The 115,343-nt window shown below is 45.9% G+C and carries 80 protein-coding genes and 1 pseudogene (2 of these 81 cut by a window edge); 43 read left to right on the top strand and 38 right to left on the bottom strand.

The genetic code is table 11. The annotated features are described in order from the left end of the window. Positions 1-2,307: the 5' portion of a hybrid sensor histidine kinase/response regulator transcription factor gene (locus M2134_RS07785; protein WP_280750159.1), read on the bottom strand. The gene continues 1,815 nt to the left of window position 1, outside the view; the window shows 2,307 of its 4,122 coding nt (coding positions 1-2,307); it begins with the start codon at positions 2,305-2,307; its stop codon lies off the left edge, out of view. 371 nt (positions 2,308-2,678) lie between these two features. Here M2134_RS07785 and M2134_RS07780 point away from each other — a divergent pair, with 371 nt between their 5' ends. The 6 genes from M2134_RS07780 to M2134_RS07755 all read left to right on the top strand — a co-directional run bounded on the left by M2134_RS07780 (position 2,679) and on the right by M2134_RS07755 (position 10,571). After that, positions 2,679-5,102: a DNA translocase FtsK gene (locus M2134_RS07780; protein WP_280750158.1), complete on the top strand. Its 2,424-nt coding sequence runs from the start codon at positions 2,679-2,681 to the stop codon at positions 5,100-5,102. A gap of 69 nt (positions 5,103-5,171) precedes the next feature. Continuing rightward, positions 5,172-5,822 carry a LolA-like putative outer membrane lipoprotein chaperone gene (locus M2134_RS07775; RefSeq protein ID WP_280750157.1) on the top strand — a complete coding sequence of 217 codons (651 nt, stop codon included), beginning with the start codon at positions 5,172-5,174 and terminating at the stop codon, positions 5,820-5,822. Positions 5,823-5,885: 63 nt separating this feature from the next. After that, positions 5,886-6,839: a thioredoxin-disulfide reductase gene (gene trxB / locus M2134_RS07770; protein ID WP_280750156.1), complete on the top strand. Its 954-nt coding sequence runs from the start codon at positions 5,886-5,888 to the stop codon at positions 6,837-6,839. Beyond that, entirely contained in the window at positions 6,839-8,317 is a 1,479-nt protein-coding gene (locus M2134_RS07765; protein WP_280750155.1) for a family 10 glycosylhydrolase, read from the top strand. Before trxB ends, M2134_RS07765 begins: the two co-directional genes overlap by 1 nt. Before the next feature lie 89 nt (positions 8,318-8,406). Next, a complete protein-coding gene (locus M2134_RS07760) occupies positions 8,407-9,837 on the top strand; it encodes an RNase adapter RapZ (protein WP_280750154.1) in 1,431 nt (476 codons plus the stop codon). Further along, positions 9,834-10,571 carry a nucleotidyltransferase family protein gene (locus M2134_RS07755; protein WP_280750153.1) on the top strand — a complete coding sequence of 246 codons (738 nt, stop codon included), beginning with the start codon at positions 9,834-9,836 and terminating at the stop codon, positions 10,569-10,571. The genes M2134_RS07760 and M2134_RS07755 overlap by 4 nt, the downstream gene beginning before the upstream one ends. 105 nt (positions 10,572-10,676) lie before the next feature. Here M2134_RS07755 and M2134_RS07750 read toward each other — a convergent pair whose 3' ends face one another. Then, complete coding sequence (locus M2134_RS07750; RefSeq protein ID WP_280750152.1) at positions 10,677-12,164, bottom strand: IMP dehydrogenase; 1,488 nt, start codon at positions 12,162-12,164, stop codon at positions 10,677-10,679. Between the two features lie 120 nt (positions 12,165-12,284). After that, positions 12,285-13,169 carry a helix-turn-helix domain-containing protein gene (locus M2134_RS07745; RefSeq protein WP_280750151.1) on the bottom strand — a complete coding sequence of 295 codons (885 nt, stop codon included), beginning with the start codon at positions 13,167-13,169 and terminating at the stop codon, positions 12,285-12,287. Between the two features lie 167 nt (positions 13,170-13,336). Between M2134_RS07745 and M2134_RS07740 the strand changes: the two genes are divergently transcribed. Genes M2134_RS07740 through M2134_RS07725 form a run of 4 tightly spaced genes read left to right on the top strand, consistent with a single transcriptional unit; the run spans position 13,337 to position 19,426 of the window. Next, positions 13,337-14,401 carry an efflux RND transporter periplasmic adaptor subunit gene (locus tag M2134_RS07740; protein ID WP_280750150.1) on the top strand — a complete coding sequence of 355 codons (1,065 nt, stop codon included), beginning with the start codon at positions 13,337-13,339 and terminating at the stop codon, positions 14,399-14,401. Further along, the gene (locus tag M2134_RS07735) at positions 14,398-17,517 is read left to right on the top strand and encodes an efflux RND transporter permease subunit (protein ID WP_280750149.1); all 3,120 of its coding nucleotides are present in this window, start codon (positions 14,398-14,400) and stop codon (positions 17,515-17,517) included. The genes M2134_RS07740 and M2134_RS07735 overlap by 4 nt, the downstream gene beginning before the upstream one ends. A 20-nt stretch (positions 17,518-17,537) precedes the next feature. Beyond that, positions 17,538-18,917 (top strand): TolC family protein, encoded by a 1,380-nt coding sequence (locus M2134_RS07730; RefSeq protein ID WP_280750148.1) that lies wholly within the window; start codon positions 17,538-17,540, stop codon positions 18,915-18,917. Between the two features lie 26 nt (positions 18,918-18,943). Beyond that, positions 18,944-19,426 carry a pyridoxamine 5'-phosphate oxidase family protein gene (locus tag M2134_RS07725; RefSeq protein ID WP_280750167.1) on the top strand — a complete coding sequence of 161 codons (483 nt, stop codon included), beginning with the start codon at positions 18,944-18,946 and terminating at the stop codon, positions 19,424-19,426. A 2-nt stretch (positions 19,427-19,428) separates the two neighbouring features. On the opposite strand, the gene M2134_RS07720 is transcribed toward M2134_RS07725, so the two are convergent. The 5 genes from M2134_RS07720 to M2134_RS07700 all read right to left on the bottom strand — a co-directional run bounded on the left by M2134_RS07720 (position 19,429) and on the right by M2134_RS07700 (position 26,018). Then, positions 19,429-22,296, bottom strand: coding sequence for a hypothetical protein (locus M2134_RS07720; RefSeq protein WP_280750147.1), 2,868 nt, complete (start codon positions 22,294-22,296; stop codon positions 19,429-19,431). Positions 22,297-22,421: 125 nt separating this feature from the next. Further along, positions 22,422-23,264, bottom strand: coding sequence for a PepSY-like domain-containing protein (locus M2134_RS07715; RefSeq protein WP_280750146.1), 843 nt, complete (start codon positions 23,262-23,264; stop codon positions 22,422-22,424). Positions 23,265-23,329: 65 nt separating this feature from the next. Further along, positions 23,330-23,779 carry a PepSY-like domain-containing protein gene (locus M2134_RS07710; RefSeq protein ID WP_280750145.1) on the bottom strand — a complete coding sequence of 150 codons (450 nt, stop codon included), beginning with the start codon at positions 23,777-23,779 and terminating at the stop codon, positions 23,330-23,332. A 283-nt stretch (positions 23,780-24,062) separates the two neighbouring features. Continuing rightward, positions 24,063-25,331, bottom strand: coding sequence for a HAMP domain-containing sensor histidine kinase (locus M2134_RS07705; RefSeq protein WP_280750144.1), 1,269 nt, complete (start codon positions 25,329-25,331; stop codon positions 24,063-24,065). A gap of 6 nt (positions 25,332-25,337) precedes the next feature. Continuing rightward, positions 25,338-26,018, bottom strand: a complete 681-nt coding sequence (locus M2134_RS07700) for a response regulator transcription factor (RefSeq protein WP_280750143.1) — start codon at positions 26,016-26,018, stop codon at positions 25,338-25,340. Positions 26,019-26,678: 660 nt separating this feature from the next. On the opposite strand from M2134_RS07700, the gene M2134_RS07695 reads away from it, so the two are divergent. The 7 genes from M2134_RS07695 (at position 26,679) to M2134_RS07665 (ending at position 42,639) form a co-directional block, all read left to right on the top strand. Next, positions 26,679-28,769 carry an ATP-binding protein gene (locus M2134_RS07695; RefSeq protein ID WP_280750142.1) on the top strand — a complete coding sequence of 697 codons (2,091 nt, stop codon included), beginning with the start codon at positions 26,679-26,681 and terminating at the stop codon, positions 28,767-28,769. A gap of 94 nt (positions 28,770-28,863) precedes the next feature. After that, positions 28,864-30,777: a sialate O-acetylesterase gene (locus tag M2134_RS07690; RefSeq protein WP_280750141.1), complete on the top strand. Its 1,914-nt coding sequence runs from the start codon at positions 28,864-28,866 to the stop codon at positions 30,775-30,777. 203 nt (positions 30,778-30,980) lie between these two features. Then, positions 30,981-33,344 (top strand): ABC transporter permease, encoded by a 2,364-nt coding sequence (locus M2134_RS07685; RefSeq protein ID WP_280750140.1) that lies wholly within the window; start codon positions 30,981-30,983, stop codon positions 33,342-33,344. Positions 33,345-33,443: 99 nt separating this feature from the next. Continuing rightward, positions 33,444-34,949, top strand: a complete 1,506-nt coding sequence (locus M2134_RS07680) for a hypothetical protein (protein ID WP_280750139.1) — start codon at positions 33,444-33,446, stop codon at positions 34,947-34,949. A 231-nt stretch (positions 34,950-35,180) separates the two neighbouring features. After that, complete coding sequence (locus tag M2134_RS07675) at positions 35,181-38,405, top strand: TonB-dependent receptor (protein ID WP_280750138.1); 3,225 nt, start codon at positions 35,181-35,183, stop codon at positions 38,403-38,405. Positions 38,406-38,424: 19 nt separating this feature from the next. Then, positions 38,425-40,359, top strand: a complete 1,935-nt coding sequence (locus tag M2134_RS07670) for a RagB/SusD family nutrient uptake outer membrane protein (protein ID WP_280750137.1) — start codon at positions 38,425-38,427, stop codon at positions 40,357-40,359. A gap of 78 nt (positions 40,360-40,437) precedes the next feature. Next, on the top strand, positions 40,438-42,639 hold the full coding sequence (locus M2134_RS07665; protein ID WP_348525037.1) for a polysaccharide lyase 8 family protein: 2,202 nt from the start codon (positions 40,438-40,440) through the stop codon (positions 42,637-42,639). On the opposite strand, the gene M2134_RS07660 is transcribed toward M2134_RS07665, so the two are convergent. The 3 genes and pseudogenes from M2134_RS07660 to M2134_RS07650 form a co-directional block, all read right to left on the bottom strand. Continuing rightward, entirely contained in the window at positions 42,636-44,288 is a 1,653-nt protein-coding gene (locus M2134_RS07660; protein WP_280750166.1) for a glycoside hydrolase family 28 protein, read from the bottom strand. The two genes, M2134_RS07665 and M2134_RS07660, sit on opposite strands and share 4 nt — an antisense overlap. A 53-nt stretch (positions 44,289-44,341) precedes the next feature. Beyond that, a pseudogene (locus tag M2134_RS07655) lies at positions 44,342-45,421 on the bottom strand (glycoside hydrolase family 88 protein); the annotation flags it as partial. Between the two features lie 128 nt (positions 45,422-45,549). After that, positions 45,550-47,664: a hypothetical protein gene (locus tag M2134_RS07650; protein WP_280750165.1), complete on the bottom strand. Its 2,115-nt coding sequence runs from the start codon at positions 47,662-47,664 to the stop codon at positions 45,550-45,552. A 179-nt stretch (positions 47,665-47,843) separates the two neighbouring features. Here M2134_RS07650 and M2134_RS07645 point away from each other — a divergent pair, with 179 nt between their 5' ends. From M2134_RS07645 to rpmA, 10 genes are all read left to right on the top strand, one after another. Beyond that, positions 47,844-48,302 (top strand): VTT domain-containing protein, encoded by a 459-nt coding sequence (locus M2134_RS07645; RefSeq protein ID WP_280750135.1) that lies wholly within the window; start codon positions 47,844-47,846, stop codon positions 48,300-48,302. Positions 48,303-48,365: 63 nt separating this feature from the next. Then, positions 48,366-49,106, top strand: coding sequence for a TlpA disulfide reductase family protein (locus tag M2134_RS07640; protein WP_280750134.1), 741 nt, complete (start codon positions 48,366-48,368; stop codon positions 49,104-49,106). A gap of 103 nt (positions 49,107-49,209) precedes the next feature. Beyond that, a complete protein-coding gene (locus M2134_RS07635; protein WP_280750133.1) occupies positions 49,210-49,698 on the top strand; it encodes a helix-turn-helix domain-containing protein in 489 nt (162 codons plus the stop codon). A 105-nt stretch (positions 49,699-49,803) separates the two neighbouring features. Next, a complete protein-coding gene (lepA, locus tag M2134_RS07630; protein ID WP_280750132.1) occupies positions 49,804-51,591 on the top strand; it encodes a translation elongation factor 4 in 1,788 nt (595 codons plus the stop codon). A gap of 94 nt (positions 51,592-51,685) precedes the next feature. Beyond that, entirely contained in the window at positions 51,686-52,249 is a 564-nt protein-coding gene (locus M2134_RS07625) for a DUF3575 domain-containing protein (RefSeq protein WP_280750131.1), read from the top strand. An 8-nt stretch (positions 52,250-52,257) separates the two neighbouring features. Further along, complete coding sequence (locus M2134_RS07620) at positions 52,258-53,130, top strand: DUF3868 domain-containing protein (protein ID WP_280750130.1); 873 nt, start codon at positions 52,258-52,260, stop codon at positions 53,128-53,130. Positions 53,131-53,278: 148 nt separating this feature from the next. Further along, positions 53,279-54,433: a DUF362 domain-containing protein gene (locus M2134_RS07615; protein WP_280750129.1), complete on the top strand. Its 1,155-nt coding sequence runs from the start codon at positions 53,279-53,281 to the stop codon at positions 54,431-54,433. Between the two features lie 78 nt (positions 54,434-54,511). Next, on the top strand, positions 54,512-55,279 hold the full coding sequence (locus M2134_RS07610) for a DUF6599 family protein (protein WP_280750128.1): 768 nt from the start codon (positions 54,512-54,514) through the stop codon (positions 55,277-55,279). Positions 55,280-55,421: 142 nt separating this feature from the next. Further along, the gene (gene rplU / locus M2134_RS07605) at positions 55,422-55,739 is read left to right on the top strand and encodes a 50S ribosomal protein L21 (protein WP_280750127.1); all 318 of its coding nucleotides are present in this window, start codon (positions 55,422-55,424) and stop codon (positions 55,737-55,739) included. A gap of 21 nt (positions 55,740-55,760) precedes the next feature. Further along, the gene (gene rpmA, locus M2134_RS07600) at positions 55,761-56,027 is read left to right on the top strand and encodes a 50S ribosomal protein L27 (protein WP_280750126.1); all 267 of its coding nucleotides are present in this window, start codon (positions 55,761-55,763) and stop codon (positions 56,025-56,027) included. Positions 56,028-56,133: 106 nt separating this feature from the next. On the opposite strand, the gene M2134_RS07595 is transcribed toward rpmA, so the two are convergent. Together M2134_RS07595 and M2134_RS07590 are read right to left on the bottom strand one after the other, a co-directional pair. Next, positions 56,134-56,628, bottom strand: coding sequence for a cold shock domain-containing protein (locus M2134_RS07595; protein ID WP_280750125.1), 495 nt, complete (start codon positions 56,626-56,628; stop codon positions 56,134-56,136). Positions 56,629-56,659: 31 nt separating this feature from the next. Continuing rightward, positions 56,660-57,784 carry a DEAD/DEAH box helicase gene (locus M2134_RS07590; RefSeq protein ID WP_280750124.1) on the bottom strand — a complete coding sequence of 375 codons (1,125 nt, stop codon included), beginning with the start codon at positions 57,782-57,784 and terminating at the stop codon, positions 56,660-56,662. 306 nt (positions 57,785-58,090) lie between these two features. On the opposite strand from M2134_RS07590, the gene M2134_RS07585 reads away from it, so the two are divergent. Genes M2134_RS07585 through M2134_RS07575 form a run of 3 tightly spaced genes read left to right on the top strand, consistent with a single transcriptional unit; the run spans position 58,091 to position 61,169 of the window. Beyond that, positions 58,091-58,288, top strand: a complete 198-nt coding sequence (locus M2134_RS07585) for a PspC domain-containing protein (protein WP_280750123.1) — start codon at positions 58,091-58,093, stop codon at positions 58,286-58,288. Positions 58,289-58,290: 2 nt separating this feature from the next. Continuing rightward, positions 58,291-60,312 (top strand): excinuclease ABC subunit UvrB, encoded by a 2,022-nt coding sequence (uvrB, locus tag M2134_RS07580; RefSeq protein ID WP_280758148.1) that lies wholly within the window; start codon positions 58,291-58,293, stop codon positions 60,310-60,312. After that, complete coding sequence (locus M2134_RS07575) at positions 60,309-61,169, top strand: N-acetylmuramoyl-L-alanine amidase-like domain-containing protein (protein ID WP_280758147.1); 861 nt, start codon at positions 60,309-60,311, stop codon at positions 61,167-61,169. The genes uvrB and M2134_RS07575 overlap by 4 nt, the downstream gene beginning before the upstream one ends. Here the strand turns inward: M2134_RS07575 and M2134_RS07570 are convergent. Further along, the gene (locus M2134_RS07570; RefSeq protein WP_280758146.1) at positions 61,150-63,342 is read right to left on the bottom strand and encodes a DUF5686 family protein; all 2,193 of its coding nucleotides are present in this window, start codon (positions 63,340-63,342) and stop codon (positions 61,150-61,152) included. The genes M2134_RS07575 and M2134_RS07570 overlap by 20 nt on opposite strands. A 165-nt stretch (positions 63,343-63,507) precedes the next feature. On the opposite strand from M2134_RS07570, the gene M2134_RS07565 reads away from it, so the two are divergent. Further along, entirely contained in the window at positions 63,508-64,206 is a 699-nt protein-coding gene (locus M2134_RS07565) for a Crp/Fnr family transcriptional regulator (protein WP_280750119.1), read from the top strand. A gap of 58 nt (positions 64,207-64,264) precedes the next feature. Here M2134_RS07565 and M2134_RS07560 read toward each other — a convergent pair whose 3' ends face one another. From M2134_RS07560 to dnaG, 3 genes are read right to left on the bottom strand one after another with little or no spacing between them, the layout of a single operon-like run. Beyond that, complete coding sequence (locus M2134_RS07560; protein WP_280750118.1) at positions 64,265-65,581, bottom strand: ABC transporter permease; 1,317 nt, start codon at positions 65,579-65,581, stop codon at positions 64,265-64,267. Next, positions 65,578-66,495: an ATP-binding cassette domain-containing protein gene (locus M2134_RS07555; RefSeq protein WP_280750117.1), complete on the bottom strand. Its 918-nt coding sequence runs from the start codon at positions 66,493-66,495 to the stop codon at positions 65,578-65,580. Before M2134_RS07555 ends, M2134_RS07560 begins: the two co-directional genes overlap by 4 nt. Positions 66,496-66,502: 7 nt before the next feature. Continuing rightward, positions 66,503-68,566 carry a DNA primase gene (dnaG, locus tag M2134_RS07550; RefSeq protein ID WP_280750116.1) on the bottom strand — a complete coding sequence of 688 codons (2,064 nt, stop codon included), beginning with the start codon at positions 68,564-68,566 and terminating at the stop codon, positions 66,503-66,505. Between the two features lie 248 nt (positions 68,567-68,814). Here dnaG and M2134_RS07545 point away from each other — a divergent pair, with 248 nt between their 5' ends. From M2134_RS07545 to serS, 6 genes are all read left to right on the top strand, one after another. Beyond that, positions 68,815-69,669: a GNAT family N-acetyltransferase gene (locus M2134_RS07545; RefSeq protein WP_280750115.1), complete on the top strand. Its 855-nt coding sequence runs from the start codon at positions 68,815-68,817 to the stop codon at positions 69,667-69,669. Positions 69,670-69,689: 20 nt separating this feature from the next. Next, positions 69,690-70,058 carry a VOC family protein gene (locus M2134_RS07540; protein ID WP_280750114.1) on the top strand — a complete coding sequence of 123 codons (369 nt, stop codon included), beginning with the start codon at positions 69,690-69,692 and terminating at the stop codon, positions 70,056-70,058. A 14-nt stretch (positions 70,059-70,072) separates the two neighbouring features. After that, a complete protein-coding gene (locus M2134_RS07535) occupies positions 70,073-70,939 on the top strand; it encodes an aminoglycoside phosphotransferase family protein (RefSeq protein WP_280750113.1) in 867 nt (288 codons plus the stop codon). A 249-nt stretch (positions 70,940-71,188) separates the two neighbouring features. Then, a complete protein-coding gene (rsgA, locus tag M2134_RS07530) occupies positions 71,189-72,241 on the top strand; it encodes a ribosome small subunit-dependent GTPase A (protein WP_280750112.1) in 1,053 nt (350 codons plus the stop codon). An 89-nt stretch (positions 72,242-72,330) separates the two neighbouring features. After that, positions 72,331-72,867 (top strand): NlpC/P60 family protein, encoded by a 537-nt coding sequence (locus M2134_RS07525; RefSeq protein ID WP_280750111.1) that lies wholly within the window; start codon positions 72,331-72,333, stop codon positions 72,865-72,867. A gap of 52 nt (positions 72,868-72,919) precedes the next feature. After that, a complete protein-coding gene (serS, locus tag M2134_RS07520; protein WP_280750110.1) occupies positions 72,920-74,191 on the top strand; it encodes a serine--tRNA ligase in 1,272 nt (423 codons plus the stop codon). A gap of 120 nt (positions 74,192-74,311) precedes the next feature. On the opposite strand, the gene M2134_RS07515 is transcribed toward serS, so the two are convergent. From M2134_RS07515 to M2134_RS07505, 3 genes are all read right to left on the bottom strand, one after another. After that, positions 74,312-75,289 (bottom strand): dihydroorotate dehydrogenase-like protein, encoded by a 978-nt coding sequence (locus tag M2134_RS07515; protein ID WP_280750109.1) that lies wholly within the window; start codon positions 75,287-75,289, stop codon positions 74,312-74,314. 62 nt (positions 75,290-75,351) lie between these two features. Next, positions 75,352-76,020 carry a YggS family pyridoxal phosphate-dependent enzyme gene (locus M2134_RS07510; RefSeq protein ID WP_280750108.1) on the bottom strand — a complete coding sequence of 223 codons (669 nt, stop codon included), beginning with the start codon at positions 76,018-76,020 and terminating at the stop codon, positions 75,352-75,354. A gap of 46 nt (positions 76,021-76,066) precedes the next feature. Next, the gene (locus M2134_RS07505) at positions 76,067-76,552 is read right to left on the bottom strand and encodes a DUF4494 domain-containing protein (RefSeq protein WP_280750107.1); all 486 of its coding nucleotides are present in this window, start codon (positions 76,550-76,552) and stop codon (positions 76,067-76,069) included. Between the two features lie 217 nt (positions 76,553-76,769). Between M2134_RS07505 and M2134_RS07500 the strand changes: the two genes are divergently transcribed. Next, positions 76,770-77,738 (top strand): hypothetical protein, encoded by a 969-nt coding sequence (locus tag M2134_RS07500; protein ID WP_280750106.1) that lies wholly within the window; start codon positions 76,770-76,772, stop codon positions 77,736-77,738. Here the strand turns inward: M2134_RS07500 and M2134_RS07495 are convergent. The 8 genes from M2134_RS07495 to M2134_RS07460 all read right to left on the bottom strand — a co-directional run bounded on the left by M2134_RS07495 (position 77,733) and on the right by M2134_RS07460 (position 97,168). Continuing rightward, complete coding sequence (locus M2134_RS07495; protein WP_280750105.1) at positions 77,733-79,040, bottom strand: Na+/H+ antiporter NhaC family protein; 1,308 nt, start codon at positions 79,038-79,040, stop codon at positions 77,733-77,735. The two genes, M2134_RS07500 and M2134_RS07495, sit on opposite strands and share 6 nt — an antisense overlap. 8 nt (positions 79,041-79,048) lie before the next feature. After that, the gene (locus M2134_RS07490) at positions 79,049-81,637 is read right to left on the bottom strand and encodes a DUF5686 and carboxypeptidase-like regulatory domain-containing protein (RefSeq protein ID WP_280750104.1); all 2,589 of its coding nucleotides are present in this window, start codon (positions 81,635-81,637) and stop codon (positions 79,049-79,051) included. 224 nt (positions 81,638-81,861) lie between these two features. Continuing rightward, positions 81,862-83,763: an AMP-binding protein gene (locus M2134_RS07485; RefSeq protein ID WP_280750103.1), complete on the bottom strand. Its 1,902-nt coding sequence runs from the start codon at positions 83,761-83,763 to the stop codon at positions 81,862-81,864. Between the two features lie 80 nt (positions 83,764-83,843). Then, positions 83,844-87,206, bottom strand: coding sequence for a transcription-repair coupling factor (gene mfd / locus M2134_RS07480; RefSeq protein WP_280750102.1), 3,363 nt, complete (start codon positions 87,204-87,206; stop codon positions 83,844-83,846). 935 nt (positions 87,207-88,141) lie between these two features. After that, positions 88,142-90,163, bottom strand: a complete 2,022-nt coding sequence (locus tag M2134_RS07475) for a RagB/SusD family nutrient uptake outer membrane protein (RefSeq protein WP_280752098.1) — start codon at positions 90,161-90,163, stop codon at positions 88,142-88,144. Between the two features lie 22 nt (positions 90,164-90,185). Next, a complete protein-coding gene (locus M2134_RS07470) occupies positions 90,186-93,365 on the bottom strand; it encodes a TonB-dependent receptor (RefSeq protein ID WP_280752097.1) in 3,180 nt (1,059 codons plus the stop codon). 197 nt (positions 93,366-93,562) lie between these two features. After that, complete coding sequence (locus M2134_RS07465) at positions 93,563-94,078, bottom strand: sigma-70 family RNA polymerase sigma factor (protein WP_280752096.1); 516 nt, start codon at positions 94,076-94,078, stop codon at positions 93,563-93,565. A 288-nt stretch (positions 94,079-94,366) separates the two neighbouring features. Then, on the bottom strand, positions 94,367-97,168 hold the full coding sequence (locus tag M2134_RS07460; RefSeq protein ID WP_280752095.1) for a two-component regulator propeller domain-containing protein: 2,802 nt from the start codon (positions 97,166-97,168) through the stop codon (positions 94,367-94,369). A gap of 119 nt (positions 97,169-97,287) precedes the next feature. Here M2134_RS07460 and rluF point away from each other — a divergent pair, with 119 nt between their 5' ends. Next, positions 97,288-98,187, top strand: coding sequence for a 23S rRNA pseudouridine(2604) synthase RluF (gene rluF / locus M2134_RS07455; protein ID WP_280752094.1), 900 nt, complete (start codon positions 97,288-97,290; stop codon positions 98,185-98,187). Between the two features lie 3 nt (positions 98,188-98,190). Here rluF and cobC read toward each other — a convergent pair whose 3' ends face one another. From cobC to M2134_RS07405, 10 genes are all read right to left on the bottom strand, one after another. Continuing rightward, positions 98,191-98,712, bottom strand: a complete 522-nt coding sequence (gene cobC / locus M2134_RS07450) for an alpha-ribazole phosphatase (RefSeq protein ID WP_280752093.1) — start codon at positions 98,710-98,712, stop codon at positions 98,191-98,193. 2 nt (positions 98,713-98,714) lie between these two features. Beyond that, positions 98,715-99,467, bottom strand: a complete 753-nt coding sequence (cobS, locus tag M2134_RS07445; RefSeq protein ID WP_280752092.1) for an adenosylcobinamide-GDP ribazoletransferase — start codon at positions 99,465-99,467, stop codon at positions 98,715-98,717. Between the two features lies 1 nt (position 99,468). After that, a complete protein-coding gene (gene cobT / locus M2134_RS07440) occupies positions 99,469-100,506 on the bottom strand; it encodes a nicotinate-nucleotide--dimethylbenzimidazole phosphoribosyltransferase (RefSeq protein WP_280752091.1) in 1,038 nt (345 codons plus the stop codon). A gap of 20 nt (positions 100,507-100,526) precedes the next feature. Then, complete coding sequence (gene cobU, locus M2134_RS07435) at positions 100,527-101,036, bottom strand: bifunctional adenosylcobinamide kinase/adenosylcobinamide-phosphate guanylyltransferase (protein WP_280752090.1); 510 nt, start codon at positions 101,034-101,036, stop codon at positions 100,527-100,529. A 3-nt stretch (positions 101,037-101,039) separates the two neighbouring features. Further along, the gene (gene cbiB / locus M2134_RS07430) at positions 101,040-101,984 is read right to left on the bottom strand and encodes an adenosylcobinamide-phosphate synthase CbiB (protein ID WP_280752089.1); all 945 of its coding nucleotides are present in this window, start codon (positions 101,982-101,984) and stop codon (positions 101,040-101,042) included. Further along, a complete protein-coding gene (locus M2134_RS07425) occupies positions 101,975-102,979 on the bottom strand; it encodes a threonine-phosphate decarboxylase (RefSeq protein ID WP_280752088.1) in 1,005 nt (334 codons plus the stop codon). Before M2134_RS07425 ends, cbiB begins: the two co-directional genes overlap by 10 nt. Further along, the gene (locus tag M2134_RS07420) at positions 102,976-104,469 is read right to left on the bottom strand and encodes a cobyric acid synthase (RefSeq protein ID WP_280752087.1); all 1,494 of its coding nucleotides are present in this window, start codon (positions 104,467-104,469) and stop codon (positions 102,976-102,978) included. The genes M2134_RS07425 and M2134_RS07420 overlap by 4 nt, the downstream gene beginning before the upstream one ends. Before the next feature lie 76 nt (positions 104,470-104,545). Continuing rightward, the gene (locus M2134_RS07415) at positions 104,546-105,289 is read right to left on the bottom strand and encodes a LytTR family DNA-binding domain-containing protein (RefSeq protein ID WP_280752086.1); all 744 of its coding nucleotides are present in this window, start codon (positions 105,287-105,289) and stop codon (positions 104,546-104,548) included. Between the two features lies 1 nt (position 105,290). Beyond that, positions 105,291-106,094, bottom strand: a complete 804-nt coding sequence (locus M2134_RS07410; protein WP_280752085.1) for a histidine kinase — start codon at positions 106,092-106,094, stop codon at positions 105,291-105,293. Between the two features lie 578 nt (positions 106,095-106,672). Further along, positions 106,673-107,155, bottom strand: a complete 483-nt coding sequence (locus M2134_RS07405) for a hypothetical protein (RefSeq protein ID WP_280752084.1) — start codon at positions 107,153-107,155, stop codon at positions 106,673-106,675. Between the two features lie 736 nt (positions 107,156-107,891). Here M2134_RS07405 and M2134_RS07400 point away from each other — a divergent pair. From M2134_RS07400 to M2134_RS07385, 4 genes are all read left to right on the top strand, one after another. Then, positions 107,892-109,826, top strand: a complete 1,935-nt coding sequence (locus M2134_RS07400; RefSeq protein ID WP_280752083.1) for a hypothetical protein — start codon at positions 107,892-107,894, stop codon at positions 109,824-109,826. Between the two features lie 5 nt (positions 109,827-109,831). Beyond that, a complete protein-coding gene (locus M2134_RS07395) occupies positions 109,832-111,781 on the top strand; it encodes a glycoside hydrolase family 97 protein (RefSeq protein ID WP_280752082.1) in 1,950 nt (649 codons plus the stop codon). Positions 111,782-112,168: 387 nt separating this feature from the next. After that, positions 112,169-112,921, top strand: a complete 753-nt coding sequence (locus tag M2134_RS07390; protein ID WP_280758145.1) for a hypothetical protein — start codon at positions 112,169-112,171, stop codon at positions 112,919-112,921. A gap of 59 nt (positions 112,922-112,980) precedes the next feature. Further along, a protein-coding gene (locus tag M2134_RS07385; RefSeq protein ID WP_280752079.1) for a heparinase II/III family protein crosses the window boundary here: on the top strand, positions 112,981-115,343 show its 5' portion. 412 nt of this gene lie beyond the right edge of the window; 2,363 of the gene's 2,775 nt are visible here — the first part of the coding sequence; the start codon lies at positions 112,981-112,983; its stop codon lies beyond the right edge, outside the window.

Raw genomic sequence — 115,343 nt, 5'->3', positions numbered from 1 at the left:
ATAGGCAAACCGCCTATCGGCATCGGTGTATTGCCAGTCGGTGTCAAAGCCCTCGAGCTTGTAGGCGTATGTGATATTGTTGGGTGCGGCATATCCTAATGCCGCAAATTCGATTTCAAAATTGTTTTTTGTATGATTCAGCCTGATTCTATCCGTAAATCCGGGAGCATAGGCGGAAACCGCTTTTTGCTCTTTCTGGTTGAGTTGATTCCATGATTTGTTAAATACCTTAATATCGGTAATGACGATAGGAGGGAAGGAGGTGTCTTCTGTCATGAGGTCCGGAAAAAAGTGATTATACCCAAAGTGCCCTCCAAAAAACATCTCCCCGTTGATATCCGTAAAAGCCGCATTCCGATTGAATATATTATCTTGCAGGCCATCGGAGGTTGTATAGATACTAAACTGGGCAGAGTCGATATTTTGATGCATTTGCAGTTTGATCAGCCCTACGTTTGAGCCCATCCACAGATTCCCTTTCGTGTCTTCCTGAATACTCAGAATGCCATCTCCCGGGAGATTTAAATTTTGGTGCATGGAGACGAAGGCGTCAGTCTCTTTATCATACAGACTAAGTCCTCCTCCTTCGGTGCCGGCCCAGAGTCGTTTTTGCTTGTCCAGAAACAGACAAGCGGCAAAGCGATTGTTTAATTTTTTGTTTTCCGGGGAGTACTCCTGTATTTGCAGGCTCTCTTTCTCGCGTGGATCACCTACGATACGTACGATCCCTCCATTGGCTGTGGCTGCCCAAATGATCCCTTCCTCCTGTTCGATAACATCGACAAAAGAGAATGAGCTGAAAGGGGTAGAGCCAATCGTAAGCTCATTCAGGCTGATTCCTTCCTCTTCCGGCGTGAAAACCATTAAGCCATTTCTGAAACCCAGCCAGGTCAACTGCCGAGAGTCCTCTTGTATGGCAAAAACACATTGATTCCACATCCAGGGTGCTGTCGTTCTATCATATTGCTTCACGCGTTTTCCGACCGGCGCTTTTTCGTCATAGAGATAAAATCCCCAGTCGTAGGTCCCAAACCAGATCTTGCCTGTCGTAGGCGATTGTTTGATCGTATTGATTGTCGGTAGTCTTCCCAAATGCTTAAAATCCGGAGAGTCCATGTTGTATGTGTATTCCCCGCTTCTTCTGTTATGGATGATAAACCCTCGGTTGTCAAGTGCTATCCAGACAAGTCCTTTTTGGTCTACCATGATATCACTGACCGCCGAAGTATTTATATATTCAGGCTTAATATCCTTCAGGTTATTTGTTTTGAATTCGCTTTGACGTGTCCATGCCGTGTTGACTCCTCCTCCCATTGTGCCAACCCACATGATGCCCTCCTTGTCACGTAAAAGAGAACTGATGGTTTTGAATGAAATAGAATGCTTGGAGTTATCCGGCAAGATGGTTTGAAAAAGCCCTTCGTCTTCATCGGCCAGGATGCTTAAACCGTTTCGCGTTCCTGCCCATATCTTGCCGGTATTCAAATCCTCTGAGATCTCATAGATATAGTTGTCGGCAATGCTGTGTGGCGCGTTCGGAATGTGCGTATATCGTTTTACCTGAAGGTTGTCCATGTTATATGGATTTTCGATAACATAGAGTCCGGTATCCCAGGTGCCTACCCATATACGTTTGCGTTGGTCTTCATACAGGGAATAACAGGTGTTGTTCGGTGTCAGAGCAGGATATGTATAAGTTTTATCTTCCGTAAGATCGTAACGGTGAATGCCACTGGACCAGGTGCCTATCCAAATAAAATCCTGACTGTCCTGAATCAGGGCTTTGACCCCACCGTAAGAATTTATGCGCATACACTCTTCTGTGTTGGGATTATATCTGTATACGCCGTTCTCTGTTCCTATGATCAAATCGCCATTTTTGGCAACAAGCATTTTATTAATCCATCTGCCAACAAGCATTTCATGAGTCACCTGTTGTATGATGCCGCTCTTTTTGTGTAATACATTCAGCCCGCTGTAAGTGCCTATCCATAAGCGGGAATCGTTGTCCTCAACCACGCAATAGATGACATTGTTGGTAAGTAGTTCAGGCGTGTATAGGTTTGACTTATAAGTACGGATGGCATACCCGTCATACTGGCATAAGCCATCTCGGGTGGCAAACCACATATACCCCTCTTTATCCTGATATATCTGGTATATCTCGGAGGAGGGCAGCCCGTCTTCAATCGTAATATGATTGAATTTATAGGATTCGGCATGAGCCTTACCGGAGTGGACAACCAGTTGAGTCAGGAAAAAGAAGACATACAGATATATACGGAATGAACAACAGAACCCCTTCATGATATTCGCTTGTGTTTTACTGTGCTGTAATGATTTAGATAACGAAACAAAAGTACAAATTTTAACGGTATGTAAAAGGGCGGTTGTTTTTTATAATAGAGAAATAGAATTCAAAAAGGGGGACGATTTGCTCAGAGGGGGAGGCTTTTTCCTTTTTAAGACCTTAAAGACCTTAAAGTCCTTGAGGTCCTTGAGGTCTTTGAAGTCTTTGAAGTCTTTAAAGTCATTAAGGACTTTAGAGAAAACTCAATAGGAAAATCATTCAAACTCTCAGATCTTCCCGGCAGCGTATTTCAATAATTCTGTTTACCTTTGTGGGTTATATGGGTGGCGTAAGACGCACCATGGTTCCAACATTAAGCATTGGGTAGATGGCAAAGAAAAAGAATACAAAACAGGAGAAGCGAAAAGAGAAGAAAGAGGGTGGTTTTTTTAAGTCATTGAAAGCCTTTCTTGCAAATGAGCGTACGCAATATATTACCGGACTGATCATTTGTCTGTTTACCATATATATAGGGTTGGCATTGATCTCCTTTTTCTTTACCGGAGGGGCTGATCAGAGCAAAATAGAAAATGTGCCTCTTTCCGATTTGGTTGCCTATAAAGGTTCGGTGGAGAATTGGACGGGCGTGCGGGGAGCCTACCTGGCAGATCTATTGATGAACCAGTGGTTTGGTATCTCCTCTTTTCTGATTCTGATTTTCTTTGGCACCTTAGGGGCTCGTTTGATGAAATTGACCAAAGCGAATCTGTTGAAACGTTTTCTGTTTTGCGGCTCTATGATGATTTGGGGTTCTGTCTTTTTAGCTTTCTTATTTGTCAAAGGCTATGAAGATACCTTTGTCTATCTGGGTGGGTTGCATGGTTATTATATCTCTGAATGGCTGATTAGCAATATTGGTATTCCGGGAACGGTTCTTTTATTGCTTGGGACAGGGTTGATTATTGCCATCTTTTCCAGCAAACGCACCGTGCCTTTCTTGCAACGACTGCTCTCTTTTGGTTGGATGAAGCGAAAAAAGAAAAAAGAAAAACCGGAAGAACCGGAGTTTCAGTTTGGTGAAAATGAACCGGAGGAGGTTATGGACAATCCGGAAAGCGATATCTATCGGTTTGCAGAGGATGATGATCATGAGGTGACTTTTGAAGTCAATGTACCGAAAGACGAAGAGTATATCCCGGAAATACAAGAAGAGCAAGAACCAGAAGAGGATAATGAAGAAGATATGCCTTTCACGGTAGATGTGCCGGAGGGTGATACGGAAGAGATGGATCCCGCCGATATGGAACCTTATGATCCGAAATTAGATCTGTCGAGCTACCGTAATCCTTCTGTTGATTTGTTGAAGAAATATGATATGAAGGATTATCAGGTGGATATGGAAGAGCAGACCGCCAACCAGCGTCGTATCAAACAAACGCTGGAGAACTTTGGTATCAATATTTCCTCAATCAAAGCAACCGTAGGACCAACGATCACCCTCTATGAGGTGATTCCGGAAGCAGGGGTGCGTATCTCCAAGATCCGTAATCTGGAGGATGATATTGCTTTGAGTCTTTCGGCTTTGGGTATCCGTATCATTGCGCCCATGCCCGGCAAGGGAACCATCGGGATCGAAGTGCCAAACAAAGATCCGCAGATCGTATCCATGCAATCGGTTATTGCTTCCCGGAAATTCCAAGAATGTAAATATGAACTTCCGATCGCTTTGGGTAAGACCATTACCAATGAGATCTTTATGGTTGATCTCTGTAAGATGCCTCACCTCCTGGTGGCCGGGGCTACCGGACAGGGGAAATCGGTCGGGCTGAATGCCATCATTACCTCGCTGCTTTATAAGAAGCATCCTTCGGAACTGAAGTTTGTTATGGTCGATCCGAAGATGGTTGAGTTTAGCATTTATGCAGAGATCGAGCGTCATTACCTGGCAAAGCTGCCGGATATGGACAAAGCGATTATTACCGACTTTACGAAGGTGATCCATACGTTGAACTCGCTTTGTAAACTGATGGACGACCGCTATGATCTGTTGATGAAGGCGCATACGCGTAATATTAAAGAATACAATGAGAAGTTTATCAATCGCCGGTTGAATCCCAATAAAGGACATATGTTTATGCCTTATATCGTGGTGGTGATCGATGAGTTTGGTGACCTGATCATGACGGCCGGCAAAGAGATCGAGATGCCGATTGCCCGTATTGCCCAGAAGGCGCGCGCGGTAGGTATTCATATGGTGATCGCGACCCAGCGTCCGACTACCAATATCATCACCGGAACCATCAAAGCCAACTTCCCGGCACGTATGGCATTCCGTGTGACCTCGATGATCGACTCGCGCACGATCCTGGATGGACCGGGTGCCAATCAATTGATCGGTCGTGGTGATATGCTCTTCTCGCAAGGGAATGATATGGTTCGTGTGCAATGTGCCTTTGTGGATACGCCGGAGGTGGAAAGTATCTCTACCTATATTGGAGAGCAAGTGGGCTTCCCAACAGCGCATCTGCTCCCCGAATATGTGCCTGAAGGTGAATCGTCAGCTCCCGGCAATATCGATTTGTCGGATCGGGATCCGCTGTTTGATGAGGCGGCTCGCCTGATTGTTCTCCAGCAACAGGGATCTACCTCGTTGATTCAACGTAAATTTGCTATCGGGTATAACCGCGCCGGACGTTTGATGGATCAACTGGAAGCGGCCGGTATCGTTGGGGCTTTTGAGGGCAGTAAGGCGCGGCAGGTGTTGATTCAGGATGAGTATTCGTTGGAGCAGTTGCTTAATGGACTTAAGTAATGAAGAATGAAGAATGAAGAATGAAGAATTGGAGCGAAGCGGAAATCGCTTAGCCGAAGGCGTAAAGCAATGAAGAATAGATTGATACGATATATAATAGCAGTTGTCCTACTGGGTGTTGTTGCTATGCCGATAGCGGCACAGCGTGGGGGAGAGGTATTGGATAAAGCGGCGGCGGCTTTTGATGGGGCGAATGGTATTTCGGCTCGCTTTGCGATGAGTATGCGTGCCGAAGGAGCCGGTGTTGTGGAGAGCTTTGAGGGGCAGTTGCATATGAAGGGCGATAAGTTCACGCTGTTTATGCCCGATGTGCGTATCTGGTTCGACGGGAAAACCCAATGGGCCTATATGGTAGCGAATGAAGAGGTGAACGTGACAGAGCCTACGGGTGAAGAATTGCAAGATATCAATCCGACGCTCCTGCTGAGCTCTTATAAAAAGGAATACAAAGCGGAGTTGAAGGGCGAAAGCAGCACGGCAAGTGGACGAATGGCCTACAATGTTGAATTGACTCCTAAGAAAAAAGGGGATATCACACGCGTGACCCTGCAAATTGAGAAAAAAAGCTATTTGCCCGCGCGTATTGAAATTGAGATGAAGAATGCTTCCCGAACCCTTATTCAGATCGATGAAATAAAGAAGGGAATAAACCAGCCGGATGCCTTTTTTGTTTTTAATACAAAGGAGTATCCGGATGCGGAAGTCATTGATCTTCGCTAACGATCCGCCATCGCTTGAGACTAAAAAACACAAAATAATAACAATTAACAGAGAGTATTGAATATGGAACATCCATCGATAGAAAAGGTACGTTGCCTGATTATTGGTTCCGGCCCGGCCGGATATACCGCAGCGATCTATGCTGCCCGTGCGAACTTAAGCCCCGTGCTTTATGAAGGAATTCAACCGGGAGGTCAGCTGACCACCACCACGGATATAGAAAACTTCCCGGGTTATCCGGAGGGCATATCCGGTTTTGATATGATGCAGGATCTGAAGAAGCAGGCCGAGCGTTTTGGGGCCGATGTGCGTATTGGTATTGCCACCGAAAGTGATTTCTCCCAGACTCCGCTGCGGGTGACGATCGAAGGCGAAAAGATCATCGAAGCCGATACGGTTATTATTGCCACCGGGGCAAGCGCTAAATACCTGGGGCTGGCGGACGAAGCAAAATACGCGGGTATGGGTGTGTCGGCCTGTGCGACTTGCGATGGCTTCTTCTACCGAAAAAAGAGAGTAGCCGTTGTAGGTGGAGGCGATACGGCTTGTGAAGAGGCGCTCTACCTGGCGTCGCTGGCTGAAAAGGTTTATTTGATTGTGCGCAAACCTTTCCTGCGTGCCTCGAAAGTGATGCAGCAACGTGTGGCAGACAATCCGAAGATAGAGGTGTTGTATGAACATAATACAATCGGACTTTTCGGTGAACATGGCGTGGAAGGCGCCCATCTGGTGAAGCGAAAAGGTGAAGCCGACGAGACGGCAGTGGATATCGCTATCGACGGCTTCTTCCTGGCGATCGGGCATACGCCCAACTCGAAGGTGTTTGCCGACTGGCTGGAGACCGATGAGACCGGCTATATCAAGACCATAGCGGGAACGCCTCGTACGAATGTGCCGGGAGTCTTTGCCGCGGGTGATGTGGCGGATCCGGTATACCGCCAGGCTATTACGGCTGCCGCGTCAGGTTGCAAGTCGGCGATCGAGGCGGAACGCTATCTGATGGAAAAAGGCCTTTGATGAGAAGAATCAGTTTCCTCGTTGTTTATTTTCTGGCTGTTGTTTCTCTTTGGGCGGTGGATCCTCCCCGCACAGAGATCAGGGCGGTGTGGCTGACCACGATCTACGGGTTGGACTGGCCATCCCGTCCGGCTACGACAGCAGCCGGTATAAAAGTGCAACAAGAGGAGTTGATTCGTTTGTTGGATCGCCTGGAAGAGGCGAACTTCAACACGATCTTCGTACAGGCTCGTTTGCGGGGGGATGTGATCTACCCTTCGTTGATCGAACCCTCCTCGAAAGTGTTTTCCGGTAAATATGGGCAGTCGCCCGGCTATGATCCATTGCGATTCGCGATCGAAGAATGCCATAAACGGGGCATGGAATGTCATGCATGGCTGGTTACCTTCCCGGTAGGGAATGAAAAAACCGTTAGGGAGCAGGGCGCGCGTTCGGTTGTGAAGCGTTATCCTAAAATGGTCAAACGCCATCGCGGGGAATGGTATCTGGATCCGGGTGTTCCGGAAACGACTGATTATCTTCTCTCTCTGGTACGCGAACTGGTCTCTTCGTACGATATCGATGGGGTTCATTTTGATTATATCCGTTATCCCGATCAGGCGAAGACTTTTCCTGATAAGGCGACACATACGGTGTATGGAAAAGGAAAATCGCTGGCGGAATGGCGACGGGATAATATAAACCGCCTGGTCGCTCGCCTGTACGACGAAGTGAAACAGTTGAAACCCTGGGTACAGGTCAGCAGTTCTCCTTTGGGAAAATACAGCTCGATCGAACGGATGCCGAATGCGGGGTGGACAGCCTACGAGACCGTATTTCAGGATCCCAAGCAATGGATGGAGGCGGGCAAGCATGATATGATTGTGCCGATGATGTATTATCAATATGACCATTTCTATCCGTTTGTGGACAATTGGGCGGAAATAGTGGGCGAGCGTTTGTTTGTTCCCGGGTTAGGCGCTTACCGGACAGATAAAGAGGAGGCCGACTGGACAGTTTCGGATATTACTGATCAGATCGACTACAGTCGTTTTAACGGAGCGGGAGGTTCTGCCTTTTTTCGGTGCGCACATATCCTGGACGACCGGAAAGGACTCTATTCCGAGATCCGAGACAATTACTATCCCCATCCGGCGCTTTTGCCGCCATTGACCTGGCTCGATGATCGCGTGCCTGCTTCGCCTGAAGAGGTCTTTGTCGAGCGGAAAGACAATCAATTGCATATATATTGGGAAAAACCGGAAAATGAATCGGAGGCGTTGACCTATACCCTTTACTGCTCTTTGACTGATAGCCTGGAGGCTAATAAGGCACAACATATTTTGTCTACCGGAATACATGGAACGGAGGTTTTTTTGCCCATTGATCCGGCCATCGAAAGGGGCTATCTCTTCCGTGTAAGCGCTTCCACACGTTACCATATAGAAGGGCAGCCGTCAAAGGAAACATATTACTTTCAGACTGAATATGTTAAGTGAATTTCGCTTAGCTGTTGAAAAGTAATTACTGCAAGGGAGGCGGGAAATTATGTAAATAATTGTACCTTCGCCATGAAAACACATAGTTTATGATTAAAAACGAACTTTCCAAACTCTATAATCAATATACCGGGCATCCGGCTACGGATCTGATCGAATTGCCCTCCTCCGGTTCCAATAGACGCTACTTTCGGATCACGGGTTCCATACCGGTGATTGGGGTTAGCGGTACGACACCGGAAGAAAACAATGCTTTTCTTTCGATGGCCATTCATTTTCGGGAAAAAGGATTGCCGGTGCCGGAAGTGTATATCGCTTCGGATGACAAACGTTTCTATTTGCAGGAAGACCTGGGCGATACCCTACTTTTTGATGCGATAGAAAAGGGACGGAAAAGCTGTGTGTTTACGGAGAAAGAACGGAGTCTGCTTTTCCAGACGATCGCCTTATTGCCTAAATTGCAATATGTCGGTGCCGAAGGATTAGACTTTTCGCAATGTTATCCGCAGCCGGAATTCAACGAACGTTCGATATTGTGGGATCTTAACTATTTCAAATATTGCTTCCTGAAAGCTACCGGTATGGAGTTTCAGGAGAATCGTTTGGAGGATGATTTCCAGAAGATGTGCGATGTGCTTTTGCAAGATAAGACGCCTACGTTTATGTATCGCGATTTTCAGTCGCGCAATGTCATGGTGAAGGATGATAAACCGTGGTTTATTGACTTTCAGGGAGGGCGTAAAGGACCGGTCTATTATGATGTCGCCTCTTTCCTTTGGCAGGCAAAAGCCAGCTACCCCGAAGGATTGCGGCAGGAATTGCTGGAGGCGTATATGGAAGCGCTTGCTGACTATACGGTGGTTGATAAGGCGTTGTTCCGTCATCGCTTGCGCCATTTTGTGCTTTTTCGTACGCTTCAGGTGTTAGGGGCTTATGGCTTTCGTGGTTATTTCGAGAAGAAACCGCATTTTATGCAAAGCGTACCCTATGCTATTAAGAACCTGAAGGAGTTGCTCCGCGAAGAGTATCCGGAATATCCTTATCTCTATCAGGTATTGAGAGAACTGACAGGACTGAAACAGTTTACAGACGATATACGTCGCCGCACGCTGGAAGTGAAGGTGATGAGTTTTGCTTATAAGAAAGGTATCCCAAACGATACGACCGGTAATGGTGGCGGATTTGTATTTGATTGCCGCGGTGTGAATAACCCCGGTAAGTATGAACGATACAATCAGTTTACGGGATTAGACGAGCCGGTGATTGAGTTCTTGGAAAAAGATGGGGAGATCACCACCTTTCTGGAGCATGTCTACACCATTGTAGATTCTTCCGCGCAGCGTTATTTGGATCGTGGATTTACGGATCTGATGGTATGTTTTGGCTGTACCGGCGGACAACATCGTTCGGTTTATTCGGCACAACACCTGGCTGAGCATCTGCATAAGCGGTTTGGTGTGAAGGTGACCTTGATACACAGGGAACAAAATGTGGAACAAATTTTTGACTCGACAATATGAAAGCGATGATCTTTGCGGCTGGTATGGGCACACGCCTGAAGCCGATGACAGACAAGACCCCTAAGGCTTTGATAGAAGTGGATGGAAAACCCATGTTGGAACATATCATCCTGAAACTGAAAGGTGCCGGGTTTGAAGAACTGGTGATTAATATCCATCACGAAGGGCAACAAATTATTGACTTCTTAGAAGCGAAAAATAACTTTGGTGTTCATATCGATATATCCGATGAGCGCGATTATCTGTTGGATACCGGAGGAGGCATTAAACATGCCGCCCGTTTCCTACAAGGGAACGAACCTTTTCTGGTGCACAATGTAGACATCTTTTCCAATGTCGATTTGATGAAGCTCTATATGGATCATGCCAAAACCAATCCGTTGGCAACCCTGTTGGTGAGCAACCGCAATACATCGCGCTACCTTCTCTTTGATAACGCGCATAAATTGTGCGGATGGCGTAATCGGGAGACCGGTGAGGTGAAGTCCTATTATCCTGATTTTGATCCGTCGATGTATACCGAATATGCCTTTGGTGGCATTCATGTCTTGTCGCAGGATATATTTGAATGGATGGATGAATGGACCGGGAAGTTTCCTATTATAAATTTTTACCTGTCGATCTGTGCTCGTACAACGATCCGGGCTTATCCGATGGAGGACCTGAAACTGTTGGATATCGGTAGTCCTGAGTCTTTAGCTAAAGCGCAGGATTGGCTGCTAACAAATAAATAAACAAATAAACAAATAAACAAACCCCTCCAAAGGGGGTATAAAGGAAAACGTCCTTAAAGACTTTTAGGTCTTTAAGGACGTTTTCTTTTATATGAATAATCGTTTCTATTCTTTGAGAATCACATCATGCGCACCACCTTCCACAATACTGGTGGATGATACCAATGTGATCTTTGAAAAGTGTTGCAGATCGGGTATAGTGGTCGCTCCGCAGCTACACATGGTCGCCTTCATTTTACCCAGGGTAAGATTCAGGTTGTCTTTCATCTTGCCGGCATACGGCACGTAGCTGTCGACTCCTTCTTCAAATTTCAATGCTTCATTGCCGCCCATATCGTAGCGTTGCCAGTTTTTCGCGCGGTTTGATCCTTCGCCCCAGTATTCTTTCACGAAGCTATTGCCAATTTTTAGTTTTTTGGTAGGCGATTCGTCGAAGCGGGCGAAATAGCGTCCCATCATCAGGAAGTCGGCACCCATTGCCAAGGCCAATACCATATGGTAGTCATGCACCAGACCTCCGTCGCTACAAATCGGGATATAAACCCCTTTTTTGCGGTGGTAGTTGTCGCGTGCTTGTGCCACGTCGATCAAAGCTGTTGCCTGTCCGCGTCCGATACCTTTCTGCTCGCGGGTGATACAGATCGATCCACCGCCAATACCCACCTTGATAAAGTCAGCTCCGGCATCAGCCAGGTAGATAAATCCCTCTTCGTCGACTACATTACCGGCACCAACCAGTACCTTGCCGTCGTAGGTCTCTTTGATCCATCGCAGAGTTTCATACTGCCATTCGGAATAACCGTCGGAAGAATCGATGCAAAGCACATCAACTCCGGCTTCTACCAACGCGGGTACACGTTCTTTATAATCTCTGGTGTTGATACCGGCTCCAACAAGCAGTTTTTTGTCTGCGGCGGAAAGCTCGTATGGATTCTCCTTATGGCTGTCGTAGTCTTTGCGGAATACAAAGTATTGCAGACGTTGTTCATCGTCGATGATCGGCAGTGTGTTCAGTTTGTTATCCCAAATGATTTGGTTAGCCTCTTTCAAGCCAATACCCACTTTGCCTACTATCAGTTCGGAAAATGGGGTCATGAAATCTTTTACCGGAGTGTCGGGCGCATCTTTTTCGATGCGGTAGTCGCGGCTGGCCACGATACCCAATAATTTCCCGTTGGGTTTGCCATCGTCCGTGATGCCGATGGTGTTATGTCCTGTCTTTTTGACCAGATTGATCACATCGGCTAACGTATGAGTAGGCGTCAGATTGGAATCGCTGATCACAAATCCTGCCTTAAACTTCTTAACCTTTTTGACCATCTCAACCTGGCTTTCGATCGATTGCGATCCGAAAATAAATGACAATCCACCATTACGTGCCAACTCTATGGCCAGTTCCGGCCCAGAAACAGATTGCATGATTGCAGAGACAACCGGAATGTTCAGGTTGATAGCCGACGGTCCTTCTCCCGTGTAGCGCACCAAAGGCGTTTTCAGGGAAACATTGTCAGGAATGCATTTTTTTGTTGTTAAACCGGGAATAAGGAGGTATTCTCCAAAAGTTCTTGATACATCTTTTAAGTAGATAGCCATATTGTGTCCTTTCTTTAGGTGGAGATAAAATAATCGACAAAGGTAGTTATTTTCTATTTATTATAAAACAAGTATCTGCCGGAAAACAGGACAAACCTGTTTTTGCCCCCAAATAAGGCATTAGTCGCCGTGGGTATCCCTGTAGACTTTGGGAGTCACACCTACATGCTTTTTGAAATATTTGCTAAAGAAAGAGGAATTGGGGAAATTTAATTCCTCCGATATCTGCAGAATGGTATTATCGGTGGTGACCAACAGGAGCCGGGCATGGTTGATGATGTGGTGATCGATACAGCCTTTGGAGGTAATGCCACTGACCTCTTTACAAATGGACGATAAATAACGTGAAGTAATACAAAGCTTATCAGCATAGAAATCGACCTCCCGTTGGCAGTGATGATATTTGGCTACTAACTGAATAAACTCGAAATAGAGTTTGTTTTTGCGCGAATAGGGTTGTACTTTCAACGGCTCCCCTCTTTTGTAGATGCCGATCACTTCGTAAAGAATAGCGGAGGCCAAATGCCGGGATATTTCATCACGGCAGGGATGCTCTTTGCGTGCATCGTGTTCTCTCAGGAAATCACACATCTTAAGCAAACCCTCCTGTTCTTCCTGTTTCAACGAGATACAGGGATTGTTTTTAATATATAGGTAAAGCGAAGTGCTTGACGGGATATTGACACTCATCAGAAATTCCTGTGTGCAGGCAATGGTGTATCCTTTGAAATCGGCGCTTTTCCCTCTTATGTGTAAGATCTCATTCGGAAAGACTACAACCATATCACCCTTCTTAATTAGGTAACTCTGGGTTCCGATAATAGCTTCGCTCTCTCCGGATAGGCAAATGCAAAGACCCGCCGCATCGACTACGCGGGGAGCCAGTTCGACTCCGAGCAGGTCATATTCGTTTCCACTCAGTAAAAAGTTCTCGAAAAAGATTTTATTATCTTCTGCAAGACAAAGGTGTTCAATGGCTTTTGGCCTTTTTTGCTTGTACGACATGGTTCAGATGCAATCTTTGTTGTTCCAAAAATAAACAATATTTCTTTTGAAACGCTTGTAAATCAAGATGTAGTTCCGAAATAGACCATTTTTGAAGAGTTAATGGAGTTTTTTTGCCATCTAATCAACTCTACCTTTGCCTATGAATATTATAAACAGAAGGCGAAATGAAAAAGATTGTATTAGGATTAGTCTGTAGCCTCTTGTTGTTTACAGGATGTAAGCAAGAGAAGGTGCAGAAGGAAGAAATTAAGACAGTCAAAGTGAACAAGGCTGTACGTTATGGAGAAGAGAAAACGACCTCTTTCCCCGGTAAAGTGAAGGCGGCATCCGAGGTGAACCTGGCCTTCCGTATCAGCGGACCGATTGCCCGTATCCATGTGAGCGAAGGTGAGTTTGTACGCAAAGGACAGTTATTGGCTGCCATGGATGCGCGCGATTATGAGATTCAGCTTGCTGCAACGGAAGCTGAATACACACAGGTAAAGGCCGAGGCGGAACGCATTATCAAGCTGCATGAGAAACAGAGCGTAGCCGATAATGATTACGACAAGGCAGTCTACGGCTTGCAACAGATCACGGCCAAGTATGAAGCGCATAAGAACGCGTTGGCCGATACACGGCTGACGGCTCCTTTTGATGGTTATATTCAGAAACGTTATTTCGATAAGGAGGAGACGGTAAGTGCCGGAATGCCTATATTCTCGCTGATCAGCACCGAGGCACCCGAAGTAGAGATCAATATCCCGGCGACGGACTATATTCAACGTGACAAGTTTCATTCGTTTAGTTGCTACTTCGATATTTATCCCGACCTGACTTTCCCGCTTGAACTAATCTCAATCAACCGCAAAGCCAACCTGAACCAGTTATACACCGTACGGCTCCGTCTTGTGACGGCAGGCAGCCGGGAGGTGCCTTCGCCGGGTATGTCTACGATGGTGAAGATTGCCTTCCAGCCTGAGGAGTCTGAGCTGGTTTCGATTCCTTTGTCAGCTCTGTTCGAGAACGATGGGCAGCCTTGTGTATGGGTGTACGACGGCGCGCGCCGGCAGGTCAATCGCCGACCCGTTCGTTTGTCGAATATTCCCGCAGACGGCACAGTCATTCTTTTCGAAGGGCTGACAGTAGGAGAAGAGGTGGTCGCTGCCGGAGTCCATTCCCTGAAAGAGGGCGATGCAGTGAAAGTGATACCGGCTGTTTCATCCACTAACGTAGGAGGCCTGTTATGAAAGACTTAGGCAAATGGGCACTGGACAATAAGAAGCTGATCTACTTCCTGGTTGCCGTACTGGTGATCGGGGGTATGTTCTCTTATTATAATATGAGTAAGCTCGAAGACCCGGAGATAAAGGTGAAACAGGCTACGATCGTTACGCTTTATCCCGGGGCATCGGCCCATCAGGTCGAACTGGAGGTGACCGATGTGTTGGAGAAAAGTATTCGTTCGATGAAGGATATCGATGTAGTAAGTAGCCGTTCGATGAACGATATGTCGATGATCTCCGTCGAATTGTCTACACTGGTACAAAACGAGCAGGTGGAGCAATGCTGGGACCAGTTGCGCCGGAAAGTAACCGATGTGCAGGGAAGTCTGCCCGAAGGAGCGACGACTTCGATTGTGATGGACGACTTCGGCGATGTTTTCGGTATGTTCTATGCCATGACTTTCGATGGTTATTCGGATGAAGAGGCAGGCAAATATGCCGAACTGATCAAAAAAGAGATTCAGAAGATTGAAGGCATCTCGAAGGTCAATATATACGGTAAGCGTGAAGAAGCGATCCATATCGAACTCTATGAAGACCGCTTAGCCAACCTGGGTGTACATCCGGCGGAAGTTCTCTCCACATTGAACGGGCAGAACCAGACCGTTTACTCCGGTTATTACGAAAGCGGTGACGCCCGAATTCGCGTGTCGGTCAATGATAAATACAAAACGGTAGAGGATATTGGCGACCTGTTATTGCAGGGGCATGAGAACGACCAGTTGCGTTTGCGGGATATCGCCCGGATTACCCGGAGCTATGAAAGCCCTGTGCGCAACGAACTGCGTTATGATAGGCAGCAGGCTTTGGGCATCTCCATCTCGGCATTGAGCGGAACCGATATCACGAAGATAGGCAAAGAGGTCGAACAGACCATCGAAACGCTCAAAGGCAATCGTCTTCCAACCGGAGTGGATATGCACAAAGTGTTTTTCCAGCCGGAAAGGGTGAGTGCAGCGCTCGATTCGTTCATGGTCAATCTCGTTGAATCGGTACTGATTGTTGTCATTTTGTTGATATTCAGTATGGGTTTCCGGTCGGGTCTTATCCTGGGACTAAACCTGGCAATCATTGTTTTCGGCTCCATGCTGGTGTTGAATGTGTTCGATGGAACCTTGCAACGGGTGTCGCTTGCCTCTTTCGTATTGGCGATGGGGATGCTGGTCGATAACGCCATTGTGATACTCGACGGCATACAGGTCGATCTGCAGCGGGGTGTTCCCCGGCGTGAGGCACTGACGGCGATCGGACGGAAGACAGCAATGCCGCTACTTGGCGCTACACTGATAGCGATCCTGGCATTCTTTCCAATCTTTCTCTCACCCGACACGGCAGGTATCTATGTGCGCGATCTCTTCATCGTACTGGCTGTTTCGCTGTTGATGAGCTGGGTGCTTGCGTTGACGCTGGTGCCGGTTCATGCCGACAAATCGTTGAAGGTAAAGGTCAATAAGGAGAACGAAGATCCTTATAATAATAAATATTACAACCTATTGCGCAGGGTGTTGACCTGGGTATTGTCCCATCGCATGGTAACCTTGGGAGTCGGTATTGCCTTAATCTTGGTAAGCCTCTTCTGTTTTCGCTTCCTGCCGCAGGGCTTTTTCCCTGATATGGATTACGACCAGTTGTATATCGAATACAAATTACCCGAAGGAGTCAACAGCACACGGGTGAAAAAAGACATTAAAACGATTGAGGATTATCTATTATCGCGTGAAGAGGTAACCCATGTGACCACCTCGATTGGCGCTACCCCCAGTCGCTACAACCTAGTGCGCAGCATGGCCGATCCCTCCCTGTCGTATGGCGAACTGATTGTCGACTACACCTCGCCCAAAGCGTTGGTGGCTACGATGGGGGAGATACAGGACTACCTCAATGAGAACTATCCTGACGCCTATGTGCGCTTGAAACGATACAACCTGATGTATAAAGATTATCCAATCGAAGTACAGTTCAGTGGTCCTGACCCGGCAGTCTTGCGCGAACTGACGGCACAGGCGATGGATATCATGAATGCAAGTCCCCAACTGTATATGGTCACCACCGACTGGGAACCGAAAGTGCCAACGCTGATGGTCGACTATAATCAGCCGATCGCCCGGAATATCGGATTAAGCCGCCAGGATGTAGGGCTCTCGCTGATGACCGCGACCGATGGCATCCCGACCGGAACCTTCTATGAAGGAATCGAGAGCAAAACGATCTATGTGAAATGTATCGATAAAAACGGGAATCCGATCGAATCGCTCGAAAATACGCCGGTGTTTAGTATGATGCCTTCCCTTTCGGGCATCGATAAACAAACCGTGCAGGGCTTGATTATGGGTACGGTAACAGAAGAAGACCTGCTTACTTCCGCCCTGCAGACCGTGCCATTGAGCCAGGCTTCTAACGGGCTGAAGGTCGTATGGGAAGAGCCGGTGGTGATTCGTCGCGACGGTGAACGGGCGATGCGTGCCCAATGTAATCCGTTGCCGGGTTATGCCGTGGAGAATTCACGCCAGACCATTGCCGAACAGATCGAAAACATCCCGCTTCCCGAAGGCTATAGCTTGAAATGGGAGGGCGAACGGAGCGCAAGCGAGCAGTCGATGAAATACCTTTTTATGAATTATCCGCTGGCCATTGTCTTGATGATCGCTATTTTGATTATGCTTTTCAAAGACTACAAGAAGCCGACGATCATCATTCTTTGCCTGCCGTTGTTGTTTATCGGTGTGGTATTCAGCGTGCTTCTCTCCGGGAAAACCTTTGGGTTTGTAGCGATCGTGGCCACCTTGGGACTGGTAGGGATGCTGATTAAGAATGGTATTGTATTGATGGACGAGATTACCCTTCAGATTGGAAGCGGCAAGGAACCGGTCAAGGCCCTATTGGATAGCTCGGCAAGCCGTTTCCGTCCTGTCATGCTGGCCTCGCTGACCACTATCTTAGGCATGATTCCTCTGTTGGGCGACTCGCTGTTCGGTCCGGCAGCCGTGGTGATTATGGGCGGATTATTGGTGGGAACACTGATTACCCTATTGTTTATCCCGGTCTTGTATGCCCTCTTTTTCAAAATAAAGACGAAATAACTCCATAGAAATTTATAGAAATGAATGCAATAAAATATATAACGTTGATCGTTGTCGGCCTGTTCTGTTCCCATTCCCTGTATGGTCAGAATATGACCCTGGAAGAATGCCGCCGCATGGCATTGGAAAACAACAAGCAGATTGCAATCGCTGAACGCACGAAGGAGAAAGCACATCTGACCGTTCAGGCGACGAAGACCAATTTCTTGCCGAAACTATCCGCTGAGGGGTTGGGCTATTATAATAATACGAACCGGGATCTGAACCTTAAGATGGGACAGATGACCCTGTTTGATCCCAATGACCTGAGCGGCATGGTGCCTACGGAATTGATGCCTCTCCTCAACCAGTTCTCCGTTCTGAATATCCCTGATATGAATTTCAACCTAAAGACATCTAACACATACGTGGCAGGCGTGAATCTGGAGCAACCAATCTATATGGGAGGAAAGATTACGTCGGCCTATAAGATGTCGAAGGTGGGTGATGAGATAGCCGGTTTGAACCGCGAGCTGACAGAGGACGAGATTATTCTGGCCACCGACAAAGCCTATTGGACCTGTGTGCAGGCACGTGAGTTGGAGAAGTCGGCCACGCAATTCAAAACAACAGTAGAAGAGTTTCACCGGGTGGTACAGAATGCCTGTGAGGCCGGCATGAAGTCGAAAAACGATCTAATGAAGGTGCAGGTACAACTCAACCAGGCGGAACTGCAACTGCGCCGGGCGGAAAACGGCGTACGCCTCTCGCGCATGAATCTCTGTCACCTCCTTGGGCTTCCACTTCAAAGCGAAATAATGCCGGCGGAGAGCTTCTCGGAACAGGCTTTTGAACTCAGTGGCATGGCCGATATCACTGCCCGTCCCGATTGGGCAATCCTCGACAAACAGATTGAATTAAAGAAGTACGAGAAACAATATGTCCGGAGCGATTTTCTCCCTCAGGTCGGTGTGCGTGGCTCTTACAATTACATCCATGGCATTCGATTGAACAACGATCCTCTTTTCGACGGCGGTTCCTTCTCGGCGATGGTCTCCGTGCGTATCCCTCTGTTCAACTGGGGAGAGGGTGTGAAGAAGGTAAAGGCTGCCGAACGGGAACGGCAGATTATGCAGTTGCAACGCGATGACCTGGGTGAAAAAATGTCTTTGGAAGTGGAACAAGCCCTGAACCTCTACAACGAAGCCTTACTTGAGATCAGACTTACCCGCCAGGCACTCGAGCAGACCGAAGAAAACCTACGCATGAGCCAAGACCATTATCATGCTGGATTGGAAACGATCTCCGACTACCTGGAAGCGCAGACGCTCCGCCAACATGCCGATGGTGAATACATCATCGCCCGCACAAAGCTGGAAATCCATAAAACGGAGTATCTGAAAGCAACCGGGAGGTTGTGAATAAAAATAGTATATTTGCACACATGATACAATACGATAACAGCTCTGTACGCCGGCAGGATCGGTTGCTTCCTGAAGAAAGGGCGCTTCAGCTTCTGCGTGAAGGGGAATATGGCTATTTGTCGATGACACTTGAAAACGGTAAGGCCTATGGCATACCGCTCAATTATGTATGGACGGGAGAGGTCGTTTATTTCCACTGTGCGCCGGAAGGCATAAAGCTAAAAGCTATGGAGAAGAATCCGGCTGTCTCTTTTTGTGTGGTCGGGCATACGCATGTGCTTTCTGCTAAATTCACAACAGCCTATGAAAGTATTGTTGTCGACGGGCGGATGGAGCTTGTGGCGGATGACGAAGAGCGCATGAAAGCCCTCGAAGCAATTATCGACAAATACTCCCCCGAACATAAAGTCGTTGGTCTGAAATACGCGAAAGGATCGTTCCACAGGACATACCTGTTGCGCTTAACGCCTGAGCGCATGACCGGAAAATGCAAACAAAAGCTGTAAGATCAGAAGCTGACGGAGAATAAACCCTCGACCTGGAAACTGCCATAATCAATAGGTTGCGTGAAACGCATTCCCACAGACAGGGGATAGCTCATGCGGATGACGTTCAGGTCGAAGATCATGTCTGCCCCAACGCTGCTTTGTTGATTCCATCCACTATTTTTCTTTGCCTGATTTTTGGTCAGATCATAGAACATATTGCTGCGGATGCGCTGCAGGTAAAGCAGTCCTGCCAGGTTCCAGTCTGGTGAAGCAATCGTGAAGGAATAGTCGGCTTTGAAGGCCATTTGTTGGCGGGTCTGGTAGATATAGCCATATCCACGGGGCTTGTCGATGATGCGCGTAGGCATATACATCCAATTCTTATCTATACTCTGGTATTGATAACCCAGGCGAAGCATGAGTCCATGGTTCTGCCCGATTCCCGGCCAGTAGGTGGTTAGTCGGGCGGCATACAGGCTACCGAAGTTCTCGTCGTTGAAAGGCATAGTGAGGTGTTGCAGGCGCAGTTGATATCCCCACTTCGGCAATAGGTCACGCTGTGCCATGCGGCGGTAGTTATAGAAACGAAGTTCGGAAAGAATGTATTGAAAGTCTTTGAATTTTTTGCTGTCGTGTTGTTGATAGCGGTTGTTGGAATAATAATAGGTGATTGAAGGCTGTATGCCTCGTATGTAATGATTTTTCGTCAGGTTGAAGGGGATATAGATGCGTGCCTCTCCTTCCAGGCGATTGCGACCGGTTCGAAGGGTTTCCGTTGTCTCTTTCTTTTCTTCGTTCAGCTTCCATGACATATCGAAAGCCTTACTGCCATAGTCCAGTTTTAGGTCGATCACCGGATACCAGCCCGAATAGGTAAACGAGAGTTTGCCGTGGTGGTATCCCTTATTGTAATACCAACCAAGCTGGGTAATGGCTGTGTTCAACGCGTTTTGGGAGAATACTGATACGCCGGGCTTTACAATCGTGGTCAGGTCGTCGCCACTGAAGCCCATCAGGTCACTCACATCATAATAGATCGGCGCCCAACTATGGACATGAAACAGGTTCGCCCCCTTGCGGTAAGGCTTGGGCTCAAAAGGAATAGGCGCTAATGTGGCGGTATCGATATTGAAAGCCTCCTGCCCAGCTAATGTCTCTGCCAACGCGAAGCGATAGGGATGGTCGAAATCGGCTTGCTCGGCACGTAATGAATCAAGCGGAAGCATTGCGATTCGGTATCCTTTTGCCTGGTAATCGGCGAAGAGCAGGTTTTTCTTGTCGGCTGAGAGTGTTGGCTGGAAAGCCCCGAAGCGGGCGGCGCTTACCCGGCTGATCTGCCGGGTGTCTGTGTTTAGGGCATAAATATTATTGGTTCCATTCAATCCCGACTCAAAGTATAATAAGCCATTATGCCAATAGGGCGAAGTGATATTGACCGAAGTAGGAGGGAGGAGCTCTCGGCTTTCTCCGGTAAGAAGATTCAGTTGCTGGATAGATAAGCCCTGGTTATCTACGGTAAGAGCGATTACCTGATCCTTTTCGCCAAAGGTTAATTCTTTAGCAAAGGCATTTTCCGGTAACGTATAATGAGCAATCTCTTCGCCATTTTCAGCGTTTAACAGTATGATTTTGTTTGTTCCGTCGGGCATAGGAGAGGATACTGCGATTCGTTTGCCTTCTGGGTCAACGGCAGGCGAGAGATAACGCTTTCCGGGTGTCAGGATATTTGTTTGCCCGGTTTGTAGATCATATTGCTTGATAACCGCATAATTCTCATGCGTCCAGCGGGGACCACCCACGATCTCCGACCAATAAACCTTACTCCCTTGCAGTTGAATGCGTCCATTGAGGATACCTATATAAGTAAGTCGTTTCTCTTTCCCATGCGTAAGAGCTACCAGGGCGTTGATATCATGCAGACTTGATTTGATGGCAATAACCGTAGAATCGTTAAGCGATTGCGGATAGCGGTAGGAAGTATAACGCGAAACCGCCGGAGAGGCGTATGAAGGTGTCTGATAGTCTTTGTCCTGCTCTTTCCATTCCTCTTCCAGGAAAGAAAAAGTCTGGTTGAAAAGATCGTTTACGCCGCCGCCCGTATGATATTTTATGGCATTAATAAATGGAGGAAGATGAAAGAAGCGATTGACATAACGGCTGGTGATCTTATCCCATATATCCGCCCCATAGGCCTGTTTGGCATACGAGGTCATATTATAGCCCAGTGCATAATAATCGCCTGTATAGTCTTTATACGACCCCAGGTACCATTTATCAAACGAGAAAGGCTTGTCGGACATGATTTGTGCACGGTATGTCATATGGAACTCCGGCAATCGGCCACGCCCACTGTTCGACATCGCCGTTTCGACCCCTACCGCATCTCCTTCAAAAAACCATTTGGTGGCAAACAAAGAGGTGACACCAGCCGCCTGTTCGCCGATCAGGAAATACAAGGGGCGGAAGATACCGGTCATGAGTTTGCTGGTTTGAACCACATGGCGCGATTCGTGAAGCACCAGATGCTTCGTCCAGGCTTGCGATTCTATCTTATAAGAGGGAGTCGTAACCAGCTCCATGCGGCGCGGGGTCCAGGAGACCATACCGTTCGATTGCATATTGCCCGGATGCAATACTACCGGGAAGATAGATTTGCGTGGCATACTAATCGTTTTCTGAACCTGCGGAAACAGGTGTTCTAACTGGAGGGCATATTGGTAGGCCATCGAATCCATCCCTTGCGGATAGATCAGTTTATAATTGGACAGGTTTACATAATTCCATTTGTAGCGTGCCGGATCGTTCCCATAGTTTACAAATTGCGCTTTACTTTTCAGGAAGGGACACAAGCAACAAAACAGGATAATAAGATATTTGGGTGTAGACATAATTTTCAGCTAATATGCAAAACTATGCATTATTCTGCACAAAAAGGTTATCTCTCGGATGGAAACAATAAAAAACTCCGTACGGCAGGTTGCCATACGGAGTCACCACACACGATACGAACCGCTTAAATCCCCGGGTCGTCTGTTACGCTTTTTCCGTCTTCACTGATCAGGCAATAGTAATCCCTGTCGCTCTTTTCCAGTTCGAACAGGTAGAAAATGCCATCCGTTTTTTGGATAATATCAATATCGTCGATCTTATATCCGTTGTATTTAGAGGTGCCTAAGGCATCAATAACCACCTGTGGCACATCTGCCCGGCGTATCTCCCATTTAGTGAAAACCCATTCTTCGGCATTGTCGAAATAGATCTCCTTGTAGGTCTTGCCATCTCTGATTTCAATCTCCAGGTAAGCCCCTTCGCGATCAATATCCAATATGCCGGAAGCATTGGGATACAGTTCGCGTATCTTATCCATGATCTTTTGTGAGACGGCAATTGGCTGATGCCCGGTGTCGCCCTCTTCCTGCGTCACCTTTATCAGAGTGCCCTCTTCACTGAAATAGAGATCATACTCCTGGTTGCTTTTTTCAACCTCCAACACATAGACTACTTCCGTGTCGACCCGCTCCAGTTTATCCACATCATCCACACGCCAGTCGCCATATTCCGTCGCTTTGAATCCACTCTGAACGGCTGCCGGCAGATCGCTGTATCGCAGGTCGGTCTCTGTCAACAGCCACTTGGCTGATTGATCATACCAGGCTTCCAACTCTTTCCCTTCATAACGAAACTCTACTGTTTTGTATCCGTGTTTGTTTTCCCACTCCACGCGTGAGGCGCCCGGATATTGCTGGCGGAATGCCTGCACGAAAACATCTTCCGGAATGTAATTGTCGTCGTTGCAGCCAACTGTTGTGACTAATCCCATGGCAAACAAGGCCATCATACATACTTTTGCTTTCATACCTTTTAATTTTTAGTAATTGTTGTCTTTGTTTTTTCCTATATTCATTTTCCTTTGATGAATGCTTAATCGGCATCCACCTCTATTATTTCTTCTTTTTTATTGAAGGAGAGTTCTATGCCATTGTTCAGTTTGATTTCCCATTTTTTGAATTCTTTTTCAATGGCTAAAACAATCTGTTTGGGGAAGTTCTCCTTAATGTAGGCTGTTATTTTCTTCGGGATGATAACGGCGGGAACCGCTTCCTTCTTTCTCTCTACCTCTGTCCATTCACCGTTGCGGGCAAAATTCACCTCTGTCCCATCGACCAGGATTACCTCATAGCCCGATATCCAGAAAAGATATTTATCTATTTCAACATAGGATATATGGGTGTTTCGGAAGTGAGTATTGAGAAATTCACGGCTGGTGGCCGGCAGATTCTCCGCTGTCGCAGCATTTCTGTCATTGTCGGCCCATAGGCTTGTCGACACCGCCAACAACAAAATCACGCATAAAGGATAGACTCTTTTCATCTTTGTATCTTTTTTGATACAACAAAGAAAAGGGGGGATTTGGGAAAGAAGTTGGAAAGAAGTTAAGAAGTTAAGAAGTTAAGAAGTCAAAGAAGTTAAAGAAGTTAAAGAAGTTAAGAAGTCAAAGAAGTTAAGAAGTCAAAGAAGTTAAGAAGTCAAAGAAGTTAAAGAAGCAAGAAGCCAAAGACGTAGAAGTATTTTGTCTAACTTCTTGACTTCTTAACTTCTTACTTCTTTAACTTCTTAACTTCTTGCTTCTTTGACTTCTTGCTTCTATGACTTCTTACTTCTTCATTTCCAACAGGAACTGATGCTTCCCATTATAATGGTAAGAGACGTTGATGTGGTAAAGGTCGGCAATGGATTTGACAAGTGCCAGTCCCAGGCCGGTAGAGTCGGGGCGGTTGGTTTGTTTGCCAAATCGTTGGAATAGGCGTTCTTTGTTCAATTCCGGACTTTCGCTGGTATTGCTGATAATGATCCGGTCAGCCAGGAGCTCAATATAGATCTCTCCGTCGGGTATGTTATGGACAAACGCATTCTTGATCAGGTTGGAGATCATTGTATTCGCCAGGTCTCTGTTCATGTGGAAGGTTGGTGCGGCTTCTTTCAGGATGAATACGTTGATGCGGCGCTCTTCATGGATCTCTTTGAAGTCGGCTACCATATTTTCTATCACCTCCGCAACGGCAATCTCTTCTGTTTCCGGGAACTGGCCGTTTTCGATACGCGACAATAAAAGCAACGCTTTATTCATCTTCACTATCCCTTGCAGTGTGCGGTGAATGCTGGCCATTTCCATCAACTGTTCCTCCGTGCAATGAGGATCTTCACTTAAGAGCTCCAAGCGATTTATGCTAACCGCTAAGGGCGTTTGCAATTCATGAGAGGCCAATTCGACAAACTGTTTCTGTTGGTTGTAGATATCGCTTCCCCGTTGTGCTGCTTTGACAAAGGCCTCGTTAAGCGTCTTAAATTCATCGATATCCGTCGCGTTGGCCAATGGCTGCGGTTTGGCCGGGTGATATCCGCGCAACCAGCCAAGGATGGCGTAGAGCGGACGGAAGCTTTTCTTGAATACGAAGTGCATAACCAGCAGTATCGCCCCAAGCAGAATGATGTATAATGCAATAATACTCCATACGATAGCCTCTTTCAAGTCTTCCTTTTCAAGGGTGGATATTTCTATTTGCAACTCATAAAACTTCCCGTTGGCCGCCAGGAAATGAGTGCGGAGCACCCGGATCGGTTCATGCTCCCGTTCCACTTCGATGTATTTTGTGGAGTCGAAGAATAGATCCCGCGACAGATCAGCCTGCTCGGCCGGTATCTCCCGGATATAATAGCTGTTCATAATGCCGATATTATCTCTCAACAGGCTTTCGTCTTCCAAGACGTGTTTGATGATGATCTCCTTGTAATTCAACAGGGTATCATTGGTTTCGTCGTTCACCTCATGCATGATAAAGAAGTAAAAACCGAAAGCCCATACTGTCATAATGATTAATAGAGGCACTAACAGATTCCGTAACGTGTATTGGCTCAGCTTCATATCCTGTTATTCTTCGTATGTCATTTTATACCCGAATCCATAAACCGCTTTGATTTCCGGCTTTGCTCCCGAGGTTTTCAGTTTCTTTCGCAGGTTCTTCACCTGGCTGTAGATGAAGTCAAAGCTATCTACCTGATCGATGTAATCACCCCAAACCGATTCGGCTAAAGCATCTTTGCTCAATAATCGTTCGGGATTGGTTACAAAATAATAGAGCAGGTCGAACTCCTTCCGGTTCAACAATAGCTCTTCGCCATCGATAAAAACGGCATGCCGGTCGGGATAGATAATGATATTGGCGTAGGAGAGATTCATCTCGCCATCCTGCTGCTTGCGGCGGATAATGGATTTTATCCGCGCATTCAGTTCCGCCAGATGGAAAGGCTTGGTCAGGTAATCATCCGCTCCGAGATCTAATCCCCTCACCTTATCGTCGATCGAGTCCTTGGCAGAGACAATGATCACACTGTCTTTCTTTTTCATCTTTTTCAACTCCTCTAACAGCGAAAGGCCGCTGCCGTCGGGCAGCATAATGTCCAGGACGATGCAGTCATAGCTGTAATCATTCATCTTCCATAACGCCTCCCGGTAATTGGCTGCCCATTCCACCACATAACGCTCCTTTTCCAATGAGCGTATCATCACATCCCGCAGGGAGTCTTCATCTTCTATAACCAATATTTTCATGTCTCGCCATTCTCTTAATTGACAAAAATAATGAATAATTCTGTCAAAATTCTGGAATCCTAACTATTCCGCGCATTTGACTTATTTTGTTTTTATATACCTCCGACAGGAATTTGCAATCTCTCTTATATTTTCGCTGAAAAATGACCTTAAAACGGGCCATATGTTAATACTTCGTAAAATGATAGGTTTAACACGCATGCGTTTTGCTATCAAAAAGTAACCAATTCCCCGAAATAAGACACTTTTTGTCAGGGATAGACCGATAAATCGGGATGTATATAGGGTGATTAGCTTACGTTTTAATAGTGCCTAGGGGGTGCCTCCGTACTGCCTCCGTAGTGCCTCCGTACTAACTATATAAAAAGTACGTAGACAGTACGTAGGCAGTACGTAGACAGTACGTAGGCAGTACGTAGGCAGTACGTAGGCACTCCCTAGGAAGTCCTTAGGCAGAATACCCCCGGTTTGTAGCTAAAAATAGCCTATTATATGTCATTTGTTGACTCATAAACAAGTGTTAAAAAAGGTTTATATGCATTTGTGGAGGGGATACATCGGGGGGGAGTATAAAAATTTCACAAAAATATAATCTGACCGAACATATTATGATTATATTTGTTTATTGATTGTATGCCTAAAAACACGCTTTAAATTGATATGATGGAGTATCGTAAAAAATATAACCCGATTAGTAACAAGTACTTTAAAGAAAAAGAAGAAAAAACCGCTTGGGAGTGGCATTCCCATGTTTTCGATTTATTGTTCTACTCCAAAGAGGATTCTGCTATAACGGATGCTTTGAGTGAATTGCTCACCTGTTTTGGTGTCGACCGTGCCTACCTGGGTCTTATCCATACGGATGGTACGCAAATCTCTTTCAAATATGAGGCTACGGCTGAAGGTGTCAGAGGAATCATTGAATTTCTTGACCAACGATTCTTAACCCATCTTCACTTAACGGAGAAGGAGTTGCCCTGGTTGTTTTCTCAATTAAGAGCCAAAGAGGATATCGTCATGCACAATATTGAGCGAATTCCTATTGATGCGATAAACTGTCGGAACATGATCAAGGATAACAATGTTTGTTCTCTTTTGTTTGTGCCTACCGATAGCCGCGGCGTGATCAATGGCTTTCTGGGCATAGAAAGTGTCAACGAACATAGAGAATGGACTCCTGAGGAGGTAGAGCAACTCCATATCTTTGCCAAGTGCTTTTCTTATATTGCTGATCAGGAGATACTCAAAGAAGAGGCCAATATCTTGGCGATGCAGACGACACGCAATGACCTGTTGCTGCAAATGGTGGTGGAGAACATACCGGTAGGTATAGAGATTTACGATGAGAAAGGGTATCTGATAGAGATTAATCCTGCCGGCCTTGATATCCTGGTGACTACACGTGAAGATGTACTGGGGGTAAACCTGTTTGAGAATCCGACGATTTCCGATGAGGTCAAAGCCCTTATACGAAATGGGGAATATGCCTATTTTGAGAATAAATATGATTTTGGGCAGATAAGTGATTCGCACTATTTCCAGTCAAGCGCACAACAGAAATACAAAAGCCTGGTTGGGAAAAATGTGCCGTTAAAAGATGCCAATGGAGATGTTTTCGGATACCTGCAATTGGTCTATGATAATACGGAAGAATACATTGAGCACTATGAAAAGATGCGACTGGCTGTCGATACAGGAAAGTCGTTTATCTGGGAATACGATGTGAAAGCAGATAAGGTCACTATAGACTATTCATTGAGTGATGAGTCCCTTATTTGGGGGGAGAAATCCGAAGAACGCCCGAAGATCGGGCAATCCTATAAGAACCATCTGCAACGGATTCATCCCGAAGATACCAAACGGGTCTTTGATGAAGGAGTTCTCCCCTTATTGCAGGGGCAGATAAGCGAGTTTTCGGCTACCTATCGTCAATGGGTGCATAATCAATATTTCTGGCTTACGACTAATTTCCATGTCTATAAATATGATTCGGAAGGCCTTCCACTCCATGTGATGTGTTATTCGACAAATGTGACAGAACAACGCGAGATGGAGCTCGAATTGTTACGAACCAGGGAAGTGGGTAAGCTCAAATCGGCTTTTATCGAAAATATGAGTCATGAGATACGTACGCCTCTCAATGCCATAGTCGGCTTGTCGTGCTTTTTGGCAGATGCCTCCGACTCCGAGCAAAACCGGGAGCTGACAGACTGCATCCGGTCGAATAGCGATCAGCTACTGCGTATTGTCGATAAGATGCTCTATTATACGCAGTTAGAGGCAGGAACCGCAGAGTTTGATTTTAAAACCATAGAGGTCAAGCCGTTTTGCAAAAGAATCATGGAGAAGTATTTGCCCAAGATGCCCGCCGGTGTCAAGTTGGTATTTAAAGAACTACCTCATTCCGTCTCTTTATATACGGATCCAATGATGCTGAAACAGGTTATTTCTCAACTGGTGGAGAACTCTATTAACTTCACCCGCGAAGGCAGTATTACGCTCGCTTACGAAACGGTCGGGAATGATACCTTACGCTTTACCGTAGCCGATACGGGCATTGGTATAGCGGATGCCGATATGGAGACGCTTTTCTATCCTTTCTATAAGGCGGAAGCTTTTCATAAAGGGATAGGGCTGGGGCTTTCGATCTGTAAATGGATTATTGATGCTTTTGGTGGAGAGATCCGTGTCGAATCAGCCTTAGGAGAAGGTAGTATTTTTCAGTTTGATTTGCCGCTTCGGAAAAAGTGATTTTTTTTAATGGGTTTATTCTGTATTTTTGCAAACATAAGGTTCGCATACCTATTTGTATGCCTGATTTTCGTAATTAATACAAAATAGAAACATGAGAAATCACGTAAGAAAACCATTGATGAATTATTCCGCATGGGCATTATGCTTTTTTATTGCCATATGCGCGTCACAGACTCTTTCCGCTGCCATACGTCTTCCGAAGCTGATTAGTGATCGGATGGTGTTACAACGCGACACAGAACTGACCATCTGGGGTTGGGCCGATCCCGGCGAAAAGGTGACTGTTCGTTTCCGAGGCAATTATTATGATGCCGTAACCGATAGGCAGGGCAACTGGTCGGCAACGCTTCCTCCTCAGAAAGCGGGAGGTCCTTTTATTCTTGAGGTAAACGAAATCATTATCCGCGATGTATTGGTAGGGGATGTGTGGCTCTGCTCCGGACAGTCCAATCAGGAGACGCCGGTGGCTCGTCTGGTGGAGAAATATCCGGAAATCAATGTATCTAACAATCACATGATACGCCATTATAAGGTGCCGACACAAAACACCATCGAAGAACTGAAAGAGGATATCCCTGATGGTGCAAAATGGTATTCGGCAACCGCCTCCGATGTGATGAACTGGTCGGCACTGGCCTATTTCTATGCCCAGGAAGCCTATGCAAAATACCAGGTACCTATTGGTATGTTGAATTCAAGTGTTGGTGGCACGCCTATCGAAGGGTGGATCAGCCAGGAGCATCTGAAAGAATTTCCTCAATACCTGTTCGACAAAGAGGCTGTCGATAAGGCACGCAATGCACAGATGGATAAAGGCGCCGGCCAATGGCAGGCGGAAGACCTTGATGATTCCGATTGGGCAACGATGACTATGCCGGGACTCTGGCGCGACAAAGGACTGAATGCCCGCGGGGTGGTATGGTTTAGAAAAGATATCGAGGTGCCAGCCTCTATGGATGGGAAACATGCAAAGCTCTATATGGGTACGCTTGTCAATGCCGATTCGACCTTTGTGAATGGCCATTTTGTGGGGAATGTTACCTATCAATACCCTCCGCGCAAGTATGATATTCCGGCCGGTATCCTGCATGAGGGCACGAATACGATTGTTGTAAAGCTGACCGATAATGCAGGGGGCGGCGGTTTTGTGGAAGATAAAAACTATAAGGTTGTAGGTGATGGTGTGGAAATTGATCTCACGGGCGATTGGAAATACAGGGTAGGGCTCGATTTGGGCAATGCTCCCCAGTTCGGGGGAGGCATGGGTGGACGACCAGGTGCCGGTCCTGATCTGAGGAATGTCGGTTCGGGTTATTACAATGGCATGATCCATCCTATCCGTCACTACCAGGTGAAAGGGGCTATCTGGTACCAGGGTGAGTCGAACGCCGGACGACATAAAGAATATGCCGGACAGTTGGCAGCACTGATTAACAACTGGAGAGAATTGTGGGATATGCCACAGATGCCTTTCTTATTGGTGCAGTTGCCTAACTTCCAGCCCAAACAGCCTGAGCCATCGGAAAGTAGCTGGGCAGGCATTCGTGAAGCGCAGTATAAAACAGCCTTGCAGGTGCCTTATACAGCCATGGCGGTTACCTACGATGTGGGTGAGTGGAACGATATTCATCCGTTGAACAAAAAGGATGTGGCTCACCGCCTGTTCTTAGGTGCCCGTAAATTGGTTTATGGAGAAAAATTGGTGGCTTCGGGACCGATGTATAAGGAGATGAAGATAGAGGGCGATAAGATTATCCTCACCTTCACGGAAACAGGGAGCGGCCTCACAAGTAAGGGCGCCTTAAAGCATTTTGCCATCGCAGGGGAAGACCGGAAATTTGTTTGGGCAGACGCTGTGATCCGGGGGAACAAAGTCATTGTCAGTCATAAAGGAATTAAAAATCCGGTAGCCGTTCGTTACGCCTGGAGTGATAACCCCGAAGATGCTAACTTGAAAAACAAAGAAGGATTGCTTGCTTCTCCTTTCCGTACGGACGACTGGTAGATTCATTCGGAGAATAGTTGTTTCAGGATAACCCCATTAGGGTGAAATCGATAGATTCAATGTCAAATAATTATACAGTCTTGTATAATTATTTGACATTTTTATTTTGCGGTAGAGTATGTAAGTGTTTGTTTTGTAGTATATTATATCTGTTGGCATGCGGTTTGTTGTATATCTGTAAAAACAGATAATCAGATATCCGGATGAAACAGTTTTTCTATACGTTGCGGTATTTAGTATACCGGAAAGGAAGCAATAGTATTAAGGTCATATCGCTGACCTTGGGCTTGGCGGTTGCTTTGGTGTTGTTCTCCAAGGTGGCTTTTGAGTTGAGTTATGATAGATTCTATCCGGATGCCGATCGGATTTACAGGATACAACGTTTGATTTATAGCGGGGAGACCACCGCTTATGATGGTCCGGTGGTTTTTGGTCCGGTGGCGACGGCGATGAAGAATGACCTGGCAGAGGTGGAGGAGATGGTGACCACATCACGTATTCCTACGACCGAAGAGATTTACATCCATGAAGAGAATCGTTTCCGGATTAAGCGGATGAGTGTTCAATCCTCTTTCTTTGACGTTTTCGGTATAAAGCTTTTGCAGGGGCATGCCGATGATCTGAATGTAAACTCGCATATTTTCTTGTCGGAGTCATTGGCCAGGCGGGTTTTCGGCGAGGAGGATCCGATGGGCAAGCCTTTCCTGCGAAAAGGGAGTGAAAAACCTCTTCTGGTAGCGGGAGTCTATACTGATCTGCCGGCGAATAGCCATCTGACGATGGATGCCGTTACAGGCTTTGGGTACGATCCGGCTGAGATGCCTTGGCTGGGACGCGATTCCTTTTTAGGGTATGTGAAGTTGCGTCCCGGTGTTTCTGCCGAAGAGGTAGAGGCGAAAATACCCGCTATGCTTACGAAATATTATGATGTGGAGGCGGAGAAGGCGAAAGGAAATGATATTCATTATGTATTGAAACCGGTAACTCAGCTGCACTCCCACGATGATACGGTTCGGAGACTATTGACTGTATTGAGTGTCCTGGCTTTTTCATTATTGTTTATTTCCGCGATGAATTACCTGTTGGTTTCTTTGTCTTCCCTGATGGTACGTGCCAAATCGGTTGGGATCTATAAATGCAGTGGGGCAACCAATCGGAATGTCTTCTCTATGTTCTTTTTCGAAACACTGGGCTTGATCCTGATATCGGTGGGGCTGGCTGTTTTTCTTATTTTCCTGTTCAAAGTGCCGATAGAGAATATGATCCAGACCTCTTTGAAGAATGTGTTTATGTATAATATATGGGTACCCCTTTCGGTGATTGGCGTGTTATTGTTGTGTACTGGAATTGTGCCAGCGGTTGTCTTCTCGCGGATACCGGTGTCGCAGGTGTTTAGATCCTATTCCTTACATAAGAATCGTTGGAAGAGCTCTTTGTTGTTTACCCAGTTCGCGGGCATCGCTTTTGTCTGCACTTTGTTGTTTGTCATTGTGCGGCAATACGACCTGTTGATGAATAAGGATATGGGCTACTCGATGGAACATGTCTATTTCACAGAGGATATGAGCGGGCAGAGTGGAGAACAATATAAGGTGATCAAATCCGAACTGGAGAACATGGCGCAGGTGAAATCGGTCTCTGTAGCAACCAATCTGCCGCTCGATTTTATGAATGGCGATATAATTGTTATCCCCGAGAGCAATGAGCAGTTTAGCACCCGCTTTATGGCGGCCGACAAGGATTACTTGCATACCTTCGGCATACAAATGGCGCAAGGGCGGGCATTCACGGAAGAGAATACGCAATCGTCGACGATTCTGGTGAATGAGAAATTTGCCTCTATTATGGGGTGGGGGGAATCTCCCATTGGAAGGCGATTGAAAACGTTTATGAGTAACGAGCCGATGGAGGTGATTGGTGTGGTGAAAGATTTTCAGTTGATGGCATTGTTTAAGCAGGAGTCGGAGATGCTGAAAGATATTCCGCCGTTGGTGATCTTCCCGATGAATCCAACAGAGGATGTCTGGTGGGCACGGAAACGGATTGTTGTCAAACTGCATGAGGCTTCTGCCCCTGTTGTTGCGCAACTGAACAAAAGACTTACATCCATAGCACAGGATGAAGATGCCTATTTTATGAGTTATGTAGATAAGATGGAGTTGAGTTATATTGAAGCCCGTATGTTCCGGAAGGCGGTGATGATTGCGGCTCTTATTATGCTGTTGATCACATTCATCGGCTTATATGGTTATACCGATGATGAGGTGAATCGACGCAGCAAGGAGATTGCTATCCGGAAGATCGTAGGTGCTTCCGCTCGCGATGTCTTATATACGATAAATAAAGGAGTTCTGATTATATCTGTACCCGCGTTGGTTATCGGACTATTTATCTCTCATATCGTGGGAAGCTCCTGGTTGCAGCAGTTTGCGGTGAAAATAGCGTTGGATGCCCCTCTTTTTATCTTTTCAAGTATGCTGGTGTTGGGTGGAATTATCCTTTGCATCACCGTACGCACCTGGCGGGTAGCCAATGAGAATCCGGTAAACCATTTGCGTACCGAGTGATAGTCGATTGGAGGGATATTCATCTGTATATTATTGGGTGGATCAGAGAGAATCTTTACATTTGTGCGGAATACCGAAAACACACATGTTTATATACAGATGAAACGATCTATTTGTCTCTTTCTATTGGGGATGTTATTCTCCTCTCTTTCTCTGTTTTCCCAAACGGGAATGCGTTACCACCTCTCTTTCGATCCGGAAGAACAGTATATTCACGTCAGTCTTTCCCTTTCCGGTCTTTCGGAAGAAGCCACCATTTTGCGTATGCCGGTTTGGGCACCCGGTTATTACATTATCCTCGACTATCCCAAAAATGTAGTCGATTTTGAGGCATTCGATCCTGATGGCCATCCGCTTATTTGGGAAAAGAGTGGCAAAAACGGGTGGGTGGTGCATCATGGCAATTGCCACGATGTGACCGTCTCTTATCGTGTCTATGCCAATGCTCACAGTGTGGCGGAATGTATGGTGACCGAAGAAAAGGCCTTTATTCCGGGCAATGGTGTTTATATGCATATCGAAGAAAAAAAGAATATGCCTGTCACGGTACATTTTACGCTGCCCGACACGTGGAAACATATCTCTACCGGACTGAAAAGGATGGAAGAGACGAATACATTCTATGCTGCAGACTTTGATCTGCTCTATGACTCTCCTGTTTATATCGGAAACCAGACACTTATCCACTTTACACACGAAGGGCACGAATATGAACTGGCCATGGAAACACCGGAAGGATTCGAAGAACAGGACTTTGTGGGCGACCTGAAAAAAATGATCTCCTCCTGCACGGCGCTGATTGGTGATGTGCCTTATGATAATTATTGCTTTATCCTGATGGGACGTGGGGGAGGCGGCTTGGAGCACTTTAATTCGCAAGCCTGCTTTACCTATGGCACATATCATTTTACGACGCGAGAGATGTATAATAGCTTTCTCTCTTTTATCACACATGAGTATTTCCATCTTTATAACGTGAAAACCATACGCCCCATTGAATTAGGCCCATTCGATTATGACAAAGAGGTTTTTACACCACTACTATGGATCTCCGAAGGGTTTACGGTCTATTATGAACTACCTATTCTTTTGCGGGCAGGTATTATTAACAAAGACTATTTTCTGAAAGAGATGAGTGCCGTTATCCGAAAGGTGGAGGGGAAGAATGGTAAAAATCATATGAGCCTCCGGCAAAGCAGCTATGATATATGGCTTAATTTCTTTAATAACAATGCCAATGGGGCGGATACCCGTATTTCCTATTACGACAAAGGACCGATCATTGGCCTATTGATGGATATAGAAATTCGACAGATGACCGATAACCGCCGGAGCTTGGATGATGTTATGCGAGCACTTTACTGGCAATACTACAAAGAGAAGGATCGCGGTTTTACGGAAGAGGAATTCTGGCAGGTATGTGCTGAAGTTGCCGGCCAGCCTTTGATGGAGATGCGTCGTTATGTCGACACCACATCCGCGATAGATTATGCGAAGTATGCGGCTTATGCCGGTCTGCGAATAGATGACGATTGGAACCTCTCTGTCGTAGAAGGATGTAGCGGGCTCGCTCTGCGCATACGTGAATCTATACTGGGGAAATAATAGTATACCATCCTTTCACACCCCTTGTCCTCGGATTATTGGTCGATCCGAAGAACAAGGGGTGATTTTATTGTTAAGACCACAGCCGTATTTACGTTTTTTTTCTATTTGAGACAAATGGACGCTAATTTGGGATGATTTTCCCCCTGAAAACCCTGCTTTTGTGTGTTTTTTGCATAAACTAAAGCGAACAAATCGTAAAAATTGTTTAACGCACAAAACTAAAAAAACATGAGAAAACAGTTCTCAAAAAAGCTGCCTGCGACCAATCGGGCAGAGAGAAAAATCAACAGCGTTTTCAAAATGCTTCTATGGGGGCTCCTTTTAAGCCTCGGAACAATGGCGAAAGCACAGACTACCGTAACCGGGACTGTAACGGACCAATTGAACGAACCAGTTATTGGCGCCAATGTATCTATTAAAGGAACGACAACGGGTACAGTGACCGACCTCGACGGTCAGTATAGTGTCCAGGTTCCTAATGAGCAATCCGTACTTGTTTTTTCTTACCTGGGCTATGCTACACAAGAATTAACCGTAGGCACGCGTACTACTATTCATGTAAAGATGGAAGAAAGCTCCCAAATGTTAGGAGAAGTGGTTGTTTCAGTGGGATACCAGACCCAAAAGAAAGTCAATCTAACAGGTGCTGTCACCAGTGTCTCTTCTGAAGCATTTGAAAATAAGCCGGTATCGAATGTAGGGCAAGCCCTGCAAGGTTTGGTGCCCAACCTCAATGTCAGTATCGAAAATGGTGCACCGAATAAGGAGCCAACGTTTAACTTAAGAGGGGTAACGTCCATGAACTCAAGCGGTACAAGCGTTAGTGGATCACCGCTGATTCTGATTGACGGTATTGAAGCCGGAGCTACCAATTTGAATATGCTTAATCCGAATGATATAGAGTCGTTCAATATCATCAAAGATGCCTCGGCTGCGGCTATTTATGGTACACGTGCAAACAATGGGGTCATCATTGTTACCACCAAAACCGGTAAGTTCAATCAAAAGGCACAGATCAGCTACAGCTATGATATTCGTTGGAAGGCTCCTTCTGCAGAACCCGATATTCTGAGTTCTGACGTGCAATTCTTGGCCGGAATTTACAATAGCAACCTGCGCAACTGGGGGAAAAGAGGGAATTACAAAGAATTGACAACTACGCAACAACGTGAATTAGATGGTTTATTGAAGTATCAGGCAAATCCAACACCTGAAAACGCCTGGATGTACACCACCGAAGGTGCTACCAGTGGGGGAATCACCTGGTTGGGTAATATGAATCCGTACAAAGTAGCCGTCAGAGATTGGGCACCGGTTCAGCAACACTCATTAAGCGTATCGGGAGGAAGTAATAACGTTACCTATTATGTGTCTCTGGGATATACCGACGAGGAAGGTATGTATAAGATAAACACGGACGAATACAAAAGAATCTCCTTCTTAGCGAATGTGACGGCGAAATTGACAGATAGACTCTCTTTGACAACAAAAGTGTCTCAAACACGTACGGATTATAAAACACCGTTTGTAGTAGGTGGCAAAGGCAGCGTTTGGACAGCTATGCGTAATGAGCCGGGCAGAAATATCAGAATGCCTCTGATGTCGGGACCGGATGACCCGCAACCCAACACCTGGACAGACAATATCTTAGGCTGGTTGGCCTATGGAGCTAAACAACGGACGATCGGAGAATCTGCTTATTATACCATTTCTCCTTCATACAAGGTGCTTCCCGGGTTAACTTTGAAAGGAGACCTCTCTTATCGTCCCCGTACGGAAGATTTCGACCAGTTAACGCCCAAGCGGGAATATGTTGCTGGTTCCTGGACATTAAGCTCCACGCACGCGACCAACAATATGCTCACAAAAACACGTCAAAAAACAGAGCTGTTTACGATCAACCTGTATGCCGATTTCAATAAAACGTTTGCTAAAAAGCATACCGTATCAGGAGTTATCGGATTCAACCAGGAATCGTATATGAGCAAGAAAACCGGTGTGAACGCGACATATCTGATTACGCCGGATCTGGAATCTGTACAAGTCTCTTCCGAAAGCAAGCAGGCCGTGACTGATTCCGGTACGGAAACGGCTTCCAGAGGTGTGTTTGGTAGAGTTAATTATAACTTTTCTGATCGCTACCTGTTCGAAGTGAATGGTCGGTACGATGGCTCATCCAAGTTTACAAAAGGAGAAAGATATAAGTTTTTCCCATCCTTCTCTGCCGCTTGGAGAATTTCCGAAGAGTCTTTTATGGAAAACACCCGCTCCTGGCTGAACAACCTGAAACTGAGAGGTGGCTATGGGGTATTAGGTAGTCAGCCCAGTTCGAACTATCCTTTTGCCTCTACATTGAAATATGGTGCATTGAATTATTATATGAATGGGGGAAAAATCGTACAGGTATATGCACCGAACGATCTGGTGGCTTCTGCATTAAAATGGGAAACGACTGCGAACCTGAATATTGGTTTGGATGCTATGATGTTAGGCAACCGTTTGGAAGTGGTAGCAGAAGTATTTGAAAGAAGAACAAAAGACATCTTAATGGGTGGAGCCGAATACCCGGCTATTTTAGCTGTTGCTCCTCCTTTGGTAAACTCGGGCGAACTGAAAACCTACGGTTGGGAATTTTTCCTGACCTGGCGCGATAAATTAGCAAACGGACTCCGCTATGATGTAACCTTATCAATAGCCGACTCGCAGACAAAGGTGATTTCATTCCCGGCCAACGACGAGAACCAAACAATAGGAACCATTTATGGTGGGGCTAAATTTGGAAACATTTGGGGGTATGAAACCGATCGATTATTCCAGGAAGATGATTTTGACGCAAACGGCAAACTGAAAATAGAACATGACCAGTCGGCCTTAGGAGCCAACTGGTATCCGGGTGATGTGAAATACAAAGACCTGGATGGCGATAAGAAAATCACGAAAGGCTTGACTGCCAAAGAACCCGGTGATAGAAAAATTATTGGTAATAGTACGCCTCGCTACAATTACTCCCTAACAGGAAATGTCTCTTACAAAGGTTTTGATCTTTATCTCTTCTTCCAGGGAGTAGCCAAACGTGACTATTGGTTGGGAGCCGGAAACTTTTTCCGCCCGGGAACCGGTAATGCGGGAAGTGAGTATATGCTTAACAACTCATGGACACCGGAAAACACACAGGCGAAATATCCTACCTATGGTGCCAACGGACAAAACTGGGAACAGCAAACCGGTTACCTGATCGATGCCTCCTATTTCCGTCTGAAACAGGTTACTTTAGGTTATACCTTGCCAAAGGCATTCACGATGAAAGCAAAGGTGGAGAAGTTGCGGTTATACGCTTCGGGATATAATCTTTTCACCCTAACAGATGTGCCCAAGGTATATGATCCGGTGCAAATGTCTGAAAACTATCCTAATTGGAAGTCTATTTCTGTGGGTGCTCAAATTACTTTCTAATCAATAAAATCATTAAAAGATGAAATCAACATATATTTTAATCATGTCATGCATCTTAAGCCTATCTTTTATGCTTGCCTGCAATGACAGCTTTATGGACAGAGAGCCTGTGACAGACTTGACAGGAACGGTGTTCTTTAAATCAGAGAATGATGTTCAACTGGGACTAAACACATTCTACCCTTTCTTTGTCAGAGGCTACGATAATGGCTTTGGCGGATTTAATACATCGCCTTCGTTTGGTGGTGCCCAATTCTCTTATCCGCGTAATATTCCTCCTTTCCACCTGATGCTGGGTGATTTATATACAGATAACATGGTGAATAGTGGCTCCAGTATTGATGGCCGATATAATGGTTCGTATATTACACCCAATAAAGATGATGGTAACGGCAATACGGGCTGGAACTTCAAAATCATCTACCGTCTTAACTGGTTCCTTGATAACTTCCGCAAAGCGGAAATCTCGGAAGAGTTGAAAAACCGATATGAAGGAGAAGCCCGTTTCTTCAAAGCATGGGAATATTATCAGAAGGTTCTTTATTTTGGTGATGTACAGTGGTTGTCGCATGCGCTGACCATCGAATCACCGGAATTGTATATGGACAGAACGCCCCGGGCGGAGGTGATGGATTCTGTCTTGGCTTGTTTGAACTATGCGGTTCAATATCTGCCGGCACCTTCAGCAGCCGCTCCTACCGGAAGAATAAACCGGGATCATGCCAATGCCTTAAAAGCGCGTATCTGTTTGTTCGAAGGCACTTTTAGAAAATATCATACAGAACTACAACTTCAGTCTACTGCTAATAAATTCTTAGAAGAGGCTGTAAAAGCAGCTTCCGAGTTGATCAATAGCGGACGTTACACCCTGTATACCGATGGTACAGATCAGGCATACTGGAATATGTTTATCAAGACAGGAACAAGCGTATCGCATAAGGAAGCAATCCTGGCGCGTGGATATGATGGCACGCAGGTGGGACACTACGGACAGCGCTATTGGTTTCAGAACAACCGTAACGTCGCCGCTACCAAAGGCTTGGTAGATGAATACCTTTGCGAAGACGGAAGACCTATCTATATCGGTGGAACAGGCGGTAGCTATGAGAAGAATCCTCTCTTTAAGGGCTATGATAACTGGAGTGAAATGGATAACCGTGACCCGCGCCTGCGACAAACCATCATGAAGCCGGGTGAGTATTTCTCTATTTACAGCGATGGAAACAATCAAATGGATCAATCTGTCAATGGAGTTGTTTATCCCACCTGCTCATATACAGGTAATGTCTCTACAGGATACCGGATTATCAAGCATTGGATGCCTGATAACAAACAGCATGAGTCAACAGGTACGCAAATTGGTGTTGAATTCCGTTATGCCGAAGTATTGCTCAACTATGCTGAAGCGAAATATGAATTAAACGGAACGCTCGATCAAAGTGATCTTGACCTAACCATCAATGCCCTTAGAGAGAGAGCAGGGTTTGATTTCGACAAATACCCAACGGCAAAGTTGACGTTGAATAATATCCCGGAAGACCCACGCTTAGATGCTATCTATGCGGCGAAGTTAGATTATACGGTTTCTCCTCTTTTGCGCGAGATTCGCAGAGAAAGAAGAGTGGAATTTGCTGTAGAAGACCTGAGATACCAGGATCTGATGAGATGGAAAGGAGGTAAATTAATGACTGTGCCATTGAGAGGCATCAATTTTAAGTCGGTTGAAAAATTATACGATGGCAGCAATAACAAATATCCGGTGGTTGCTCCCAAGCTTGTTATCGGCAAAGACCTATATGTGGATGAGGAAGGATTTATCATTTGCCATCCTTTGGATAACAACTTTGCGGAAAAAGGTGTCCGTCCCTGGAGCGATCATCAGTATTACTTCCCAATCCCTAAAGGCGAGTTTGTCTTAAATCCGAATCTTACCCCCAACCCAGGTTGGAAGTAATTTCTGTCTTTATGTCTCTAAAGCGATAGTAATCTGTCGCTTTAGAGATAATTTTATACATTAGAGACGCTATTTATCATGCTAAAGACATCATATCATTTACACAATTTTCGAAGATTCTATTTCCCCGGATCTATGATCTTTCTTTTCTTGTTGTCTTGTTTTAGTGATAGTCTTTTCGCATCGAACAGCACCCATGAGGATCTATTCCAAAACATAAATGAAAAAATAAGACAGGAAATCAAAACCGCTACTGTACAATCCCTACCAGAATTAGACTCGCTAACGACCGACATCCTGACAATCTACCGGGAGGAGGGGACTTTCAATCATATAGATTATACCAGAAGAGACAGAACCGTCTGGCCACCGCTCCAACATCTGGACAATATTTTGCAGATGAGTTTAGCTTACACAACTGAAGGTAGTCTCTATTTTGAGAACCAAACTTTACAGAAGAAAATTGAAAAGGCCTTAGCCTATTGGCATGCAGAGAACCCGCGAAGTGACAACTGGTGGCAAAACGAAATAGGTGCTCCCCAAAGAATGGGTAAGATCTTGTTGGTATTAGAAAAGGGGAAGAAGCGATTGCCGGCCGACCTGTTAGACAAATTGCTTAACAGAATGGCTTTTGAGAATGGTGATCCGAAGAGACAAGCCGGAGCGAACAAGGTAGATGTCGCGCTCCATTTTATGTACAGAGCCTGCCTAACCAAAGACACCACATTGTTGAAAGAGGCCTTGACTGAGATCTATTCTTCATTATCTTATACCATGCGTGAGGGTATCCAATATGATAATTCCTATATGCAACATGGCCCGCAGTTGTATATCGGTGGTTATGGCACGGCTATGATCAAAGGGGTAGTCGATATTGCCATACTATTTGTGGACACAGCATACGCCCTGGCAGGGGAAAGGCTTTTTGTTCTAAGCAAATTCGTTCGGGAGACCTTTCTGCCAACGATTCGGGGCGAGAGCATGTCGTACAATGTCTTAGGACGTGGCGTGACGCGTCTGAATGCCCTGTCGCAACGAGAGCTCATCCCTCTTTTGGAAAAACTATCAGTCATCGATGCTGCACATAATGAGGAATATCTCCAAGCCATTGCGCGTATCGGCAACAGCGAACAGCCGGGCTACCATCTGATCCCTTTTAATCGTCACTATTATCGCTCAGACTATACACTCCATCAAAGAGAGAAATATACCTTTGATATCCGAACCGTATCGAATCGTACAGCAAGAAATGAACAGGGCATTGGCAATGGCGAAGGCTTTAAGCAGTATTTCCTTTCAGACGGAGCCAATAGCATTCAGGTTACTGGTCATGAGTACACGGATATTTTTCCTGTGTGGAATTGGGCTAAAATACCGGGAGTCACTTCCCCAGAACTGATAGAGATCCCAATTGCTCCGAGTTATATTACCAAAGGCACCTCAGCGTTTGTCGGAGGTGTATCGGATAGCCTCTATGCTGCTGTTGCCTATAAATACCAAGATGCCTATGAAAACATCCACAGCGCCGCACAAAAAGCCTGGTTCCTATTTGATGAGGAGATTGTTTGCCTGGGTACAAACATTTGCTCGGCTAATGAACACACCATAAATACGACCCTTAACCAATGTCTGTTGAAGGGTGAGGTGTATATCAACCGGGAAGACAGGCTGCAAGCCCTGTCTCCCGGTGCCTATCGTTATAAAGATGATATCAATTGGGTATGGCATGGGAATGTGGGATATTACTTCCCTAATGGGGGAGACGTCGGCTTATCGCTACAGGAACAGCAGGGAAGCTGGTTTAGCATAAATAATAACCTTCCTCAAGATACTTTACAAAAAGAGGTCTTTACGCTGTGGATCGATCATGGTATACAGCCCGAAAACGAGCAATATAGTTATATCCTTATACCGGGAATTCAACAGCCATCGGAAATGATGAACTACCCGGTAGACAATATACAAATCGTTGCCAATACGAATGCCTGGCAAGCGGTCTATCATGCAGGGTTGAATATCTTACAGGTTATTTGCTGGGAAGCGGGAATGTTTACTTACAAAGATATGTCTATCACAGTCGATGCGCCATGTGCGTTGCAGCTAAAGGGAATAGGTACAGGTAAAGGACAGCTGCATGTGGCCGATCTTTCACAAACGCGACAGACAATTGCGCTGAAAATAAAAGTTCCCGGCATTGCTGCCGAGAACTTCCTTTGTACCTTCTCCTCCTCGCCTCACACGAAAGGAGCTACTTATTGTTTTCCGCTCCAAACAGATTAGGGATTACTAAGCAACGTCACTGTCTCCGAATCAAGGTTAGAGGCTACCTTCAGTTTTTCTTTTCCATAGGGCGTAGCGATACGTATCTGCTCTGTTCTTGTGCCGCCTACGGCAAAAATCGTTTCCAAAGACGGGTCTGTTTCGAATCCTTCTATCGCAACGTTCTTTACATTGTTGAAAAGAATAGCCGGAGCTGTCTCTGCATAGATCTGCACATTCTTTAGGCTGATGTTTTCAGACTCTATCAATTCCGCGCCCACCTTGGAATGAACAATGAAATTTTCTATTTGTATATTGTTGATCATCTGTTCGGGCAATCCGTAGAAATACATGGCACGACGCGCGTTATGACACACAACATCCCGGATATAGATATCTTTGAATGCCGGGGTGGTCTCGTCTACCGGAGGGATGATCTCTTTCAAGGCTTCCGGCTGATCGTTATCTTCCAGGGTTTCTACGGCTGATTTTCCGCCATAATAAAGATTGAATAAAACAGGTTCGGTAGCTATATCAAACATGCTGATATGTGATATATGGATATTCTCCACCACGCCTCCGCGTCCGCGTCGGCTTTTGAATCGCAAGCCAACGTCGGTGCCTAAAAACTGACAATGAGAAACCGAGACATTTTTTACGCCTCCGGACATTTCACTTCCGACAACAAAGCCACCATGGCCTTTAAACACGGTACAGTTGCGTACGATCAGGTTCTCACAAGGGCGGCCCCGTTTGCGTCCGTCTTCATCTTTACCTGATTTGATACAGATGCCATCGTCACCTACATCAAAGGTACTATTGACCACAATGGTATTCTTGCACGATTCCAGATCCAGCCCATCGCCGTTTTGGGCATAGGATGGATTGCGCACCTGTACGTCGTCAATAATGATATTTTCGCACATTAACGGATGGATATTCCAAGCCGGTGAGTTCTGGAAAATCACCCCTTGCAGGAATACATTTTTGCAGTCAATCAGGCTAACCATAACCGGACGAAGGAAGTCGCGCAAGGCCTGCCACTCTTCGGGAGTTTGAAGGTTTTGCGGCACATTCATATTACTGGTCGTATCGCCATGCAGATAGGCCGCCGAAGGCATCCAATAATCATCCCGTTTGAATACGCCTCCTCTGGCTATGGTCTTTTTCCATACACTTTCTGTAACCTTATCCCTCTTCAGCGGACGCCAGTAATGACCGTTTCCATCGATGGCTCCCTGGCCCGTAATAGCGATATTCTTCAGGTTTCTTCCGGAAAGAGGTGATTGGCAACGATAGGTGTCCAGCCCTTCAAAAGAGGTTTCTACCAATGGATATAAATCTTTATCCGGGGAAAAGAGAATAATCGCTCTATCTTCCAGGTGTAGGTTGATATTACTTTTCAATACAATAGGGCCGGTAAACCAAACACCCGCAGGCACAACAAGCCGTCCTCCTCCGCGCTCCGACAGGTGATCGATAGCCCGTGCAAAAGCCGCTGTCTCCAGGTTAATGCCATCCCCAACGCCGCCGAATTCGGAAACAGAAACCGTGTAATCAGGAAAAACAGGAGGCGCTATGACCGGCATATCAAACGGCAGCTCTTTGTATAGATAAGCATACGGACTATCCGATGTATTCTTTTCGCATGAAAGGCAGGCCAGCATCATTAGGGCTGCCATCATAAAGTGTATCTTTTTCATATTGTTTTTTTTGAGATACATTATTTGTTTAACTCCAGGCAACCCATAATAAAGGGACCATTTGCCTTGGCATCATTCTCACGGATACGCTCATTGATATAGTATTCAAAACTACCATCACGGTAAGGGTTTCCCCCTAAGCCACCCACAGCGCAACATTGTGTCAATGTCAGTGTGCCGTCATCGTTGGTCACGATAAGCGTATTCATCAATCCATCGTACGCCTTTTCGGCTATCTTCCGGTATTTTTGATTGATATATCCTTTGTTTACCGCCTTTGCATAGGCATACATAAACATGGAGGAGACAGATGCCTCCAGGTAATTGCCCGCCTTATCACCCTTGTCGACCACCTGGTACCATAGTCCCGTTTTATCCTGGTAGCGGGGAAGTGTCTCTGCTAATCCTTCGATCATGCGGATAAGTTCCGGACGCTGTGGATGATCGAGCGGGATAAAGTCGAGAACATCTACCAAAGCCATAAACCACCAACCAATGCTCCGTCCCCAGAAATTAGGCGACTGTCCGGTCTCTTTATTGGCCCAGCGTTGGTTTTTGCTCTCATCCCAGGCATGGTAATAGAGTCCAGTTTGGGCATCATAGGTGTGTCGGGCACAAACAATAAATTGATTCACTACATCATCGATCCATTGTGGCTGATCGAAGGTGACAGCATATTCCGCCAGAAAAGGAGAACCCATATAGAGTCCATCGAGCCATACCTGATGGGGATAGATCAATTTATGCCAGAAAGCCCCCTCATGGGTGCGGGGATGTACCTTCATCTGGGCAACCAGCCGATCCATTGCCAGGCGGTATTTCTCGTCTCCGGTCTGCTTGTAGACTTCGAACAACACCTTTCCGGAGTTGATGTAATCAATATTATAGGTGGCTACATCGTACAGATGAATCTCGCCCTGCTCATTGATGATGGTATCAGCCCATGCAATCACATAGTTCAGGAACTTGTCATCGTTTGTCTTCTCCCATACCTTGAGCATCGCACGGCATCCTAACCCCTGTCCATATCCGAAATAAAGGCGTTTGCCATGATCCAGTTGCCAGGCTTCGGGGAACCGTTTCATTTCCGACTCGGTAAAGTGAATGGCAGTTTTCTGGGCATTCATAGTGAATGTGGCCAATACGAATAGTCCTATTAACCATATCTGTCGTTTCATACTATCTATTGCTTTTGAATATTTACTTTGTTTATTCTTCTCTCAGTTGCTTACGGCATAGGTTGCAAATCTTCCCACACCACATTCCAGGTACCGTCTTTGGGGAATCCCGGATTTTTCACTGTGTTGCCATCCCAACCGGCACACATCATAGCGGCAGCGGTCAATAATCCTCCATTACCCGGAAGATAGATACGCAAGCGGGAATCCTGGTAGTTATGCCCATTCACCAGATAGGTATTGGTACGCTTATCCATCAACAGAGCACCTACCGCCTTCTCCGGATCACCCAGACGGGCAGCACTCATAGCGGTCATCGGGTAATCCCATCCCCATGTTTTCCCCCAGTTCCAGTTGTCCCATATCCAGTTGAGCGTATTCTTCATATAATCCGGACGTACCAGTTTGCACTGCGGCAATATACCCAACGCACCTAATATGGCCGGATGATCAGACGTGAAGCGAATATCGATGTAGGTATCGACGGCATCTTCCGAAGCCAGATACAATCCATCCTGATAAGCCAGAGGCGATAGTTTGTCAATAAGTTCATCCCATTGCGGTTTGCGTTTTTTGCCTTCACGTTCTCTCCATTGCTGGGCAACCGACATGGCGTAATGCCAATAGGATAATTCAAAAGGAGGATTGATGGTTTCCGATGCTCTTAGGGTCTCCTGTGCAGGGATAATACCCTTCAGGATATAACGCCCTTCCAGTTCATCATACGTGGCGAATGAAGCCATGAATTCGGCTGTTTCGTTTACCAGAAAAGCATACTTATCAATCACCTCCTGTGAAGGATTATTGCGGTAGATCAGTTCGGCCATATAGATAAAATGGGGCTGTTGCCAAATCAGGAATGAACCCACTTTGGAGGGCGCTTCCATAGCCGAAGGATCTGTCATCTTCATCCAACGGGCGCCTTTGAATCCCTGTCGCTCAGCGATACTCTTTGCCACAGGATAAGCCTGTGCATACCAGTCCATGCTTCTTTCCAACAGGTCAGCTCTGTTCCATAAAGCAAAATGAACCGCGTGCCACCAATGCATTTCCAGGTGGAACTTCCCAAACCAGCTGTTATAGGTCAATCCGGTCTCCTGCGGAGGATACATACCGGCCGACTGTATGGCCATGATGTATTGTGAAAGCAGGATACGGCGTTCCAGTTCCGATGCGCGCTCGTCCGTGCAACGAGAGAAATCAATAGCACCCCCTCTTTGCCAGAAATCCTGCCAGTAGGCCGCCGAGGCGGTAAAGGTTTCCTCTACTGTGGATACTTTATTTGCCGGACTCTTATCAGTGAATTCACAGGCAATATGGAAATTATCTGCTTCGGGAGTAATAACGAAATAATGAGCCTCCTTCTCTGTTACAGTCGCTTTTCCGCTGTAGGTAACAGTCAGATAATAGACCGTTTCGTCCAATGTTCTTTTCAATACGAATGAGGATTCGTCTTGGGAAACAATCTCTGTTTTATGCTTTTGCGGAGAATTCCAGTCTGTGGCATCGTCGGCATGTTGTCCGGTCGGGTAGGGGAAACGAAGGTTCAACTGCATTCTTCCTTTACCAATCAGTGCGGAGCTTACCTCAGCTGCTAAGCGGTCTTTCACCGGGTCTACGACGGTTTTTACACAAGCGGAGTCGCTGCCAATAGAGAAGCGGCTGTCGATTCGTCCATCCCAGAGATTCAGTTCCTGATCAATGGAGCGAATGGCATCTGCTTTCAGCTTTTGACCATTCTCATCCGTCAGTTCCAACCCGATATAGCCCAGATGCAAGCGATGCGGATTGATCCGGAAATAGTTGGCAGCATCTTGTGGACGTCCCGGGTCATTAAATTGTACCGCGTAAGGCTCATCCCATCCCCGGAAGTTATAGTTTTTCAATGTCTCTTCAGGGGTTAGCTTTTCCGTATTCGGAAAGCTATGCCAGCCCCATTGCGATTGTGTCCCCAGGGGAACACCGGCTGTGTATAGTTCCGGGAAGGTCTGCAAGCCAGTGGCATCCACCGTTACCGCGAAATTTCCATTCCCGACCGACAGGGAGGATAGTTCTTCAAATTCTGTTACATGTGGGTTGTTTCGCTCTACCAGAGCATAGCGATCGATTTTCTCGGGTGCCTTTTCCGTACAGGCCAATAGGAAGAGTGCGCTAACGCCCACCATCCATTTTGTTACATTCAGTTTTTTCTTCATTTGTATTTCTTCTTTTATGTAGTTTTCGTTGAAGAATACAAAAGTAAGCTAAACCCCAAATCACGACACGTAAATATGTACAATTACCTGTAAAATGATGCATTTAAATGTTGTAACTTGCGCGAAAAATAGAATAAGCGACAAGAAACATGGAGTGGCTGCTCAATTTAGGCTATGTAGGTCTTTTTATCGGATGCTGTTTGGCCGGTAGTTTTATTCCGGTCAGTTCGGATGTGTTTCTGATCGGGATGCTACTGGCCGGAGGCGATGCCTGGGCATGCCTGATTATTGGAACCATCGGATACTGGTTGGGTAGTATGACCTCTTACGGTATTGGCTGGCTGGGTAAACTGGAGTGGTTGGAGCGGCTGAAAGTGAAGAAGACAAGTATTGAAAAACAAAAGAAATATATTGACAAATATGGGGTGTGGGTAGCTCTCTTCGCCTGGATTCCTTTCCTGGGCAGTATGTCGATCTTTACCCTGGGCTTTTACAAGGTAAAACCTAAAACGGCCGCTACGCTTATGCTAATTGGCTGCTTCTTTCGTTTTTTTATTTGGACATTTATTCTAAAAGCCGCTTTGGGGGAACTGACGGAATTGGTGTGATAGAACCCTGAAATCGCATTTTTCTCACCCCTTTAAAAACCGTGCAAAAAAATTCTCACCCGCATGAGAATTTTTTCTCATGCGGGTGAGAATAAAAAAAACGGTAGGGAAACGGGAATAAAAATCCCGCGATTTGGGCAACAAGTCAAATCGCTTGACCTATATTTGTGGCGCTCTATAACAGATGAAATAATTATCCGAAAACATAGTATGAAATATTTGATTGTTGCAATTGTGGCTTTGACTATTTGCCCAACCTTGTTTGCCCAACGGTTTGATCTGAATCAGAAAGATTCAACCAATATGCTACTCGCCGCGTATTTTGCGGAAAGAAATGACTTACATCAAGCCAGAAAAACAGAACCTTTTCCGGATTTTACGGCTGTTTCTTTGGATGGGGATACCATTACCCGGGATATGTTGGATGACAAAGTCGTTTTAATGAATTTTTGGTTCGAAAGCTGTAGGCCCTGTATGGCTGAGTTGGATGATTTGTCGAAATTGTATCTTACCTTTAAAGAGAACCCTTCCTTCTTGTTCTTGTCATTTACGGTCGATCCCAAAGAGCGAGCTGTGAAATGTGTAGAAAAGCATAATATACCGTTTCCGGTATGCCCCATCGAACGGGAGGAAAGTAGTCGATTAACGATTAAATCCGGTTTCCCCATGACGATTATTTTAGATCGATCAGGAAAAACAGTCTTTTCCCGCGGAGGAGGAGCCATTGAAAAAGAGCATGTAGTAAAACAAGTCAAAGAATACGAAGTGATTATAAAGAATTTATTGAACAAAGCCCCTTATTAACACCCGGCAAATAGAATGTCGGGTAAATGTCGGGCAAAAGACTATCTAAAAAATATTTTGATTTTGAAGCAAGACATATCTTTGTCGAAAATTTCAGTAAAAAATGAAACAACCAGAGTTAGGACGGAAAATAGTAGAACTTAGAAAACAAAAGGGATTGACTCAAGAAGAGTTGGTTGAAAAATGTAATATAAATGTTAGAACATTGCAACGAATTGAATCAGGAGAAGTCAACCCGCGAAGTTTTACGGTTAAGATCCTTTTTAGTGCACTTGATTATGACGTTGATGAGGAGTCATTAAATCAAAGCTCTGAGGTGTTGGAGTCTTATAAGGCAACACTCGATAAAGTTAAAAATCAAATTCAAAATAATAATGTGATGAAAAATTCAAGGAGCTTTTTTTATGATTATTTCTTGGCAACTGGAGTTGTTTGGTTTCTTTGTGCACTTGCTATCGTGATATTTAAGTTGAATTTTCAAGTCAAAGAAATTTTACTAACGATAGTTGTTCCACTTGCATTTTCTATTTTCAGACAGTTTACTAAAAATAACTCATCCCAACAGGCTGACAAAAAAGAAAGTCAAATTTGAAACGACAAGAGTGAGCAACATCTGTTTCAGTTGTTTTTGCTTCCTGATTTTGTCTGTCTTTGCGAGATTCTCACTATCTTTGCACCTCAAAATGAGAATTAGCAGATGAAGAATATTCGCAATTTCTGTATTATTGCCCATATTGACCATGGCAAGAGTACCCTGGCCGACCGTTTGCTTGAATATACCAAAACTGTCGAAGGCAAAGACATGCAGGCGCAAGTACTGGACGATATGGATCTGGAGCGTGAGCGAGGTATCACGATCAAGAGTCATGCGATCCAGATGGAATATGTCAAAAACGGAGAAAAGTATATCTTTAACCTGATTGACACGCCGGGGCACGTTGACTTTTCGTATGAAGTATCCCGTTCGATCGCGGCCTGTGAAGGCGCGCTACTGATTGTCGACGCGGCACAGGGGATACAGGCTCAGACAATTTCCAATCTCTATATGGCGATTGAGAATGACCTGGAAATAATTCCGATTATCAATAAGATAGACCTCCCGAACGCAATGCCGGAAGAGGTGGAGGATCAGATCGTGGAGCTGTTAGGAGTCTCTCCTGATGACATCATTCGTGCCAGTGGAAAGACCGGCGAAGGGGTGATGGATATCCTGGATGCCATCATCGAGCGGGTGCCCGCTCCTAAGGGTGATCCGGAAGCTCCGTTGCAATGTTTGATCTTCGACTCGGTATTCAACTCTTTCCGAGGTATTATTGCTTACTTCAAAGTGGTGAACGGTGTGATCCGCAAAGGCGATCATGTGAAGTTTATCGCTACCGGAAAGGAATACGACGCGGACGAAGTGGGTATATTGAAACTCTCTATGTCGCCCCGTGATGAGATACGCACGGGAGATGTGGGGTACATTATCTCCGGAATCAAAACCTCGAAAGAGGTGCGGGTAGGGGATACGATCACGCATGTGAAGAATGGCGCCTCGGAAGCTATTGCTGGATTTGAAGAGGTGAAGCCGATGGTGTTTGCCGGTGTCTATCCGATCGATAGTGAAGACTTCGAAAACCTGCGTACCTCGTTAGAGAAATTACAACTCAACGATGCCTCGCTTACCTTCCAGCCGGAAAGCTCGGTAGCATTAGGATTTGGTTTCCGTTGCGGTTTCTTGGGATTGTTGCATATGGAAATCGTACAGGAACGGTTGGATCGCGAATTCAATATGGATGTGATCACGACGGTTCCCAATGTATCGTATAAGGTGTACGACAAAAAAGGAAACTGCATGGAGGTGCATAACCCGAGCGGTTTGCCCGATCCGACACAGATTGAACATATCGACGAACCCTATATCCGCGCGTCGGTGATTACTACCACGCAGTTTATTGGCCCCATCATGACACTTTGTCTGGGCAAACGTGGTATTCTCTTGAAACAGGAATATATATCGGGTGAGCGTATGGAGATCCATTACGACATGCCTTTGGGCGAGATTGTGATCGATTTCTACGATAAGCTCAAGAGTATCTCCAAAGGATATGCCTCGTTCGATTATCATCTGCATGATTTCCGTCCGAGCAAACTGGTGAAACTGGATATCTTATTGAATGGAGAACCGGTGGATGCGTTGTCAACGCTGACCCACTTCGACAACAGTGTGCCTTTTGGTCGCCGTATGTGTGAGAAACTGAAAGAGTTGATCCCACGTCAGCAGTTTGATATTGCTATCCAGGCGGCTATCGGTTCGAAGATTATTGCCCGTGAAACGATCAAAGCCGTGCGTAAGGATGTGACGGCTAAGTGTTACGGAGGAGATATCTCGCGTAAACGTAAGCTGTTAGAGAAGCAGAAAGAGGGGAAAAAGCGCATGAAACAGATCGGTACGGTAGAGGTGCCGCAAAAGGCATTCCTGGCTGTTCTGAAGCTGGATTAATAGAAGAATAAAATCCATACAGTAAAGAATATCAAAGAAATATGTATCTTTAGGCGCTTTATGCGTCATGTAACACATATATAAACATGTATATATGAAGAAAATAGGGTTAATTGTATTTTGTTGCCTTGTATCCATTTTGAGCGCCTCCGCTCAATACGTCGCTGTTAAAACGAATGGGCTGTATGATGCGCTTACCTGCCCGAACCTGGGCGTTGAGTTCTCTTTGGGGCGGCATTTTACTGGGGATATTTCCGGAAATTATGTGCCTTTCGAGATCACCAAGAAAGAGTCGTTGAAACACTGGCTGGTGCAGCCGGAATTCCGTTATTGGCCGGTAGAGCGGTTCAACGGACATTTTATTGGTTTGCATGGGTATTATATGGATTATGTTTTCAAAAAAGTGGATTTACCTTTTGGTATGAACAAAGATCACGCTTACGATGGAACAGGTTATGGCGGTGGTATCTCTTACGGGTATCAACTCTATCTGTCGCCTCGTTGGAGTATTGAGTTTACTGCAGGCTTTGGGTATGGCTATTTTGAGTACGACAAGTTTGTCATGAAAGAGGGCCAGCAGGAGTATCTGGGGCTGTTTAAGACCGATTATTGGGGAATAACAAAGGCCGGTATATCTATTAGTTACTTTATCAAATGATCAGGAAGATGAAAACAAATATACTAATTACACTTTGCCTGTTGGTGGCTTCTGTGTTTTCTGTTCAGGCTCAACAGACGGCTGTTTATAAAGGAAAAGCTTTTGTGGAAGATTATGATTTGTTTATGCAAAATGACTCGGCTTTCTTTCAGGCAACCATCTGTGTAACAGATATCCCTTTGGTGAAATATCATACGTTGACGATTACGCCCGTACTCTGCTCCGGATCGGAGTCGTTGGAGTTGGCACCAATAGTGTTGCAGGGTGGAAATAAAGATAAATATTACCGCCGCGCTGCCCAATTGAGTAAAGGGGAAAAGGCTATTCAATCGGCTTACGTGGTTTGGAAAAATGAACCGAAGAAGATACAGGTGGTGAAATACAAAAAGACATTGCTTTCGCAGCCTTGGATGGAAGATGCCCGACTGGTACTGAAAGGCACCTACACCCGCTACCATGGGGAGAAGGCAGAGAAGTATTCTTTTGAACCGTTCTTAAATATTGCAGATCATTATTCTGTATTGCTGAAAGAGAAAGAAATAAAGAGTACTACGATAGTAAAGGATACAAAGGAAATAAATACAGCAGAGATTGTACATGTAAAAGAGGTAGCTAAGACCGCTGAGAAAAATGCTAACGCAAAAGAGAAAGATTTTGCTAAATCAGCTAAAGAAATAGAGAAAGAAGCGAAAGCAAAAAGCAAAGCGACTGCAAGAGCTATTAAAGCGGCTAAAGAAAATCAGGAAATAGTAAGAAAAGCAGCTATCAGGGATGCTAAGGCAAAAAACAAAGCTGCAGCAAAGGCTGCAAAAGTAGCAGAGAAAGAGGCGAAAGCAAAAGCGAAAGAGGCTGCAAAGGCTGCTAAAAAATCAAAGAAATAAAGTTGACTTCAAAACAGATTCAAAGCGAATCTGATAAAAGAAATGAAAAAGAGGAACTGAAAACGGTTCCTTTTTTTGTGTAGGATTGAGTCTTCTTTCGTGGATTATTTTTGTATGTTTGTGATTCATAACACTAAATCAACATATTATGGAAAGACGTAAATTCTTCCGAACGATAATGGCTGGTGGAGTAGGTGCAGCCGTCACTCCGATTATCAAAGCGGCTCCTTCTCTTATGCAGGAAAAGGTGAAACCTGAAACCAATATAGACGTTGCGAAATCTATTCCGCGAACGGCGCAGTCGATGCCGGGTAAATACCCCGGGAAAGTGGTCAAAGTAGATCATGCTGGCAGCATTGTCGACGGAAGACCATCCGAAACGGTTGCTTATGATATGGTGAAAGAGTGCCTACTGAAGCTCACCGGCGAAACCGATCTGAAGAAGGCCTGGAGGCAGTTTGTCGGACCGGAGGATGTGATCGGTATCAAAGTGAACCCGATAGGCGGGAAATTGTTGTCGACTTCGCATGCGGTGACCCAAGCGATCGTGAAACAACTGGAGGAGGCAGGCATTCCTCGTGAACGTTTGGTGATCTGGGATCGTCGACAGGAGAACCTGGAAGATTCCGGTTTTACGGAGGCTAACTATCCGGGTATAAAGATCTCTTCTACGGAGTGTTATGATGAAAACAAGAGTTATATCAATGCCGAAGGGCGCTATTATAGCGAAGACCGCATCGATAAGGCGCATTATCTCTATGCCGATGTCGAAGGGGAATACGATGCCTATACGATGCCTTATATGGTGAATGGTGGTAAGAATTCTTATTTCACAAAGATATGTACCGAAGAGGTGACCAAGATTATCAATGTGCCTATATTGAAGAACGCTGGTTATTCCATTACGGTGTGCCTGAAGAACCTGGGCTTTGGTTCCATTTCTAATACACAGCGCTTACATACTGACCTATGGCACGAGACCTGCGCGTATGTTTGTGCTTTTCCGCCCTTGCGCGATAAGGTGGTACTGAATATCGCCGATGGCTTGATCGGTTGTTTCGACGGAGGACCGGGAGCAAATCCTCAATTTATTACGCAGTATAAAACGATCCTGGCCGGCACCGATCCGGTAGCAGTCGACCGCATTGCCCATGAGGTTATCATCAAGAAACGAATTGAGGAAGGTATTCAGAAGGAGGATCGGAAAGGATCACGCCTTTTCATGGAATTGGCTGATGAGTTGAAATTGGGAGTGAGCGATTTGGAAAAGATCGATCTTGTAGAATTGAGAATGGATAGCTAAAAATGAAGAATGAAGAGTGAAGAATTAAAAATTGGAGCAAAGCGGAAATCACTTAAAGCAATTAAGGAGTATACTAATGTGAAAAAGGTCTTATTGGTCTTATTTTTATGCTTTGCATGTAGTCAATTATCCATTATCCATTGTCAATTATCCATTACTCGCGAGCGTGTGTTTACAGGGCAGGGCTTGTATGGCTTTATGAATGGTGGGGCAGATCTGTTTCTGGAATATGGTGTGGAGAAACTGACCAATCGGGATGTGACGTGGAACGGGGAATCCTATACGATTGATATCTATGAGATGCCGACGCCGGAAGATGCTTTTGGTATTTATTCCATGCAGGTGTTTCGTTGTCAGCAGGCCGATCTGGGAGGAGGCATAAGTTGTTTGTCTCCTTATCAATGGCTTGGAGTGATCGGGAATCGTTATGTGTCGGTGGTTTTTCCTTCCGGTTCGGAGGCGGCACAAAAGGGTGTCGATGGGTTAATTGATCACTATTTCCCGGAAACGGATAATGCTCTTCCTGTTTTTCCGGAGAAATGGCAGGCAGAACCTCCCTATTCGGGTGTGTTGAAATATGCACGAGGACCAATCTCTTTATCCAATATCAGCAAAGATCTTTCGGGACGCTTGAAGGAGCTGGACTACAAAGGTGTCTGGCTTCGGAAGGGTGGGGAGGAGGATACTTATGAAGCTTGCGTTTGTTGCGACAGTCGGCAGCAATGCGAAGCGATTCTAACTAAGCTTGACCCGACGATGGTTATAGAGTTACAAGATACTGTTATCTATATTAAAGGAAAAGAAAGCGAAGAAGAAACGCCCGATTTCGGTCCTTTCGGCTTTTAAGGAGCGAAAAAACGACAGGAATATTTGGATAATAGATTCGGATACAGTAATTTTGCACTCTGATTTTCCGCAGAGGGTAGACAAGAGGAATCGGAGACGACGCCCACCCCCGGGATATAACCTGTTAAAGATAAAAAAACAGATGTACGTAATTGTAGAAATTAACGGACAACAGTTCAAGGTAGAACAAGGAAAGAAGATGTTCGTACACCACATTCCTAACGTTGAAAGTGGAGCTGTTGTTGAGTTTGACAAAGTATTGTTGGTTGACAACAATGGACAAGTGACTGTAGGCGTTCCTACGGTGGAAGGCGCGAAAGTAGTTTGCGAAGTGCTTTCTCCGCTGGTAAAAGGTGACAAGGTATTGGTTTTCCACAAGAAAAGAAGAAAAGGATACCGCAAGTTGAACGGGCACCGTCAACAGTTCACAGAAGTGAGTATTAAAGAAATTGTTGCTTAACGTTTAAAGATTTAGAAGAAAATGGCACATAAGAAAGGTGTAGGTAGTTCGAAGAACGGACGCGAATCGCACAGTAAACGATTAGGCGTGAAGTTGTTTGGTGGAGAAACAGCGAAAGCTGGTAACATTCTGATTCGTCAGAGAGGTACGGCTCACCATCCGGGAAAGAATGTAGGCATCGGTAAAGACCATACATTGTATGCGTTGGTTGACGGTGTTGTATTGTTCCACAAAGGAAAAGGTGATCGTTCATACGTTTCCATCACAGAAGTAGAAGCAAAAGCATAACAAAAAGCTTTTCGATCATAAAAAGAAAGAAGGCCGGATCGTACGATCCGGCCTTCTTTCTTTTGTCATTGAACTTCTTAAAGTCTTTAATGTCCTTAAGGACTTATTATTCCGCATCCGCGGTTGTTTCGTCAGGCGTTTCTTTCGGTGTCGCTTTGGGTGCCGGTTTGTCGGCCAGGGCGATTCTTACGGCATTCAGGCCTTTCAGCCCTCGTTCCAGTTCGAATGTCACCTTATTCCCCTCTTTGATTTGCGCCGGAGCGCTGCTGATATGGAAGAAATATTTCTCCATATTGTCGAGGTTCTTGATAAAACCATACCCTTTGTCGGGGTTGAAATGCTCCACTCTTCCCATTAAGATTGGATCTTCCACGTCCTCTTTCTTCGGCGTAGAGATAATAATATCCTCTAAGTCGATCTGCTTTTTAGTTTGTTCGGGCGGCGTATCAGTGATCACACCATTCTCATCCACATACGCAATCATGTCTTCAAAGGTGGTGTTGCCGCTGTTCGCTTTACGCTCCTCTTTGCGTTTTAGCTTTTCTTGCCTTTTCTGTTCTTTCTTCTTCTCTAATTCTCTTTTGTTAAATGATATTGCCATCTTTTATGTATTAGTTTTTAATAATTTCCATTTATACCGAAGCCGGTACCGTGTTCAGTTTCTTTCCTGTGAGCTTTTGAATGTCTTTGACCATCGGATACTCCTCAGTAGAGCAAAAGGTGAGTGCCATGCCGCTATGTCCGGCGCGTCCTGTCCGGCCGATGCGATGCACGTAGGTCTCTGCCACATCGGGCAGGTCATAGTTGATCACCAGTTCCAGCTGGTTGATATCAATCCCTCTGGCAGCAATGTCGGTTGCAATCAATGCTTGTATCTGATTCGACTTGAAGTCAGCCAAGGCTCGTTGCCTGGCGTTTTGCGATTTGTTACCATGAATAGCCGCACTGCCTATCCCTGCCTTCGAGAGGATCCGGGCTATCTTGTCGGCTCCGTGTTTTGTGCGCGAGAAGACAAGAGCGGATTTCTCCCTGTCTTTTTTTAATAGATCGATCAACAGGTCTTTCTTCTCAGGCTTTTCTACAAAATAGATGTATTGTTCAATCGTATCTACCACCGAAGAAACGGGCGCCACCTCTACTCGGACCGGTTTATACAGGATCGAGCGTGAGAGGGCGACAATAGAGTCGGGCATCGTGGCCGAAAAGAAAAGTGTCTGTTTCTTTTTCGGCAGTTTTGGCAATAGGCGTTTGATGTCGTGAATAAAGCCCATATCGAGCATACGGTCTGCTTCATCCAATACAAAATGGCGGATAAAATCCAGATTGATAATCTTCTGGTTCATCAGATCCAATAAGCGTCCCGGTGTGGCAATCAGGATATCCACACCCCGTTTCAACTTTTCTACCTGCGGGTTTTGGTTTACCCCTCCGAAAATAACCGTATGTCGCAGATCGGTGTACTTGGCATAATCGCTGAAACACTCGTCGATCTGAATAGCCAATTCCCGCGTAGGCGTGAGCACCAGCGCTTTTATTTCCCGACGTCGTCCGCCGGATTTTTTTTCCTGTAATTGTTGAATAATGGGTATCGCAAAGGCAGCCGTCTTACCGGTACCGGTCTGTGCCAGGCCCAAGAGGTCGCGGTTGTTTAAGACAGGCGGTATCGCCTGCTCCTGTATAGGGGTTGGATTTTCATATCCTTTCTCTTGCAGAGCCTTTATTATCGGCTCTATAATATCTAATTCTTTAAATGTCATTGTTTTTTTCTATTCCTGTCTTATCTATCAGGTTGGTTCAATATATGCCACGAAAGTTTTCTCTTCGCGACGGTTAATACTACAAACAAGGAAGTTGATTTTGTTGTCGATTTTGACGATAGGAATACCTGCCAATCAGGAGACAGCGCAAAGCCTTGTGACGAAAGATACAATATAAACTCGATTGTTCATCGACAAAGATACGAAAATAATCGGTATAAAGTCCCTAATGCTTCTGAGATCCTTAAAAAGAAAACACTATCTTTGTTTTGAATATTTTAATCGAAAACAAAAAATAGCTTATTTATGGAAGGGAAAAGACTGACACGTTCTCTTAAAGACAAGATGATTGCAGGTGTGTGTGGCGGTATAGCCAACTATTTAGGTTGGGATCCTACGCTGGTGCGTGTTGCCTATGTTTTATTAAGTGTCTTTACGGTGTTTGCCGGTGTTCTGGTGTATCTGATCCTCTGGCTGGTGATGCCGCAGGAGAGTAGTTTCTAAGCATGAACTTTGAACTAACTTCGGCTTTTCGTCCGACGGGAGATCAGCCTGAAGCGATTGCTGCCCTTACCGAGGGCATCAACTCGGGTGTGCCGTTTCAAACCCTGTTGGGCGTAACCGGTTCGGGTAAGACGTTTACGGTGGCCAATGTGATCAAAGAGGTGCAACGGCCTACACTGATATTAAGCCATAACAAAACGCTGGCGGCACAGCTCTACAGCGAATTTAAGACTTTTTTTCCGCATAATGCGGTCGAATATTTTGTCTCCTATTACGATTACTACCAGCCGGAGGCTTACCTGCCTTCGAGCGACACCTATATTGAAAAGGATCTGCAGATCAATGACGAGATTGATAAGCTGCGCCTGCGTGCGACAGCCTCTTTGCTCTCAGGACGCAAGGATGTGATTGTGATCTCGTCGGTCTCCTGCCTGTATGGTATGGCCGACCCAAGAGCTTTTGCCGAAAGGGTGACTCATATTCACCGGGGGATGCAGATCGACCGGGATAAACTGTTGCGTCGTTTTGTCGATGCCTTGTATGTCAATAATAAAATAGATTTTCAGACGGGATCTTTCCGGGTGAATGGCGATACGGTCGATATCTTCCCGGCCATCGAAGGCTATGACGGGGTGGCTTACCGTATTGAGTTCTGGGGCGATGAGATTGAACGGATCTCCTCTTTCAACCCACAGAGCGGAGAGGAATACGACGAGCAGGATGAATTGAATATATATCCTACAAACCTGTTTGTTACCACAAAGCAACAATTAGACAGCGCGGTCAGCCAGATCGACGTAGACTTAGGACGTCAGGTTGAATTCTTCAATGAGATAGGAAAGCCCTATGAGGCGAAGCGATTGTATGAACGGGTTACTTTCGACTTGGAGATGATCCGTGAATTAGGGCATTGTTCCGGAATAGAAAACTACTCCCGTTATTTTGACGGACGTGATGCGGGTGAGCGTCCTTATTGCCTGTTGGATTATTTCCCCGATGATTTCCTGTTGGTGGTCGATGAAAGCCATGTGACGATACCTCAGATTCGCGCGATGTATGGCGGCGACTATTCCCGAAAGAAAAACCTGGTGGAGTATGGTTTTCGTTTGCCGGCTGCCATGGATAATCGCCCTTTGAAGTTTGAAGAGTTTGAAACGTTGACTCCACTGGCTATCTATGTGAGCGCGACACCGGCTGATTATGAGCTGGAGAAGAGCGAAGGGGTAGTGGTCGATCAGTTGATCCGCCCGACCGGGCTGTTGGATCCGATCATCGATGTGCGTCCTTCCCTGAATCAGATTGACGATTTGATGGAAGAAATTACGCAGCGCTCTGCCGCCAATGAACGTGTATTGGTAACTACGCTTACTAAGCGCATGGCGGAAGAATTGACAGCCTACCTGACCCGTATGGGCGTTCGATGTAATTATATACACAGCGATGTGGAAACCCTGGATCGTGTGCAGATTATGGAAGACTTGCGCAAAGGACTGTTCGATGTCTTGATTGGCGTCAACCTCTTGCGCGAAGGGCTCGACTTGCCGGAGGTTTCGCTGGTAGCCATTCTGGATGCCGACAAAGAGGGCTTCCTTCGTTCGCATCGTTCACTTACGCAGACAGCCGGACGCGCGGCGCGTAATATCAATGGAAAGGTTATTTTTTATGCCGACAAGATTACGGAGAGTATGCGTCTGACCATAGAAGAGACCAACCGACGTCGCGAGAAGCAGTTGGCCTACAATGAGGCACATGGCATTACGCCTACGCAAATTGTGAAAACAAGCGTTTCTGCCTTGGGAAAAGCGGGTGCCGCTGTGGAATCAAATGCCTATGTGGAACCGGAAATTACCTTGGCGGCCGATCCGGTGGTGCAATATATGGATCGCCATCAGTTAGGAAAGGCAATCGAACGGACGAAGAAGCTGATGGCGGAAGCAGCCAAGAAGCTCGAGTTTGTAGAAGCGGCGCAGTACCGCGACGAACTGATCAAATTGCAGGATATGTTAGAAACGAAACCACAATGAAACGTTATCTCTGTTTAATTAGTCTATTTCTTCTGGCTCTTTCCTGTGCGAATGGGCAGAAGCCCGAGCGGGAACACTTCTATGATACACCGGAAGATAGAGAAATATTTGCTGCTTACCTCTCGGCGATGGGAGATAAGAGAACGCTGCCTTTGGAGGATTTGATCGTAGAAACGGCTCTTTTCTTTCAGGGAACTCCCTATGTGGGGGCAACGTTGGAGAAAGAACCGGAAGGATTGGTAATCAATCTGCGGGAAATGGATTGCCTGACGTTTGTGGAAAATGTATTCTCTTTGGCGCGTACCTTGAAAGAGAAGAATCCCAGCTATGAAACCTTTTGTGATCATCTGCAGCAATTGCGCTACCGCGAAGGGAAAATAACCGATTATACCGACCGCTTGCATTATACCTCCGATTGGATCTATGAAAACGAACGGAAGGGTTTGGTGGAAGACAAAACAAAGGCTATCGGCGGGGAACCGTTGGTGCTTTCTCTTTCTTTTATGTCGACACATCCGGAAAGTTATAAACAATTGAAAGGAAATCCCGAGCGGATGGCCGTGATGGCCGAAAAGGAAAAAGAGATCAACAAGCGTGCTTATTCTTATATAGCGGAAGAAGATATCGATCGCTTGGCTGGAGGTATGCAAAGTGGCGATATGGTTGGTTTTGTTACATCGATAGCCGGCCTCGATATCTCGCATGTAGGTTTTCTCTACCGCACAGAAGGACGACTAACCTTTATTCATGCCTCTTCTAAGGCAAAGAAAGTCATTGTGCAAGAGGGTACTTTGACTGATTATGTAAAGCGAATCAAGACCAATAAGGGGGTGATGATCATTCGAGCTCAAAGGTAAACCGCACGCCAAAACGTTCAAAATCGGTTTTGGCAAATCCCGCGAAGACAGCAATATTGAAGATGGCATTTCCGAATCCGTAACCTACTTCCGTGTAACTGGGCAGGGCGGGTGTCCATAACTGCCCCAGGTAGAGGCGCTCGGAAAGCACATGCTTGGAGGCTTTCTTATCAAATAGATTCATCAGGATAAACGGACTTTCATACATTAAATGAGCTTGCGCATACTTATCGGAAGCATTATACCACTCTCGCCGTAAGGTATGGAAGACACCGCCAATCCGTTCGTCCCAGGATTCGGGGAAATTGCGCCGCGAGAAATATTGAAAATCTGCAAAGTAAAGGGATGATTCTTTTTGCGTAAACATACCGGCGCTGATATGATAGTTGAATCGTTTGAGCAGTCCCAGTTTGAGGCTTTGATGAATATCGGCCTCTACCCGGGTGTAATTACCCATGCTATTGAATACTCCCGGGATCCCTTTCGCTACTTCGATCGACATGGTCGGATAATAAGAACGGACATACTCTTTCTTTTTTCCATTCATGCGATAGAATTGACGCGGCGTATAACTTAAGCCGATGACAGGGATAAAGTCATAAAAATGCTCATCGATGAGATCTTCGATCAGTTCTCCGGGATTGACGATCTTTTTCTTAGTCACCGGGTCGCGGTAGTGATATGATACCCCGGTGTATAACTCCAAGCCGTTGGATAGTTCAATGTTATTGCGCAGATCGATATAGTAATGACGGTAATAATCCAGGTTTAAATCGCTAAAGTCAAACAGCGAGTCTTTCAGATGCTCGTTGATCTCATGCTTCATACGGGAAGAGTAAGTCTGATTATCATTCGCTATGGTCAGCTGTACATACCCTTTTTTCTCGGGCAGATAGTGCATCTCGGTCAATAATTTGGCATAAAGCTCCTTTCTTTTGAACAGATAACCCACCTCCGGCTTGAAAAGCAATTGACGGTCGTTTTTGAATGTTTTGGTGATCCTTAATTGCTGGCGGTACGAGATCCCGCTTCGGGATGAATATCCAAGCTGTAGTGGGTTCAACAGGCCCGAATAGCGGATACGAGTCGATTGCATATCGTAACTGATCGTACTGGCTAGCTTTTCTGTCAGCTTGAGGTAATCGGTCTTCGTGGAGTCTTTCGTCTTGGGCGAAGCCTTGTCGTAATTGATACTATACACATGTTCATCTTCTTCAGAAAGCGCTTCGTCTCGCTTCTCTGCCCAATAGGCATCCTCTTGTATGAAAGGGATCGAGTCGGACGATAAGGTGTAATATTTGGTGAGGTCCAGGGATTTCCACTCCCGCTTGCCGTTTTTCTTTTCCTCTTTCCTGATCCATTGAACAGAGGTGTATTTGAAAGACGAATGGTAATGACTCTCAATCGTATTGCCCAATAGTTGGTAGCGCACAAAGAGATTCGCCTTGTTGGGAAGTATCAGCTGTCCGAATTGATCTCCGAAGGCTATCTCTATGTTGAATTCGGCAAAGTCATAACGTCCGTGCATATCGATCTTTTCTATGCGCCATTCATCCGAACGGATATAGAGATCACCGCTAACGAGCTTTTGGCTTCTGATTTTAGGAAGAAAACGTATTTTGTAGATATATCCTTCGTCGATTTCAGTGATCTCCTCCAAATTGAACTCATAATAACGAAAGGCTTTCTGGCCGACTGGCGTGATGATAGCCTCTTCGTATATGGTCGGAGCGTAAATATTCAGATTGAAGAATGTCAGGATTTCACGTTGCTTTTGCCCACGGGGAACGACGTTTCCGTTCAATGCCTTAAAATTATGATGATAGAGGTTGGGGGCTTCGTATTCCGACTCGCTTACTATTTCAAAAATAGTATTGGGCTTTTTCCGGTCGATGGGCACGAGATGGTGGGCATATTGCATCAACCAGTTTCTGCGTAAGATCTCTGTTCTTCCTTTGATATAGATCTCCGCATTATATCCGGAGATAGCATTCGCATAGAGAGAGGCCTCTTCGATCACATATTGCATGATAGAGTCTGCCTGATGACGTGATTGTGGAGTCGCATTCGCAAAAGAGACAAAAGCACTTTTGGCAGCAATTTCAGAGGTGTTAGCATGAATATTTATCGCTATGCTAATTAAAAGGGTCCATATGGCAACTGTTCTGTTCAAGTAAAACGGCCTTTTATTAACAAATTTAGAAGAAATATTCTTAATCTTGTGAATTATTCCTCTCATTTATCAGTGTTATCCCTATTAAAACTAATAAATTGTACATTTGTTCTCATAGAAATGTCTTATATTTGTGCTTCATAAGTATGTTATAAAACAGTCAAGGTGAAACAACAGCATGTAGAAGTCGATATTTCGGCTAGTTTATCAGAAGTTTGGAGAGTTCTGACTGAAAAAGAACGGGAAGTTCTCCGACAGAATGCATCGATACAGCAATTTAAGCGTAACGAGCTTATCTACTGTGAGGGAGATACGCCCAAGGAGATGATGTGCTTGTTGAAAGGAAAAGTAAAAATCTTCAAAGAAGGAGTAGGGGGGCGTAGCCAGATCATTCGTATGATCAAACCTGTTCAATACTTTGCCTACCGTGCTGCGTTTGCGCAAGAGTGTTATCTTACCAATGCGGCCGCTTTTGAATCTTCTGTTGTTTGTATGATTCCAATGACGGTGGTGAATGAATTCCTGATGACCAATCCGAACCTGGCCATGTTCTTTATTCGCCAGTTGTCTATTGATCTGGGCGTGGCCGACGAACGAACAGTCAATCTTACCCAGAAGCATATTCGTGGCCGTTTGGCCGAATCGCTGCTCTTCCTGAAAGACAGCTATGGTTTGGAGGAAGATGGTGCTACCTTAAGCATCTACCTGGCTCGTGAAGACCTGGCCAATCTCTCCAATATGACTACATCTAACGCCATCCGTACCTTATCCACCTTTGTTACAGAGCATATCATTGCGCTCGATGGTCGCAAGATCAAGATCATTGACGAAGAGCGCCTGAGGAAAATCAGTAAGATGGGGTAATACCTATCCTTATAAAGGAAAAGTCCTTAAAGTCATTAAAGACCTTAAGGACTTTTCTCTATTTAAATTTCAACCATTTTATCATCTCTTTGAAGCTGGGCTTTTTGCCATACATCAAAATGCCCACCCGGTAGATCTTGGCCGATAACCAGATTGCGCCGATAAAAGATCCATACAATAAGACAACGGATAGTAATTTTTCCCAAAGCGGAATGCCAAAAGGAATACGCACCATCATAACGATTGGTGAAGTAAATGGAATCATCGAACACCAGAAAGCCAACGGACCATCCGGATTTTCCATACTATAGATACCTGCGTACAGGGCAAAGACCAACAGGATGGTGATCGGTGCCATAAACTGCGACGTGTCATCCGCGTTATCCACCGAAGAGCCAATAGCCGCAAAGATCGACGCATACATCATATATCCCCCAATAAAGAAGATAACAAAGAAAAGGCCGATCTCCCGGAAGTTGATCGTGCTAAGCATGGCAAACAATTCGGCACCCGGTTGCATCTCTGCCGCCGCACCCATGCCTTGGGCAGCTTGCATGCCCTGTTGCAGGGTGGCCATATCGGTGCCCAGGCTACCGGCATAGAAAAATCCGCCGATGGTGAATAGCGCCACCGAGAGTATGCCCCACATAAGTATCTGTGTCAGCCCCACAAAGCCAATGCCGATAATCTTTCCCATCATCAGGTCGAAAGGACGGACGGAAGAGACCATCAATTCCACAATACGGTTAGTCTTTTCTTCTACCACGCTCGACATCACCATAGCGCCATACATTAAGACAAACATATACACGATCATGGTAAAGATAATGCCCACAACCGACGCCACCGCTGCCGACGAGATCTGTTCTTTGCCATCTTCGCCCCATTTAATGGTTTGCACGTTAAAGCTCACCTTACTCTCTTGGATAATCTCCTTCAGGTTGGGGATGTTGAATGTGGCCAGTTTGTCGTCTTCTATCTGAGCCCGGATCGTTTGATTGACGATGCGGCTTAATTCATTGGGTACCTGTTTCTCCGAATAAAGGGTGGCAGCTCTTGGATTGGTCAATAGGTCATCCGTGATCTGCAGGATAGCATATAATTCCTTATCCGGACTATTCCGGTATTCTTCCAATGATTTATCGCTTTGGATAAAGCGGTAATTATCTACATCTTCAAACAGGGGCGCGTACTTCCCGGTCGTATCGATAATCGCAATCTGCCGGACATCGCTCCCTTTGATGCTTGATAACCATAACGGCACAAAAACCAACGCAACCATCATCAAGGGCATGAGCAGCGTCAGAATGATAAATGATTTTTTGCTGACCCTGTGCAGGTATTCTCTTTTGATAATCAATCCTATTTTGCTCATGACTGTTGGGAATTTGAATCGGATACTACTTTAATAAAAATATCATTCATGGAAGGGATCTCTTCGACAAACGAAAGAATCTCATTCTGTTTGGCCAAATCGCTTATTAACGCTGAATTGGTAAACGTCTCCTCCTTGTGTAGGCGTATTTCATGGATCCCGTCGCGTTCCTTTTCCGAAAGAATATGGCAATAGGCCGGCATGTCGGTCAGGCTGTTGCGCAGGTGTAGCGTGTAATTGTTAGTCTTAAACCGCTCGCGCACCTCCGATACATTGCCGGAAAGGACCACCTCCGACCGGTTGATCAACGCGATCTCATCGCAAATCTCTTCGACCGATGCCATATTATGCGTAGAGAAAATAATCGTATGCCCCGCCTGTTTGAGTTCGAGGATCTCTTTTTTTAGTATCTCCGCGTTGATGGGGTCGAATCCGCTGAAGGGTTCGTCGAAGATCAACAGGGCAGGTTCGTGAATCACCGTGATGATGAATTGCACCTTCTGTTGCATCCCTTTCGAGAGCTCTTCCAGTTTCTTGTTCCACCAGGGCATGATGTCGAATTTGTCGAACCAGCGCATCAGTCGCTCGCGGGCCACCATATAAGAAAGTCCTTTGAGCTGTGCCAGGTAAATAGCCTGTTCGCCCACCTTCATCTTTTTATATAATCCGCGCTCTTCCGGCAGATAGCCAATCTGATAGATATCTTCGGGGCGTGATTCCCGTCCGTTGAAATAAACAACTCCGCTATCAGGTGCCGTGATACGGTTGATGATTCGTATCAACGTGGTCTTGCCTGCTCCGTTTGGCCCAAGCAATCCGAATATCTTCCCCTCGGGAACACGGATACTCACATGGTTGAGCGCCCGGTGATTGGCAAATTGTTTGACAACATCTTTCGCTTCTAAAAAGTACATAGGCTTTTTACATTTTTATGATGATTCGTTCGCCCAGCTCTTTGCAGAGAAGGCTTTTGATTTTATTCAGTTCCGTTAGCTGCTGCATCAGGCGGATGATACGGTCGGTATCCTTATTGACTTGTGCCTCTTTTATTTCGGATTGCACCCCTTTGATCTTATAATTGATATAGGCATCCTTCAAAGCAAACAGTTCTTTCAATACATATTGTTGCAGGCGGTCTTCCTCTTGTTCTATTTTCCGGGACTTCGTATGGTATTTGCTCAACTGATATTTCTCGCTCATCAGGTTAGCAGCCAGCTGGCTGATATTCGGATCGGGATGATACAGGAAATAACGGCTGGGCGTGAAACTTTTGTCATGCATATGCGCAACCGCCTCGTCCAACATCGCTTTGTAGAGTGGCGTGTGGAATGTCAGATCGTCCTGCGCCAGCTCTGTATAGATATAATTCGTCACACTGATCTCTATCTCTTCGTCGTTCTCCTCCTCTTTGTAGCGGAAAAGGATCTTTTCGCCATAGCGCACAATGTAGCGAAGCAACTGAAGCTCGTTCTGTTCATAAGGAGAGCGGGATCTGGAAACCGGGATGGTTGTTATCGCTTCCGGTGGAGGTGTCGCCTCGGCGACTCCTTGTGGCAGATAGGCCTCGGGGGGCAGGTCGGGCGGAATCTCTCCCGGAGGCATATCCTGGGGAGGATATTCAGGGGGAGGCGTCATGATAGTAGGAGGGGAGGGAGGCGTTTGTTGTGCCTTCCGTTCTTCATTCCTCTGACGTATCTTGTTGACCTCATTCAGTATCACCCGTTCGTCGACCTCTAACATACTGCTGCACTCGCGCAAATACACCGTGCGGGCTATTTCGTCGGGGATGATAGCCACCGAACGGATAATGTCCGAGATCAACTCCGACCGCTTGATCGGATCATGGCCTGCGTCGTCGAGCAATAATTGGGTCTTGAAGCGGATAAAGTCCGTTTCGTTCTTTTCTATATATTGAATGAATTCTGTCGCGTTGTGCTTGCGGGCAAACGAGTCGGGGTCTTCACCGTTGGGCAACAACAGTACCTTTACGTTCATGCCCTCTTCCAATAACATGTCGATTCCCCGGAGCGCTGCTTTGATACCGGCCGCGTCGCCGTCATACAAGACGGTGATGTTGTTGGTGAAACGACGGATCAACCGGATCTGTCCCTGCGTAAGCGCCGTTCCGGATGAGGCAACCACATTTTCGATCCCTGCCTGATGCATGGAGATCACATCCGTGTAGCCTTCTACCAGATAGCATCGATCCGCCTTGACAATCGGTTGTTTAGCAAAGAAGATGCCGTAGAGCTCGTTACTTTTGTGGTAGATTTCGCTTTCGGGTGAATTGACATACTTGGCGGTCTTTTCATCTTTCTTGAGCGTACGTCCGCCAAAAGCCACCACCTTGCCACTCAGTGTATGCACCGGGAACATGACCCGTCCCCGGAAACGATCGTTTAGATTGCCATTTTCGTAGGCAATGATCAAGCCTGTTTTTTCCAGATAGTCTTTCCGGTAGCCCTTTTCGATGGCTTCTTTAGCAAGCGCGTCGCGTTTGTCAAGGCTGTAACCGAGTTGGAATTTGCGGATGATATCCTCGCGGAATCCTCTCTCTTTGAAGTAGCGAAGCCCGATGTTGCGCCCCTCTTCGGAGGTGAATAGTTGGTTGGAAAAGTATTGTTGCGCCCAGGTATTGACAATCAACATACTTTCCCGGTCGCTGCGTACCTGCTTTTCTCGCTCGGTCAGCTCGCGTTCTTGTATCTCGATGTTGTATTTCTTAGCCAGAAACCGAAGCGCGTCGAAATAGGTCAACTGCTCATGCTTCATCACAAAGTGTACCGCAGAGCCTCCTTCGCCACAGGCAAAACATTTGCAGATGTTTTTAGCCGGAGAAACAGTAAAAGAGGGCGTCTTATCGGAGTGGAAAGGGCATAACCCAATATAGTTCACCCCCCGTCGCCGAAGGGTGACAAACTCAGATACAACATCTACGATGTTTGCTGCGTCAAGTATTCTATCTATGGTGGGTTGATCGATCATTTTTCTTCTTGCACATGCTTTGCGCGCATACAAAGGTAGTGCAATATCACGAATATTTTAAGCCTGAAAAAAAATTCTCACCCGCATGAGAATTTTTTCTCACGCGGGTGAGAAAAAAGACACCCGCCAGATTTCGGAGTGACATTATCAATGCTGTTTGCCTAAGATTCACTAAATTTGTTGGAAAAATAACATCATATATTATGAAAGATAAATATCAGTTGAAATAAAACAGATAGAGAACCTATATGGAAATCAAATCTCTCGCAAAAATCAGTTTTGACCAACTGTTTGAAGCGTTTTCACAAGCATTCGCTCAGTATGATATTCAAATTGACAAGGAAGAATTCCGTACGATGATCCGCAGGCGCGGCTATGATCCGGCACTTTCGTTTGCTGCTTTCGATGGCAATAGAATCGTTTCGTTTACCTGCAACGGTATTGGTGATTATCATGGCAAAAGGATGGCCTACGACACCGGAACCGGGACACTCGCGGAATATCGGGGACAGGGACTTGCGACTAAAGTGTTCGAGGCGTCTATTCCGTATCTCAAAGAAGCCGGAGTCACAGCATATATACTGGAGGTTCTCCAGCATAATACCGGGGCTTTCAATGTGTACAAAAAGATAGGCTTTGAGGTAACCCGGGAGTTTTATTACTACAAGGAAGATAACGGCAAAGTGAATATCGCGCCAAAAACCCTGCCGGTTCCTTACGTCATACAGCCCATCTATATCGACGAATACAAAGATACTATATCCACTTTCTGGGATTTTCATCCCTCGTGGCAAAACAGTTTCGAATCGATAGAACGGACAAAAAAGGATTTTATCTATAAAGGAGTGTTCTCAGATGGGAATCTCATTGGCTATAGTGTATTTGAACCCGGTTCGGGTGATGTGACGCAACTTGCCGTGCATCCTCGTTTCCGCCGTAAAGGGATCGGTTCGATACTTTTGCAGGAAATGGTTAATGATAACAGATTTGCAACACTTAAAATCGTGAATACAGATATAGCTTGCGATTCGGTAAAAGCTTTTCTTTCTGTTCACGGCATCGAACCCAAAGGCAAACAGTATGAAATGATAAAGAAGCTTTAGTTCTTATATAAACAAACAATATGATCTCATCCATTATAGGCATAGCGTTTGATTGCCCGAACGCAAACGAACTTGCCGATTTTTACGTAAAATTATCGGGTTGGGAGAAGGAAATCTCCGGTGATGAATTTGCAGCTTTACGCACTCCACAAGGAATACTGCTTGTTTTTCAGACTGTAGAGAATTATATTCCCCCTGTATGGCCATGGAAAGAAAATGCCCAACAGCAGATGGCACATATCGACTTCAAGGTAGATGATTTACAGAAAGCCGTAGAATACGCTTTGCGGTGTGGCGCAAAAAAGGCAGAAGTACAATATTATAACACTTCAACCGTAATGCTCGACCCGGCAGGGCATCCGTTTTGTTTATCAACGGTTCAGCAATAGTATATGATGTTTGTATGAGTATAGAAAACGAACTAAAAATAGTAAAGCGATTAACGAGCGTTGATGAGAATAGAATTGAAGTCAATGAAACAGGCTGGACCAGTCGGGTCTATATCATTGACGGTGGAAGAATTGTGTTCAAATTTCCACGTAATGCCGAATACCAAGAGGAATGTAAACAAGAAATCGCCACACTCAAATTAATAAAAGAGCAAAATTTTAGTTTAAGCGTTCCTGTTTTGAATTGGGTGGCGGAGGATAACTCATTCTTTGGCTTTTATGGCGTGGAGGGTAAGCCTCTCGGAACAGTTATAGACGGATTGAACGAACATCAAAAAATCGAAATCGGTACACAATTAGGCGGGTTCTTAAAGCAACTTCACAGTATCAAAAACTACGGTGATATAAAGGCACAAACGCTTGAAGAGCAAGCTGAAGAATACCAAAATTGGTATCGAAGAGACAGAGATTTACTAAAAGACTTTTTTTCTGAACCGGAACTAAAAAAGATAGATGACTTTTTCATCTGCGAGGTGCCAAAATGTATGACAGGGACGGGTGATCTTGTTTTCTGTCATGGCGACTTAGATTACAACAATACTTTGATAAACGATGAAAATCGCGTAGGTGTTATTGATTTTGGTGATGCGAGGTTATATGACAGGTCGCAGGATTTTAGGGGGATGGATGACCACGTATTAAGAGAAGCTATGATTAAGGCATATAGCAGCGGGGAGGTAATAAGCAAAGAAGCGGCAGAGGCAACCTCTAAGATGATAGATGTGCTTAATATATTTTACTGTATTGAGCAGAGAGATTCAGTTGGCATAAATAATTACCTGGATCGAATAAAGTCAAAAATATCCCCATTCGTAATATAAGGTATCGCCTCCCGAATCTGCTTTTAAGGCGGATACAAAAAAATATCGTATCTTTGTCCTCCTATGACAATTACAAAGAAGGATTTGGTTTAGTAAACAATCTGTGCGTTCTGTACAGATTGTCCATTCGTTTGCTCTCGGATAACTCTTTTCGGGAGTGGTTTTCTATTAATATTATTTCAGTTTTAATTTGCGTACAATATGAGGGCATTGTAATGTCTTCTGTGTATGCAACTACACATTAATACAATGAACAACTTACAACTATACGGTTGGAGCGACGAACTATTCCAACAAAAACAACATTCTAATTTCAAAGACCTTTTGCACGGACGAGTAACAGTTACCCATAAAACCTGTTACGAAGTAGTTGCCGAAGAGGGATTCTATACCTGTGAACTGGCCGGGAATATGTTCTATGGTAAGAGTTCTTCCGAATATCCATGCACAGGCGACTGGGTTATTTTTCAGCCTATTGATATCGATAAAGGCATTATCCTCGACCTTTTACCACGACAAAAGACGCTTTATCGGCTGAAAAGCGGTACTGTCTCAGAAAGGCAGGCTATCGCTTCGTTTATCGACAAAGCCTTTATCGTGCAAAGCCTGGATGAGAACTTTAATGTCCGCCGGATTGAACGTTTCATATTGCAAACCGCAGACGAAGGTATTCAACCCGTATTGGTATTAACTAAAACGGATTTGAGTTTCAACCGGGAAGAAACAGAAAACGCCCTGAAACATATTTCCGATAAGACACCCGTTTTCTATACCAGCGTGGAAGCGGAGGAAAGTATCGCTCTACTTCGGACATTTATTTCTCCGGGAGAAACTATTGTCTTTACAGGCATGTCGGGTGTCGGGAAAAGTACCTTAATCAATGCTCTTTGCGGACAAGAAGTCTTGCAGACAGGTGTAATTAGTGATTCAACCGGGAAAGGCCGTCATACTTCAACCCGCTGGGAGATGGTCTTGATGGCAGATTCAGGTGTACTGATCGATACTCCGGGTGTAAAGCTCTTCGGTGTTACAAATGATAATACCGGTAACCTGTCAGAAATTTTGAATATATCAGATTATGAAGGTAAATGCCGGTTCAGCGACTGTCAGCACATCAGCGAGAAAGGATGTGCCGTAGTTGAAGCGGTAGAAAATGGTGAGATAGAGCGTGGTGTATATGAGAGTTACCTCAAACTCCGTCGGGAGGCCTGGCATTATACAGCTTCTGTACATGAGAAACGGAAGCAAGAGAGGTCATTTACCAAGATGGTAAAGAGCTCTTATAAGGACAAAAGAGAATAAATGTCTTCTGAGACGCAATTTCCGTTAGTGATTAAAAAGAAGCCTGTTCCGGACTACCATATCCGAAACAGGCTTCGTATCTTTGCTGTATGATACATACAGAAAGGCTGAAGCGGTGGTTGTTTTTTCTCTTTTTTGTTTTTTCATTCTTCTCTTGTGGAACGAAACAACAAAAGGTGGTGTTGCCGGCCGATTTTAAGGGACCGGCGGAGCTATCACGTTTATATGGGGTGCGCCTGACTCCGAATGATAATATTTTTCTTTATAACGAAGGATCGAAATGGCTGGGCGTGCCTCACCGTTCGGGCGGTCTGACCAAGAAAGGAGTCGACTGTTCTGGTTTGGTGACGAATATATACCGGGAGATTTATGGCAAACAGCTGTCGCGCTCATCGGCGGATATGTTGAAACACGATTGCCGAAAGGTGAGCCGCGATCGTTTGCAGGAGGGTGACCTGGTCTTTTTCCGGACAGATGGTAGCCGGAAGAAAACACCCAACCATGTGGGCATCTACCTGAAGAACGGCCGTTTCATTCATACCAGCAGCTCCCGGGGCGTCATGGTCAGTGCCTTGAGCGAGCCCTATTATGTGCGTACATTCATTACCGGGGGAAGGGTGAAATAATGAAATAATACCTATCTTTGTTCCCCAAAAATAATCAATCAAAAAAGACTATATGCTGACGCTTAAAGTTATTACAGAAAATACCGACGAAGTAATTCGCCGCCTGGCCCGTAAACATTTCGATGCCAAAGAGATCATAGACCAAGTGATTGCACTCAACGAGTTGCGCAAAAAAAGCCAGACAGAACTGGATAGTAATCTGGCAGAATTGAATCGCATCTCGAAATCGATCGGCGCCTTAATGAAAGAGGGAAAAAAAGAAGAGGCTGAAACAGCACGCGCTCAGGTGGGCACGATGAAAGAGGCCAATAAAGTTCTGGAAGAAACAAAAGCGAATGCGGAAAAGGAGATGCACGATTTGTTGGTGCAGATCCCGAATATGCCTCATGATTCGGTGCCTGAAGGAAAGGTAGCCGAAGATAATGTGATTGAAAAAACAGGCGGAGTCATGCCTGTATTAGGCGAAGATGCCTTGCCTCATTGGGAATTGGCGAAGAAATATGATCTGATTGACTTCGAACTGGGCGTTAAGATTGCCGGTGCCGGATTCCCTGTCTATAAAGGGATGGGTAGCCGTTTGCAGCGTGCGCTCATCAATTTCTTCTTAGATAATGCACGCGAAGCGGGCTATCTGGAGATACAACCACCCTATGTGGTAAATGCCGATTCCGGTTATGGGACAGGACAATTGCCCGACAAAGAGGGACAGATGTATCATGCCACTGTCGATGATCTTTACCTGATCCCGACAGCTGAAGTGCCGGTTACTAATATCTACCGCGATGTGATCCTGAATGAAACCGACCTGCCGGTGAAAAACACCGCCTATTCAGCCTGTTTCCGTCGTGAGGCGGGCTCTTACGGCAAGGATGTGCGTGGATTGAACCGCTTGCACCAATTCGATAAAGTAGAGATTGTACGCATTGACAAACCGGAACATTCCTATGAATCATTGCAGGAGATGGTTGCTTATGTAGAGTCTTTGGTGACTAAATTGGAACTTCCCTGGCGGATCCTGCGCCTTTGCGGAGGGGATATGAGCTTTACGTCAGCCTTAACCTTCGACTTCGAGGTCTATTCGGTGGCACAACAGCGTTGGCTGGAGGTGAGCTCTGTTTCTAACTTTGAAAGCTATCAGGCAAACCGCCTGAAGTGTCGCTATCGCAACGCGGATAAAAAGATGGAACTTTGTCATACGCTGAACGGTAGTGCGTTGGCTCTGCCGCGTATCGTAGCCGCCCTGCTTGAAAACAATCAAACACCGGAAGGCATCCGTATACCCAAAGCTTTGGTGCCTTATACCGGTTTCGATATGATAAAATAAGAACGATCGCTTATTGCGATTGCCTTGTGTGTTGACCGCTTGAGAGATACACATAAAAAAGATCACGCTATTTTCTAAATGGAGAATAGCGTGATCTTTTTTTTATATACCTTCAATAAGTCAATCCCTATTGGAGAAGTATTTCATAAACTGCGAACGTTCGTACATCGCCGGATTCTTGATGTTTGCGTAATTGAGCAAGCCGGTGAATTGTGATATCGACTCGTAATTGGCATGCTGCATCCATTCTTCCAGGCTACGAAGTATTTGTGTGATGATTTCCGGCCCATGCGTATAAAGCGCGCTGCATATCTGCACGGCGTCGGCACCTGCCAGGATACATTTTACAACATCTTCCCACTCTTGAATACCAGTGGATGAAGCAATGCTAATGCCCGGAATCAATCCGGAAACAATCGCTGTCCAACGAAGCGTGTCGCTTAGGTCGGAGTGATGGCTGAATACATTGCCGGAAACGATCTGCTGCGAATTGATATCGATATCAGGTTGATAGAAGCGGTTGAACAGTACGATGCCATCAGCGCCATTCACCTTCAAGGTGTTAATAGCCGAAGGAATGTTACTGAAATACTTCCCTAATTTGATTGTCACCGGAATGCGCACCGCCTCTTTTACCTTGCGGATAATGTTGATATACATATCCCGTGTTGCTTCAAAATCATATTGAAGCGAGGTCTCCATATAGAATATGTTTAATTCTAACGCGTCCGCGCCGGCCAGTTCGATCTGTTGAGCAAACTCAATCCAGGAGCCTGCCTTATAGCAGTTGATGCTGGCTATGATCGGAATCGTGCAGGTGTCTTTGGCCGCCTTAATCATATCCAGGTATTTATTCACCTGGTTGGCTTTCACATATTGGTGGATATAATCCATTGCTTCCGGATAATCGGTCTCCTGAAGCAGTGAGTTGCCATGCATCTCTATCTGTTCTTCAAAAAGAGATTTCAGTACAATAGCGGCAGCTCCCGCTTTTTCAAACTCTTTGTTGCGTTCTGCTTTGATGGTCAACCCGGAACTTCCTACTATGATCGGGTTGCGCAAGGCAAGCCCTGCGTATTGTGTTTTCATGTCTGTCATATTGTTTCTTGTTTATATTAGTAAAACAAAGATAGCTATTAATTTTGTTGTCGGAAATTATGTTAATAATTACGTGCCCCGAAAATAAATGTTCCGACGCGGATCAGGGTACTACCTTCCTCTATGGCAATCGGATAATCGTGACTCATGCCCATCGATATCTCTTTGAAAGAATCCTCTTCCGCAAAAAAACGTTGTTTGATGTCGTTGAATATCCGGTGCAATGTATGAAATTCTTTTCGAATAAGCGCCTTGTCGTCGGTATCTGTGGCCATGCCCATGATGCCGGCTATACGGATAAAGGGATATGATCCCGCTTTCCAATGTTCCAGCAACTCGATACATTCCTCCGGACTCAGTCCATGCTTTGTCTCTTCCTGAGCTACATGTATCTCCAATAGCAGGCGGATTATCCGTTGGTGTTTGGATGCTTGTTTGTGTATCTCATCCAGTAGTTTCACGGAGTCTACGCTGTGGATCGTATGAATAAAAGGGGCAATATCTTTTACTTTATTGCGCTGAAGGGTGCCAATGAAGTGCCATTCGATATCGTTAGGCAATTCCGGTTGTTTGATTTTCAGTTCCTGCACACGGCTTTCCCCAAAAATGCGTTGTCCGGCATCATAGGCTTCCCGGATCGATTCCGATGGATGAAATTTTGATACAGCCACCAATTCCACCCCGTCGGGTAGGGAAGAGCGGAGCTGTTGTACTCGTTGAGCAATACACATACCTTGTTACACCTTGTGTGAATAAAACCGAAGGCAATACTTCGATTTACGCTTTTTCTTCTGCTAATAATTCTTCGTCGGACTTGGGAGCTGACGGGATATGAGCCGCGCTGAACTGAAACACATCCATGATCTGCGTTTCTGAAACGGAGGCGATCACATAATCTGCCATCGTGTTTTTCATGCCCTCTTCCAATACGGTGATAGCCTCCTTCAATGTAGACGCCTGTGCCAGCATATTTGCTGAAGTTTTCTTCTCCGCTCCACTCTTTTCGTCGAGGGTGATAAATTGTACCTTGATACGGTAGAAGCGATCGCCGGCTTCGTTGAAAAAGAGCTCCGAAAGGCGAGCGCGTTTGATGTCGGAGATCACAAATTCGCCGGTGATATAAGGGCGAATCTCTTCGATAATACGTGCTTCCGCTTCTGTAAACGAAAGGGCATCAACCAAGTAAGGTTCTGTTACTCGCTTTTGCATTCCGTTCTCCATCAATTTATCATAGGCTACTTTACATTCAAACCAGTTTGTCATAATTCGTTTATTTTAATCTGTTTTTATTTGTATGAAATAATAGGCAAAGATAGGCTCAAATGAAGAATTAAACAACCGAATTCATACTTTCTTCCCATGCGTTTTTGATAAAATAACTTTGCCCGGTGAGTGAAGCAAAGTGTGAAGAAAACCATAGGGTTTATAGAAATAATGGGTATATTTGTAGGTGTTAAAAACCCTCATATTGCGTAAGAAGATGAATAAACTGTTGATCCAGGAAAATATATTGCAGGTTATCAAAGAGAAAGTACCCAATAAGACCATATTGGTTAATATATTGGTTGAGCTGTTGAATATCGAAAAAGAGGCTGTATACCGTCGGATTCGTGGGGAGGTGGCTTTCTCGTTTGCCGAAGTAGCCCTTATCGTGAAAAAATTTGATATCTCGTTAGACGGCATCATCAGCAATACGATTTCCTCAAAAAGCCGTCCCTTTCAGTTGAAAATGATCAATCATTTTAATCCGAATGAGGTCGATTACGCCATGATGAAGCAATATAATGGTATTCTTCAGGATGCTGTCGATGATCCTACTTCGGAATTAGTCGATTGTACATCCGTCTTTCCCATGCAATTGCTGAGCGGTTACCAATACCTGGAGCGGTTGCAGCTATTGAAAAATATCTATGAATCCGGACAAACCAATATGGTAAAGACGTTTGAAGAGGTGTTTTTCAACGAGCGAATGAGGGCGTTGGTCGACGAATGCAGTCGTTTGACACGAAAGATCAAGGATGCCTATTATATTTTTGATCCGTTGATTTTCCAATATTGGGTGAACGACATTATCTATTTCAGGAATATCGATCTGATTAACGAAGAGGAGGTGCGTTGTCTGAAAAAAGAGATGGAGCAATTCCTTTTCAACCTGGAGAAATCCGCCACCTTGGGCATAGACAAAGAAACGGGAAACAACCTTCATTTCTATATCGCAAGCATCAACTTCAATGTGAGTATGTGTTCGCTAAAGCTGAACGATTATCGCATCAGTCTGATAAAAACCTTTGTGTTCAACAATTTTACCTCTTTGGATATCGAGTCGTACGACCTTGTTAAGCAACGAACTAACTCGATGTTTCGCTCCTCTACATTGATCTCTGTCAGCGGGGAAAGACAACGGAAGATATACTTCGACCGACAGCGGGAGATTATCAACGTCTTATGATCGGCTGTACTTGCGGGGGTATTGAAACAGAATCGCCAATATCCCGCCTATCCCCAACAGATACGGATAATAGAGGTATTGCATAATCTCGATAGGGGAGACGCTGCTAAGCCCGGCAGCCATCAATAGTTGGGCACCATAGGGCAATATGCCCTGAATAAAACAGGAGAACATATCCAACAGGCTCGCGCTCCGGCGCGGATCGACATGGAAGCGATCGGCAATGTCTTTGGCCAACGGGCCGGACATTACGAGAGCTATTGTATTATTTGCGGTACAGAGATTTGCAAAACTCACCAACGCGGCAATACTGCCTTCAGCGCTTTTGGTCGAATGGATGCGCGAGGTGAGCTTCTGCATAAGCCAATCGATTCCGCCGTTATAACGAATCATCTCCAGCATACCTCCGGCCAATAGGGTGACGATAATCAGTTCGCCCATCCCGTTGATGCCATCGCCCATCGCTCCGGTCCATCCCCAGAAATCAAATCCGCCGGTCCATAGTCCGATAAGCCCTGAAAACAGGATGCCGATAAAGAGCACCACAATCACATTCACCCCGCAAATGGCAACCACCAGCACAATCAGGTAGGGAATTACCTTCACCCATTCAATCGTTTCCGGCACGTAATAGCTTTCCATGCCCCATCCTTTCAATAGGTAGAGTCCTCCGGCGATGAGCGCGATCGGCAGGGCGATGCGTATGTTTACTTTGAACTTATCACTCATCTCGCATCCTTGCGTGCGGGTGGCTACGATGGTGGTATCGGAGATAAACGAGAGGTTATCACCAAACATAGCGCCACTCACGACTACACCCAGCATAAACGCTTCGGGCATACCTGCCTTGGCGGCAATGCCTACGGCCACCGGTGCCAAGGCAACAATGGTACCGACGGAGGTGCCTACCGAGAGGGAAATGAAACAGGCAGCGATAAAGATCCCGACAGCCAATAGATTGGAGGGTAATAGCGCCATGGTGAGATTGACAGTGGCGTCGATGGCGCCCATCGATTTGGCCGTTTGCGCAAAGGCACCTGCCAGGATGAAGATAAGCACCATCAATATGATGTTGCTATTGGCGGCTCCCCGGCAGAATTGCTCCACCCGGTTGGCAAATTTTCCGCCTTTCGACATAACAATCGCCACCGCCGAAGCAATCACAAAGGCTACGGTGATCGGCATCTTATAGAAATCACCGGCTATCACCGACACTACAAGGTAGGTGACAAGGAATACGCCCAACGGGATCAGTGCCCACGGATTGGGTGTATGCCGGATATGTTTGTCTATTTTCTCCATGATCTCTCTTAGAACGTGAATCGAAGCGCTATCCGGAAACCTCCTTTGTGTACATTCGGTTCATTCAGATAAGTGAGTCGTCTGTAATAATCAACGCGTAAAATTTTGAGTATATTGTCTATGCCGACACTGGCTTCCAGGTAAGGCTTCGAGCCTAAAGGACGTGTTTCGTCGGGCAGTTGGAAGAGTCCGGTGGGGTTGATCAACGGATTGTTCTTGTCGGTCAAGCCTCCGTAGATACCGCTAATGGAGACCACCTCGCGTAGTTTCAGCCATTTGATAACCGGGATCCGATTGAATATCCAGCCTTTCAGGTAATAGGTCACATAGAAGGCGGCATATTGATCGGTTACGAATTCCAAGGCGTTCATCATATTGAATGCTTCGGGTTGTATGGTAAGCGACTGGTTGGTGTTCGGCATGATCAACAAAGGGAAAGGCACTTTGTTCCAGAGCTTCCCGGCTTTCACCTTGGCATCGATATGTCCGAAAGAAGAGAGCCAGATTCGCTTTTCGGCACTTAGTTCCGTGTGGTGATAGTTATAGTCGCCTCCTAAGAAATCCTTTATGCCGATCTGATGGGAAAGCGTGAGGACGGGAGCGTCTTTTGCCAGTTTGAAGGCTGATTCTTTCCCTGAGCGGTTGTTGTAAGCCTTCTCGCCCGGGGCAAAGCGCAACTGTAGTCCTACTTCCGAGGTGGTGATATCGTGGATGTTCCGCAACAGACCGTTTGTCGCATATTCATTATACCGCAGCGTTCCGGCAGCTTCCTTATTCTTGTTTTGTATCCAGGTTTTTATCCGAAGCCCGTTCAGCCACTCTTTCTCATATTGAAGCATCGAAAGGCGGGTATATTCCATTTTGGTGATGGGCTCACCTACTTTCCAGGCGACAAACATATTGTCTTTGCTGGTAAACAGGAAGTCCTGCCCCGGGGTATATACATCGTACTCCTGAACGAACGACAGGTTGTTGAGCGGGCGTTCTAACTCGTGGTATGTCTTGTTGTTGAAGCTATGTGTTAGGGTTAGGTTATATTTGAATCTTCTGTCGTTCATCCCATACGCCAGATATCCGCGGGCAAACCAGCGTGGGTGCAGATTGGCTGTGGTCATCCCTCCTACACGGACACGGAATCCTTCCAGTCGGTTAGAGCTAAAGGTGGTATTCATGGGGCCGAAGTCGAACAGACTCTCTTTTTTGTCCGGCTTGGTGGGTATATATCCGCTAACCAATACTTCAATAGTTTTTACCAATACGTTGAATACCGGTACTTTGTAGAATTCTTCCAAGAGGTCTGTCAACGCGTTTTCTTGTTCGCGCAGCGGCGTATGCCGGTTGTTCACCCAGAAGGTGTCGGGACGAAGAGCCGCCTGTGGCAGGCTATGGATCGATCCCAGTAGGCCAAACACCGAATCGGCATCGGCAGGGGCAAAATCATATTTATCAAAGTGTCGGTAGTTATGGGCGTAGAGCTGCTGCGCTCCTTTGATCGCATAGAAGTTGATATAAGTGTTCTCTTCCGCCAACACCCAGGTCTGGTCGGACGCCCGTTCAAACTCCTGTTCGATCTGCAGGAAATCCACCCAGTTCAGGTTGATATGGCGAGGTACGTTCAGTAGGCATTTTTTGACAGAGTAATTCCCGTCCAGCGTGATATAGAGTCTGCCGGTGAAGCCATAGCTCTCGCTATTGACAGGCACGAACGCCAGATCGACACAGCGGTCGCCCCGGATGTCAAGCGTATCCATGATGTAATACTGATAATAGGATACGCCCAGGGTAGAGGAGAGGGGGCTGACAAAACGATTGAGTAATAATTCGATATTATTATCGAAAATATTGACTCCTTTGATCAGCTCCTCCAGGTTAGCCGTCAGTGTACCATTGTCATCGATGGTCTGATCTACTCCTTCTACGCGCTGTCCCTTGGTGATCAGCTTCTCCGAACGGGGGCTTTTCCGATAGTATTGATCGGATATATTTTCGCGAACCGACAGGGTGAGAATAGGCTTTCCGGTAATAACGGAGGTGTCGACATAGTTCTTTACAAAATTGAACTTCTTCCAAAAAATGTTTTTCTCCATATTCGGATCGAAATCATCCAGGGCCAAGGCGAGCTTCTCATAGACCTCAACCTTATAATTCTCTTTCGATTCAATCTGATTCTGGTCTTTGTTTTGGATCACTTGGCGGATAAGCTCGACGGCCGGATTATCCTTGCGTGAATACCTTTCCCGTTTCGGACGAACAGTTACCTCTTCTATTTCATACGAAGTGGGATGGAGGAGTATATTCAGTGTTTCGCTATTTCTCCCCTGGGGTAGGGCGAGCTTTTGGGTCTGGTAGCCCAGTGAGCTGATCACCAGGGTGGTTTGATCGCCGGTGGTTTGCAGGCTGAAGGCGCCGTTGTCGTCGGTCATAATGCCGGTCGTCGTGCCTTCAAACAGGACGGAAGCAAACGATACAGGCTCTTTGGTGATGGCGTCTTTTACGGTTCCGGCAGCTTTGGTTACCGTTTGTGCAAATAGGGCGGTGCCTGTTGCCACCAGTAATATCAAAATAATCAACCTCCGTATATGAAACCTATTCTTCATGCCTCCTTTTCATCAAATCTATTACGCCCGCAAAGGTACATTATTTACCTGATACTGTCGCTTATATGATGCTATTTAGGCTAAAGTAATCCGTGTTTTGACGAATCAGATTCTTTAGTCGATGATATGAGGGCACACAGATGACGCAGACTAAAGCGCAGATGACCGCAGATGATTTTTTATAAAAATAAAGTATCTGCGGTCATCTACGTGCTATTTCATAGCTATAAAGAGGCCAGATTCTTTTCGTTCTGCGGATTTTTTCCATCCGGGGTATAGAGATGCTCCAGGCGGTCGGCATACAGTTTCTCTACCTTGCCACGAACAATTTTTAGTGAGCTATTCACCAGCCCGTTTTGTTCGGTGAAGGGTTCCGGAAGCACGGCAAAGCTGGCTGGCAACCAACGCTCCGGGAACATATACGATAGGTCGCCCCCTTTGCGGAAACGGTCTATCTGTTTCTGTATAATCGTGATGGCGGCAGCCTTTCCTTCTGCTGTTTCTAAGGATAGATTCTGATGAGATAACTCTCTCTTTAATACCTCTTTATTCGGAACGATTAAAGCAACTGTATAAAGGTCCTGGTTGTTGTGTAACACGATCTGATCGATGGCCGAAGAGTGTTCTACCATCGCCTCTTCGATGCCTTCAGGGCTGTATTTCTCTCCGTCGCTACCAATCAGGAGGCTCTTAAAGCGCCCTAAGACATAGAGCAGGCCATCTTTCCCCATATAGCCCATATCTCCTGTATATAACCAACCGTTTTTGATTGTCTCCGCCGTCGATTCCGGGTTTTTCCAGTAGCCGGCCATGACATTTTCGCCTTTCACGACCATTTCGCCCTTTTCGCCCAAGGGAAGCTCTTTGCCATCCATATCGCATATCTTCATTTCCAGCGGCTGCACCAATACCCCGCTACTGCCGAAGCGATAACGACGTGGTCCGTTGGTGGAGATCACCGGGGTAGCCTCACTCAAGCCATAGCCCTGATACATCGGGATGCCGATCGCGTAATAGAACTTCTGCAGGTCTTTATCCAACAGCGCGCCGCCACCAACAAAGAAACGCATCTCCCCTCCGAAGTTCTCACGCACTTTCCGGAAAATCACCCGGTCGTAGAGGGCTACTAACGGCTTCAAGATGAAGCGCCAGCCGCGTCCATGCTCGCTATCGCTATCACCGTAGTAGTTGATAGCGGTTTTGAGTCCCGACTCAAACAGGCTGGTCACCAATTTGCCTTGTGCGCGGATGCCCTGTTCGATGTTCTTCTTGAAGTTCTTAGCCAGCGCAGGCACACTCAGGATCAGGTAGGGTTTTACCTCTTTGATGTTAATTGGGATATTTTTCAATGTCTCAATACCTGTTTTGCCGTTTTGCACCGTCGCCACGCTGGCTCCTTTCGACATGAAGATGTAGAAGCCCACCACATGAGCAAAGCAGTGGTCGAGCGGAAGAATAATCAAGGTGCGCCAACTGCTATCGATATCCATACAGGTCAACGACTGCTCGACATTGGCCGTATAATTGCGATGCGTCAGGATGACACCCTTTGGATCGGCAGTTGTACCGGAGGTGTAAGTAATCGTTGCAAGATCATCATTCTGAAGCGATTGGCTAATAGAAAGAAACTCTTCCATCGGGTGTTCTTTCAACCATTTTTTACCCATCTCGCTCACCTCGCGCAGGGTGATCTCTTTCTCTTCGTATATCTCCTGCTCATCGAACACAATGATCTTTTTTACCAGAGGCAGTTGATCGATAATGGCTCGTATCTTTTTCAGTTGCGTGCCTGAAACCATGATATATTTCACTTCCGCGTGAATAAGGCGGAAGAGTAGATCGTTTGCCTCTTCCAGCTTGATAGAGAGGGGGACATTGGTGGCACCTGCGTAAAACATCGATAATTCACCGATAATCCAGGCGTTACGCCCTTCGCTTAATAAGGCCATATTATCGCCCTTCTTCACCCCCAAGGCGATCAGGCCGGCTCCCAGGTCATAAACCTGCTCTTTTACTTCTGTGTAAGTAGTGGGTTCAAACTTGTCTTTTGTTTTCTCCAACAAAAATGTGTTGTTCGGATATTGAGCTACCGAACCTTCAAACAGGTCTACTAATGTTTTTTTCATGATAATAGCACTTATACTTAGTTGATTGAATAATTACTCTTTCTCTTTTGTCATAGAATAAGAGGTGTTTATCTCCTCTCTTAGCGGATGGTGACAGGCATCTGTTCCATCTCTTCCAGTATCACGCACGCCTTCTCCACGGTGTCTACCTGCTTGATCGTAATGCTTCGCTTTCCGTTCACCTCCCGCAGGTTGCACATCCGGGGATATTTCTGGATATAAGCGATCAGTTTATCGAAAGCATCACTTTGGTAATACGGGCTATCCATATTAGAAACCAAATAGATAGACATCTGCTCTTTCTTCAATACGATCTTCTCCATGCCCAAGCATTTTGCCATACGACGCAGACGCACCACGCGGATCAGCTCTTTCCCCTCTTTGGGTATCTTCCCGAAGCGGTCTTTCAATCGTTCGACAAACGCCTGGATATCCCGTTCCTGTTCCATATTATCCAGTTCACGATAAAGCGATATACGCTCGGAGTCGTTAGGGATATAATAGGGAGGGAACATCAGTTCCAGATCGCTTTCAATAAATGTCTCCCGCACATAATTTTGTCCGCTGTTGCGCACTTGCCCGGCGGATTCGCTGTAAAGATCGGAAAATTCTTCAGTTTTCAACTCATTTACAGCCTCTTCTAATATTTTTTGATAGGTTTCGTAGCCCAAATCGGCAATAAACCCGCTTTGTTCGGCTCCCAAGAGGTTACCGGCACCTCTAATATCGAGGTCTTGCATCGCAATATGAATACCACTGCCCAGTTCGGCAAAGTTCTCGATCGCCTGCAATCGGCGTCGTGCCTCTTGGGTCAGTGAAGAGAGAGGCGGGGAGAGGAGGTAACAGAAGGCCTTGCGGTTGCTTCGCCCTACGCGTCCCCTCAACTGGTGAAGGTCGGAGAGCCCGAACTGATGCGCGTTGTTGATAATGATCGTATTCGCATTGGGCACGTCGATACCGCTTTCTACAATGCTGGTGGCGATCAACACATCGTATTCATAGTTGACAAAATCGAATAGGATCTTCTCCAATGTCTTGGGATCCATCTGTCCATGCCCCACCGCAATGCGTGCGTCGGGCACCTCGCGCCGAACCAGGGCTTCGATCTCGTGTATGTTCTGTATGCGGTTATTGATGAAAAACACCTGTCCGTTGCGGCTCATCTCAAAATTGATGGCTTCGCGGATAATCTCCGGGTTAAAACGTTCCACTTCGGTCTGCACCGGATAGCGGTTGGGGGGTGGGGTAGATATATTGCTCAGGTCGCGTGCCCCCATGAGGGAGAACTGCAACGTACGCGGGATTGGTGTGGCGGTCATCGTGAGCGTATCTACATTCGTTTTCATCTGCCGCAATTTCTCTTTCACGGAAACGCCGAATTTCTGCTCCTCGTCGATAATCAACAAACCCAGATCCTTGAACTGCACATCTTTGCTTACGATGCGGTGGGTGCCTATCAGTATATTGACCTTTCCCTCTTTGACCTGCTTGAGCGTCTCTTTCACCTCCGCGGTCGAGCGGGCACGGCTGATATAGTCGATGCGGCAAGGGAAGTCCTTCAAGCGCTCTGTGAATGTCTGAAAGTGCTGAAAGGCTAATACTGTCGTAGGCACCAATACGGCCACCTGTTTGTTGTCGGCCACCGCCTTCGCCGCCGCGCGAATCGCTACCTCCGTTTTTCCGAAGCCTACATCACCGCAAATCAATCGGTCCATCGGGCGTTCCGCTTCCATATCCATCTTCACATCGTTGGTCGCACGCGTCTGATCCGGGGTGTCTTCGTAAATAAAGCTGGCCTCCAACTCGTTTTGCATAAAGCTGTCCGGGCTGTAGGAGAATCCTTTCTGCTGTTTGCGTTTGGAATAGAGAATAATCAGGTCGCGGGCAATGTCTTTCATCTTCGACTTGGTCCGTTCCTTCATCTTCTCCCAGGCGCCCGTGCCCAATTTGTTCAGTTTCGGGGCTTCGCCGCTTTCTTTCCCTTTGTATTTCGATAGCTTATGCAGGGAGTGGATACTAATGAATATCGCATCGTTGTTTTGGTAGATCAGTTTGATGACCTCTTGGATATTGCCGTTGATCTCCATACGCACCAAGCCTCCAAACTGCCCTACGCCATGATCGATATGCACGATGTAGTCGCCCGTGGTGAACTGATTCAATTCTTTGAGCGAAAGCGTAATTTTACCGCTTCGCGCCTTATCGCTTTTCAGGCTGAACTTGTGGAAACGGTCAAACAATTGATGGTCGGTAAACAGACAGACGCGCAGGGTGTCATCCGTAAACCCTTCGTGAACCGTACGGTTGACAAACGTGAACGGGATATTATCTCCCCGGTCTTCAAAAATAGCCTGTATGCGTTTCGCCTGTTTCTCCACGTCACTCAGGATGTAAAGCGTGTAGCCCTGTTCGAGATAGCTCTGGAAGGATTTGCTAACCAGGTCGAAGTTTTTGTGATAGATCGGTTGCTGCTGGGTCGCGAAGGTGATGGTTGCCTCGGCTACTCCCATCGGGCGGGTACCAAAATGCAACCGCTTGAATTCGACGACAGCGCGTAGAAATTCATCGTCCGGAATCAGTTTGCGCCGCATACTCTCCTGGCTTGCGAAGGAGTCTTCGTCAGCCTGCATCGGCTCTTCCATCCAGATGCCTTTCACCTTTTCTTTACACCAGGCGAGATCTTTGACCGCCAAGAGCGCGTTTGCCGGAAGCGATTGCAATAGCGAGGCTTTCGCGTGGCTGCTGGTGCTTATTTTGGGGACGATAGAGATACTGTCTAATTTCTCTTTCGAGAGCTGGGTTTCGACATCGAAGGTACGGATCGTCTCTACCTCATCGCCAAAAAAGTCGATGCGGTAAGGATATTCGTGCGAATAGGAGAATACGTCGAGAATACTACCGCGCAAGGCATATTGCCCCGGTTCATACACATAGTCGACCTGCTCAAAGCCATAACTATCCAATACATCGGACACAAAAATATTATCCAGCTTTTCCGCTACATGTATCTTCAGCGTATTCTCTTTCAACACCTCTTGGGCAATCACTCTCTCCGCTAACGCGTCGGGGTAGGTGACAATCACAAACGATTTGGGCGGGCTTTGCAGCATACTGAGCACCTCGGTACGCAATATCTCGTTGGCAGCGTCGATATGCCCGTATTTGATGGACCGCCGGTAGGCAGAAGGGAAGAAATAGATCTCCTCGCCCGATGCCAGCTGCATCAGGTCGTGGTAGAAATAACCCGCCTCTTCCATATCGTTCAGGATACAGACAAAAGAATGAGAACCTTGGCTAAAAAGAGAGGCAAATGCCATTGTGGCAGCCGAACCATGAAGCCCTTTTAAGAAAATGTTGCGCGTATCGTTCTGCTGCAACAAAGTATGAAGGGCGGATAGTTGTGGGTGAGTAGTATATAACTTGAGCAATTCCTGTATTTCCATTGGCGCAAAAATACATAAATCCTTCAAATCAAGTTGTTAAAAATAGCGTCGTTTTTTCTCTTATCCCCAAAACAGGATGATTTAGTCGAAAAAATACATACTGTCAGCAAAAAGTCGGTTTTGCTTTACAATATGATACGTTAAAAAGTGTTACTCGCCTGACTAATTTTAAATACCCCTACGTTTTTGGAAAAATACTCCCGCCGAAATGTCAAAATGCTACTTGCAAATTCTCCAAAAAGAATAGCTACTTACGGATTGTAAGGTTTTAAGAAATGGAAAGGTGAATTGTAAATTGCTTAGCGTAGTGTAAAGCAAAGGAGATGAGATGTAAAGGGGAAGGATTCAAATTTTGGAAGATGTGAAGGAGATAGGAGATAGGAGATAGGAGCGTCTTCAGATATTGCAAGATGTGAAGGTGGAGAGCGCGCTGCAAGCGCGAGATTATGCATAACCGTATGCAAGCGCAGCGCAGCTTACGGTATAGCGACTCCCTGTCAATCAAGCGCCGCAGGTGCGAGATCTGTCACAATCCCGCCCCATGCGGGGCTTTTTATATAGAGGATTCACTACCGTAAGCTGCGCTACGCTTGCATACGGTTATGTATAATCTCACGCCTGCGGCGTGCTTCCCCGCAACCTTCCCCTCCCCTCCCATTTGAAGACCAGCAGCCTGAGGCAACTGGCTACAGAGCGGAGCAATCTACGATTGCTTGCCTTTATCGTCTTCTCCGATTGAATATTTAACACTGTGTAATCTGTGCAATCTGTGCCAAAAGCCACCTTCCCCTTTTCTCCCATTTGAATATAAACCCTTGTGTAATCTGTGTGATCTGAACCTACTACTCAAAGCAAATAGGAATAAGCCTGTCATACCAAAAAAAGAGTTGCCCGTAAGAGCAACCCTTTTAGTATGAAGTATAGTTTTTACACAATTACCAACCGGGGTTTTGTGCCAAATTCTCATTCAAGCGAATTTGTCCCAGTGGTATCGGACGAAGATAATCACGTTGTGAATACAAGGTATTGGCAGGCAGTGTTGCGATAGGACGACCGTAGTCAGGGTCGTTCGGGCCTGTGCCTTCATAAATGCCGTATTGCGTCGGACGAACACTTGGATCGTAAGCAGTTTGTCCGAAATAGGTTGCATCATTTGCTTTAGCCGTCATATAAGCTGTGCCGTAAATTTTACGTCCCAGTTTCTGACCTTTCAAATTGATGTGAGCAATACCCCAACGTTTCAGGTCATTTTCACGGAATCCTTCCGCAAAGAGTTCGCATGCGCGTTCGCGACGGATTTCGTCCATCATATTCATCTTTTTACAGATCGTTTTGTTTTGTTCGTGATCCCAATAGCCAGCATCCCAAACATTCGCGATCAAAGCGTTTGTCAATGGAGCCACACCGGCGCGGGCACGGTTCTTATTAATGGAGAAATCAAGGTCTGCGTCGGAGATGGCTCCATTACCCAGTTCACAAGTAGCTTCAGCATAAATCAAATGAACTTCTGCCAAACGGATAAGTGGATAGTCGGCCGATTCCTGTTCACTGTTACGCTTTGCTCCCTCAACGCCAAACTTACGGCTGCCATAACCGTTATGTGTGCTATTGAGTCCGATCAGCGGAGTGAATACTGCCAGTTTGCTGCTATAAGCCGGGTCATTCGCGTTATAGACATCTGACGGAGCCGGATATACCGGATCCGGATAAGCTTTGCCTAACTCTGTCAGCTGACGACCATCTTCGGCGCGACTTGTCCATACCGGACGGTCGGGCAGGAATGTACAGCTGGTAAAACGATAATCCCGATTTTGATATTCATCCATGAAGTCCTTATATCCACCAAATTGCGGATTGTCCTGTGCGTCTGCCATATTGCCGGTGTAGCTTACCCGGATAGGCAATCCGTTTCGACAAAGGAAAGATTCTCCAAATACAGTACTGATATTTGATGCTTGCCAGGTGTATACCGTATGCGACATATTAATACCTCCTTTAAGCAGGTCGAAGTCATACTTTTTAGTGAAAATAAACTCTTTGTTTGTCGCTTTTCCTTTTCCCCAAGGATTGGCAATATTTCCTCCTTTATCATCGAGGTTGAACAAGTAGAAATAGCTCAACGAATCACATTCCTGCCAGAGTTGGTATGTGCCTGTTTCTGCTTCATCGATTACCTCTTTCGACATTTTTTTTGCTTCTGTCAACATATCGGTGATAGAAGGATAACCGGCCGGTTTAGTTGTACCCGCACCAGTAGAAGAGCCATTACCATCCAGGTCGTAACCAATGGTTGGAACATATTTCTCCCAGGTGGCTTCGTAAAGCAATACTCTTGCCAGGAATGATTTAGCCGCTTCTTGGCTCACTTTGCCTCTATCTGAAGCTACAATGTTCTTTTCCTGTGGCAGTTTTTTAATTGCTTCCCGTAAGTCTTTAATGATAAAGTCAATCACTTCATAACGGCTATTACGCGGGCCATACAACACCGGGGTAGCTACGTCTATGATCTCTTCAACAATGGGTACTCCTCCAAAATACTGCAACAGATAGAAATGCTGCCAAGCGCGGAAAAATAATGCTGTTCCTACTGAGGAGGCAATATCTTCCTGTGCTCCTTCATAGGCGGCTGCTTTTGTCAAGACAATATTACATTTGCGGATATATTCGTAGGGCTTATTCCAGCGGAAATCACCTTCACCCACAGAGCCGCCACCATTACTGCCAAAACCGGAGATGTCCGTGCCTTGGTCCATCTTGTAATAGGTTGCTTTTCCGTCATAGTCTTTCCAACCTTCTATATCATAAAGCGAATTGGCCGCCTGTATAAAGTGTTCAGGTGTTTTATAGAAGATAGCTTCTGTACCCTGTGACAATGGTTCTTTATCCAGAAAGTCGCTACATGCGCATAACGATACCGCTGCGGTAGCTAATATGAATAATTTATTAATGTATTTCATACAATATGATTTTTTGTAGTTATTAGAATGTTACGTCTATACCGAAAGAAATCAGACGGCTGAAAGGGAAGGTGTCGTTTGAACCTGTACCGGCTTCCGGGTCGAATCCGTCTTTTACTTTTGTCCACTCCCATAAGTCATCTCCGGAGAAATAAACCCTTACTCTATCGAGTGCTGCTTTACGCGTGATATTCTGAGGAATTGTATATCCTACGATCAGTGATTTCAAGCGGATATAACGGGATTTCTGTACCATGACATCTTTGGCCCAATAGTTCCAGTTGTTGAATGAGTTGTCGCGTGAAGCCACTGTGTACATTGTGTTCATATTTTCCGGAGTCCACTGTTTTCCGTAAGAGACATTACTGATTCCGGTATAATTGGCCTGCCAGGGATAAGCCAGGCGGTCGGTACGGAGGATGTTCTGCTTGCCTACCCCTTGGAAGAAGGCAGAAAAGTCGATACCTTTCCATTCCAGTCCCATTTTGAGACCAAAAGTAAGACGCGGTGCGGCATCTCCAGCATATACCAAGTCTTCTGTGGTAATAGAGCCATCGTTGTTGGCATCAACTACTTTACGAGCACCCGGGCGCAAACGGTTTGTGCCGGTTTCTCTTGGTGCTGGTATAATATTGCCTGCCTTAGGTCCTGTACGGTTTTCGTTCCAATAATACTGATCATAATAGGCATCGGCTTCAGACTGTGTTTGGAAGATACCATCTGTTTTATAGACATAAATGGCTTGACGTGGCATTCCTTCCAAGCGGTTGGAGTTGAGTCCCGCATTAGGAACATTTTCATTGTTTTCGATTCTCACTACTTCGGAAGAGGCGTCTGCCAGGAATCCACCGATGTTATACTGGACGTTACCAATTTTGTCTCTCCAATTCAATTCGATTTCCCAACCTTTCGTACGGAATTTACCATTGTTTGTTTTCGGCGCGGAAGCTCCCATGATAGCCGGGTAAACCACCGGGATAAACATGCCGTTATTGCTCTTCTGGAAGTAGTCGAACGAACCGGTCAAACGCTGATTAAGGAATCCGAAATCAATACCGGCATCATGCGAATTAATGGTTTCCCAGGTACGCTGATCGGATGTCATACCGCCCAAGCGGATGAGTGTCTGGTTGGTAGGACTTTCTCCAAATAAAACACTTCCCGATGACAACGTGGCATAACGTTCGTAATTGCCGATACCTTCTACACTACCGGTTTTACCATAGTTATAACGCACTTTCAAGTGGCTTAACCAGTCGGAAGTACCTTCCATAAAGGCTTCGTTAGTAACAATCCAACCTCCTGATACGGAGTAGAAATTTTTCCAACGTTGATTGATTGATAGTTTGGAAGAACCGTCACGACGTCCTAATACTTCAAGCAGATAACGACCATCGTATTCATAGTTCAAACGTCCGATATATGAAAGCAGAGCCCAAGAGCTTTGTCCTCCACCGGCACCATTATTTGTATGGCTCAGCATGGTTTCCAGGTCAACCAGATCGGATCCTGCGTACATCGGGCCATTATTACGTGAAGCAGAGATTTTTTTGTAGTCTTCATTCTCAGCTGTCATACCCAGCATAGCTTTTACCGTATGTTTCTTTACAAAAGTACGGTTGTAGTTAATGAAGCCCCCTAAGTTATAGTTTGTCCATTTTTCTATCTCTTCTTTCAAGTGCCCTGGGCCGTTTCTGTTTCCTGTTGGGGTACCTGCCCAGTCATAGTATTGTACCTTTTTTCTATATTCCTGGTACTCTTTTCTTGCTTCTTTATAGCTTCCCTGGAAAGATAAAGAAAGCCCTTCCAGATAATCGTTCAGGTCGAGAGTCGCTTTTACATTGGCGCGGAGCGTTGAATAGTTATTCTTTTTATGTCCCCCGTCTTTGCCGGCAACACCCACAGGGTTACGGTTTCCGCTAAAAGTATCATACACTTGTCCGTTTTCGTTGTATATCGGCCAGAACCAAGGGTCTTCCCAAGCGCGTCCAGCATAATCGTAAGGCGTCGTAATGTCACGTCTTTCATACGACATGCCAGTCTCAACTTTCAATAGTTTTGTGGCCTGATAATCCATATTTAGGCGGGCACCGTATTTCTTTTCCCCGTCATCCATTAATTTGAATTGCGAATTATTGTCTGCGTAATTCAAAGAGGCGCGGTAAGCAAACTTATCATCTGCTCCGGAAATACTAACCGTATGTTTGTGGGATGTGCCTTGTCCGTACATCTCATCCACTAATGAGGTGGGCTGCCAGCGATCGATGTTTTGACCTCTTCGAAGCGTCAATATCTTTCCGCTACGCAGGGCATTAAACAAAGACTCACCCGAATAGGATTCTCCTGTTTCAACGTCTTGTCCACCGAAGCTATTGAATATCCACCAGTTGATGCGGCTATGAATCTCTTCCGGATTATTGGCATACTGCGGATTATTGGCAATCGCATCCTGATATTGAGCATCATAAAACATATCCAGCCACTGTTTATGATTAGCCAAAGGAGGCTTTATCCCGTCAATTGTACGGCTGAATGAACCGTTATAGGTGATTTGTGCTTTCCCTTTTTTTCCTCGTTTGGTCGTTACCAACACAACACCAGATGCCGAGCGGGAACCGTAAATAGCAGCAGAAGCATCTTTCAATACGGTAATGGTCTCAATGTCATTTCCATCCATTGCGTTCAACTCATTCAGAGAAGAGGTCATCCCGTCAATCAATACTAACGGAGATGAATTACCATTGATAGAGATGTCTCCACGAATCTTCATGGCAGCGTTTTCACTACCCGGACGAGTACTACTACGTGTTACTGTCAAACCAGCCACTTCACCTTGCAAAGCAACAGAGGGATTGGCAATACCTTTGCTCTTAAAGACATCATCTCCCTTTACCTGCGTAATCGCACTGGTCAAAGAACCCTTATTCTGCGTAGCATACCCTACCACAATCACCTCATCCAACACTTCCGAGTCTTCAGCTAAGGTGATGGTGTAAATGTTTTTGCCTAAGGCAAGTTCTTGTGTTTTGTATCCGATATAGGATATTACTAACGTTCCCGTTTGGGGGGCTTCGAAGGAGAAGTTACCATCGACATCGGATATCGAGCCTATGGTTGTTCCTTTCACCTGTACGTTGGCGCCAATGACGGCTTCGCCTGTGGCGTCGACTATTGTACCGCTAATTCTTTTGTTCTGTGCCATGGCTGATACTGTTATCAGCATCGAAACACATACGATAAAAAATTTAAAAAAGATTTTGTGATCTTTCATTCTTTTGGGTTTTAATAATTTCACGACTTAAGAGATTAATACATTCACTTTGCATGTTACATGCCTGTTTACTTTTACGTTTTCATAAGCTTTATCAGATTTAATGAATTAGTACTGTTACATATATTTTACACACTTTTCTTGACATAGGAGCGGATCTCTTTTCGCCCGATGAACAGATGGTTCTCTACCGTTCTGCGGCTTAGGTTCAGGCGATCGGATATCTCAGGAACGCTACATTCTTCGTAACGATTCAGGTAATAAACCAGGCGGCGCTGTTTGGGGAAGGTCTTCATCTTCCGGTATTCCAAGCGAAGAATATCATTCGCCAGAATGCTCTCTTCCGTTTCGTTGGAGTAGGTCTGCATGGTTTCATGCAGGTAATAATCGATCTCCTGGCGTTTATAATAGCGACGGATATAGTCAATCACTATGTTACGCGCGATCGTATATAAAAAGAAACGTGCCGTCTCCGGGCGGAGCATTTGCCGACAATCCATTAGACGCATAAATACATCCTGCGTCAGATCTTCCGCTTCATATTTATGCGTGATGCGGTATCGTATATAATGAAGAATATCGGCATGATATTTTTCGTAAATAGTTGCCAGAAGAGTGTCCGAATGGTTGATCGTATTTCCCATAATGTGGATTGTTTTCAGGTATAACTTCAAACTGTCTACGCCTCTTTTTGGACAGTTTTCGAAAGCAAATATATGGGGCGAAAGAGTCAAGACCATGAAAAAAGAGGCGGAATAAATCCCACCTCATTCTATTGGACTAATAAAAATAAAACAGACTGATATGCAATGGAATAGGATGTGTAACGCAGCGAGTGTCAAATAATTATTTGACACAAAAATGGCAAACAAAGGGTGTTATTTGTCTCACGACGGATAGGTAAAGAGCTCATCCGCCGTTTTGCTGATGAGTCACTCTTCGTTTTGAAGTCCGAGACTTTGGATGTATTCGTTGGGCGTAATTCCTACCACTTTTTTGAAAGAGCGGAAGAAGGAGGAGCGGGAACTGAATCCGCACAAACCGGCTAAGGCGGTTAGCGTATATTTCTTGTATTTCGGATCGACCACCAAACGTTTGAATTCTTCAATCCGGTATTGGTTGATATAGTCGTAATAGGAAAGGTTCATATGTTGATTAAACAGATAGGACAACGAATAGGAAGAGGCCTCGATAGCCGTTGCCAGATCGCCTATCTTCAATTCGGAATTGATATAGGGCTTCTGCTCTTCCATATAGTTTTGCAGTTTTTTGTAGAGCTCTTTACACTCTTTTTCGCTCAAGCGGTTTGTCTTATATTTCTCATCTGCTTTCGGATCCAATGTATCCTCTTCCGGTTCTTTGTTCTTCCGCGAGAGTATTTGCTCATAAATAAACCGGCGAGAGCGGTAGAGCTGATAGAGCAGAAAGGCGATTAATAACAGTATAACAAATCCTAATGCCCATTCCCAAGCGGAAGAGAGCCAGGAGCCTATCTTCAGATCAAAAGAGACTTCCGTCTGTTCATCACCGGCGATGCGTATATGGAACACATATTTCCCCGGTTTCAGATCGTAATAGCTGACGCCATTTTCCCCGGTAAGCACCTTCCATTCCTGATCGACGCCATCAAGCTTATAATTATAGAGGATAGAGGCCGGATCGCTATAAGAGAGATTGACAAAACGGAAACCTACGTTATTCTCTTCTTCTTTGAGAGTCAATACATTCTCTGTCTTTGCCCGGTTTAATCGTTCGGAAGAGATCGGATTCCCTTTTATCAGTACATCCGTAAGAACGATCGGGTAGGGGTTGCGCTTAAGACTATCGACCTGCCCGGGGTCTACATATAATAACCCTTTGTTGTTGCTGAACCAGAGCACTCCTTTTTCGTCTTTATAAGCCGGATGGTGCATAAAGATCGGATCGGGTATGCCATCCGTAAAGTTGAATAAATAATATTTGCTGTCTTCAAACCGGGTGCGGATCAACCCGTCGTCGCTGCCCAGCCAAAACCATCCTTCCTTGTCTTGTATGATCGTTGTGTAGGCATTCCCATGCAGCATAGGATGAATCGGTAAGCTGCCGAAGATGGTCATAGAGAGATTAGACGTGAGTAACCTACCCCTGTCGGGCAGGAAATAGAGCTTCTTATCGCTGTCTTCAAAGGCAAAACGGATCTTCTCTTTATGGAAGAAGCCCTCTGGGAAGACCGTCGACCGCATGCTGTTGGAGGAGGGGTCATACATCGACAAGCCATTATCGGTACATATCCATCCTTTTCCCGTTGAGTCGAAGAATACATCGTAGGTATTGCCCTCCGGCATTTGCGAATTGGTATGTGTAAAACAGCGCATCTCATGCTGGGCCGAATCATAGGCATAGACACCATCCGAGGTGCCGATCCACAACACATTTTGCGCGTCTTTTTTCAGACAGAAGATATGCCCGTTACGGAAGATAGCATCGCGCGAGATCTGAAAGGGCTCCAGACGTAAGGTCTTACGGTCGATTAGGGAAAGCCCTCCGCCGTACGTGCCTATATAGTATTTATCATCGTAACAGGTGATCGACAGGATCAGGTTGGAACGCAGTTCGGGTTGACGAAACAGCCGTGTCTGTCCGGTGGTCTCATTGATATAATAGAGTCCGTCTCGTGTGCCGATAATCTTTACCTGATCGTCGATATAAAAAGAACGTACTGCCAGGTTCTTGCTGTCGAAAGCGGGAGGCATGGCATAGACCTGGAAAAGCCCGTTCTGGTACATACTGTAATCGAAGCCGGCCTGGTAGTATCCGATCCAAACAATGCCTTCGCGGTCGACCAATAGGGAATAGACCGAATTGGAACGGATAGAGCTTTTGTCTTGCGCGTTATGAATAAAAGAGCGGGTCACTCTCTTTTCTTTGTGCGACAGGAAATGCACGCCATAGCCATCTGTCCCTACATATAGATTCTCTTTCCCATCACTCGATAGGGCAGAGATAATATTACTCCCCACATCAGGTAAACGGCTGAAGGTCGAGGTCGTGATGTCGAAAGAGAAGATGCCCTGGTTTTGCGTGCCCATATAGAGCGTATGATCAATGCGTGTGATGTGTTGAAATATATTTTCTCCCGACAACCCGAAAGTGGAATAATAAAAAGAGACATCACCCGATTCCAAGCTGTATTTACATAAGCCGTCGGCGGTTGTCAGCCACAAAACTGCCGCTTCGCCTTTTTGAATGCCCGTCACCTTATTGGCGGCCGAGAAGATATTCTCATGCAGCGGAACATGATGTAGTTTGTCTTTCTCATAGATAAATAATCCCTTCTCGGTACCTACATACCACACACCTGCTTCGTCGTAATAAAGCGAATAGACCGGACAATCGATTGTTTCGGCAAACAGCCTTTCAGGCAGGTCGAGGTAAGAGTTCAACTGCCAGAGTCCTGTATTATTGCCTATCCATAATTGTTTTTCTTTTCCTTCCAGAATCACATTGACGCGCTTCTTCTTCAGGTCGGTGCCACCTATCGGATAATGCTTGATACCGACACCGTCGAAGCGGTCGAGGCTATTATCCGTGCCCAGCCAGATAAAGCCTTCGGAGTCTTTGTAGATGGCATTGACCAATAAATCTGAAAGCCCATCCGACATATTGATCCCCCGAAAAGTATAATTCACAGCATAGGCCGCAGGGCTTAACCATGACACACACAACAGGATAGCTGTAATAAGAAGGTTTCTCATGCCGTATTGCACCTTTAATACTTGTTTGTATAGAACTATCAAAAGTAAAGGTTTTTGTTAAAATACACAAATATTATATGTTACCTTTGCAATCGATAAAGAAATTCTTCAAAATCATTATGCAGACACGAATCAATAAATTCATTAGTGACAGCGGATATTGTTCGCGCCGCGAAGCCGACAAATATATAGAACAGGGTGAAGTGACCATCGACGGCAAAAGAGCCGAGGTGGGAAGCGTTGTATTGCCGGGGCAAACAGTAAAGATCTTTGGAGAAGAGATCAGGCGAACCGCTAAATCGGTTATCATTGCCTATAACAAACCGGTCGGGGTTGTCAGCACCACAGACGCCGACGAAAAGAATAATATCACGACCGCTATCGGGCATGAGGAGCGTATCTTCCCTATCGGACGTCTTGATAAGGACTCGCAGGGATTGATCCTGTTGACCAACGAGGGAGATATTGTGAATAAGATTTTGCGTGCCGACAACAATCACGAAAAAGAATACATCGTGACGGTGAATAAATTGATTACGGCCGACTTCGTGCAACGGATGCAAAAAGGGGTGCCTATCTTGGGCGTGGTGACTCGTAAATGTGTGGTGACGCAGAAAGGTCCCAATACCTTCACGATCGTATTGCGTCAGGGTCTCAATCGCCAGATCCGCCGTATGTGTGAATACCTGGGATACACCGTGACCAAACTACAACGGATACGCATCATGCATATTCACCTGGGTAACCTGAAGACAGGACAATACCGCAACCTGACCGCAGCTGAGACGGAAGAACTCTATCGTAAAATCGCCACATCCACAAAAATACAAAGCACCTCTACCAAGAAGAAGAGCTCCGCGCCTTCTCCTGCTTCAAGGAAAAAGGAAATGCCCGATCAGGCAAAAAGAAAACCTATACAGAGCAAAGGACAAACCGCCCGACCGGCAGCCGGACAAAATAAAACGGGCAAACCGGCAGAGAGAAATACCTCTTTCCGCCCCAGGAGTAAGCGACGCTAACGATCAATACGCGAACGCGACAACCTCACCGTAAGCGGGCATCAGTTCGAAGGTTCGGTGGATATCCGCTTGTTCAAAATAGACACGGGCGCAACTGATTACACCGCCATGTGCGAAAACAACTACGGATTGATAGTCTTCATTGGCTTTCAACGCATCAAAGAAATTAGCTACCCGCTCATACATCATCATAAACGATTCACCATTGGGCGCCGGAGTATGTACCCAGTCTTTCTCCCAAGCCGACATATCCATATCATCCCATAGCTGCGTCTCCCAATCACCAAAATGGATCTCTTTCAAACGATCGTCTAACACCGGATTGGCATACCCGCAAAAAGCGGCCAACCGACGACAGCGACTTAGAGGACTGGAGTAAACAGCATCGGGAATGATACCGCTCAAATTCTTTTTTACAACGGCAGCCTCCTCTTCAAAGGTCTCTTTCAGAGGTACATCCGTCTGCCCATAACACATGCCCGAAGGGCAACCAACAGCCGTATGGCGTACTAAGTAAACTTTCATATCTACAAATATAGGGAAGAAACCCCTAAATAAAAAGAGATCTCACACAACAGGAAGAGGGCACCGCAGCAATCGCCGGTATAGCCCTCTATCTTCTTTTTCATCAGGAAGATTAAAAAGAAAAACAGTGCGATAGGAGCAAAGGCGGCAAGCCAGAGGTGCATATCAAGGAATAAGAACAGCGGAAATAATCCGAAGAATGCAGAAAGGCATAAGGCGCCGGGGCTGCTTCCTTTGTAGATGATCTTGGCCTTACTCGAGGCGGCCGTCCGGGCGTAAGGCAGGAGACTGGTTACCTGTGAGGCAATGAATTTACATAGCGGATCACCAGCCAACAGAACGAAACAGGCAAGCGGGTAGGGGAGGTTTGTCAATATGGTATAGAATAATAGAAAATAAAAGATCAACCCGATCACCCCATAGGTGCCGATATGCGAATCTTTCATAATGGCTAAGATCCGCTCTTTCGTGTTTCCACCACCAAAACCGTCTAAGAAATCTGCCAGGCCGTCTTCATGCAGACCGCCTGTCAACAAGACGCGGCTCAACAGGGCAAGCATCACCGCAATCGGATAAGGCAGTACCTGCGCCCCAAGCCATAAGGTAGCCGCCATAACCCCTCCGGTAAGCCATCCGACCACTGCCCAGTAGTTGATTACCCGGCTGAAAGAATCTGCCGGCACCTGAAACGCCTTCAGCCGCCAGAGAGGCAACCGGGTAAAGAATACAAAAGAGGCCAGAATACTTTTCAGCATATCAGAAATACTTGGTTACCTGTATCTTCTTGAATGAATGCATCTCATTGATCATTCTGGCTGCCGATTCTATGATCGGATAGGCACAGAGGGCACCTGTCCCTTCGCCTAAGCGGAAGCCCAGGTTAAGAATGGGGGAGGCTTTCAGATAATCTAACAATAGTTTGTGTCCGGCTTCATCTCCCTGATGTCCGAATATACAATAGTGTAACACCTCCGGATAGAGCTTGGAGGCGGCTAATACGCAGTTGGTCATAATAAAACCATCTACCAGAATAAGCATTTTCAGTTCAGCGGCTTTCAACATAGCACCAACTGCCATAACCATCTCATACCCGCCAAAGTAACGCATAATATCCTCTACCGATCCATCTCCGGTATAGTTTTTTATGGATTGGCTGAGTACATTGAATTTATGATGAATAATGGAGCCGGTGAAGTCACAACCCGCACCAATACACTTATCCAACGGAATGCCTGTCAAGCAATTCATCCAGAGCGAAGAAGAGGATGTATTGGTAATACCCATCTCCCCGAATCCAATCACATTACAGCCCTCCTCGAAGCAGGCCTCCGTACACTGCGCTCCTCTTTCCAGGGCAAGCGCCATTTCTTCGTGTGTCATAGCCGCTTCGTGCAGGTAGTTGCGCGTACTCTTCCGGATCTTCTTGTCGATAATCGGATCACCCGGTTTGAAGTCATAATTCACCCCCGCGTCGACCACCTTCAGGTCAATCCCATGCTGCCGTGCCAGGAAGTTGATACCGGCACCTCCGGCCCAGAAGTTAGCTACCATCTGATAAGTAACCTCCTGCGGAGAGGGGCTAACGCCTTCGGCGGCAATGCCATGATCACCGGCAAACACAATATGCATCGGCTTATTCAATTGGGGCGAGAGTGTTTGCTGTACCCAACCAATCTGCATGGTCAAGTCTTCCAACACGCCTAAGGAGCCTTTAGGTTTTGTTAGGTTATCTATTTTGTCCTGCAGATAAGGACGTATCTCGTCGTTCGGTTTTTCGATTGTGAATCGTATCATTGTCTATTTTATTAGGTTTGTTATTTCACTTGCATGGGAATACCCGCCACCATCAGATACACCTCGTCGGCACGGGCGGCCATATACTGATTGAGCCAACCTTGTAGGTCGGCGAACTTACGTTGGAGCTCATGGGCAGACATCTCGCCCATGCCCACTTCATTTGTCACAAAGATAAAGGTGGCATCCTGATCGGTGAAGAGATCAAACTCCTGTTTTAAGGCGCTGAGAGAGGCCTCTACATCCGATTGCAGATCAAAGAAGAAGTTGGTAGCCCACAGGGTAACGCAATCGATCAACACCACACCGTCCGAAAAGCGATGGCGGCTTAGCTGTTTCTCCTCTTCGATGGTTGTCCATTCGTTCCCTCGATCGGCCTTATGTCGCTCGATGCGTTGGCGATGTTCCTCATCCCATACACGGGAGGTGGCCAGATAAACAGGGTTGGCAGCCAGCGACAGCGCTTTCTCTTGCGCGAAGCGGCTCTTGCCTGAACGTTGTCCACCGGTTATCAGAATAATCTTTTTCATGCATTATCTATTAAGACCCACAAAAGTACACACAATTAGAACGATAATAACACACAACAGCATGCCGATTTCTGCCCGGCGGTTTATTTCTATGGCACGTTGCATATCCATCGTAGTCAGTTCCCTTTCCCGTTCGCCGATATAGGGCTTATCGACCCGTTTGCCGAAATAGCTGTTCGGCCCTCCGAAGCGGCAGTCTAATATGCCGGCCAGAGCGGCTTCCGGATAGCCGGAGTTTGGGCTGGCATGATTACGCCCCTGTTTCCGTACAAAAGCAAACAGGGATGGCTTCCCACTGACGATAACCATCAAAACAGCCGTCAGACGAGCCGGAATATAATTGGCTATATCATCTATTTTGGCGGCCCAACAGCCAAAGTCTTTATAGCGCTCATTCTTATATCCAATCATCGAGTCGAGCGTATTTACCATCTTATAGGCAAACATACCAGGCACGCCCAGCACCAGGAACCAGAACAATGGAGCAATCACGCCATCGCTTAGGTTTTCCGCCAAGGTTTCAAGGGCTGCCGTTCGTACCTGCTGAGGTGAGAGCCCGGAGGTGTCGCGCCCAACAATACGGGCCACCTGCTTTCTTCCCTCTTCCGGCGATCGGTCTGTTGCTACAAAGACCTGACGAACCTCATCTTCTAAGGTCTTTCCGGCAAGGCAATAGAAGACGACTATAGCGGAAAGGATAACAGCCAAACCCGGATGAATCGCCAATAGGCCATACATCAATAGAAAACTCAATAGGATCAGGGAGATACTGAAATAGGCCCCTTTCGCCTTTCGTCTCTTGCCGTTGTTTAATCTCTTCTCGCCCCAGGCAATCACCTTTCCGAAACCAACCACCGGGTGCGGTAGGACAGGCGGATCTCCAAACAACCGGTCAGCTATCCACCCCATCAACAGCGGAATCAATCGAAAGTAACAGATCAGATCCATTCGCGTATGGCTTTTATTAACAGATTATTATCCTCTTCCGATTGAGCCGCTATCCGAAAATACGAGGAATCCAATCCTCTGAAGTTGGCAGCATCTCGGATCAATAATCCCTGCGCCTCTATCAGGTATTCCTTCAATGCGGCAGCCTTTCTATCTTTCAAACGGCATAGAAAGAAATGGGTATCGGTAGGATAGACCGTCAGTCCTTCTATCTCTTGCAATGCCTGCTGTAGACGTTTAGCCTCTTCCAGGCAGGTAGACTCAGGCTGCTTCGCTTTGTTTTCCAATAGGTATTTCCCGGCTTCTGCAGCCAACACATTCACCGACCAGGGCATCCGGTAGAGGCTTATATTGGCAATATTATCCCTGTGAGCCGTCAGATAGCCCAGGCGCAAACCGGGAATGGCATACTGCTTGGTCATAGAATGAAGAAGGATCAGGTTCCGATAGCCTGTTGCCTTCGGTATATCCCAGACCTCTTTATGCGTAAAATGCCCATAAGACTGATCAAACACAAAACAGGTTTGCGGATTTCTCTCTACCATATCCTTCAACAGATCGATATCATACACCCTGCCCGTCGGGTTATTTGGATTGCAGATCCAGACTAAATCCATGGAAGAGTGATTTATCTCTTCCGGCTTATCATAGAAAGAGAGGGTATGTTGATGTATCCGACAGGCATCTTCATACTCACTGAATGTTGGGACTACTATCGCTGTTCTACTACCTTCGAACGCTTTTGCGATCAGGTAGATCGCTTCGGTTGCGCCATTGGTCACGCAACAGCAGGCCTCCTCTATCCCCAGCTTCCCGGCTAATAAGGCCCGAAGCGACTCCGCCTCCGGTTCCGGATAGGAATGGATCAGCGGCAGGCGGGTAGCGAGGTAGGCATGCAAATCCGGCATATCCTGCACGCTGCGTATATTAGAGCTGAAATTAGCTACGATCCGGCCGGCATAGTGGTGGATATCATCTCCATGTCCCTGTATCATGGTTGTTCTTCCATTATCCGGTAAACCAATTCCATATTCACATGTCGGCGCACATGGTCGGCCAGTTTGTTGTATTGCTCCTCTTTAAAGGCTTTCATATCGAATGGAGCACCCTGGAGCTTCTCAGCATAAGGCGCCAATAGGTAGTCGATCGCTGCCTGATTATCAAAGATCCCATGCATATAGGTGCCAAAACACTTTGTGTGAAGGAAATAGCCCTCTCCTTTGCCCTCTTCCAGGCGGTTCAGCGGAGAGTCCGGTTGACCTTCGATCGGCAGGGTGGTGCCCATGTGGATTTCATAGCCTTCGCATATCTCTTCTTTGTCAAGTAACCGGAATCTTACCTGTCGGGTGGTCTTCTCGCTTTCTATCCGTGTGACGACCGGCAAGAGTCCAAGCCCCGGCATCCGCTCGATCCCTCCTTCGATATGTTCGGGATCATACACCTCCTGTCCCATGATCTGGTAGCCACCGCAAATGCCAACAACGGTTGCGCCCCGTTTACTGGCCCGCAGAATGCTTTGTGCCGCTCCATTCCGACGCAGCTCATACAGATCACCAAGCGTATTCTTGCTTCCCGGTAGCAGGATGATATCCGCCTTCTCCAGCTCTTCATGGTTGTTTGTGTAGTAGAGATGAACACGCGGGTCACGTTCCAATACGTTGAAATCGGTAAAGTTAGACATATGACGAAGCAATACAACCGCAACATTTACCTTATGGTGAGCCGCCTGTAGATTCTTTGTCTGCAACATTACGGAGTCCTCCTCTTCGATGTAGATATCTCTATAATAAGGGACTACTCCAATCACAGGAATGCCACAGAGCTCTTCAAGCATCTTCACGCCCGATTCAAAGAGCCGGATATCTCCCCGGAACTTATTAATCAGAATCCCTTTCAGGTGTTTACGCTCCTCTGGTGTCAACAGCATAACCGATCCATAAACCGAAGCAAACACCCCTCCACGGTCGATATCCGCTACTAAGATCACATTCGCTCCGGCATAGATTGCCATCGGCATATTCACCAGATCCACCTCCCGGAGATTGATCTCTGAAATGCTACCTGCCCCTTCCATGACCACCGGATTGTAGCCTGCCTGCAGGCGATCGAACGCCTCATAGACCTCCTTACGCAGCTCATCCCTCCCTTCTTGGCTGAAATAGGTATAGGCCTCTTGATTGCCGGAGGGTTTCCCATGCAACACCACCTGGCAGACCTTATCACTGGAGGGTTTCAATAATAACGGGTTCATATCCGCCAGGCAAGGCACACCGGCCGCCTCGGCCTGTACCGCTTGTGCGCGCCCTATCTCCAGTCCTTCGTGTGTTACATAGGAGTTAAGCGACATATTTTGTGCTTTGAAAGGAGCCGGCTTATATCCATCCTGCAGGAAAATGCGACAGAAAGCAGCATTAATCACGCTCTTTCCCACATCACTGCCCGTTCCGGCAAACATAAGGGGAGTCAGTATCTTCTGTTCAGACATAATTATTCGTTCTATAAGAAGTTGCGAATTTACCTCTTTTTTGAACAAATACGTCCTGTTTGTTGTGTTGTATTTCCTATTTGCTGATCAGCTTATTGTTTACCACGGTGTTAAACAATTCCTCCCGCCGATGCTTCGAGAGTGGTAGCTCTTTCCCGTTTACAAACACGCGACCACCACTGATCAATTCTATATGAGCCACATTGACCAAAAAGGATTTATGAATACGAAAGAACGCGTCACGCGGAAGCATCTCTTCCAGTGACGACATAGTCTGATGAATCACAAACGATTTGTCCTTAAACTGCAACTTTAGGTAGTTTTGCATACTCTCCACATACAGAATATCTTCCCAGGATATTTTTATAAAAGAATCCCCTTGGCGGATGTACATATCGGAAGGTATCTCCTCCGTATTATGATGGATCGTCAAGCGGGAGGTGTATAGCTCCAGCGCTTTTTGAACAGCCTGAAAAAAACGTTGAAAACTAATAGGCTTTAACAGATAATCAACCACATTCAAACGAAAACCATCCAGGGCATATTCGGAATAAGCCGTTGTGAATATCGTAATAGGCGGATTGTCTAATGATTCCAGGAACTCCAAGCCGGTCAGATCAGGCATATTGATATCCAGGAACATAAGATCAACCTCTTCCCGACGAAGGAAGTCAGAAGCTTCTATAGCCGAAGAGCAGGTTCCGACAACGGTTAAATAATTTACTTTCTGAATCAATCCTACGACTCCTTCGATAGCAAACGACTCATCATCGACTACCAGACATCGTAACACAGGTGGTTTAACTGAAGCTTCCATCATATCATGTAAAGATTTTAAGGACAGACAGATATACATCGTCTGTTTCTTTGATTGCTAAGTTGTATCTTCGTCCGTAATGAATATCAAGACGTGCTTTTATATTCTCCAATCCGATTCCGGTTGTTTTCTTTTTTGTCGGCTTATTCGATTTGGAGTTTTCCACCTCCAACATGATGAAAGAGCCTTTTTGCATGAAGCGAATGTCGATATAGCCTTTATTTGACTCGGATCGTGATACATGCTTGAAGGCATTCTCGATAAAAGGAATGAATAACAGCGGCGGAATATCCATATTGCCATCCTCGATCTGCCAGGTGCAACGCACATCCAGTTTATCCTCCCAGCGGAATTTCTCTACATCAATAAAGTCCTTTAGGTATTGTACCTCCTGTCCCAGTTTCGCTAAGTCGCTTTTAGCGCTATACAACTGATAACGCAGGGTATCGGAATATTTCAACAACAAAGCGGAGGCCAGTTCCGTATCCTTCTGTATCAATACATAGAGGTAATTAAGCACATTGAACATCGAATGGGGATTCACCTGCGCATGCAATACCTTTAATTGTGCCTCCAGGTTCGATTGTTGCAGAAGTGAATACTCATAATACAACAAAATAACGCAAAAGATAAGGTTGGAACCCACCACAGAAGGGAAGACATCCCGTATACCTCCCATAAAAGGAAGTGTCTCATCAAGGTAATAGGTCGATTGAAAGATACCTGTCTGCTCCAGAAAACAGAAAAACTTATCCATAAAATGCAAGCCAACTGCCATGCAGCTACTCATCAGGAAGAACTTAACCACAAGAGGCAACGTTTTCCTATTCTGAAGGGTTTTCCGAAAAAGGGTCTTGCTAAAACAAAAAGAGATCACGATGTAGATCGTAGCAAATGCTAAAAAACTAAATAAACGCTCCAAAAAGGGCATCTCTTTATCGCGCGAGAACCAAACCAACAGACTGATTCCTAGCCAATAAGTTATAATGATCACACTTCGTTTTCTTCCTTCTTTATTCATGTTTTGCAAATGTAAATATTTATTGACAGAATCAATAAAAAGAAGAGGAGAGTATGTTTGTCTTTTTTCATCTACACGTTGTCAAACTGTCAAACATACTCTCCATAGGGACTACTACTACTGCATCTTCTTTAAGGATAACCTAAATAAACTCATAGAATAGGCATTGATTATCAATCACACACATATATATTCTCTCATCATATTGTATCCTGTTTTCGAAAGCAAATATGTGGCATTAAAAATAGCCGGACAAATTTGTTTGACGAATGGTCGATAGCCTTTGATTAATGGCATATATATGTAGAAATGCTTTCTTCTTTTCTGTTTATCTGTTCCTTTTCCTTGGGTTCGATGGGATTTTTTTAGAATCCATCATCACCATCTGCTAATTGCATAAAGGAATGAGAACGATCGGTTTCATTCACCACAATGGCAGTCAATACGGTATGCACATTGGTGTATCCTGTCGGAAGAAAACCGAAGGGATCAATGTTCGGAAAAGTAGTGTCGTTGATCACGAACTGACTTTTAACCGAAAGGGCTGCTACCTCTTGTTCCGTGAGGGTCTTGGAACAGAGTTTGATCGCTTCAAATTGGGTATTTGCCAATTGATAGGTATGACAAATACCTACGGTAATAGTGTCTCCAGATTGAAAATCACGACCGAAATAGAGAGTGCCGGTTAGTTTCTTGTCATTACTAATGTTAAATACACTGGTGAGTGTAGTCGTGCCATTGGCAATGACAACTTTGCCTGTAAATCCTTCATCAGATAGTGCTTCATAGAGGTTCAAAAGAGCTGGTTGTTCCATATCAAAATCAGTTTTGGTCTTGATATAGTTCATGTAGCTTTTGTTTGACTTCATAAACAGGTTGTAGGGGGAGTGGGGTTTGGTTTTCTCAAATCCAACGACTACAAGCGGTTTCAAAGCTTTAAAGAGGTTTACAGTAGTTGCAAAACTGTCCCGTTGAGCAATTTGCTTAGGTGTTCTACTGTTGTTACGAGTTACACGCTGTGATGCAATGGTGTCTCCATTTAGGTGACGATAGGTAATGTTACCTAATGACTTACGTCCTGTTCCAATGGCGGAACTTTCGATTTGTGCCATAGATTGTAGGTTTTAGTTAGTTAATAAATAAAAATAACTCTCGTTAATTAGATTTGTTTGTCTAAATCTTAATTATTGTCAAACATATGAATAATTTTTTATATATGCAAGCGACTGCCCACCTGCCGGGTATTACCCGTAAAAACACTATATGTAAATAAAAGCAGGGTAAAAAGCGTAATATGTAAGCAAAACAGGTAGTAATAGTTTCAAATGATAATTTGAGCTAAAAGAGCAACTTATAAATTATAAGTTGGTGGATTGGTAAAACAGGCAAAGATATTAACATATAATAACATTATACCGTGTAAAACATGCAATTATTTAACAGATTACACCTGTCCCTTCCGGGTTTTTTTCAAACAAGAACGCCCCGATAGGGATACTCTTCCATGAGATCTAAAACTTGTATTTACATTTGAGTGTCTCAAACAGCTTATTCGTATAAGAAGGAGAAGTAATTAGAAATCGTATGAATAGAAAACTTTTATTTAGCAGTATTGTGCTAGCTGTCCTGTTTTGTGCTTGCCAGGGAGGTAGAGATAAAAACATCCTTGTGCATCCATATGCTCCGTTTACCATCCCTACGACGGGGCCTGCGGGGGTAGCCTATCCGGATCATGTGAAAGATGACGCCCTATCGACGCGTTTTGAGGTGAAAGTAGCCGGTGTCCATGTGCCCGCTATCCGATATGATAATATGATTGCCGGCAAGCCGGGACATAGTATGGATGTAGCTCGTTTTGCCTCAAACAGCCTGATACCGAAGATAGAAATCCAGGTGATGGGCGGCAAGGAGATGAATAGTGTGACTATCCACCCCGTGGCTTTCTATCCACAGGAGGCCCTAACAATCAGTGCTGACAGGCGAACGCTCACCTTCGAGCTGGTAGAGAAGTTGCCCTATGCCATTGTGATCATCAACGGCAACGATCCCCAAGAGGCCTCTGCCGAGGATCCGCAGCTTCTTCTTATCAACGACCCGTTGGAAGAGCCGGAGAAGAAGCCATCGCTTACCGCCTCCCATGTGCTTGACTTCAAAGCCTTCTCGGAGGATTATCTGCGAAAGAATCCTATCACGGACACCGTTGGGGAGATCTGTCGTGCGGCAGGAAGCGTCACGGATACCAGCCTGAACGACGGACGCCTCTTCACCTGGAACCACGATGTCGGCCGGTTTGTTGCTTATACTGACAAGATAGTTGCTTTCCCCAACCTGCGAAAAAGAGACCCAAACGACCTATCCGACGCGCTGCAAGCGGCTTTAGAAAAGATCAAAAACACGCCGGAGCTTAACACCCTCTATATCCCCGCCGGTGTTTATCTCTGGTCAGGGCTGCGGATTGAACATTGGAATGGGGACGTCACGAAAGGCGGGAAGCCGCTCTTTGTCTATACCGACGAGAATGCTTTGATGATAAATCGTCAGAAAGAGTGTCGGGAGGCCATTGAGCCGGCGATCTTTATCTATCACTCCAGCTTTGTTACGCTTTCGGGTCGTGGCATGCACGATGGACAGGGATGCCTCACCTATTCGACCGACCGGAAAGATGCCCGGAATACGCCTCATCAAGGGGGCGTTGTTATTCGGAAGTCAAACAACATCACCTGCCAGGATACCTATTCGCGCGATGCTCAGCAATGGAATTGGGAAACCCATGATGTGGTAGATGTTAACCTGAACAATATCAAAGGTCTTTCGCCTTACCACCATGCCTGGGTAGACGGACTCAACCTCTCGAGTGGCAAAAATATAAGCGTCAATGGATCTATCACCTTGGGCAATGATGATGTGTTTGCCACAGGGCATTACAATCCGTCGGACGAATTTCCCAGACGCACCTATTCCGAAAACCAATCAATCAACCTCACCCATACCGATCGTAATCCGGCAGAGATACGCAACACCTTCGCTGCGGCGGGCATCTACAACAAAGAGCGCATGCACTGGAGTAATGCCGATACCGAATATATCCGGGTAAGTAATGCCATGGGATGGACCCGTACGGCGCACTGCATACGGGCAGGAATCAACACCTGGGCAACCGCTTCCGATAGCGATGGCAGCCATAGGGTATTAGATGGCTTCTATTTTGATAATTACCATGCCATTGTGGGCAATAAAGCGAACGGAGATATCCGCTTTACGAACTACAACGCATCTGCCAACTGGCCTTTGTACGAAAGGATTGAGATCCGGAACTCTTCGTTTTGGGCACCCGGCGATACCTGGGTACTGGTGCAGACGATGGCGGATGACCAGCCGATGATACGAAATTTGGTGATGCAAAACATCCATTTCCCTAAGCCTATAGCTGAACCAACGGCGATATTCTCCGGCATAACTAACCTCACAGTCGATGAGATCTACATAGGTGGAGAACGAATAGAAACCTTTAATAATTAAATATCATGCATAGAAAAATCTGTTTATTGCTGACAAGCATACTTATTGGTGTAAGCGTTTCGGCGCAAACGATCTTAGAACATACCCGGAGAAGTCTTGCCTCTCCTGATGGCAAACATCAGTTTCATTTCTACCAGAAGCAACAGGCTGACGGCACACTGGATCTCTACTACCGGGTGCAATACGACGGAAAACCGGTTGTCTTGGAGTCTAAATTGAATATTCAGCTCGATAACCATATATGGGAACGCGCCCTGGCGAAGTTCTGGGATCAGCCTAAGGAGTGGGAAGATATTCTACTGTTTGAAAAGAGCGAGCAGTATGCGGTGAACGAGAGCTGGTCTCCGCTTTACGGAGAGCGTTCCGTGGTGAAGGATCATTATAACGGAATGACCCTCTTTCTTGCCCGCAACGATGCCTCGCAATACAAAATGAATATAGAGATACGCGCCTATAATGAAGGCATTGCTTTCCGTTATTATTTCCCAACGCATCCGGAGGCCATCTATCATAAGGTGACAGAAGAGAACACCGAGTTTGCTTTCCCGGAAGGAACCACCGCCTGGTGGACACAATGGGCACAAGCACCCTACTACGAGAAGCCCCTGAAAGATTGGGAAGATATGAGCGAGCGGCCGTTGACCTTGAAGCTGGCAGATGATCTCTATGCCTGCGTAACGGAAGCCCGACAAGTCGACTTTGCACGCGCTATGTTTAAACTCTCTGCGAAGAAGGAGAATACCGTGCAGGTAGCGCTTTATTCCGTGTCGGATATGGTCACCCCTTTTGGTACCCCCTGGCGGGTTATTATGGCGTCCGATCGTTTAGGCGGGCTGTTGGAGAACAATGATATTATCCTGAACCTGAATGAGGCGAATAAGATCGCAGACAGCCAGTGGATCCGTCCCGGAAAGATTATGCGGGAGACTACGCTGACAACCAAGAATGCGAAGGCCTGTATCGACTTCTGCGCGAAGCATAATATGCAATACATCCTGTTCGACTGGAAGTGGTATGGCCCCTCGACGGAGTTTGATACCGATGCCGGTCAGGTGATGGTGCCGGAATTGGATATGCCCGAAGTGGTGGCTTATGGCAAATCAAAAGGGGTAGGCGTGTGGGTCTATGTGAATCAGCATGCGCTCCAATATCAGGCAGACAAGATATTCCCGATCTATAAAGAATGGGGATTGGCCGGGGTGAAGTTTGGCTTTGTGCAATACCAGACACAAGGCTGGTCGACCTGGGTACATGACCTGGTGCGTAAGGCGGCCGACAATAACCTGATGGTCAATATCCATGACGAGTACCGTCCGAACGGTTTTAGCCGTACCTATCCGAACCTATTGACCCAGGAGGGTATTCGAGGGAATGAAGAATTTCCCGACGCGACCCATAATACGATTCTTCCTTTTACACGCATGATAGCCGGTGCAGCCGATTATACGGTCTGCTATTTTGATCCGCGCATCAAGAATACGCATGCTCACCAGTTGGCGTTCCCGGTGATTTATTACAGCCCGTTACAGACACTTTATTGGTATGATACACCCGCCCGCATAGAAGAAGTGCCGGAACTGGAGTTCTTCGACAACGTGCCGGTCAGCTTCGATGATACGAAGGTGATTCATGATAAGATCGGTGAGTATGTCACCATCGCCCGCCGAAAGGGAGAAGAATGGTTTATCGGAACGATTGGAAATAATGAAATACAACGCCTCGCTACCCCTTTGCATTTCCTGGAGCCCGGCAAGTCCTACGTAGCACGCATCTATACCGATGACGAAAAGGTGAATACATCCACGAAAGTAAAGGTTACAACACTGATTGTCAATAGCGAAACGCAACTCCAGTTCCAACTACAAGAACGGGGAGGCTGCGCCCTGCACCTTTCACCCGCCACCCAAAAAGACCTGAAAAAGTATAAATCGTATAAGAAAAAACAGGTGTTATAAGGGGAATTAGTAGGCCATTTAACCGGTCTATATGTTAAAAAATAATAAATTTATTGTGTTATTTTTTAAATTTCTCTTTTTTGAAAAGGAAGCAATTTGTCAGAATTGCTTCCTTTTTGTTAGTGATAGCTTATAGCACAACTATCAAAATGATATAGATTGTTCGATCTCGGCTGACAGATTAATAGTGCCTAGGGACTGCCTATATAGTGCCTACATGGTGCCTACATGGTGTCTACATATTTTTAACGTTTGTTTTATATAAAAAAAAGCATTTACTTTGAAGTAACCTTGGAAGCAATATGGACGCAATCTATAAGCGATATGGAAGCGATCTATAAGTGATATGAAAAAAATTAATAACCAAACTTTTAACACCAAAACGACATGGCAATTATTCAAGGAAACGATTTTGGCATTATAAGGAAGTCTGCAGGAGGACTTACTTTTCGCCGGGTAGGAGATCAGATTATCGTCTCTCAAAAAATTACACAGAACAAGAGTCACACACCCAAACAAGTGGCCTGTAGAAATGAATTCGCCACCCTCTCGGTTATCGCAAAAAAACTAAAGCCCCTTGTGGATATCGGCTTTGATCCCAAAGACAGCGGTTCGCATCATAACGCTTTTCTGCATTCGAACAGTGATTTGCGCAATTACCTGCGCACGCAGCGAATCGCAAAAAATCAACATCCACCTCTTTATTATCTCTATAAAGCATTGGAAGATCCTATGTTTATGGGGCATATCGTCTGCTCACGGGGTACCCTGAATGCGGAGGCGAATATATGGCTGGACGAGGAGTACTATCCGGAAGGGATGGTCGTATTATCCAAGGATTTCAAATTTGGAGACAGGCTGCATCTATTCATTATTGGCGTCTATGAGGGAAAGGATGAGTTTGTCACTATGATGAACACCTTTGAGACTGTGATAAAGCCAGAACCGCCCTTCTGGCAACTTACAACCGATGTGTTTTACATAAACAGAGAAACCATGCCGGAACTTTGTCCGATCCTTACCGGATTTTCCACCTTCGAACTGATAGGAGGGGTGGCGGCGGCTGTTGTCCTTTCCGGTAAAGAACGCGCAAGCAGTTATTTCTCCCTACTGAATGCAATAGATGCCGTATACGTTTAGGTAAATGACTTCTTATATTCGTATTATAGTATGAAAGAATAATTCAAACAACAAATAATATGAATGAGAAGAAGTCTGGTAGGGGATCGAATGCCCTACGAAGAAGTTATCTATGGCTATGGGCTCTTATAAGTAGTCTCACACTCTCGGCGCAAACGATTCCCCTGCCGCAAAATCTGCCGCAGGGGCATCCACGCCTGATGACGACAGATGCGGAAAAGCCACGCCTCCAAAAGCAGATACAGGAGGAAACATGGGCGAAAGAGGTGTTGACTGGTATCCGGAAGCGCATCGATCCTTATGTGGAAAAGACACAAACGGAGGCCGACTGGGTCTCTTCCCGCCTGATGATGTACTGGAAGAGTCACGCCACGCAGGTCTATATCAACGGAGGTGTTTACTCGCATGCCGATGGAGAGGCGCCGGTGCCTACGGTCCGTTTTGGCAGTACCCGCGGGGTGAGTAGCTCATACAAACGCCCCAAATTGGAAGATATCATCCCCTATATGGATGATACGAAAGGAGTGTTTTTCCATAATGCGGCCAAAGAGGGCAATCCATTGGAATGGGTAGACCAGGCGAACGTGTCGGGATCCAGTATCGAAAGTGTGAATGAGGAGATTATGCGATTGGCAAAAGATGCCGCCTTTATCTATTGGTTGACAGGCGATGAGAAATATGCGGCATTTGCTTTTGGTATATTCGATACCTACCTGACGGGTATGTATTATCGCACCGAGCCGATCGACGTGGGAAACGGACACGCGCAAACACTGGTGGGCATGTCAACCTTCGAAGTGATTCAGGAACGTATTCTCGACGAATTGGCCTATACCTACGACTTCCTTTATCCCTATATCCGGGAGAAAAAGGCGGAGAAGATCGATATTTATGCCACTGCATTTAAGAACTGGATCGATGTGACGCTGAAGAATGGGGTGCCTCATAACAATTGGAATCTGCATGGCGGAAAGCATGTCTTGAAGGTTGCTATGGTACTGGAAGATAATAAGCAGTATGCCGACGGCAAGGGACGCGAATACTATATCGATTATATTCTGAATAAATCATCCGCGCGCCAGTGGTCGCTTACGCGGTTTATGGCGTATGGGTATGATAGTGCGAACGGCGTATGGAACGAATGCCCCGGTTATGCACAGGGGGTAGCCCGTGAGTTGGTGAGTTTTATACGCGACTACGACAATACCTTCCATCAGAACCTGTTGGATTATAGTCCCGTTATGGAAAAGGCTATTCGCGTATTGCCGCAATACCTCTTTCCGAATGGGTATGTAACAGCCTTCGGTGATACCTACTATAGCCGATTGGGTACCGATGTGATAGGTGATATGGTTCGGATGGCACAGAAATACAACAACCGGGCAAATGAGGTGACATTCACTGAAATGTATAAACTCTTTGAACCCCATGCCGGCACACCGCAGGAAGGCAATCGCCACCTGCCTCCTCAGATCTCCTCTTTCTTTACCGCCAAACCGTTAGTATTGGATGAAAAGATCGGCAAGGGCGAACTCAATGATTATATCACCCAGACCTTTTATGCACCCAATGTGAGCTGGTTTGTACAGCGCAATAAACAGGAGGATAAACAACACGGATTGATGATATCCCAATATGCCTCGTATGGTAATCATGCCCATTCGAATGGCTTGGCGATGGAGCTGTATGGGAAAGGGTATGTCTTGGGGGCAGAATCGGGCATCGGTTCTTCCTACTTTGAAAAGCCTTATCTGGAATATTACTCCCAGTTTCCGGCACATAATACGGTTATGGTCGACGGCATTTCCAAATATCCGGAGATGCTTAGCAACCACCCGTTCGATCTGTTAAGTCATTATCCCGCCTCGGGCCAGCAAGCCGGGTACTACCCGGATATCACCTTCTCGGAGGCCTATTTCCTGGAACCGGAAAGCCGGAGCGATCAGAATCGCCTGTTAAGCATTGTACGGACGGGAGAGACAACCGGTTATTATGTCGATATCTTCCGCTCCAAAAAGCAACGGGGAGGGGAGAAGTTCCATGATTATTATTACCATAACCTGGGGCAGGAGCTGTTAATACAGGACACCCAAGGGAAGGCGTTGGATCTGCAACCGAGTGATGAGATGGCCTTTGCCGGAGGACATCTCTTTGCCCTCGATTATATGTGGGATAAGCGTTCGGCCAAAACAACGAACGACTACCAGGCTATTTGGAAAATGAGTATGCCAGAGGGGGATCATGTATATATGAACCTATGGATGAAGGGCTATCCCGGACGGGAGGTATTCTCTATCAAAGCCCCTTCCTGTAAAGCCTATCGTGGCAGCCAGGACTTCCCATACCAGGTCGATAAAGAGCCCTTCCTGACGATTGCCGCCCGCCAACATGGCGAAGCCTGGGAGAGGCCTTTTGTCAGCGT

The organism is Parabacteroides sp. PM6-13 (assembly GCF_029892605.1).
Classification (GTDB): domain Bacteria; phylum Bacteroidota; class Bacteroidia; order Bacteroidales; family Tannerellaceae; genus QVMG01.
Note: the sequence above shows the minus strand (reverse complement) of the source record. Positions and strands in the feature narration are given on the sequence as shown.

Coding starts and splice junctions, on each gene's coding strand:
- M2134_RS07400 (WP_280752083.1), top strand. CDS start 107,892: ATGAATAGAAAACTTTTATTTAGCAGTATTGTGCTAGCTGTCCTGTTT.
- M2134_RS07460 (WP_280752095.1), bottom strand. CDS start 97,168: ATGAGAAACCTTCTTATTACAGCTATCCTGTTGTGTGTGTCATGGTTA.
- M2134_RS07730 (WP_280750148.1), top strand. CDS start 17,538: ATGAATGCAATAAAATATATAACGTTGATCGTTGTCGGCCTGTTCTGT.
- M2134_RS07765 (WP_280750155.1), top strand. CDS start 6,839: ATGAGAAGAATCAGTTTCCTCGTTGTTTATTTTCTGGCTGTTGTTTCT.
- M2134_RS07645 (WP_280750135.1), top strand. CDS start 47,844: ATGGAGTGGCTGCTCAATTTAGGCTATGTAGGTCTTTTTATCGGATGC.
- M2134_RS07485 (WP_280750103.1), bottom strand. CDS start 83,763: ATGAAAAAAACATTAGTAGACCTGTTTGAAGGTTCGGTAGCTCAATAT.
- M2134_RS07525 (WP_280750111.1), top strand. CDS start 72,331: ATGATACATACAGAAAGGCTGAAGCGGTGGTTGTTTTTTCTCTTTTTT.
- M2134_RS07755 (WP_280750153.1), top strand. CDS start 9,834: ATGAAAGCGATGATCTTTGCGGCTGGTATGGGCACACGCCTGAAGCCG.
- M2134_RS07585 (WP_280750123.1), top strand. CDS start 58,091: ATGGAAGGGAAAAGACTGACACGTTCTCTTAAAGACAAGATGATTGCA.
- M2134_RS07490 (WP_280750104.1), bottom strand. CDS start 81,637: ATGAAGAATAGGTTTCATATACGGAGGTTGATTATTTTGATATTACTG.
- M2134_RS07745 (WP_280750151.1), bottom strand. CDS start 13,169: ATGTCGTACAAGCAAAAAAGGCCAAAAGCCATTGAACACCTTTGTCTT.
- mfd (WP_280750102.1), bottom strand. CDS start 87,206: ATGGAAATACAGGAATTGCTCAAGTTATATACTACTCACCCACAACTA.
- M2134_RS07560 (WP_280750118.1), bottom strand. CDS start 65,581: ATGAGCAAAATAGGATTGATTATCAAAAGAGAATACCTGCACAGGGTC.
- M2134_RS07695 (WP_280750142.1), top strand. CDS start 26,679: ATGATGGAGTATCGTAAAAAATATAACCCGATTAGTAACAAGTACTTT.
- M2134_RS07665 (WP_348525037.1), top strand. CDS start 40,438: ATGCTAAAGACATCATATCATTTACACAATTTTCGAAGATTCTATTTC.
- M2134_RS07590 (WP_280750124.1), bottom strand. CDS start 57,784: ATGACATTTAAAGAATTAGATATTATAGAGCCGATAATAAAGGCTCTG.
- M2134_RS07415 (WP_280752086.1), bottom strand. CDS start 105,289: ATGATGGAAGCTTCAGTTAAACCACCTGTGTTACGATGTCTGGTAGTC.
- M2134_RS07690 (WP_280750141.1), top strand. CDS start 28,864: ATGAGAAATCACGTAAGAAAACCATTGATGAATTATTCCGCATGGGCA.
- M2134_RS07465 (WP_280752096.1), bottom strand. CDS start 94,078: ATGGGAAATACGATCAACCATTCGGACACTCTTCTGGCAACTATTTAC.
- M2134_RS07595 (WP_280750125.1), bottom strand. CDS start 56,628: ATGGCAATATCATTTAACAAAAGAGAATTAGAGAAGAAGAAAGAACAG.
- M2134_RS07780 (WP_280750158.1), top strand. CDS start 2,679: ATGGCAAAGAAAAAGAATACAAAACAGGAGAAGCGAAAAGAGAAGAAA.
- M2134_RS07625 (WP_280750131.1), top strand. CDS start 51,686: ATGAAGAAAATAGGGTTAATTGTATTTTGTTGCCTTGTATCCATTTTG.
- M2134_RS07510 (WP_280750108.1), bottom strand. CDS start 76,020: ATGTGTATTGCTCAACGAGTACAACAGCTCCGCTCTTCCCTACCCGAC.
- M2134_RS07515 (WP_280750109.1), bottom strand. CDS start 75,289: ATGACAGACATGAAAACACAATACGCAGGGCTTGCCTTGCGCAACCCG.
- M2134_RS07535 (WP_280750113.1), top strand. CDS start 70,073: ATGAGTATAGAAAACGAACTAAAAATAGTAAAGCGATTAACGAGCGTT.
- M2134_RS07405 (WP_280752084.1), bottom strand. CDS start 107,155: ATGAACTATATCAAGACCAAAACTGATTTTGATATGGAACAACCAGCT.
- rsgA (WP_280750112.1), top strand. CDS start 71,189: ATGAACAACTTACAACTATACGGTTGGAGCGACGAACTATTCCAACAA.
- M2134_RS07705 (WP_280750144.1), bottom strand. CDS start 25,331: ATGAAGCTGAGCCAATACACGTTACGGAATCTGTTAGTGCCTCTATTA.
- M2134_RS07760 (WP_280750154.1), top strand. CDS start 8,407: ATGATTAAAAACGAACTTTCCAAACTCTATAATCAATATACCGGGCAT.
- M2134_RS07395 (WP_280752082.1), top strand. CDS start 109,832: ATGCATAGAAAAATCTGTTTATTGCTGACAAGCATACTTATTGGTGTA.
- M2134_RS07670 (WP_280750137.1), top strand. CDS start 38,425: ATGAAATCAACATATATTTTAATCATGTCATGCATCTTAAGCCTATCT.
- M2134_RS07615 (WP_280750129.1), top strand. CDS start 53,279: ATGGAAAGACGTAAATTCTTCCGAACGATAATGGCTGGTGGAGTAGGT.
- M2134_RS07710 (WP_280750145.1), bottom strand. CDS start 23,779: ATGAAAAGAGTCTATCCTTTATGCGTGATTTTGTTGTTGGCGGTGTCG.
- M2134_RS07420 (WP_280752087.1), bottom strand. CDS start 104,469: ATGTCTGAACAGAAGATACTGACTCCCCTTATGTTTGCCGGAACGGGC.
- cbiB (WP_280752089.1), bottom strand. CDS start 101,984: ATGGATCTGATCTGTTACTTTCGATTGATTCCGCTGTTGATGGGGTGG.
- trxB (WP_280750156.1), top strand. CDS start 5,886: ATGGAACATCCATCGATAGAAAAGGTACGTTGCCTGATTATTGGTTCC.
- M2134_RS07740 (WP_280750150.1), top strand. CDS start 13,337: ATGAAAAAGATTGTATTAGGATTAGTCTGTAGCCTCTTGTTGTTTACA.
- M2134_RS07390 (WP_280758145.1), top strand. CDS start 112,169: ATGGCAATTATTCAAGGAAACGATTTTGGCATTATAAGGAAGTCTGCA.
- rpmA (WP_280750126.1), top strand. CDS start 55,761: ATGGCACATAAGAAAGGTGTAGGTAGTTCGAAGAACGGACGCGAATCG.
- M2134_RS07775 (WP_280750157.1), top strand. CDS start 5,172: ATGAAGAATAGATTGATACGATATATAATAGCAGTTGTCCTACTGGGT.
- M2134_RS07660 (WP_280750166.1), bottom strand. CDS start 44,288: ATGATGCTGGCCTGCCTTTCATGCGAAAAGAATACATCGGATAGTCCG.
- cobC (WP_280752093.1), bottom strand. CDS start 98,712: ATGAAAGTTTACTTAGTACGCCATACGGCTGTTGGTTGCCCTTCGGGC.
- M2134_RS07685 (WP_280750140.1), top strand. CDS start 30,981: ATGAAACAGTTTTTCTATACGTTGCGGTATTTAGTATACCGGAAAGGA.
- M2134_RS07640 (WP_280750134.1), top strand. CDS start 48,366: ATGAGAATTTTTTCTCATGCGGGTGAGAATAAAAAAAACGGTAGGGAA.
- M2134_RS07735 (WP_280750149.1), top strand. CDS start 14,398: ATGAAAGACTTAGGCAAATGGGCACTGGACAATAAGAAGCTGATCTAC.
- M2134_RS07720 (WP_280750147.1), bottom strand. CDS start 22,296: ATGTCTACACCCAAATATCTTATTATCCTGTTTTGTTGCTTGTGTCCC.
- M2134_RS07555 (WP_280750117.1), bottom strand. CDS start 66,495: ATGTACTTTTTAGAAGCGAAAGATGTTGTCAAACAATTTGCCAATCAC.
- lepA (WP_280750132.1), top strand. CDS start 49,804: ATGAAGAATATTCGCAATTTCTGTATTATTGCCCATATTGACCATGGC.
- M2134_RS07635 (WP_280750133.1), top strand. CDS start 49,210: ATGAAACAACCAGAGTTAGGACGGAAAATAGTAGAACTTAGAAAACAA.
- M2134_RS07620 (WP_280750130.1), top strand. CDS start 52,258: ATGAAAACAAATATACTAATTACACTTTGCCTGTTGGTGGCTTCTGTG.
- M2134_RS07700 (WP_280750143.1), bottom strand. CDS start 26,018: ATGAAAATATTGGTTATAGAAGATGAAGACTCCCTGCGGGATGTGATG.
- M2134_RS07500 (WP_280750106.1), top strand. CDS start 76,770: ATGAATAAACTGTTGATCCAGGAAAATATATTGCAGGTTATCAAAGAG.
- M2134_RS07470 (WP_280752097.1), bottom strand. CDS start 93,365: ATGGCACAGAACAAAAGAATTAGCGGTACAATAGTCGACGCCACAGGC.
- M2134_RS07575 (WP_280758147.1), top strand. CDS start 60,309: ATGAAACGTTATCTCTGTTTAATTAGTCTATTTCTTCTGGCTCTTTCC.
- M2134_RS07425 (WP_280752088.1), bottom strand. CDS start 102,979: ATGATACAGGGACATGGAGATGATATCCACCACTATGCCGGCCGGATC.
- serS (WP_280750110.1), top strand. CDS start 72,920: ATGCTGACGCTTAAAGTTATTACAGAAAATACCGACGAAGTAATTCGC.
- dnaG (WP_280750116.1), bottom strand. CDS start 68,566: ATGATCGATCAACCCACCATAGATAGAATACTTGACGCAGCAAACATC.
- cobT (WP_280752091.1), bottom strand. CDS start 100,506: ATGATACGATTCACAATCGAAAAACCGAACGACGAGATACGTCCTTAT.
- cobU (WP_280752090.1), bottom strand. CDS start 101,036: ATGAAAAAGATTATTCTGATAACCGGTGGACAACGTTCAGGCAAGAGC.
- M2134_RS07545 (WP_280750115.1), top strand. CDS start 68,815: ATGGAAATCAAATCTCTCGCAAAAATCAGTTTTGACCAACTGTTTGAA.
- M2134_RS07475 (WP_280752098.1), bottom strand. CDS start 90,163: ATGAAATACATTAATAAATTATTCATATTAGCTACCGCAGCGGTATCG.
- M2134_RS07680 (WP_280750139.1), top strand. CDS start 33,444: ATGAAACGATCTATTTGTCTCTTTCTATTGGGGATGTTATTCTCCTCT.
- M2134_RS07675 (WP_280750138.1), top strand. CDS start 35,181: ATGAGAAAACAGTTCTCAAAAAAGCTGCCTGCGACCAATCGGGCAGAG.
- M2134_RS07715 (WP_280750146.1), bottom strand. CDS start 23,264: ATGAAAGCAAAAGTATGTATGATGGCCTTGTTTGCCATGGGATTAGTC.
- uvrB (WP_280758148.1), top strand. CDS start 58,291: ATGAACTTTGAACTAACTTCGGCTTTTCGTCCGACGGGAGATCAGCCT.
- M2134_RS07650 (WP_280750165.1), bottom strand. CDS start 47,664: ATGGTGGGCGTTAGCGCACTCTTCCTATTGGCCTGTACGGAAAAGGCA.
- M2134_RS07750 (WP_280750152.1), bottom strand. CDS start 12,164: ATGGCTATCTACTTAAAAGATGTATCAAGAACTTTTGGAGAATACCTC.
- cobS (WP_280752092.1), bottom strand. CDS start 99,467: ATGCTGAAAAGTATTCTGGCCTCTTTTGTATTCTTTACCCGGTTGCCT.
- M2134_RS07495 (WP_280750105.1), bottom strand. CDS start 79,040: ATGGAGAAAATAGACAAACATATCCGGCATACACCCAATCCGTGGGCA.
- M2134_RS07540 (WP_280750114.1), top strand. CDS start 69,690: ATGATCTCATCCATTATAGGCATAGCGTTTGATTGCCCGAACGCAAAC.
- M2134_RS07505 (WP_280750107.1), bottom strand. CDS start 76,552: ATGACAAACTGGTTTGAATGTAAAGTAGCCTATGATAAATTGATGGAG.
- rplU (WP_280750127.1), top strand. CDS start 55,422: ATGTACGTAATTGTAGAAATTAACGGACAACAGTTCAAGGTAGAACAA.
- rluF (WP_280752094.1), top strand. CDS start 97,288: ATGCAGACACGAATCAATAAATTCATTAGTGACAGCGGATATTGTTCG.